This is a genomic window from Yonghaparkia sp. Root332 (genome assembly GCF_001425665.1).
In the GTDB taxonomy this organism is placed as follows: domain Bacteria; phylum Actinomycetota; class Actinomycetes; order Actinomycetales; family Microbacteriaceae; genus Microcella.
The window spans coordinates 797,714-910,551 of sequence record NZ_LMCX01000002.1 but is presented as its reverse complement, the minus strand read 5'-3'; the positions used below and the strand labels follow the sequence as shown (position 1 = coordinate 910,551).

Here is a 112,838-nt window from a genome sequence, read left to right as displayed (position 1 = left end):
ACGTTCTTGCCGCCGGCCGTGACGAGGATCTCCTTCTTGCGGCCGGTGATCGTCAGGTAGCCGTCGGCATCGAGCGAGCCGATGTCGCCCGTCCGGAACCACTCGCCGTCCATGACCTCGGCGGTCGCCTCGGGCTTGTTCCAGTAGCCGCCGAAGACGTTGACGCCCTTGACGAGGATCTCCCCGTCGTCCTCGATGCGGACCCCGACGCCCGGCAGCGCCGGCCCCGTCGTGCCGATCTTGAACTTGTTCACGAGGTTCACGGTCGCCGGGGCGGTGGTCTCGGTCAGGCCGTAGCCCTCGAGGATCCGGATGCCGAGGCTGCGGAAGAAGTGGCCGAGGCGGGGGCCGAGCGGCGCGGAGCCGGAGACGGCGTACTGCACCCGCCCGCCCATCGCGGTCTTGAGCTTCGAGTAGACGAGCCTGTCGAAGACGGCGAACTGCACCTTGAGCCCCAGCGGCACGTGGCCGGCGTCGAGCGCCTTCGAGTGCGCGACAGCGACGTCGGCGGCCCGACGGAAGATCTTGCCCTTGCCGCCGGCCTCCGCCTTCTGCTCGGCCGAGTTGTAGACCTTCTCGAACACGCGCGGCACCGCGAGGAGGAAGGAGGGCCTGAACGAGCCGAGCGCGGCGAGCAGCTGCTTGGTGTCGGCCTGGTGGCCCACCTTCGCGCCGGCGTGCACGGCCAGGATCGAGATGAAGCGCGCGAAGATGTGCGCCGTCGTGATGAAGAGAAGGGTGGAGGAGCCGGGTGCCACGACCTCCTTCATGGCGACCGCCGCGTTGCGGCAGGTCTCGACGAAGTTGGAGTGGGTGAGGATGCAGCCCTTGGGGGTGCCGGTCGAGCCCGAGGTGTAGATGAGCGTCGCCAGGTCGGTGCCCTTCGCGATGCGCCGGCGCTCCTCCAGCTGCTCGTCGGTGACCGACCCTGGGTCGGCGGCGAGCTTCTCGAGGTCGCCGAGGTGCATCTGCCAGACGCGGCCCACGTGGGGCAGATCTCCCGCGACCTCGTCGTAGCGCGAGAAGTGCTCCGCAGTCTCGACGATGAGCTCGCGCGCCCCCGAGTCCTCCAGGATGTACTGGATCTGGCTCGGCGAGCTCGTCTCGTAGATCGGCACGAGCACGGCACCGGCGAACCACGTCGCGAAGTCCACGAGGGTCCACTCGTAGCGCGTCTTGCACATGAAGCCGATCTTGTCGCCGGCCTGAACGCCGGCGGCCATGAGGCCCTTGGCGAGCGCGACGACCTGGGAGTGGAACTCGCCTGCCGTGACGTCGCTCCAGCCGCCGTCCGCGGTCGGGAGCGAGAAGAGCGGCGCGTCGGGATCGACGGCGACGCGGTCGACGAGCAGGTCGCTCGCGTTCGCGCCGGGATCGGGCGACACGACGGCCGGGACGACGAATTCTTGCACGGGGACTCCTTTGGCACCGTCAACGGGTGGGTACAGTGCGACCACTCTAGCCCGCGCATCGCGGCCGGGGACGGGACTCGAGGCTCACTAGACTCTCTCCTCGTGCATGCTGTGGGAATCGACATCGGTGGAACGAAAATCGCGGGCGCTCTTGTCGGCGATGACGGAAGGATCCTCGCGGAGGACCGTCATCCGACGCCCGCGGGCGACCCGCATGCGATCGTCGACGTCGTCGTGGAGATGGTGCAGCGCCTGAGCGCGGGCCAGCAGGTCATCGCCGCGGGCGTCGCCGCCGCCGGTTTCATCGACTCCGCGCAGTCGACGGTCTACTACGCGCCGAACATCAACTGGCGCAACGAGCCCTTCCGCGATCGCCTCCGCGACCGTCTCGGCATCGACGTCACGATCGACAACGACGCGAACGCCGCCGGGTGGGCCGAGTTCCGATTCGGCGCGGCGCGCGACGTGCGGGACATGACGATGCTCACCATCGGCACGGGCGTCGGCGGTGCCATCGTCACGGGCGACCGGCTCCTCCGCGGCGGCTTCGGCACGGCGGGCGAGCTCGGCCACCTGCGCGTCGTGCCGGACGGCCTGCCCTGCGGGTGCGGTGCGCGTGGCTGCATCGAGCAGTACGGCTCCGGCCGGGCGCTGCTGCGGATGGCCAACGAGATCGCCGATGCCGGGGGCATCGGCCTGGCCCTCGCCGATGCGCGCGCGCAGAACGGTGCGCTCGATGGGAGCATCCTCGCCGCCCTCATCACCGAGGGCGATCCGGGCGCCCTCCACGCCCTCTCGCAGCTGGGGCGCTGGCTCGGTCAGGCGTGCGCGAGCCTGTCGGCCGTGCTCGACCCCGAGATGTTCGTCTTCGGCGGGGGAGTCTCGATCGCGGGCGACCTGCTCCTCGACCCGGTGCGCGAGGCGTACCTGGCCCACCTCCCCGCCCGCGGCTACCACCCGGAGCCGGTCTTCGTCACCGCGCAGCTCGTCAACGACGCCGGCGTCGTCGGCGCGGCCGACCTCGCGCGGATCCACGCGGCGGGCATCGGCGCCGCGACCGCGAGCTAGGGTTGTCGGATACGACCGGTACGGGGGAGGGACGACGATGTTCTACTGGCTGATGAAGAACCTCGTCATCGGGCCCATTCTGCTGACGGTGTTCCGACCGTGGGTGCGCGGCGTCGAGAACGTCCCGCGCACGGGCCCGGTCATCCTCGCCAGCAACCACCTCTCGTTCGTCGACTCGATCTTCCTGCCTCTGGTGCTCGACCGTCGCGTGGTCTTCCTCGCCAAGAGCGACTACTTCACGGGCACGGGCATCAAAGGCTGGCTCACGCGCGTCTTCTTCGAGGCGAGCGGCCAGCTGCCGATCGACCGATCGGGAGGCAAGGCCAGCGAGGCCTCGCTCAACACCGGTCTTCGGGTGCTCTCCGAGGGCTTCGCGCTCGGCATCTACCCGGAGGGCACCCGCAGCCCCGACGGCGTGATGTACCGCGGCCGGACCGGCGTCGCCCGCATGATCCTGGAGTCGGGCGCGACGGTCGTGCCCGTCGCGATGATCGACACCGAGAAGGTCATGCCGATCGGCGTGCGGATCCCCAAGGTCATGCGGCCGGGAGTCGTCTTCGGCGAGCCGCTCGACTTCTCGCGCTTCGCGGGCCTCGAGTCCGACCGCTTCGTGCTCCGCTCCATCACCGACGAGATCATGTACGAGCTCAACCGCCTCAGCGGACAGGAGTACCACGACGTCTACGCGACGACCGTGAAGGACAAGCGGCCGGCGCACGTGCGCTGACCCGGCCCTCCGCCGCTCGCAGCGCCAGCCCTGAGGCCTTCTCGGGGCCGTCGCCGCGCGCTGAGGAGCCTCCGCGCTCGGCTAGGCTCGTCCCAGCGGCAAGGGAGCCGCCCTCTGCCCTGATTCCTGTCGCTGTGAAGGATGTTCCACCGTGGTCGATGCGACCGAGCCCGTCATCTCCGCCGATCCCGCCGTCATCGCGGGGCTCGATCACTGGCGCACCCTCCCGATCAAGCAGCAGCCCGCCTGGCCCGACCCTGCCGCGGTCGCCGCCGCGTCGGCCGAGATCGCGTCGATGCCTCCGCTCGTGTTCGCCGGCGAGGTCGACCAGCTCCGCGAGCGCCTCGCGCGCGCCGCGCGCGGCGACGCCTTCCTCCTGCAGGGCGGCGACTGCGCTGAGACCTTCGCGGGCGCGACGGCCGACCAGATCCGCAATCGCGTGAAGACCATCCTGCAGATGGCCGTCGTGCTCACCTACGGCGCCTCGATGCCCGTCATCAAGATGGGTCGCATGGCCGGCCAGTTCGCCAAGCCCCGCTCGAGCGACACCGAGACCCGCGGCGACGTCACGCTGCCCGCCTACCGCGGCGACATCGTGAACGGCTACGACTTCACGCCCGAGTCGCGCCAGGCCGACCCCGCGCGCCTCGTGAAGGGGTACCACACGAGCGCGTCCACGCTGAACCTCATCCGCGCCTTCACGCAGGGTGGCTTCGCCGACCTCCGTATGGTGCACAGCTGGAACAAGGGCTTCGCCTCGAACCCCGCCAACCAGCGCTACGAGGGCCTCGCGAGCGAGATCGACCGCGCCATCCGCTTCATGGAGGCCGCCGGCGCCGACTTCGACGAGCTCAAGCGCGTCGAGTTCTACTCGAGCCACGAGGGCCTCCTCATGGACTACGAGCGGCCCATGACGCGCATCGACTCGCGCACGGGCACCCCGTACAACACGAGCGCCCACTTCCTCTGGATCGGCGAGCGCACGCGCGAGCTCGACGGCGCGCACGTCGACTTCTTCCGCCGCATCCGCAACCCCATCGGCGTGAAGCTCGGCCCGTCGACGACGCCCGAGACCATGGAGCGCCTGATCGACGTCCTGGACCCCGATCGCGAGCCGGGTCGCCTGACCTTCATCACGCGCATGGGCGCCGGCACGATCCGGGATGCCCTGCCGCCGCTGCTCGAGGCGATCAAGGCCGTCGACGCGACCCCGCTCTGGGTCACCGACCCCATGCACGGCAACGGGCTCACGACCCCCACGGGCTACAAGACGCGGCGCTTCGACGACGTCGTCGACGAGGTCACGGGATTCTTCGAGGCGCACCGCGAGGCGGGAACGCACCCCGGAGGAATCCACGTCGAGCTCACCGGTGACGACGTCACCGAGTGCCTCGGCGGCTCGGAGATGATCGACGAGGCGACGCTCGCCACCCGCTACGAGTCGCTGTGCGACCCGCGACTGAACCACATGCAGTCGCTCGAGCTCGCGTTCCTCGTCGCCGAGGAGCTCAGCAAGGCGCAGCGCGCCTGAGCCGCCGGCGTGGTCGTCCCCGCCTCTCGCCGATGCGTCGGCGCGGTCAGTCGAAGAACGCGCTGATGACGATCTCGCTGTTGCGGATCGCCTGACCGTCCTGCGACGGCTCGACCTGCTGGACGGTCGCGATGTCCCAGAAGAACTCGGGCACGTTGGTGTCGATGACCGGCACGAAGCCCGCCGCCTCGAGCGCGGTGCGCGCCTCGTTGATGGTCAGGTCGATGACGTCGGGGATGTCGACGAGGTCGGGCCCGCGCGAGACGATGAGCGTGAAGGCGTCGCCCGGGCGGAAGGGTTCGTCGGCGGAGGGCACCGCGCGCAGGACGAGGCCCTCGGCGATGTCGTTGTTGAACTCGGAGTCGCCCCCGACAGTCGCCGTGAGCCCGAGCGCCTCGAACGCCGCGCTCGCCGTCCCCGGCTCGACGCCGACGACATCGGGGAGCGGGCCGAGGGAGACGACGAGGGTCACCGGGGTGCCCTTGAGGGACTCCGAGCCCTCGGGGAGCCCGGACTCCGTGCCGTCCTCGCCGATCGAGACGACGCCGATCGCCGAGCCCTGGGCGACGCCAGGGTCGACCTGCCGGATCGCGTCCTCGGCGACCACGAGCCCCGCGCCGTCGAGGAGCGTGCGCGCATCGGCCTCGGGGACCCCGGCGATGGCGGGGACGGTCGTCGGCTCAGGACCGAGGGAGACCACGAGAGTCACGGTCGAGTCGCGCGGAACGACCTCGCCGGCGGGCGGGTCGGTGCCGAGCACCGCTCCCGCGGGGATCTCGAGGTCGTGGGCGGTCGCGGGCTCCGCGCCGACGACGAGCCCCTGCTCGAGCAGGGCGGCGCCGGCCGCCTCGGGCGACTGGCCTCGGACATCCGTGATCGTCACCTGGGCGCCGGGGCCGGCCCCGAACCACCAGCCCGCCCCGCCCGCGGCGAGGGCGAGGAGCAGCACGAGGGCGAAGGCGATCCAGCCGCGCTTGCGCCGCCGGCCGGTCGCGCGCGCGAGCTCGCCCGTCGCCGAGTTCCCGATGACGGTCGTCGACCCGGTCGCTCCGGTCGACCCGACCGTCGCGAGCGAGCCGATGACCTGGGTCTCGGCGGTGATCGTCGGCGGCACGAGCGGGGTCGTGAAGACCATGGTCTTCTGCGGGCCCGTCGCCGACAGCGAGGTCTCGAGCGATCGTGCCGTCTCGACGACCTGCTCCAGGAGGGCGCGGGCATCCGCCGGGCGGTGCTCGGGGTCGCGGGCGGTCGCCCACAGCACGAGCTCGTCGAGCTCCGCGGGGACGCTCGGGTTCGTCGCGCTCGGCGCGGGAACGGTGTCGTTGGCGTGCTGGAACGCGATCTGCATCGGCTGCTCGCCCTTGAAGGGCTGCTCGCCGGTGAGCATCTCGAACATCATGATGCCGACCGCGTAGATGTCGCTGCGGGTGTCGGCCACGCCGCGGGTCACGAGCTCGGGGGAGAGGTAGGCGATCGTGCCGAGGAGGGCCGCCCCGGCGGCGGTCGCGGCCGACGCGGCGCGCGCGAGACCGAAGTCGCCGATCTTGATGCGGCCGTCGTCGGCGAGCAGCACGTTCTCGGGCTTGAGGTCGCGGTGCACGATGCCCGCCTTGTGGGCGGCCGAGAGGCCGGAGAGGATCGCTTCGACGATGTCGAGCGTCTGCTGCGGCGTGAGCGCGCCGTACTCCTGCAGCAGCTCGCGCAGGGTGATGCCGGGCAGGTACTCCATGACGAGGTACGCCGAATCGGCGTCCTGACCCTGGTCGAAGACGTTGACGACGTTGGGGTGCGCGAGCCGCGCGGCCGACCGGGCCTCCTGGATGAATCGCGCCGTGAACTGGCTGTCATCGGCGAGGTGGCCGTGCATGATCTTCACCGCAACGAGGCGCTCGAGCCGCTGGTCGGTCGCGAGGTAGACCGTGGCCATCCCGCCGCGCGCGATGCGCGAGCGGACGTGGTATCGACCGTCGATGAGCCGCCCGATCATGGGGTCGGTCGTCGAGGTGCTCACCCTCCCCAGTCTAGGTCGCGAGCCTCGTCCGAGCCGGGCGCCACACGGCCTAGGTCAGTTCGTAGAGCCAGGCCCAGGCGGAGGTCTCCCACTTCGCGTAGTGGTCGGGGTAGGCCGAGATCTGCACCGCCTGCGCGGCCTGCGTGACGGTCATGGACTGCCAGCCGCGGACATCCAGCAGGCCGCGGGTGTGCCCCTCGTTGCCGACGTAGAACAGGCGCGCGGCGTAGGCCGGGTCCTGCAGCTGCTCGGGCTCGCCCCAGCCCTGGCTCGGCCGCTGCTGGAAGAGGCCGACCGAGTCGCGGTCGCCCCACGAGAGGTTGCGCATCGACGACTCCTGCATGGCGGTCGCGAGCGCGATGACGATCCCGTAGTCGGGCACGCCGAGCGAGCGGCCGACCTGGATGATCGTGGCGGCGTGCACGCGGCCCTCGGCGTTGAGGGGCTGGATGCTCCCGCTCACGGGCGCGCTGGGGACCGGTGCGGTCGGGGTCGGCTGCGCCGGCGCGGGCGCTGCGGTCTCGGGCGCGGTCTCGGGCGCGGGCGCGGGCGCCGGTCCGCCGGGGAGTACGGGGCGCTGCGCGATCGGCATCGACGTGACCGACGAGACGGTCTCCATGGCGGGTGCGGCCGCGGGAGCGGGAGCGCTCGATGTGCCGGGGATCAGCAGGGTCTGACCCGGGTAGATGATGCTCGACCAGCCGAGGGCGTTGGCGTCGAGGATCGACTTGGTGGACACGCCGAATCGTGCCGCGATCGCCGAGACCGTGTCCCCGCTGCGGACCTGGTAGGTGCCGCCGGGTGAGACGGGCGCGGAGACGGTGGCGCCCTTGGTCGGCGCGCTCGTGAGCGTGAGGACCTGGCCGGGGAAGATCACCGACTTCCAGCTGAGACCGTTCAGAGCGAGGATTCCGGCCGTCGAGAGCCCGAATCGCGCGGCGATCGCGGAGACCGTGTCGCCGGCTTCGACCGTGTACACGGCGGGGGCGGCGCTCGTGGTGAGAGCCACCGTGCTCATGGCGCCCGGGGTGATGGCGGCCCCGACGTGGGCCAGCGCCGCTCGGAGAGTGGACGGGCCGGCGGCCTGCTGCGGCTTCGGGCTGAGCGGCTTGCGAGGCGCCGCATGGGCGGCGTCGACGGGGCCGGTCAGGCCGAGCCCGAGCGTGAGAGCGCCGGTGAGCACGAGCGGCATCGTCGACAGCGCGGCGCTCCGTGCTCGAGCGGCCGCGCGGGACACGACCGGATCGGCGGCCGGGGCGGTCGGTGACGGTGCGGAGTTGATGCGGGGAGCGAGGCCGCCGAACACGGCTCGAGCGCGGGCTCTCGCGTCCTCCTGATCGCGGGCGATCGAGGCGTCGTCGGTCGCTGACGCCGCCCCGGTGCGGTCGAGCTCGATCATCGGTCGTCCCCTCGTGATGCGGTGCGGCGACAGCGCCGCGCGCGGATCCCCGTCCGCTGTTACACATTAACACTGGTGTCAACCACTGTGGAGGATGTTGCTGCAGTTAACACGCCGGAAACACGACCATGCGCGGGCGCGGCGACTCGGTTCATGGCACGCTGGAGTCGTGACCGCAGACTCCAGCCGCTGGCTGACCGTCCCCGACCTCGTCGAGCTGCTGGGCGTCTCGCCCGGCCGCGTCCACCGTCTCCTCGAGGATCACGCACTCCTCGCCGTTCGTCGCGACAGGGTCCTGGTGGTCCCGGAGGAGTTCCTGCGCGACGGCGAGCCCCTCCACGAGCTGCGCGGGACGCTCATCCTGCTCGCCGACAACGGGTTCAGCGACGACGAGGCGATGGAGTGGATGCTGTCGGTCGACGAGATGCTCGGAACCTCGCCCATCGAGGCCCTCCGGCGGGGGCGCAAGGCCGAGGTCAGGCGGGTCGCGCAGGCCATGGCGTTCTAGCCGAGCGGCTCGTGCCTCCCGCCGCTCAGCTGGCCCCCTCCGCTCGAGGGCGGCGGCGGCTCAGTGCGCTCGGCGCGTCACGAGGTCGGCCAGGCCGACGAGCTCGGAGCGCGCCGCCCGGCTGAGCGGGGCATCCTCGATCGCGGCCGTCGCCTCGCGCACGGATCGCGCGATCATCGTCTCGACCGTGTCGACGGCCCCGCTGTCGCGGATCGTGGCCTGCAGGGTCGCGATCTGGTGCTCCGAGAGCTCGGGGTCGCCCAGCAGCTCGTCGATGAGGCGCGCCGCGGACGCGGGAAGAGCACGGCGCGCGAGCGCGATGAGGACGGTGCGCTTGCCCTCGCGGAGGTCGTCGCCGGCGGGCTTGCCCGTCACCTCGGGATCGCCGAAGACTCCGAGGAGGTCGTCGCGCAGCTGGAAGGCGACGCCGAGCGGCAGGCCGAAGGCGCGCAGAGCGTCGACCTGCTCGGCCGTGCCGCCGGCCATGAGTCCGCCGAGCGCGAGCGGCGCCTCGATGGAGTACTTCGCCGACTTGTATGTGACCACGCGGTGGGCGCGGGGGAGGAGGTCCTCCTCCGGAGCGTCGCGCCACGCCACCTCCTCGAGGATGTCGAGGTACTGGCCCATTGTCACCTCCGTGCGCATGACGTGGAACTCGTGGCGCGCGCGGCGGGCCGCCGAGCGGTCGGCGACGATCGACAGCCCCTCGGCGAGGAGCTCGTCGCTCCAGCCGAGCAGGAGATCGCCGAGCATGAGCGCGGAGGAGGTGCCGTACGAGGCGGCCGACCCGACCCACTCGCGGCGCGCGTGGTCGGTCTCGAATCGACGGTGCATCGACGGCATGCCCCGCCGAGTGTCGGAGTTGTCCATGATGTCGTCGTGGACGAGAGCCGCGGCGTGGAAGATCTCCAGTGCGGCGGCGAGGGCGATGACGGCGTCGAGCTCGGCGTGGTCGTCCATCTCGGCCAGGGGGTCGTCGGGCCTGACGGTGCCGGCGACGGCGTGCCACCCCCAGTAGGCGAAGAGCGCGCGGAACCTCTTGCCGCCCCGCAGGAGGTCTCGGGACGCGTCGATGAAGACGTCCAGCTCGTCCGCGATCGTCGCGAGGTGGGTCGAGCGATCGACCAGGAACGCGTCGAGTCGGGCGTTGACCAGGTCGACTAACCGCAATCTCTCAGGCACTCGCCTAGCCTATCCAGCGGCGCGAGCCTAGAATGGGGAGACGGTGGGAGCCTCCCAACCCGTATTCGCACCAAGGGGTCCACACATGCCGCTGTCGGAGCAGGAGCAGCGCCTCCTCGAAGAGATGGAGCGCAGCCTCTACCAGAACGACGCCGACTTCGTGGCGACCGTCTCGGGTCGTCGCGGTCGACCGAACTACACGCAGATCGTCCTGGGCTCCCTGCTCGCGATCGCCGGAGTCGCCACTCTCGTCGCGGGCGTGATCGTGCAGCTCCCGATCGTCGGCGTCATCGGCTTCGCGCTGATGCTCGGCGGGGTGCTCCTGGTCCTCACGCCCGGCAAGGCCGCGGCGAGTGCGCAGCCCGCGGGCTCAGCACCGCGCGCGTCCGCTCCGAAGCGCTCACGCTCGTCGTTCATGGACACGATCAACGAGCGGTGGGAACGTCGACAGGACGGCGACCAGGGCCGCTAGGGCCGGGCCCGCACCACAAGTCCCTCCGGGGCCGATCGAGAGATCGGCCCCTTTTTTCATGCCGCAGCGCTCCCGCGGGCCGGCGTCCGCCCCCGCGCGCTCCATTGCCCTCCCCGCACTCCACCGTCCTCCCCGCCCTCCACCGTCCTCCACCGCGATCGGCGGCGGCGCACTGACTCCCGGGGATCCGCGCTGTTCCGGGCCTTCGGACCGTCCGTCCGCGGCCCGGCGCGCGCTGCGACCCGGGCGAGGCGCGGACGTCCTCGTGCTCCCCTCCACCGTCCTCCCCGCGCGCCTCCCGCGAGATCACGGGGGAGAAGTGCCCCCAATTCGGGCTACAGTGGCGTCGAGTGATAGCAAAGTGGAGCATTGTGGAGTAAAGTGGAGCGTACCTAGAACTTCCGGCCGGAGAAGAAGGGGGAGCGGACGATGTTCCTCGGCACGCACACCCCCAAGCTCGACGAGAAGGGGCGCATCATCCTTCCGGCGAAGTTCCGGGATGAGCTCGCCAACGGCCTCGTCCTCGCCCGCGGGCAGGAGCGCTGCATCTACGTCTTCAGCGCGGAGGGCTTCGCGGCGCAGGTCGAGAAGATCCGCCAGGCCCCGCTCACGAGCAAGCTCGCCCGCGACTACGTCCGCGTCTTCCTCTCCGGCGCGAGCGACGAGCGCCCCGACAAGCAGCACCGCGTCACGATCCCCGCGGCGCTGCGCGACTACGCCGGGCTCGACCGCGACCTCACGGTCATCGGCGCCGGCGACCGCGCCGAGATCTGGTCGACCGAGGCGTGGAACGCCTACTACGCCGAGAAGGAAGAAGCGTTCTCGAACACCGAGGAGGAGGTGATCCCGGGCCTCTTCTGATCGCGAGGGTCGGACTCCCAGCCGTCATCGCCCTGACATCACTTCCCCGGTGCCAGGTCGACGGATGGGGATCCGGGCCCCGCGCTCATCCACCGGAACGACATGATCGAGAACCGACACACTCCCGTCCTCCTCGAGCGCACGCTCGAGCTCCTCGGTCCCGCGCTCTCGCGCGAGGGCGCCGTCATGGTCGACGCGACCCTCGGCCTCGGCGGCCACACCGAGGCGGCGCTCGAGCGCTTCCCCGGCCTCACGGTCGTCGGACTCGATCGAGACACGGATGCCCTGGCCGCGTCGATCGCGCGCCTCGCGCGGTTCGGCGACCGCTTCCGCCCCATGCACACGGTCTACGACGGCATCGAGCAGGCACTGGCCTCGGTCGGCATCGACGAGGTCGATGCCGTGCTCTTCGATCTCGGAGTCTCCTCGATGCAGCTCGACGAGGCCGAGCGCGGCTTCGCCTACGCCCAGGACGCCCCGCTCGACATGCGCATGGACCGCACGACCGGCATCACCGCCGCCGAGGTCCTCGCGAGCTACCCGGAGGAGGAGCTCCGCCGCATCTTCTACGCGTACGGCGAGGAGAAGCTCGCGCCGCGCTACGCCCGCCGGATCGTCGAGGCGCGCGCCGCCCGCGCGATCGATCGGAGCACCGACCTGAACCAGATCATCTTCGATGCGACGCCGCGCTCCGCGCCGCGGACCGGCCACCCTGCCAAGCGCGTCTACCAGGCGCTGCGCATCGAGGTGAACGCCGAGCTCTCCGCCCTCGAGGCCGCCCTCCCCGCCGCGCTCGACGTGCTCGCCGTCGGCGGCCGCATCGTCGTCCTCGCCTACCAGTCGCTGGAGGACCGCATCGTCAAGCGCGAGCTCGCCTCCCGTGTGCGGTCGACCGCCCCCGCGGGGCTGCCGATGGAGCTGCCGGAGCATGCTCCACGCTTCCGCCTGCTCGTCCGCGGCGCCGAGCTCGCGAGCGAGCAGGAGCGCGCCGTGAACCCGCGCGCCATCCCCGTCCGCCTCCGCGCGGCCGAGCGACTCGCGGCCGCAGCATGAGCGCCGTCCTCGCCCCCACGACCCCCCGTCGGGCCGCGGCTCCGAGCCCCCGCCGGGCGCCGCGGCCCGTGGAGGTCGTCACGACGCGAGAGCAGCGCCGATCCCGCCCGCGCGCCGTGTACGCGATCGTCGCGACCGCCGGCGCGTTCGCGATCCTTCTCGCCCAGCTCCTGCTCTCGATCGCGCTCTCGGAGGGCGCCTACAGGATCGCCGCGCTGCAGGCCAGCGCCGTGGAGCTCGATCGCAACGCGCAGGTGCTCACCGAGAGCCTCGACACTCTGCGGTCTCCGCAGAACCTCGCGGCCAATGCCGAATCGCTCGGCATGGTCGCCAACGCCAGCCCCGCGTATCTGCGGCTGGCCGACGCGACGGTGCTCGGAGCGCCCGTCGCGGCAGGCGCCGGAGCAGGAGTGCTCGACGGGCGCGACAGCATGATCGGCAATGTGCTGCTGGCCGATGTGCCGCTGGTGACTCCGGCGTCGACAGGGGAGGTCGCGGGCGTTTCACCCGGGCCGTCGGCGCCGGGGTCGGTAGCCTCGGGCGGAATCGCCGCGACGGGTCCGACCGCTCCCGCGGCACCGGCGCCTGGCGCGGTCCAGCCGGCCGCGCCGGCGGCGCCCGCCGCCCCGACGACGATCCCGTCGCCCGTGACCAACTGACGCAGCACCGAAGGGGGAGGCCGACATCGTGATCGCCGTCCGACGCACTCGCCGCCGACTGGCGCTCACCGTCCTCCTGGTCGCCGCCGTCCTCCTCGCCTTCCTCGTCCGGCTCATCGACATCCAGGTCGTCCGAGCGGGCGAGCTCGCCGAGCAGTCGGAGGCCCGCCGATCGATCCCGCAGGTGCTGCAGGGGGCGCGTGGAGACATCGTCGATCGCAACGGGGTCGTGCTCGCCGACACCGTCTACCGATACGACATCACCGTGTCGCCGCGATTCGTCGCCCCTTCGACGATCCTCGACGAGACGACGGGCGAGCGGACGACGCGCTCGGTGGAGGACGCCCTCGGGCAGCTCGCGGCGCTCACCGGGCAGGATCCGCTGCAGCTGAAGTCGCTCATCGATGCGGAGCTCGCCGCCGACCCGGAGGACGACTTCGCCTACCTCGTGCGCGGGGTGGAGACCGAGGTCTACCAGGCCGTGCGCGAGCTGCGCATCCCGTGGGTGTACTTCGAGCGGCAGCCGGCGCGGGCCTACCCGAACGGCCAGGTCGCCGGGAACCTCGTCGGCTTCCTGGGCACCGACGGCCCGCAGACCGGCCTGGAGCTCAGCGCCGACGAGTGCCTCGCCGCGACCGACGGCACCTCGACCTACGAGCGCGGCGCCGACGGCGTCCGGCTCCCCGGCACGACGGTCGTCGAGCAGGAGCCCGTCGACGGCGGGACGCTCGAGCTCACGATCGACCGCGACGTGCAGTGGTTCGCGCAGCAGGCGATCGCCGAGCAGGCGAGCGCGATCGGCGCCGACTGGGCGACGGCCTTCGTCGTGCGCGTCGCCGACGGCGCGGTCGTCGCGGCCGCCGACTGGCCGACCGTCGACCCCAACGACGTCAACGGTACGCCGGCCGACAACCTCGGCGCGCGCAGCTTCACGGCGCCCTACGAGCCCGGCTCGACGATCAAGGCGCTGACCTTCGCGGCGCTGCTCGACGAAGGGGTCACGACCCCGACGGAGAAGTTCACGGTGCCGGGCCGGTACGCGACGATCCTCAACTACACGATCGGGGATGCCTGGGCGCACGGCGACCTGCCGCTCACGACCGCGGGCATCCTCATGAACTCCTCCAACGTCGGCACCTCGATGGTGGTCGAGCGCACGAGCCTCGAGCAGCGGGCCGAGATGCTCCAGCGCTACGGGCTCGACGAGCCGACCGCGGTCGGGTTCCTCGGCGAGGAGGGCGGCGACATCCAGGACCCGGCGTCGATCGACGGCCACAGCGCGTTCACCCAGATGTTCGGCCAGGGCATGACGGCGACGAGCGCGCAGGTCGCGAGCGCCTACCAGGCGATCGCGAACGGGGGCGTGCACATGCCGCTCACCCTCGTGGCGGGGTGCCGGCACACCGACGGCACGGTCACCATGCAGCCGACGGGCGAGGGCGAGCGCATCCTGTCGCAGGAGGCCGCCGACACGACCGTCTCGATCCTGGAGTCGGTCGTGACCGACGGATTCCTGTCCTCGCAGCTGAGCATCCCCGGCTATCGCGTCGCCGCGAAGACCGGCACCGCCGAGGTCGCGGAGAACGGGCGCTACGGCGGCCAGCGCATCGTGTCGCTCGCCGGCATGGCGCCCGCCGATGATCCGCAGTTCGTGGTCGTCGTCACGCTCGCGCGTCCCGATACGATGAAGACGTCGGCTGCTGCGGCGCCCACGTTCCGGTCGATCATGACGCAAGTGCTCAAGACATTCCGGGTGCCGCCCTCGACGCAGCCCGCGCAGAGCCCGCCCCTCACGTGGTAGGTCCGGTCGAGAAAGAGGTCGTGTTGTCCGGTCGCATCCCCCCCGTCCTGCGGCCCGAGCACCCCTCCGCTCGTCCCCTCGGCGGACTCGTGGAGGAGTTCGGCATCGAGGTCGCGCACGGCCGCACCGACGGCGTCGAGGTCATGGGGATCACGCTCGCGACGAGCGACCTGCAGCCCGGCGACCTGTACGTCGGCATCCGCGGCCAGCACCGCCACGGGGCCGAGTTCGCGCCGGCTGCCGTCGAGGCGGGCGCCGTCGCGATCCTGACGGATGCCGCGGGGGCTGAGCTCGCGTCGGGGCTCGAGGTGCCCGTCCTCGTCGTCGACGACCCGCGAGCCGCGCTCGGAGAGCTCGCGGCGTGGGTGTACCGGACCCGCGAGGAGCCGCCGCTGCTCTTCGGCGTGACCGGCACGAACGGGAAGACCTCGACCGCCTACCTGCTCGACGGGATCCTCCGTCAGCTCGATCTCGTCACGGGGCTCTCGTCGACCGCCGAGCGCAAGATCGGCGAGCTGACCGTCGTGAGCCGCCTCACGACGCCCGAGGCGAGCGAGATGCACGCGCTCCTGGCGCGCATGCGCGAGGCCGGGGTCCGCGCCGTCGCCGTCGAGGTCAGCGCGCAGGCCCTCAGCCGGCACCGCGTGGACGGCATCGTCTTCGACGTCGCGGGCTTCACCAACCTCAGCCACGACCACCTCGACGACTACGCGGACATGGAGGAGTACTTCCAGGCGAAGCTCCCGCTCTTCCAGCCCGATCGCGCGAAGCGCGGCGTCGTCTCGCTCGACTCGCCCTACGGCGAGCGGGTCGTGGAGTCGGCGCGCATCCCCGTCACCACGATCTCGGCCCGGCCCGGGGTCGACGCCGAGTGGCGCGTCGAGCTCACGGAGGAGGAGCCGGCGTTCACGGGCTTCCGTCTGACCGGCCCCGACGGCCGCTCGCTCACCACGCGCGTCCCGCTCATCGGGTGGCACATGGCCGCCAACGCCGGGCTCGCGCTCGTCATGATGGTCGAGGCGGGCTTCGACCTCGCCGTCATCGGGCAGGCGCTCGGCGAGACCGGCATCGACGCGTACCTCCCCGGGCGCACCGAGCGCGTCTCAGGAGATCGCGGCCCGAGCGTCTACGTCGACTTCGGCCACAGCGCCGACGCGTTCGAGCAGACGCTCGGCGCCGTGCGCAGCTTCACGACCGGCCGAACGATCATGGTCTTCGGCGCCGATGGCGACCGCGACGCCACCAAGCGGCACGAGATGGCGCGCGTCGCCGCCGAGGGCTGCGACGTGCTCGTCATCACCGACCACCACCCGCGCTTCGAGGACCCGGCGTCCATCCGCGCCACCCTGATCGAGGGCGCCGCGCTCGCGACCAATAAGCCTGAGATCCACGAGGTGAGCCCGCCCGAGGCGGCGATCCGCGTCGCGGTCGGCCTCGCGGAGGAGGGCGACTCCATCCTGTGGGCGGGGCCCGGGCACCAGGACTACCGCGACATCCGCGGGGTGCGGACCGAGTACTCCGCCCGCGAGGAGGCGCGCGCCGCCCTCCGCGAGGCCGGCTGGCCGACGCGATGACCGCCGCGCTCGTGGTCGACGACGTCGAGCACCGGCTCGACGGCGCGGTCGTGACGATCCGCGGCGCTCAGGGCTCGACCCTCATGCGTCTCGATGCGCTCGGCGACGCCGCGGTCGACGCGGCAGTCGAGGCGGTCCGCGCCGCGCTCGAGGCGGGCGCGACGCTCGAGGAGGCCGCGAGGGCGGGGGAGGGCGTCGGGGAGATCCCCGGGCGATGCCGCCGCACCCGCACCTCCGACGGCATCACGATCATCGACGACACGCGGGCGACGACCGCGACGGAGGTGAGGCGCTCGCTCAAGGTGCTCGCCGACGCCACGCGCGGCGTCGCCCGCTCGTTCGCCGTCGTGGGCGAGCTCGTGAGCGAGCAGGCCGACTGGTTCGAGGACCACGACCAGCTCGGACGGCTCGTCGTGCGCCTCGACATCGGCCAGCTCATCGTCGTCGGCCACGGCGCGCGCCACACGAGCACCGCCGCCGGGCTCGAGGGCTCGTGGGACGGGGAGTCGCTCCTCGTCGACGACGTCGACGCGGCCTACGATGAACTCCGAGCCCGGCTCGCGCCGGGCGACGCGGTGCTCGTGAGCGCCGCCGGAGTCACCCCGCTCGCCACCCTGATCGCCCGCCTGACGGAGGAGACCGCATGAGAGCCCTGCTCCTGTCGGGGGCCTTCTCGCTGGCCTTCACCCTCCTGCTGACGCCGCTGTTCATCCGCCTCTTCCGGCGCCTGGAGTGGGGCCAGTTCATCCGCGACGACGGTCCGCAGACGCACCACACCAAGCGCGGCACGCCCACGATGGGCGGCATCATCGTCATCTTCGGCTCGGTGCTCGGGTACTTCTTCGGCCACCTCGTCGATCAGACGGCGCCCACGCAGAGCGCGATGCTCGTCCTGCTGCTCATGGTGGGCCTCGGGCTCGTCGGATTCATCGACGACTTCATGAAGGTGCGCAATCAGCGCAGCCTCGGGCTGACGGGCTGGGCGAAGGTCGCCGGGCAGGTCGTCGTCGCCTCCGGCTTCGCGATCCTCGCGATCTCGTACCCGGACGCCGACGGGCAGACGGCCGCGTCGACGATGGTCTCCGGAGTCCGCGACATCCCGTGGCTCGATTTCGCCGCGCTCGGGGCGATCGGCATCGTCCTCTTCGTGCTGTGGATCAACCTCATCGTCGTGAGCACCTCGAACGCCGTGAACGTCGCGGACGGGCTCGATGGCCTCGCGACCGGCTCGGCGATCCTCGCAGTGGCGTCGTACATCATCATCGCGTTCTGGCAGTTCAACCAGAACTGCTTCAACCCCAACCTCGACCCCGAGCTCGCCTACAAGTGCTACGAGGTGCGCGCCGACTCTCTCGACATCGCGATCGTCTCGGCCGCGATCGCCGCGTCGCTCATCGGCTTCCTCTGGTGGAACACCTCGCCCGCGCAGGTGTTCATGGGCGACACCGGGTCGCTCGGGATCGGCGGCGCGATCGCCGGCCTCGCGATCGTGACGCGCACCGAGCTCCTGCTCGTCCTCATCGGCGGCCTGTTCCTGATCGTCACGGGCTCGGTCATCGTTCAGCGGGTCTACTTCAAGCTCACCAAGGGCAAGCGCATCTTCCTCATGAGCCCGCTGCACCACCACTTCGAGCTCAAGGGCTGGGCCGAGGTCACCGTCGTCGTGCGCTTCTGGCTCATCGCCGGTCTCTTCGTCGCGGTCGGAGTCGGCCTCTTCTACCTCGAATGGGTGAGCCAGTAACCGTGAACCGCCTCGACGACCTGACCAGCTGGCACGCCGACTGGTCCGGGCTCCGCGTCCTCGTGCTGGGCCTCGGCGTCACGGGCTTCGCCGCCGCCGACACCCTCGCCGAGCTCGGAGCGCAGGTCGCGGTCGCCGCACGCAATCCCGATGACGATCGCGCGCGCATCCTGCCCGTCATCGGCGTCGAGCTGATCGAGCTCGAGGGCTCCGATGAGGATGCCCTGCCGCGGCTCGCCGCCCTCGAGCCCGAGCTGCTCATCGTCTCGCCGGGCTTCCGCCCCGATCACGCGATCCTCCGCTGGGCCGAGGCGCACGGGATCCCGATGTGGGGCGACATCGAGCTCGCCTGGCGCGTGCGCGACAAGATCGCGCCCGCCGCGCAGTGGGTGCTCATCACGGGGACGAACGGCAAGACCACGACGACGCAGCTGACGGCGACCATGCTGAGGGAGGCGGGGATCCGCGCCGCGCCCTGCGGGAACATCGGGATCCCGGTGCTCGACGCCGTGCGCGACCCCGCCGGCTTCGACGTGCTCGTCGTCGAGCTCTCGAGCTTCCAGCTGCACCAGCTGCCGACCGAGGGCCCGGGTGCTCTCGGGCCGATCGCGTCCGCGTGCCTCAATCTCGCGGAGGATCACTACGACTGGCACGGCTCGGCCGAGGCGTACCGCGACGCGAAGGCGAAGGTCTACGCCAACACCCTCCTCGCGTGCGTCTACAACCGCGCCGACGCTGCGACCATGCGGATGGTCGAGGAGGCCGATGTCGTCGACGGCGCTCGCGCGATCGGCTTCGGCACCGACACGCCCGGCCCGAGCGACGTCGGCGTGGTCGACGACATCCTCGTCGACCGCGCCTTCCTCGACGACCGTCACCGCTCCGCCCTCGAGCTCGGCACGCTCGCCGACGTGAGGATCGCGGGACTCGCGACGCCCCACGGCCTCGCGAACGCCCTCGCCGCCGCCGCGCTCGCGCGCGCCGCGGGGGCCCCGCCGCTCGCCGTCCGCGACGGGCTGCGCGCCTTCCGCGTCGACCACCACCGCACCGAGATCGTCCGAGACGAGGGGGGCGTCATGTGGGTCGACGACTCCAAGGCGACCAACCCCCACGCGGCGAACTCCGCGCTCAGCGCCTTCCGCTCGGTCGTGTGGATCGTCGGCGGGCTGCTCAAGGGCGTGGAGATCGACGCGCTCGTGGAGACGCACCGCGAGCGCCTGCGCGCCGCGATCGTCGTCGGCGTCGATCGCGCGGCGGTCCTCGCGGCGTTCGGGCGACACGCGCCGGAGCTCCCCGTGTTCGAGGTCGAGGCCGACGACACTGAGCAGGTGATGCCGGTCGCCGTGCGACTGGCGGCCGCTGCGGCGCACGATGGCGACACCGTGCTCCTCGCGCCCGCCGCGGCATCGATGGACCAGTTCGCCGACTACGCCGACCGCGGCCGTCGGTTCCAGGCCGCGGTGCGCGAGCACCACGACCCGAGCTGAATCCGACCGAGGCGACGACCGGGGGAAGGGGGATCGCGTGACCGCGACGCGACCGCCGCACGGCACGGACCGCACGGCCCGCTCGGCCGGCGCCTCCGCGCCCGCCCACGGCGGGGCGGCGATCGTCGCCGTGCGCCGCCTGTTCACCGCGCAGAGCGCCGACTGGATGCTCGTGCTCGGTACGACGATCTTCCTGGTGCTGCTCGGGCTGGTCATGGTCCTCTCCAGCTCGTTCGTGCAGTCCGGAAAGGGCGGAGGGGACTTCTTCGGGATCTTCGCCCGCCAGGGCGCTTTCGCCCTGATCGGCATCCCCCTCATGCTGCTGATCTCGCGACTGCCCGCCGTGTTCTGGCGGCGGTGGGCGCGCAACGGCGTCCTCCTGGGCCTCGGGCTCCAGCTGCTCGTGTTCACGCCGCTCGGCAACGAGTACGGCGGCAACCGCAACTGGATCGAGATCGCGGGCTTCAGCCTGCAGCCCTCCGAGCTGCTCAAGCTCGCGCTCGTGGTGTGGCTCGCCACGGTGCTCGCGCCGCGCGCCGACTCCTTCACCGACTGGCGGAGCGTCGCGATCCCCGCGCTCCCGGTCTCGGCCGTCGCGATCGGCCTCGTCCTGCTGGGTCAGGACCTGGGCACGGTCACGATCATGGCCTCGATCGTGCTCGCCGCCCTCTTCTTCGCGGGTGCCCCGATGCGCCACATCCTGGGGCTCGTGGCCGCGGGGGTCGGCGGGGCCGTGCTGTTCGCGCTCTCGGGCGCCTCGCGGTCCGACCGCATCAGCGCGTGGCTCAACGGCTGCACGCCCGAGCAGCTCGAGGACGTCTGCTGGCAGCCCATGCACGGCATGTGGGCGCTCGGCTCGGGCGGCGTCTTCGGCGTGGGTCTCGGCAACTCGGCGCTCAAGTGGTCATGGCTGCCGCACGCCGAGAGCGACTACATCTTCGCGATCGTCGGCGAGGAGCTCGGGCTCATCGGCGCGATGGTCGTGCTCATCCTCTTCGCCGTCCTCGCGATCGGCATGGTGCGGCTCATGCGCGCGCACACCGACCCGTTCCGACGCATCGCGACGGGTGCCGTGCTCGTGTGGATCGTCGGTCAGGCCTTCGTCAACGTCGCCGTCGTCCTCGGCATGCTCCCCGTCCTCGGCGTGCCGCTTCCTCTGATGTCGGCCGGAGGGACGGCCCTCGTCGCGACGCTCATCGCCATCGGCGTCGTGCTCTCGCTCGCGCGCGACGTCCGCCCGGAGCCGCGCCCGTGACGACCGCGCTGCTCGCCGGCGGGGGCACCGCCGGCCACGTGAACCCCCTGCTCGCTCTCGCCGACCACTGGCGCGCGGTCGAGCCCGAGGTGGGCATCCTCGCCCTCGGCACGGCGGGCGGCCTGGAGGAGCGCCTCGTCCCCGCGCGCGGCTACGAGCTGCTGACCATCCCGCGCGTGCCGTTCCCGCGCCGGCCGAACGCGGCGGCGCTGCGGTTCCCCCGCGCGTTCCGCGACGCCGTCGCGGCGACCCGCGCGACCATCCGCGAGCGGGGGGCGGATGTCGTGGTCGGCTTCGGCGGGTACGCCTCGGCCCCCGCGTACGTCGCCGCACGCCTCGAACGCGTGCCGATCGTGGCCCACGAGGCGAACGCCCGCCCGGGCATCGCCAACCGGCTCGCCGGCTGGCTCGGCGGCCGCGTCGGCACGACCTTCCCCGGCACCCCGCTGCGGGGCGCGCGGGTCGTCGGCATGCCGCTGCGCCGCGAGATCGTCGAGCTCGACCGGGTGGCTCTGCGCCCGCAGGCCGTCGCGCACTTCGGCCTCGACCCCGAGAGGCCGACGCTCCTGGTCACGGGCGGATCGACGGGGGCGAAGCGGCTCAACGAGACGATCGGCGAGTCGATCGCGCACCTCCTCGGCTCGGGCTGGAACGTCCTCCACATCACGGGCCGCGACCGCGGCGGCGCCGACCCGGGCCTCCCCGGCTACCGCGTCATGGAGTACTGCGACCGCATGGATCTCGCGTTCGCCGCGGCCGACCTCGTCGTGTGCCGCTCGGGCTCGGCGACGGTGAGCGAGCTCGCCGCCGTGGGGCTGCCCTCGATCCTCGTCCCGTACCCGGTCGGCAACGGCGAGCAACGTCTCAACGCGCGCGAGCTCGTCGCCGCCGGCGGTGCGCGACTCGTCGACGACGCCGCCTTCACCCCCGCGTTCGTGACGGGCGAGCTCGTCCCGCTCCTGACCGGGCGCGCCGAGATCGCGCGCATGGCGGCGGCGGCGCAGTCGGTCGGGCGGCGCGACGGCAGCGCGGCTCTCCTCGCCCTCGTGCGCGAGGCCCTGGCCTCGTCGACCCCGTAGGGTGAACGGCGATATGACGATCAAGCCCGACCCCAGCCTCGTCCTCCCCGATGACCTCGGCCGCCTCCACTTCGTCGGAATCGGCGGCTCGGGCATGAGCGGCATCGCCCGCCTGTTCCACGAGCGGGGCGTCGCCGTGACCGGGAGCGACCGGTCGGACTCCGCGACCGTCAAGGCGCTGCGCGAGCTGGGCATCCCCGTCGCGATCGGGCACGACGCCGCCCACGTGGGCGACGCCGACACGCTCGTCGTGACCGGCGCGCTGTGGGTCGAGAACCCCGAGTACCAGGAGGCCCTGCGCCGCGGCCTGCCCGTCCTGCACCGCTCGCAGGCCCTCGCCTGGCTCGTGCGCGGCGAGCGCCTGGTGGCCGTCGCGGGCGCCCACGGCAAGTCGACGTCGACGGGGATGCTCGTCACGGCCCTGCGCGCCCTCGACCGCGATCCCTCCTTCGTGAACGGCGCCGTGATCCAGGGCGCGAACACCTCCTCGGCCTGGGGCGAGGGGGATCTCTTCGTGGTGGAGGCCGACGAGTCCGACGGGTCGTTCCTCCTCTACGACACCGCCATCGCGCTCATCACCAACATCGACACCGACCACCTCGACCACTACGGCTCGGCCGAGGCGATCGCGGAGGCCTTCGTGGAGTTCGCGGCGGCGGCGACCGAGCTCGTCGTGCTCTCGGCGGACGACGCCGGAACGCGGGCGCTGCACGGCGCCCTGCTCGCCCGCAGGGCCGCGCCGCGCATCCTCACCTTCGGCGAGGCCGCCGACGCCGACGTGCGCCTCACCGCGGTGAGCGAGACCGGCCCGATCGCGTTCACGATCGCCGCCGACGGCGCGGAGGCGCACGGCCAGCTCGGCGTGCCCGGCCGGCACAACGCGCTCAACGCGGCGGGAGTCGTCGCGGTGCTCGTCGGCCTCGGCGTCCCGCTCGCGGACGCGGTCGGCGCGCTCGACGGCTTCGCCGGCACCCTGCGCCGCTTCGAGTCGCACGGCGAGGCCGCGGGCGTGCGCCTCTACGACGACTACGCGCACCACCCGACCGAGGTCGCGGCGGCGCTGCAGACGGCGCGCTCGGTCGTCGGCGACCACCGCGTGATCGCGATCCACCAGCCGCACCTGTACAGCCGCACGCAGGCGATGGCGGGCGACTTCGCCGCGGTCTACGAGCGGCTCGCCGACCACACGGTCGTGCTCGACGTCTACGGGGCGCGCGAGGACCCGATCCCCGGCGTCACGGGCGCCCTCGTGACCGACGCCTTCCGCGACCCTGCGCGCGTCGACTACCGCCCCGACTGGAGCGCGGCCGCCGTGCGCGTCGCCGAGATCGCCCGCCCCGGCGACATCGTCATGACGCTCTCGTGCGGCGATGTCTACCGCATCCTCCCGAGCGTGCACGAGGCGATCGTCTCTGCGAGTGCCGACGCGAGCGCCGTCGTCGGCGCCGGTGCGGGGGATGCCCCCGCCGGCACCGCCGAGGAGCCCGCCCGGTGAAGCGCCCCGAGGGCTTCGATCGCGGGCGCCAGCCCGGGTCGGGCTCGCCCTCGGGCTCCGGCTCCGCGGCCTCCCGGCCCGCGGGTCGCGGCGGCGCGACCGGCCCGGCCGCCCCGCCGAGCCCGTCGGCCGCGCCCGAGGCGCGCACCCCCCGTCCCTCCCGGCCGCGCTCGCGCCCCTCGCCGCCCGAGCCGGACGGCGCCGCGCACGGGTCGACCACCGGCCCCGTCCCCCTCCCGCGCCGCGGGTCGCGCCCTCGCCTGATCCCCGCCCGCTCGATCGACCCCGTCGAGCAGGCGCGCCGCCGCGCCGACCACCTGGAGCGTTCGGCGGCGCGCGCCGCGCGTCGCGCGGAGCGGGCCGAGGCGCGCAGGTTCACGCGCCGTTCGCGTCGGCGCCGACTGCTCACATGGGGCTCGGTCGCGGTGCTCACGGCGCTGCTCGCGACGGTCGTCGCCGTCACGCTGTCGCCGCTCATGGCCCTCACGGACATCCGCGTCACCGGCACGGTGCGTCTCGACCCGGCAGCGGTGGGCGGAGCGCTGGACCGGCACCGCGACACCCCGCTCGCGCTGCTCGACGAGGGGGGCATCCGCTCCGATCTGGAGGAGTTCGCCCTCATCCGGTCGTACTCGCTCGAGGTCGTTCCGCCGCACTCGCTCGTCGTGCGCATCGTGGAGCGGGCACCCATCGGCGCCGTCGAGCGCGGCGAGGCCTTCGATCTGGTCGATGCGGCCGGCGTGGTCGTGGAGTCGTCGCCCGAGCGGCCGACGGGCGTGCCGCTCATCCGGGTGGGGGAGGCCGACCCCGACGAGGCGGCGTTCCGCTCGGTCGCGGAGGTGCTCGATGCTCTGCCGGACGAGCTCGCGTCCCGGGTCGACGTCGTGACCGCGTCGACGCGCGACGACGTCGCCTTCACGATCCGCGACCTGGGCCACCGGGTCGTGTGGGGGAGTGCGGAGCGCTCGGCGTTCAAGACGCGCGTGCTCGAGGCCGCGATCGCCGTGAACGACCCGGCGGTGTCGTGGCAGTTCGACGTCTCGGCGCCCGATAGCGTCATCGTCCGCCGGCTCTGAGGGCACGGACCCGGCCGCGCCCCGTCGCGCGGGCGGGTCTCGCGCGCAATCGCTCCGACACGCGGCGCGCTTGAGGGCGCTGCGCCCCTCGCGCCCCTACCGTCATGTCTCAGGAGTACATACTGAGCATAACTTTAGACCTCAACTGGAGGTTTAGGGTTTGACGCGGAGGCCGGACGTGACCAGCAACCAGAACTACCTCGCCGTGATCAAGGTCGTCGGCATCGGCGGCGGCGGTGTCAACGCGGTGAACCGCATGATCGAGCTCGGCCTGCGCGGGGTGGAGTTCATCGCCATCAACACCGACGCGCAGGCGCTGCTCATGAGCGACGCCGACGTCAAACTCGACGTCGGGCGCGAGCTCACGCGCGGTCTCGGCGCGGGCGCCGACCCCGAGGTCGGCCGCCGTGCGGCGGAGGACCACGCTGAGGAGATCGAGGAGGCCCTCGCGGGCGCCGACATGGTCTTCGTCACCGCGGGCGAGGGCGGCGGCACCGGCACGGGCGGCGCGCCCGTCGTCGCGCGCATCGCCAAGTCGATCGGCGCGCTCACGATCGGCGTCGTCACGAAGCCCTTCAGCTTCGAGGGCAAGCGCCGTCAGGCGCAGGCGGAGGACGGCGTCGCGGCCCTCAAGAACGAGGTCGACACGCTCATCGTCGTCCCCAACGACCGGCTGCTCGAGATCTCCGACCGCGGCATCAGCATGCTCGAGGCCTTCGCGACCGCCGACCAGGTGCTCCTCGCCGGCGTCCAGGGCATCACCGACCTCATCACGACCCCCGGTCTCATCAACCTCGACTTCGCCGACGTCAAGAGCGTCATGCAGGGCGCGGGAAGCGCCCTCATGGGCATCGGCTCCAGCCGCGGAGCCGATCGCGCCATCAAGGCCGCCGAGCTCGCCGTCGCGAGCCCGCTGCTGGAGGCGAGCATCGACGGCGCCCACGGCGTGCTCCTGTCGATCCAGGGCGGCTCGAATCTCGGCATCTTCGAGATCAACGACGCCGCGAAGCTCGTGCAGGAGGCAGTGCACCCCGAGGCCAACATCATCTTCGGCGCGGTCATCGATGACTCGCTCGGCGACGAGGTGCGCGTCACCGTCATCGCGGCCGGGTTCGACGGCGGCGAGCCGACGACCGTGCAGAAGGACCGCCGCTCGAGCTTCGTGCCCGCCGCCCCCGGAGAGCGTGTCACCGCTCAGCCCGGCGACTCGGCGCCCGAGGCGGGGCACGCGCCCGTTCTCGCCGCAACCGCGCCGATCGACCCGCTCGAGGTCGAGGCCGACAGCGACGACGACCTCGACATCCCCGAGTTCCTCCGCTGACCCGCGTGACGGCCTCGCCCGAGCTCGCCGAGCGCTACGCCGCCGTGACGGCGGGCATCGCCGACGCGTGCGCGCGCGCGGGGCGATCGCCGGAGGAGCTGACGCTCATCGTGGTGACGAAGTTCCACCCCGCGCAGCTCGTGCGCGAGCTCGTCGAGCTCGGCGTGCGGCACGTGGGCGAGAACCGGCACCAGGACGCGGCGCCGAAGGCCGCCGAGCTCGCCGATCTGCCGCTCACCTGGCATTTCGTGGGGCAGCTGCAGTCGAACAAGGCGAAGGCCGTCGCCCGCTACGCCGACGTGATCCACTCCGTCGACCGCGCATCCCTCGTCACCGCGCTCGCGGGCGCCGAGCGCGCGGTCGACGTCTTCCTCGAGATCAACCTCACCGACGACCCCGGTCGCGGCGGAGTCTCGCCCGATCGCGTCGAGGAGCTCGCCGAGGCCGTCCTCCAGACGGAGCGCCTGCGCCTGCGCGGCGTCATGGGCGTCGCGCCCCTCGACGAGGATGCCCGTACGGCCTTCGCGCGACTGCGCGCGATCGGCGACCGCGTGCGCACGATCGCGCCCGAGGCGACCGACCTCTCGGCCGGGATGTCGGGCGACTACGCCGAGGCCATCGCCGAGGGGGCGACACACCTTCGGATCGGGACCGCAATCACCGGAAAACGTCCGGCGCCCCAATAGCCTGCAAGAGCACCACGACTCGAAGGACGCCTCATGACGAACCCGCTTCGCAAGACCATGGTCTACCTCGGCCTCGCCGATGAAGAGGTCGAGTACGACGCTCCCGCCGAGCAGCGCGACCACCGTGCGCAGCCCGCGCCCTCCGTCGCCGCGGTGCCCGCTCCGGGTCCGCAGCGCGCCCCCGTGACGCCTCTGCGTCGCTCCGCCCCGACACGGAATGCCGCACCCTCCGACATGAACGAGATCCTCACCGTCCACCCGCGCCACTACAAGGACGCGCAGGTCATCGCCGAGAGCTTCCGCGAGGGAATCCCCGTCATCATCAACCTCTCGCAGATGACCGAGTCCGAGGCGCGTCGCCTCGTCGACTTCGCGAGCGGTCTGTCGCAGGGTCTCTACGGCAAGATCGAGCGCGTCACGAGCAAGGTCTTCCTGCTCTCGCCCTCGCACGTCGCGGTGAGCGGCGAGCAGGCCGAGGCGGAGCCGGACGTCGACGCCTCGTTCCTCTCCTGAGCCGTCGAATCCGCGGGCGAGTCCGGCCGCGCGCCGCGCGCCGTGGCTCCCAGTGTGACCTGACAGACTGACCGTCGTGCAGGCCGTCCTCTCCATCGTGTTCGGCGTGATCTACGTCGCGCTTCTCATCGTCTTCCTCGCCATGTGGGCGCGATTCGTCTTCGACTGGATCCAGGCGCTCAATCGCGGATGGCGCCCGACGGGCGCCGTGGTCGTCGCCGCCGAGGTCAGCTACACGCTCACCGATCCGCCGATCCGGGCCGTCCGCCGGGTCATCCCGCCCATCCGGCTGGGCATGATCCAGCTCGATCTGGCCTGGACGATCGTCATGATCGCCCTCTTCATCGCGATGTCGATCGCCAGCTCGCTCATGGGCGCGCGCTGAGCCTTCGCGGCGCGAGACTCCCCTGACGCGTCGAGCGTCGAGTGGGTAGGGTGGGGTAACCGATGTGACGCGTGTGGTTCGCTGTTGCTAGCGTTATCCCATCGTTATCCGACCGCTCTCCAGAAAGTTCCGAGGTAGCACGGAATGGCCCTCACTCCCGAAGACGTCGTCAACAAGCGCTTCCAGTCGACCAAGTTCCGCGAGGGATACGACCAGGACGAGGTCGATGACTTCCTCGACGAGATCGTCGTCGAGTTCCGTCGCCTGAACCAGGAGAACGACGAGCTCAAGCAGCGCCTGGTCGCCGCCGACGCCCGCATCGCCGAGCTGCAGCGCAGCGGCGGCGCTGCTCCCGCCGCGGAGCAGCCGGCCCCGCAGCCCGTCGCCTCCGTCCCCGCAGCCTCGACGCCCGCGTACTCGGCTCCGGCCGCCCCGGCTCCGGCCTCGGCGCCCGCCGCCCAGGACGCCTCGCTCGAGACGACGAGCACGAACAACCTGCTGCAGCTCGCCCGCCGCCTCCACGAGGAGCACGTCCGGGAGGGCATCGCCAAGCGCGACGAGCTCATCGCCGAGGGCCAGGCGACCGCCCAGCGCCTCGTCTCCGAGGCCGAGGGCCAGCAGCGCCAGATCGTCGACCAGCTCCAGGCGGAGAAGACGACCCTCGAGGCCCGGGTGGAGGAGCTGCGCGTGTTCGAGCGCGAGTACCGCAACCAGCTCCGCACCTACATCCAGGGCCAGCTGCGCGAGCTCGAGGGCTCGAGCGCCGCGACGGGTCAGCCCGAGGCCGCCGCTCCCGGCTCCGCGGCCGGCCCCGTGGGCTCCGCGCCCGTCGGCGCCCCCGGCTCCGCGCAGTTCCCGGGCTCCGCGCCGAGCTTCGGCCAGCCGCAGCAGACGCCGGGCCAGTACCCGGGCTACGGCTCCTGAGCATCACCCTCCGTCGGGGACGGGGAGGGGTTTCGTGACCGAGTCGCGCGCCCTCCCCGTCCCCGACGGGCTTTCCGGCGAACGCGTCGACGCCGCCCTCGCGAAGCTCCTCGGCTTCTCGCGCACCTTCGCCGCGGAGGTCGCGGAGGCCGGAGGAGTCACGGTCGACGGCCGCACCCTCGGCAAGTCCGACCGGCTTCCGCGCGACGCCTGGCTCGAGGTCTCGTGGGAGCCCCGTCGCGAGCCCTCGATCGAGCCCATCGCCGTCGACAACCTCCGCATCGTGCACGATGACGACGACCTCGTCGTGATCGACAAGCCCGTCGGGGTGGCCGCGCACCCGAGCGTCGGCTGGGAGGGCCCCACCGTCGTCGGTGCGCTGGCCGCCGCGGGCTTCCGCATCGCGACCTCCGGCCCCGCCGAGCGCGCGGGCATCGTGCACCGCCTCGATGCGGGCACGAGCGGACTCATGGTCGTCGCGAAGACCGAGGCGGCCTATCGCGAGCTCAAGCGGCTCTTCCACGACCGCGAGGTCAGCAAGATCTACCACGCGATCGTGCAGGGCCACCCCGACCCGTTCTCCGGCACGATCGACGCGCCCATCGGCCGGCACCCGGGCTCGGCTTGGAAGTTCGCGGTCGTCGCCGACGGCAAGCCCTCCGTGACGCACTACGACACGATCGAGGCGTTCCCCTCCGCGACCCTGCTCGAGATCCACCTCGAGACGGGGCGCACCCACCAGATCCGCGTGCACATGGCCGCCCAGCGGCACCCCTGCGTCGGCGATGCGATGTACGGCGCCGACCCGACGCTCAGCGCTCGGCTGGGGCTCACTCGCCAGTGGCTCCACGCCATGCGGCTCGGTTTCCGGCACCCCGCCACGGGCGCCGACGTCGAGTTCTCGTCGGTCTACCCCGACGATCTCCAGCACGCGCTCGACGTGCTCCGAGCATCCTGACCGGTCGTTCTCGGCGACGGATGCGCGGCTCGCGCGACGCGCCCGCGACACGCCGAACGGCCCTCCGGCGCGACCTAGACTGATGACCCCGCACGCCGCGGACCACGCCCCAGACCCGCACCCGGAGGTGCCGTGACCACCGACTCGTTCGTCCACCTCCACGTGCACAGCGAGTACTCGATGCTCGACGGAGCGGCCCGCGTCAAGCCGCTCATCGAGGAGGCGGTCGCCCAGGGCATGCCCGCGATCGCGGTCACCGACCACGGCAACATGTTCGGCGCCTTCGACTTCTGGCGCACCGCGACCGAGGCCGGCATCAAGCCCATCATCGGCACCGAGGCGTACCTCACGCCGGGCACGCACCGCACCGACAAGACGCGCGTGAAGTGGGGGACGGGCGGCGAGGACGACGTCTCGGGCGCGGGCTCGTACACGCACATCACGATGCTCGCCGAGTCGACGACGGGCATGCACAACCTGTTCCGGATGTCGTCGCTCGCCTCGATCGAGGGCTACTACTTCAAGCCGCGCATGGACCGCGAGCTGCTGAGCCGCTACAGCGAGGGCATCATCGCCACGACGGGCTGCCCGAGCGGCGAGGTGCAGACGCGCCTGCGGCTCGGCCAGTACGACAAGGCCGTCGAGGCGGCGGCCGAGTTCCGCGACATCTTCGGGCGCGAGAACTACTTCGCCGAGATCATGGACCACGGCCTCGGCATCGAGCGCCGCATCATGAGCGACCTCATCCGCCTCGCGAAGGATCTCGGTCTGCCGCTCGTCGCGACGAACGACCTGCACTACACGCACCCGGGCGACGCGAGCTCGCACGCGGCCCTGCTGTGCGTGCAGTCGGGCTCGACTCTCGACGATCCGAACCGCTTCAAGTTCGACGCCGACGAGTTCTACCTCAAGACCCCGGCGCAGATGCGCGAGCTCTTCCGCGACCACCCGGAGGCGTGCGACTCGACGCTGCTCATCGCCGAGCGCGTGGACGTCGCGTTCGACACGGCCGCCAACTACATGCCCCGGTTCCCGGTGCCCGAGGGCGAGACCGAGAACAGCTGGTTCATCACGGAGGTCGAGAAGGGCCTCGAGCACCGCTACCCGGGCGGCATCTCCGCCGAGGTGCGGGCGCGAGCCGAGTACGAGATCGGCGTCATCACGCAGATGGGCTTCTCGGGCTACTTCCTCGTCGTCGCCGACTTCATCAACTGGTCCAAGCGCAACGGCATCCGCGTCGGTCCCGGCCGTGGCTCCGGTGCAGGCTCCATGGCGGCCTTCGCGATGCGCATCACCGACCTCGACCCCATCGAGCACGGCCTGCTCTTCGAGCGCTTCCTCAACCCCGACCGCGTCTCGATGCCCGACTTCGACGTCGACTTCGACGACCGCCGTCGCGGCGAGGTCATCCGCTACGTCACCGAGAAGTACGGCGACGAGCGGGTCGCGCAGATCGTCACGTACGGCACGATCAAGGCCAAGCAGGCGCTCAAGGACAGCTCGCGCGTGCTCGGCTTCCCCTTCGGCATGGGCGAGAAGCTGACCAAGGCGATGCCCCCGGCGATCATGGGCAAGGACATGGCGCTCTCCGGGATCCTCGACCCCGCGCATCCCCGTCACAAGGAGGCCGGCGATTTCCGCGCCGTCATCGAGGTCGATCCGGATGCCCGGCGCGTCTTCGACACCGCCCTGGGCCTGGAGAACCTGAAGCGCCAGTGGGGCGTTCACGCCGCCGGCGTCATCATGTCGAGCGAGCCGCTCATCGACATCATCCCGATCATGAAGCGGGAGCAGGACGGCCAGATCGTCACGCAGTTCGACTACCCCGCCTGCGAGTCGCTCGGGCTCATCAAGATGGACTTCCTGGGGCTGCGCAACCTCACGATCATCGACGACGCGCTCGACAACATCCGCGCCAACCGCGGCACCGAGCTCGTGCTGGAGGACCTCGCGCTCGACGACCCGGCCGCCTACGAGCTCATGGCGCGCGGCGACACCCTCGGCGTCTTCCAGCTCGACGGCGGCCCGATGCGGTCGCTGCTGCGCATGATGAAGCCCGACAACTTCGAGGACATCTCGGCCGTCCTCGCGCTCTACCGCCCGGGCCCGATGGGCGCGGAGTCGCACACGAACTACGCGCTGCGCAAGAACGGCCGGCAGCCGATCACGCCGATCCACCCCGAGCTCGCCGAGCCGCTGGAGGAGGTGCTCGGCACGACCTACGGCCTCATCGTCTACCAGGAGCAGGTCATGGCGATCGCGCAGAAGCTCGCGGGCTACACGCTCGCGCAGGCCGACCTGCTGCGGCGCGCGATGGGCAAGAAGAAGAAGAGCGAGCTCGACAAGCAGTTCGAGAACTTCAGCGCCGGCATGCAGGCGAACGGCTACTCGATGGCCGCGGTGACGACACTCTGGGACATCCTGCTCCCGTTCTCCGACTACGCCTTCAACAAGGCGCACTCGGCCGCCTACGGCGTCGTCTCGTACTGGACGGCCTACCTCAAGGCCCACTACCCGGCCGAGTACATGGCCGCACTGCTCACGAGCGTCGGCGACTCGAAGGACAAGATGGCGGTGTACCTCAACGAGTGCCGTCGCATGGGCATCACCGTCCTGCCGCCGGACGTCAACGAGTCGATCGGCTTCTTCGCCGCCGTGGGCGACGACATCCGCTTCGGCCTCGGCGCCGTCCGCAACGTCGGCACCAACGTCGTCGAGGGCATCCGCCGCGCCCGGGAGGAGAAGGGGCGATTCACGGGCTTCCACGACTTCCTCAAGAAGGTTCCGACCCCCGTCGCGAACAAGAGGGCGATCGAGTCGCTCATCAAGGCCGGCGCGTTCGACTCGCTCGGCGACACGCGTCGCGCGCTCATGGAGATCCATGAGGGCGCGGTCGAGGCTGCCGTGAAGGACAAGCGCGCGGAGGACAAGGGCGACGTCGGCTTCGACTTCGACAGCCTGTTCGACGAGGGGGAGGCGACTCCCGCCAGCGTGCCCGAGCGCCCGGAGTGGGCGAAGAAGGACAAGCTCGCCTTCGAGCGCGAGATGCTCGGCCTGTACGTCAGCGACCATCCGCTCGCGGGGCTCGAGGTCGCGCTCGCGAAGCACGCCGGTGCCTCGATCGCCGAGCTCAACGACAATCCGCCCGACGACGGCGAGCAGGTGACGGTCGCCGGCCTCATCACGAGCGTCCAGCACCGCGTCGCGCGGAACTCGGGCAACGCCTACGGCATGGTCACGATCGAGGACTTCGGCGGCGAGCTCACCGTCATGTTCCTCGGCAAGACCTACCAGGAGTTCGGCCCGCGCCTGCAGGCCGACTCGATCGTCGTGCTGCGCGGTCGCGTCAACCACCGCGACGACGGCATCACCCTGCAGGCGATGACGCTGCAGATGCCCGACTTCGGCCTCGCCACCGACAACGGTCCGCTCGTGCTCTCCGTGCGCGAGCAGCGCGCGACGGTCGACGTCGTCACCGAGCTCGAGGCCGTCCTGCGCCGCCACCGCGGCTCGACCGAGGTGCGCCTGCGGCTCGTCCGCGACGAGGCCGCGAGGGTCTTCGAGCTGCCGCACCGCATCGCGCCCACGGCGGGCTTCTTCGGCGAGGTGAAGAGCCTGCTGGGGCCCCGCGCGCTCGCCTGAGCCGGGCATCCGCTGAGAGAGCGCCCGCGAGGGAGGGCGGACGAGCAGAATCGTGCCGACGCGCCCGACGGGGGCGCCCGGAAGCGCCAGCGGCGCGAGGAGGAAGCAGACATGGGCATCGACGACATCACGAACAAGGCCAAGGAGTTCCTCGAGAGCGACGAGGTCAAGGGCATGCTCGAGAGCGAGCAGGCCGAGGACATCAGCGACAAGGTGCTCGACGGCGTCGCCGACGTGGCAGACAAGGTCACCGGCGGCAAGTTCACCGACCAGATCGCCGACGTCAAGTCGAACATCGACGGCGCGATCGGCACCGACCGCGCGTAGCGCCGCCGTCCCCGACGGGCCGCTGCGCGGGCTCTAGAGCTCGGCGCCGAGCGCGCGGTAGCGTCGCTCGTGGTACAGCAGCGGCTCGTCGGGCTCGCCGAGCGCGCCCTCCTCGATCTGCACCGCGATCATCGCGTTCTCCGCCACGTGCGTGCGGGCGACGATGCGCCCGACCATCCACGCGGTGACGCCCGTCAGGATGGGCAGACCGTGCGGGCCGGGCTCCCAGTGGTCGCCGTCGAAGCGGCGGTCGTGGTCGCCGGCCATGATGCGCGCGACCGCGAAGTCGTCGAGGCCGAGCATGTGGATCGCGACGTGGTCGGTCTCGGCGATCGCGGGCCAGCTGCTCGCCGTGCGCGCCATGTTGAAGGTCGCGAGCGGGGGAGCGGCGGCGAGGGAGGCGAGCGACGTCGCCGTGAAGCCGACCGGGTCACCGCCCGCGGTGCGCGCCGTGATCACCGCGACGCCCGCCGCGTGGCGGCGGAATGCCTGGGCGAAGGCGTCGAATCCGGTGGCGTCGGCTGCGGTGGTCATCACACCGGATCCAACACCCGAGGGAGCGGGGTATTCCCGAGGCTGGCCGCGATTAGGCTGATCGCGTCATGATCCAGACCCTCGATCTCCGCGGCCGCGTCCTGTCGACGGCCGACCTCCTCGCCCTCGTCCCGCGCTCGGCGAGCGACATCGGCTCCGCCGTCGAGGCGGTCGACGCCCTGATCGCGGATGTCCGCGCCCGCGGCGCCGCCGCCCTCCTCGATCAGGCGGAGCGCTTCGATCGCGTCCGCCCGCCGCACGTGCGCGTGCCGCTCGACGCGCTGCGCGAGGCCGAGGCCGCGCTCGACCCCGCGGTGCGCGAGGCCCTCGTGGAGGCGATCGACCGCGTGCGCCGCGGCACGGCCGCGCAGGTGCCGCCGACCGTCACGACCGAGATCGCCCCGGGCGCGCGCATCGTGCAGCGCTGGCAGCCGGTCGACCGCGTCGGCCTGTACGTGCCCGGCGGGAAGGCCGTCTACCCCTCGAGCGTCGTCATGAACGTCGTCGCGGCGCAGGTCGCGGGCGTGGCGTCGATCGCTCTCGCGAGCCCCGCGCAGGCCGCATTCGGGGGCGCCGTGCACCCGACGATCCTCGGCGCGGCCCACCTGCTGGGGGTCGACGAGGTCTACGCGATGGGCGGCGCCGGCGCCATCGGCGCCCTCGCCTACGGGGTGCCCGAGCTCGGCCTCGAGCCCGTGCAGGTCATCACGGGCCCCGGCAACCTGTTCGTCGCGACCGCGAAGCGCGCGGTCACGGGCGTCGTCGGCATCGACTCCGAGGCCGGCCCGACTGAGATCCTGGTGATCGCCGACGAGTCGGCCTCGGCCGACCTCGTCGTCGCCGACCTGGTGAGCCAGGCCGAGCACGACGAGCTCGCCGGCGCGGTGCTCGTCACCGACTCGCCCGCCCTCGCGGCCGGGGTCGAGGCGGCGCTGCCCGCCGCGGTCGCCGCCACGCGTCACCGCGAGCGCGTCGAGATCGCCCTCTCCGGGCCGCAGTCGGCGCTCGTCCTCGTCGACGATCTGGATGCCGCGGCGCGCTTCAGCAACGCCTACGCCCCCGAGCATCTCGAGGTCCAAGTGCGCGACCCGCACGCGCTCGTCCCGCGCCTCACGAGCGCGGGCGCGGTCTTCGTCGGCGACCACACGCCCGTGAGCCTCGGCGACTACATCGCCGGATCGAACCACGTCCTGCCGACGGGTGGGCAGGCGCGCTTCGCCGCGGGGCTCGGCGCGTACAGCTTCCTGCGCCCGCAGCAGATCGTCGAGTACGACCGCGCGGCCCTGCGCGCGGTCGCCGACCGCGTCGGAGCGCTGAGCGAGGCGGAGCAGCTGCCCGCCCACGGCGAGGCCGTCCGCGCGCGCTTCCGCGACGCCGACGGGTAGGCTCGATCACCATGCACTGCCCCTTCTGCCGGTACCCCGACAGCCGCGTCATCGACTCGCGCACGAGCGACGACGGGCTCTCGATCCGGCGACGCCGGCAGTGCCCCGAGTGCGGTCGCCGCTTCTCGACCACCGAGACCGCGAGCCTGTCGGTCATCAAGCGCAACGGCGTGGTCGAGCCGTTCTCGCGCGAGAAGATCGTCGCGGGCGTCCGGAAGGCGTGCCAGGGCCGGCCCGTCACCGACACCGATCTCGCCCTGCTCGCTCAGAAGGTGGAGGAGAACCTCCGCGCGACGGGGGCCTCGCAGCTCGAGGCGAACGACATCGGCCTCGCGATCCTCCCCGAGCTGCGCCAGCTCGACGAGGTCGCGTTCCTCCGCTTCGCGAGCGTCTACCAGGCCTTCGAGAACCTCGACGACTTCGAGTCCGCCATCCGCCAGCTGCGCATCGAGGACGCGCAGCGCGCGACCGAGGCTTGAGCGCGTGGGCGCGTACGACGTCGTCTTCCGTCAGGTCTTCGCCCGAATGGATCCGGAGCGGGCCCACCACGTGGCCGTGTCCGTCATCCGCGCGATCCCGAGGCTCGGCCTGACGAGCATCGTCCGGCGGTTCACCGCGCCCGACCCGAGCCTCGCGGTCGAGGCGATGGGGCTGCGCTTCGAGTCGCCGTTCGGCATGGCCGCGGGGTTCGACAAGGATGCGGAGAGCATCCGAGGCCTCTGGGCTCTCGGGTTCGGCCACGTCGAGATCGGCACCGTCACCGCGATCCCGCAGGAGGGCAACCCCCGCCCGCGCCTGTTCCGCCTGATCGCCGACCGCGCCGTCGTCAATCGCATGGGCTTCAACAACCGCGGCGCCGCGCACGCGGCCGAGAACGTCCGGCGCGAGGCCGCCCGCCGCCCGCGCCCGATCATCGGCGCGAACATCGGCAAGAGCCGCGTCGTCGCGGTCGAGGATGCCGTGGCCGACTACCGCGCGTCGGCCCGCCTCCTCGCGCCCGTCGCCGACTATCTCGCCGTCAACGTGTCCTCGCCCAACACCCCCGGGCTCCGCGGACTGCAGGACGAGGCCCTCCTGGGTCCGCTGCTGGATGCCGTGCTCGACGAGGCGGGGCCGACTCCCGTCCTCGTGAAGATCGCCCCCGATCTCGACGACGAGTCGATCGACGCGGTCGCGCGCCTCGCCGTCAGCAAGGGCCTGCGCGGGATCATCGCGACGAACACGACCATCGGTCGCGAGGGTCTCGCGACGGACCCGGCCGTCGTCGAGGCCGCCGGCGCGGGCGGGCTGAGCGGCGCCCCTCTCAAGGAGCGATCGCTCGAGGTGCTGCGCCGCGTGCGGGCCGCCGTCCCCGCCGACTACTGCGTGATCGCCGTGGGCGGCATCGACACCGCGGAGGACGCCGCCGAGCGCCTCGCGGCCGGAGCCACCCTCGTCCAGGGCTACACGGCGTTCCTCTACCGCGGTCCCGGCTGGGCGCGGCAGGTCACCCGCGGGCTCGCGCGCCTGCGGCGCACCGCACCCGCCGCGCGCTGACCCGGCGCCGGATCAGGCGGGGAACTGCCCGCGACGGACCTGCGGCTTCGGCAGGCGCAGCGCGCGCAGCTGCAGCGAGCGCATCGCCGCGTACCACCGGACGCCCTTCTCGACGCGATCGGCGCCGAACTTCTCGGCGAGCCGGCGCTTGACGAGGAAGCCGAGGATGGTCGCGTCAAGCACGGCGACGAGGAAGAACGCCCACAGCGCGAGGATCGCGTACACGTCGAGCGTCGGCACGAAGCTGAGCAGGATCACGGCGAACATCACGGGGATCATGAACTCGCCCACGCCCCATCGGGCGTCGACGTAGTCGCGCACGAAGCGCTTCTGCGGGCCCTTGTCACGGGTCGGGAGGTAGCGCTCCTCGCCGTTGGCCATGCCGATGCGAGCGCGGTCGCGCGCCTCGTTCATCTTCGCGCGCGCGGCCTTCGCGGCCTCCTTGCGGTCGTTGGGCACGAGGGGGCGCTTTCGCGCGGCCTCGCGCTCCCGGCGGCTCGGCGTCGGGCGACCCTTGCCGGCGGCGATCGCGGCGGCCTCCTCCCGCGAGTCGGCGGCGGTCGACGCGGTCGTGCCCGCCTTCGCAGCGGCGGCGTCAGCGTTGTCTCGGGGGGCCACGGCGGCACATCCTTCCGGTGGAGTCGCCCACTAGATTACCGGCATGACGCTCCACGACCGGCCCACGAGGCCCGCCACTCCGACCGACCTCATCGAGCAGCTGCGGGGGAGCGTGAGAGACGGCCTCCCCGCCGCGATCGCCGATCTCTCGACGCTCGTGCGCATCCCCTCGGTGTCGTGGGACGGCTTCGATCCGGCTCGCGTGCAGGCCTCGGCCGACGAGGTCGCCCGCCTGGTGCGGGAGCTGGGCGTCTTCGACGAGGTGATCGTCGATCGCGTGGAGATCCCGGGCGCCGGCACTCTCGGGCAGCCCGCCGTCCTCGCCCGCCGCGAGCCTGGGGCTGGCCGCCCGACCGTCCTCCTCTACGCCCACCACGACGTGCAGCCCCCGGGCCGTGACGAGGACTGGGAGACCCCGCCCTTCGAGCCGACCGTCATCGGCGACCGGCTCTACGGCCGAGGCGCCGCGGACGACAAGGCCGGCGTCATCGCCCACGTCGCGGCGATCCGCGCGCTCGTCGAGTCGGTCGGCGACCCCGAGCTCGGGCTCGTGCTCTTCATCGAGGGGGAGGAGGAGTTCGGCTCACGCTCCTTCACCGCCCTGCTCGAGAAGCACCGCGCCCTCCTCGCCGCTGACGTCATCGTCGTCGCCGATTCCGACAACTGGGATGTCCGCACGCCGTCGCTCACGGTCGGCCTGCGCGGCAACGCCGCCTTCACCCTCACCGTCTCGACGCTCGGCCACGCCTCCCACTCGGGCATGTTCGGCGGCGCCGCACCCGATGCGATGCTCGCGACGATCCGGCTCCTGTCGACGCTCCACGACGCCGACGGCTCCGTCGCAGTCGAGGGTCTGCGCGCGCACGATCAGGAGGTGCCGGAGTACACGGAGGAGCGCCTGCGCGAGGAGGCCGCGCTGCTGGAGGGCGTGACCCCGATCGGCCGAGGGCCCGTGCTCCACCGCCTGTGGGCGCAGCCGACGATCACCGTCACGGGAATCGACGCGCCGAGCGTGCAGAACGCCTCCAACACCCTCCTTCCGAGCGTCTCGGTGAAGATCAGCGCGCGGGTCGCGCCCGGCCAGTCGGCGGCGGAGGCCTTCGCCGCCATCAGCGCCCACCTCGAGGCGCACGTCCCGTTCGGGGCCCACGTGAGCTTCGGCGCCGTCGACCTCGGCAACCCTTTCCTCGTCGACACGAGCGCCTGGGCCGTCGACGAGGCCCTCGCCTCGATGCGCGAGGCGTGGGAGGCCGAGCCCGTCATGGTGGGCGTCGGCGGCTCGATCCCGTTCATCGCCGAGCTGACGGAGACCTTCCCCGACGCGCACGTGCTCGTCACGGGCGTCGAGGACCCGGACACCCGCGCCCACAGCCCCAACGAGTCCCTGCACCTGGGCGTGCTGCACCGGGCGATCCTCACCGAGGCGGTGCTGCTCGCGCGCCTCGGGGGAGCGGTCGAGCTGCCCGAGCGCGAATAGATCCGACGCGCCCGGCGTTGACTCCCGTGCGGGCCGGGCATCCGGGAACGCGACGTACACTGGCACCAGTCCCATCGACTCCGGGAGGAACCCCATGACCGACACCGCTCTCGAGACGCACGGCGTCGCCCTGACCGATGCCGCCGCCGCCAAGGTCAAGTCGCTGCTCGAGCAGGAGGGCCGCGATGACCTGCGCCTCCGCCTCGCGGTGCAGCCGGGCGGCTGCTCGGGCCTGATCTACCAGCTCTACTTCGACGAGCGCCTGCTCGACGGCGACGTCACGCGCGACTTCGAGGGCGTCGAGGTCGTCGTCGACAGGATGAGCGTGCCCTACCTCGACGGCGCCTCGATCGACTTCGAGGACACCATCCAGAAGCAGGGCTTCACGATCGACAACCCCAACGCGCAGGGCTCGTGCGCGTGCGGCGACAGCTTCCACTGAGTTTCGTCTCTTGCCGGGAGGGCGGGCCCGCGCCCGTATCCCGGCACCCGCGCGATCGACGGCGCGGGCATCCGCGATCATGGATGCCCGCGCCGTCGTCGTTCGCGCCGCGGCCGGCCGCGACGGGCCGGCCGACCGGCCGCTCAGCAGGGTTCTCGCCGGGTTCTCGGAGCGTCGGAGGGCGTTCCCGGCGGCGGGGGTGACGTAGACTGGCACACGTTCCACGTCCCTCATTCACTCCTTTCGAGAGGCCACCGGTGCGTTCCAACCGACGTCTTCGATTGGCGGCGATCCCCCTCGCCGTCGTCACCTCGCTCGTCCTCGCGGCGTGCACGCCCCAGCAGCAGCTGGGCTGGCTGCCCACCGAGCCGGGGACGACCAACCAGGTCGACCGCGTCATCGGCCTGTGGGTGACGTCGTGGATCGTCCTGCTCGGCGTGGGCATCATCACGTGGGGCCTCATCATCTGGGCCGCGGTCGTGTACCGCCGCCGCAAGGGCCAGACGGGCCTCCCCGTCCAGCTCCGCTACAACATGCCGATCGAGATCCTGTACACGGTCGTGCCGCTCATCCTCATCATCGGCTTCTTCGCCTTCACGGCACGGGACCAGACCGCGATCGAGGAGCCCCTGGCCGACCCCGACGTCACGATCGAGGTGTATGGCAAGCGGTGGGCGTGGGACTTCAACTACGTCAACGAGGACGTGTACTACCAGGGCATCCAGGCCCAGAAGACCGACGAGGGCCAGATCGACGCCTCGACGCTCCCGACCCTGTACCTGCCTGTGGGGCAGAAGGTCGAGGTCAAGATCGAGTCGCGCGACGTGCTGCACTCCTTCTGGATCGTCGACTTCCTCTACAAGAAGGACATGATCCCCGCGAAGTCCAACTACTGGTACTTCATCCCGGAGAAGGAGGGCTCGTACGTCGGCAAGTGCGCCGAGCTCTGCGGCGAGTACCACTCGCTCATGCTCTTCAACGTCGAGGTCGTCTCCCAGGACGAGTACGACGCGTACATCGAGTCCCTCCGTGCCGCCGGCTTCGAGGGCCAGGTCGACGAGACCTTCAACACTAACTCCAACCTGCCGGGCACCACCGGCTCCAGCGAAGAGGAGTAGGCGGCATCATGACGACGACCGCACCGCGTCCCTCCATCGGCACTGCCGAGCCCGGCTACAGCAACCCCGGGATCGCCCGCAAGGGCAACGTCTTCGTCGGCTGGGTCACCTCGACCGACCACAAGACGATCGGGTACATGTACCTGATCACGTCGTTCATCTACTTCCTCGTCGGCGGCGTCATGGCGCTCGTCATCCGCGCGCAGCTCTTCGCTCCGGGCCTCGAGGTCGTCTCGACGAACGAGCAGTACAACCAGCTCTTCACGATGCACGGCACGATCATGCTGCTGATGTTCGCGACGCCGCTCTTCGCGGGCTTCGCCAACGTCATCATGCCCCTGCAGATCGGTGCGCCCGACGTCGCCTTCCCGCGACTGAACGCCTTCGCCTACTGGCTCTACTCCTTCGGCTCGCTCATGGCGGTCGCCGGCTTCTTCACGCCCCAGGGCGCCGCCTCGTTCGGCTGGTTCGCCTACGCGCCGCTGTCGAGCCAGACCTTCTCGCCCGGCGTCGGCGGCAACCTCTGGGTCTTCGGCCTCGCGATGAGCGGCTTCGGCACGATCCTCGGCGCCGTGAACTTCATCACGACGATCATCACGATGCGCGCCCCCGGCATGACGATGTGGCGCATGCCGATCTTCACGTGGAACACACTCGTGACCTCGCTGCTCGTGCTCATGGCGTTCCCCGTCCTGGCCGGTGCGCTCTTCGCTCTCGGTGCCGACCGCGTGTTCGGCTCGCACTTCTTCGACGCCGCGAACGGCGGCGCGATCCTCTGGCAGCACCTCTTCTGGTTCTTCGGGCATCCGGAGGTGTACATCCTCGCCCTGCCGTTCTTCGGGATCGTGTCGGAGATCCTGCCGGTGTTCAGCCGCAAGCCGATCTTCGGCTACAAGACGCTCGTCTACGCGACGATCGCGATCGCGGCGCTGTCGATGACGGTGTGGGCGCACCATATGTACGTGACGGGCTCGGTGCTCCTGCCGTTCTTCGCGCTCATGACGATGCTCATCGCCGTGCCCACGGGCGTGAAGATCTTCAACTGGGTCGGCACGATGTGGCGAGGCTCGGTGACCTTCGAGACGCCGATGATCTGGACGATCGGCTTCCTGATCACGTTCGTCTTCGGCGGTCTCACGGGCGTCATCCTCGCCTCGCCGCCGCTGGACTTCCACGTCTCCGACTCCTACTTCGTCGTCGCCCACTTCCACTACGTCGTCTTCGGCACGGTCGTGTTCGCGATGTTCGCCGGCTTCTACTTCTGGTGGCCGAAGTGGACGGGCAAGATGCTCAACGAGAGCCTCGGTCAGATCCACTTCTGGCTGCTCTTCGTCGGCTTCCACACGACCTTCCTCGTGCAGCACTGGCTCGGCGTCGTGGGCATGCCCCGCCGCTACGCCACGTACCTCGTCGAGGACGGCTTCACCTGGATGAACCAGCTGTCGACCTTCGGCTCGTTCCTGCTCGCCGCGTCGATGATCCCGTTCCTGCTGAACGTGTACATCACCGCGCGTCGCGCCCCCAAGGTGACGGTCAACGACCCGTGGGGCTACGGCCGGTCGCTCGAGTGGGCGACCTCGTGCCCGCCCCCGCGTCACAACTTCAGCTCGATCCCGCGCATCCGCTCGGAGTCGCCGGCGTTCGACCTCAACCACCCGGAGGCGGGCATCCCGGTCGGGATCGGCCCCGCGAAGGACGCCCCCGACGCTCCCACGTACGACCTCGGCGACGAGAAGGTGAAGTAGTCCGCGCATGAAGACCAACATCAACATCTTCTGGATCCTCGTCGCGTTCTTCGCCCTCCTGACGGCGGTCTACACGACCTGGGCGCTCATCTCGACGGACCGGGTCGAGTGGGTCGGGACGGTGGCCATCGGCCTCTGCGCCGTTCTGTCCGCGTTCATCGCGTTCTACCTGCAGCTCGTCAACCGCTCCACGGGCGGGCTTCTTCCGGAGGACCGCCTCGACGCCGACATCGATGACGGCGACCCCGAGCTCGGGCACTTCTCGCCGTGGAGCTGGTGGCCGGTGTTCCTCGCCGGCGCGGTGAGCCTGGCGTTCCTCGGCCTGGCCGCGGGCATCTGGATCATGTTCTACGCGGTTCCGCTCGCGATGCTCGGTCTCGTCGGCTGGGTGTACGAGTACTACCGCGGCAACTTCGGGCGCTGAGGTGACGGTTCGTCGCGCGCGCGCGGAGGACGCGGACGCGGTCTTCGAGCTCGTCCAGCAGCTCGGCGCGGCCTTCATCCCCGTGCGCGCGGCCTTCGACGTGAGCTTCTCCGAGGCGATCGCCGCGGAGGAGGACTCCGACCTCCTGCTGCTCGTCGCCGAGGACGATCAGGGCGTGGTGCGCGGCTATGCCGTCACGACGATCGCCCGGCTGCTCTCCACCAACGGCGCCTCGGCGCAGCTCCAGGAGATCGCGGTCGACGAGGCCGCGCGCGGCCAGGACCTCGGCACGGAGCTCGTCCACGCCGTCGAGCGCGAGTGCATCCGCCGCGGCGTCCGGCAGATCACGGTCGCCAGTCGGCGCGCGGGCGGCTTCTACGACCGACTCGGCTACAGCCAGAACGCCGAGTACATGCGCCGGGTCTTCTGATCCGACGAGCGCACCGGCCGTGAGTGTGGAGCTGCGCAGCGCGCGGCTCGTGATCCGGCCGATCGTGACCGCGGACATCCCCGCCTTCGTCGCCTATCGTCGCGATCCCGAGATCGCGCGCCACCAGTCGTGGAGCACGGAGTACTCGGCGACCGACGCGCAGGCTCTCGTCGACGGGCAGCCGCGTAAGTCGGTGCCGTCGGCGGGGGAGTGGGTGCAGCTCGGCCTCCACGCGCGGGATGCGGCGGTCGGTTCGAGCGCGCTGATGGGCGACGTCGCGGTCGGCGCCGACCCCCACCAGCCCGACACGTACGAGCTCGGTGTCACGCTCGCGCCCGCTCACCACGGCCAGGGCTACGCGCGGGAGGCGCTGGATGCAGTCATCGACTGGCTGATGGAGCGTCAGGGCGCCCACCGCATCGTCATGCAGGGGGACGCCCGCAACGCGCCCGTGCTCGCCCTCATGCGCCGGGTGGGTCTTCGGCACGAGGGCGCGATCGTCGAGGGTGACTGGTTCAAGGGCGCCTGGTCGACGCTCGAGCGTTTCGCGCTGCTTGACCGCGAGTGGCGCGAGAGTCGCGAGCGCTGACGGTCGCCCGATCGATCAGAGCGCGTCGACGAGGTCCGTGAGCGCCGCGATCGTCCGGTCGGGCTCGGGGTAGCCCGTCGGCCAGGTGCGGCCGCGGGGCAGCCACACGCCGACAAGGCCCGCACGCTGCGCGCCGAGCACGTCCCACGGGTGGCACGCGACGAGCGCGGTCTGCTCGGGCATGCTGCCGAGCCGGTCGCAGGCGCCCAGGTACGCCTCGGGATGCGGCTTCCACGTGCGGGTGCCGTCGACGCTGAGCGTCGCGACCCCCTCGCGACTGAGCCCCAGCCGCTCCAGGAGCCCCTGCGCGACGCGCGTCGAGCCGTTCGTGAGCGTCGAGACGCCGAGGCCCTCCGCGATCATGCGACGGATGCCCGGGGCGACGTCGTCGTGGGCGGGCAGCGCCCCCACCGCCGACGGGAGCTCCTCGAGCATCGCGTCGACGGCGGCCGCGTCGAGCGGCGCGGAGTCATCGACTCCCGCCGCGAGATCCCGCAGCGCGGTCTCCCCGAGAGGGCCGAAGCCGATGGGCAGCCCGACCAGAGAGGCCGCGAAGCCGTCGCGGAGGACCGCGGCGAGCCACGCGCTCGCGGAGCCGGCGGGGAGACTGCGCTCGCGCATCCACCCCTCGAGGGGGCCGAGGTCGGTGAGCGTCTCGTTGACGTCGAGCAGGACGGTGGTGATGGGCGCGCCGGTCATGCTCACACGCTACGCCGTCGTGCGAGTGGTGCTAGTGGCGCTGCGATTCGAGCTCTCGCTGCGTGACGGGCGAGATGCGGTCCTCGAAGAACCAGCGCGACATGCTCGCGCGGACGCGCTGCCGGGCGGTGATGCGACCGCGGGCGTCGGGGCGCACCATGAGCGGCTGGTACTCCTCGTAGCTCACGAGCTTCCAGCGCTCGTAGTCGTCGAGCTGCTCGTGGACCTCGATGTACTCGCCGCCCGGGAGGCGGACGATGCGGCCCGACTCGTAGCCGTGGAGCGCGATCTCGCGGTCCTTCCTCATGAGCGCGAGGCAGACGCGCTTCGTGACGAAGTAGGCGATGAACGGGCCGACGACCGTCACGAACTGCAGGGTGTGGATGACACCCTCGATCGAGAGGCGGAAGTGCGTCGCGATGAGGTCGGAGCTCGCCGCGGCCCAGAGGCCCGCGTAGAACGTGACGCCGGCCGCGCCGATCGCGGTGCGGGTCGGGTTGTTGCGCGGGCGCTCGGCGATGTGGTGCTCGCGCTTGTCGCCCGTGACCCACGCCTCGAGGAACGGGTACAGGGCAGCGGCGGCGAGGAAGACCAGCAGGCCGACGAGCGGGATGAGGACGTTGAACGACACCGTGTAGCCGAACACCACGATCTCCAGGCCCGGCGGGATCAGGCGCAGGGCGCCGTCGGCGAAGCCGATGTACCAGTCGGGCTGCGTTCCCGCGGACACCGGGGAGGGGTCGTAGGGGCCGTAGTTCCAGATCGGGTTGATCGTGAACAGCGACGCGATGAGCACGATGACGCCGAAGACGATGAAGAAGAAGCCACCGGCCTTCGCGGCGAACACCGGCATGACCGGGGCGCCGACGACGTTGTCGTTCGTGCGGCCGGGGCCGGCGAACTGGGTGTGCTTGTTCACGATCAGGAGGACCATGTGCGCGCCGATGAGGGCGACCAGGATCGCCGGCAGCAGCAGGATGTGCAGCACGTAGAGGCGGGGGATGATGTCGGTGCCCGGGAACTCGTCGCCGAACAGCAGGTAGGAGATCCAGCCGCCGGCGAGGGGTACGGCCTTGATCATGCCGTCGATGATGCGCAGACCGTTTCCGGAGAGCAGGTCGTCGGGGAGCGAGTAGCCCGTGAAGCCGAGAGCCATCGCGAGCACGAAGAGGAGGAACCCGATGACCCAGTTGAGCTCGCGCGGCTTGCGGAAGGCGCCGGTGAAGAACACGCGCAGCATGTGCAGCCCGATGGAGGCGACGAACAGGAGCGCCGCCCAGTGATGCACCTGGCGCATGAGCAGGCCGCCGCGGATCTCGAACGAGATGTCGAGCGAGGAGTGGTACGCGACCGACATCGGGATGCCCTGGAGCGGGACGTAGGAGCCCTCGTACTCGACCTCGGTCATGGAGGGGTCGAAGAAGAAGGTCAGGAACGTGCCGCTGAGCAGGATGACGACGAAGCTGTACAGCGCCACCTCGCCGAGCATGAACGACCAGTGATCGGGGAAGATCTTGCGACCCAGCGCCTTGACGGCCGTCGAGGCGCTCGTGCGCTCATCGATGTAGTTCGCCGCCCACCCGGTGAAACGCATGCCGCGCGACGGCGCGACAGCGGCCGGTGCGACGGGCTCAGTTGCGGTACTCACAGTGCACGCTCCCAGAAGCTCGGACCCACAGGTTCGGTGAAGTCGCTCTTGGCGACGAGGTAACCCTCTTCATCCACAGTGATCGGGAGCTGGGGAAGGGGGCGCGCCGCCGGTCCGAAGATGACTTCGGCGTGGTTGGCCACGTCGAACTCGGACTGGTGGCAGGGGCACAGCAGGTGGTGGGTCTGCTGCTCGTACAGCGCGACGGGGCAGCCGACGTGCGTACAGATCTTGGAGTAGGCGACGATGCCGTCGTAGGACCAGTCCTTGCGGTCCTCGCGCTCGTTGAGCCGGTCGAGGGGGAGGCGCATGAGGAGGACGGCGGCCTTGGCCTTCTCCTCCAGCTTGTGCGACTCGAGCTCGGCGAGACCCTCGGGGATGACGTGGAACGCGGCGCCGATCGTGACGTCGGAGGCCTTGATCGGCGTGCCGGAGGGGTCGCGGGTGAGTCGCACGCCCTCCTCCCACATCGTGTGCTTCAGCAGCGCGATCGGATCCTCCGCCGGCGCCAGGTCGCGGAAGATCGCGATCGCCGGGATGGGGGTCGCCACGAGCGCGCCGATGAGGGTGTTGCGGACGAGGCTGCGACGGGTGAAGCCCGACTCGGCGTTGCCGGCCTGGAAGATCTCGACGGCCTTGGCCCGGGTCTCGTCGGAGCCGCGCGTGCCGTGGCGCTCCTCCACGAGCTCGTGCCCGTGCATGAGGGCCTTGGACCAGTGGACCGCGCCGATGCCGATGCCGAGGAGGCCGAGCGTGATGCCGAGGCCGAGGAAGAGGTTGTTGAGGCGGATGGTGCTCGGGTCGCCCTCGACGATCGGGAAGGCGACGTAGGCGACGACCGCGAGCACGCTCCCGACGACCGAGAGCAGGAAGAGCCCGGACACCGTGCGCTCCGCGGAGCGCTCCTTCGCGGGGTCGAGATCCGTGACGCGCTGGCGCTCCGGCGGGAAGCCGGGGTTGGAGATCCGATCGGCGCGCTCCACGGCGACCCCGGGGGATGCGCTGCTCGCGTGCTTCTCGACAGCCGTCTCCGCGGCCTCGCCGCCGGTCGCGCCGCCGTGAACGTCCGCCATCATCGTCCTTTCCTAACCTGCTGCACGGGCCGTCAGTTGGACTTCGCGGTGAGCCAGATGGTCACTGCGACGAGTCCGCCGAGGCCGAAGATCCAGATGAAGAGCCCCTCCGACACCGGGCCGAGCGCGCCGAGGTCGAAGCCGCCGACGGACGGGGTCTCCTCGATGTACTGCAGGTAGGTGATGATGTCGTTCTTCTCTTCGGGAGTGAGGTTCAGGTCGCTGAACACGGGCATGTTCTGCGGACCGGTCGCCATCGCGCCGTAGATGTGCACCGGGTCCACGCCCGCGAGGTTCGGAGCGTACTTGCCCTCGGTGAGCGCACCGCCCGCGCCGGCGACGTTGTGGCACATGGCGCAGTTGATTCGGAAGAGCTCGGCGCCGACCGCCGCGTCGCCATCGCCGGCGAGGTAGCGCTCCGGCGGGACCGCCGGGCCGGGAGCGAGCGACGCGACCCAGGCGCCCATCGCGTCGATCTGCTCCTGCGTGAACTGCACGGGCTTGACCTCGGCCTGCGGGCCGGAGGCGGCCATGGGCATGCGGCCGGTGCCGACCTGGAAGTCGACGGCGAGGGCACCCACGCCGATGATCGACGGGCCGGCCTCGGTGCCCGCGCCCTGGAGACCGTGGCAGCTCGCGCAGTTCGCGGCGAAGAGCTTGCCGCCGTCCTCGACGAGCTGCTCGCTCGCCGCGGTGGTCTCGGCCGTTGCCGAGGTCGTGGCGAGCGCGTAGGCGCCGCCGGTCGCGAGGAGGCCGACGACCAGCAGGGCGGCCGTCGCCAGCGGGTGCCGGCGGCCGGAGCGACGTGCGGGGGAGGTGGATGCCATGGTGTGCTGCGTCTCGATTCGATTGCTCATTGGAGGACGTAGATGACGAGGAAGAGGCCGATCCAGACGACGTCGACGAAGTGCCAGTAGTACGACACGACGATCGCGCTGGTGGCGTCGCGGTGGGTGAAGACCTTGACCGAGTAGGCCCGGCCGATGACGAGGAGGAAGGCGATCAGACCGCCTGTGACGTGGAGGCCGTGGAAGCCGGTCGTCAGGTAGAACGCCGAGCCGAACGCGTCGGAGGTGAGCGAGACGTGCTCGCTGACGAGGATCGCGTACTCGTAGACCTGGCCGATGACGAAGACCGCACCCATGGCGTAGGTGAGGAAGAACCACTCGATCATCCCCCACTGCGTGGGCTTCCAGCCGGTGCGGCGGGCCTGCAGCCGCTCGGCCGCGAAGACGCCGAACTGGGCCGTCACGCTCGAGAGCACGAGGATGGTCGTATTGACGGCCGCGAAGGGGACGTTGAAGACCTCGGTGCCCGCCTCCCACAGCTCGGGCGACGTCGACCGCAGCGTGAAGTAGATCGCGAAGAGGCCGGCGAAGAACATGACCTCGCTGCCGAGCCAGACGATCGTGCCGACGGCAACGATGTTGGGTCGGTTGATCGTGGGAGCGGTGAGAGATCTCGACAGAGAGGTGCTGGTCACCTCTTCATTATGACGGATGCCCGGGGCACTTCTTGCCCGTCGACATGCCTTCTCGCGGCGATTCACTAGCCTTTACCCATGTCTGCCGCCCCGACCTGGCCCGCTCTGCTCGCTCGACTGCTCGACGGGGAGGATCTGAGCATCGCCGAGGCGGCCTGGGCCATGGAGCAGGTCATGCAGGGGGAGGCCACCCCCGCCCAGCTGGCGGGCTTCCTGATCGCCCTGCGGGCGAAGGGCGAGACGGTCGACGAGTTCGTGGGATTCCGCGACGCGGCTCTCGCCCACGCCCGCACGATCGACATCGATCCGATGGCGCTCGACATCGTGGGAACCGGCGGAGACCCCTTCGGCGCCGTCGTGAACGTCTCCTCGATCGCGTCGATCGTGGTCGCCGGCGCGGGCGTCCCCGTCGCCAAGCACGGCAACCGCGGCGCGAGCAGCGCCTCCGGCGCATCCGACGTGCTGAGCGAGCTCGGCATCGACCTCGCGCTCGAGCCCGACGACGTCGCACGCGTCTTCCGCGAGGTGGGGCTGACCTTCCTCCACGCGCAGACCTTCCACCCCGGCTTCCGGCATGCGGGGCCGGTGCGCCGCGAGCTGGGCGTGTCGACCCTCTTCAACATCCTCGGCCCGCTGGTGAACCCCGCGCGGCCGGAGGCCTCGGCGGTCGGGGTCGCGAATCTGGACCGCGTGCCGCTCGTGGTCGGCGTCTTCCGCACCCGGGGCGCGACCGCCCTCGTGTACCGCGGCGACGACGGGATCGACAAGCTGACGACGACGGGCCACTCGCACATGTGGGAGGTCTCCCGCGGCTCGGTGACGGAGCACGACATCGACCCGCGCGAGCTCGGCATCCCGCACAGCCCGATCGAGGGGATCCTCGGCGCGGGCCCGGCGCACAACGCCGCACTCGCTCGCGGCGTCCTCGCCGGGGAGGCCGGCCCGGTGCGTGACATCGTGCTGCTCAACGCCGCAGCCGGGCTCGTGTCGTTCCGACTCGCGCAGGATCCCTCGCAGCTCACGCGGCCGATCGTCGAGCGTCTGCGCGAGCAGCTGCAGGTCGCGGCCGACGTCGTCGACTCCGGGCGCGCTGCGCGCATGCTTCAGGAGTGGTCCGCCGCGACGCGGTCCGTCGCCGATCGCTCCTGACGGCCCCGCGCGAGCGAGGGGTCAGGACCGGGGGAGCAGGCCCGCACCGTCGATGACCTCGAAGACCAGCTGCGTCTCGGTGTGCCGCACGCCCGGGTGCACCTGCAGGTGCTCGAGCACGAGGTCGCGCAGGGCGGCGGCCGACTCGACGGCGACGTGCAGGAGGTAGTCGTCGGCCCCCGCGACGTGGAAGATCCGCACAACGTTCGGGATGTCGCGCAGGCGCGACTGGAACGCCTGCACCTGGTCGCGCGAGTGGCTCGCGAGACGGACGGTGATCACGGCCTCGAGCCCCAGCCCCAGAGCGGCCGGGTCGATCTGGGCGCGGAACCGGCGGATGACGCCCGACTCGCGGAGGACGCGCAGGCGCTGGCTGCAGGTCGACTCGGCGACCCCGACGCGCTCGGCGAGCGCGGCGTTCGTGAGCCGCCCGTTCGCATCGAGCTCGGCGAGCATCGCGAGGTCGACGGCATCGAGCGGCGCGGCTCGCGGGATCTTCGACGAGGGACGAGCATCCATGCCCCCATCATGCAGGAGATTCGACTGATCGAGGATGATCCGCGGAAGATTCGGGGGACGTTGTCTTCAATCGCAGGAGAGTCCACTGTGGGCGCATGGACGATGCTGTCGCTTTCGAGACTCTTGCCGTGCACGCCGGGCGGGAGGACCTCGCCGCGATGGGCGTCCACGCCCTGCCGATCGATCTCTCGACCACGAACCCGCTGCCTGACGTCGAGCTCGGCGGCGGCTCGTACGAGTCGATGGCGACGGGGCATCGCCCCACCGAAGGCGGCAACGTCTACGCCCGTCTGTGGAACCCCACGGTCGCGCGCTTCGAGGAGGCGCTCGCGCAGCTCGAGCGCACGGACGCCTCCGTCGCCTTCGCCTCGGGGATGGCGGCGTTCACCGCAGCCGTCATGGCTGCCGCCAACCGGGGTCGCGGTCGGCACGTCGTCGCCGTCCGCCCCCTCTACGGCGGCACCGATCACCTGCTCGCCTCGGGCCTGCTGAGCGTCGAGACGACGTTCACGACGGCCGAGGGCGTCGCCGCGGCGATGCGCCCCGACACGTGCCTCGTCGTCGTCGAGACCCCCGCGAACCCCACGCTCGAGCTCGTCGACATCGCCGCGGTCGTCGGCGCGGCTGGCGATGCTCCCGTGCTCGTCGACAACACCTTCGCGACCCCGGTGCTGCAGAACCCGGCCGATCAGGGCGCCGCGCTCGTGCTGCACAGCGCGACGAAGTACCTCGGCGGGCACGGGGACGTCATCGGCGGCGTCATCGCGTGCTCGGAGGAGTGGGCGACGGCGATCCGCCCCGTGCGCGCGATCACGGGCGGACTGCTGCACCCGCTCGGCGCCTACCTGCTGCACCGCGGTCTGCCGACCCTCGCCCTGCGCGTCCGCGCGCAGCAGGACTCGGCGCGCACCCTCGCCGACCGGCTCTCGAGCCACGGCGCGATCGCGCACGTGCACTACCCGGGGCTCGGCGACAGCGACCCGAGCGGACTCATCGGCCGGCAGATGCGCGGGCCCGGCGCGATGCTCGCGATCGAGCTCGCCGGCGGACTCGCCGCGGCTGAGTCGACCATCGCGGAGCTCGGACTCTTCACCCACGCGGTCTCGCTCGGCGGCGTCGACTCGCTCGTGCAGCACCCCGCCTCGCTCACCCACCGACCCGTCGCACCCGAGGCACGCCCGGGCGCGGGGATCCTGCGCCTGTCGATCGGGCTCGAGAGCGTCGAGGATCTCTGGCTGGACCTCGATCGCGCGCTCTCGACGGCGACGGGAGGGCGCTCGGCGGCCGCGGGCATCCGCGTCGACGGCGCGTCGGTCGCGGCCGGCGCCCGCTGACCGGAGCGCCCCTGCGCCCGACGTCGACTGCGCGCCCGGACGCGACGACGCCCCGACCGTCGGGCGGTCGGGGCGTCGCTCGGCTCGCTGCCGGTCGTCGAGGCCGCGCGAGCAGTCGGTGCCGCTAGCGGTTCGAGGACCGCTCGGAAGGGTTGCCGCTCGTCTCGAGGCAGTTCGAGGCGCCCGAGGTGCCCATATGCGGGCCGGGGTTGCCGCCCTCGGCGTGGTCGACGAGGCGGACGTGAGCGCCGAACCACGAGAAGCCGGGCGAGGTGCCCGTCGAGTCGACGCAGTGGGCGGCGGATGCGGCGCTCGCGCCGCCGAGGACGAGTCCGGTCGCGACGAGGGCCGTCGCGAACGCGGTGGAGAGGACCTTCTTCATTGAAACCTCCGAGAGTGGGGGAGCGGATGGTGCTGGCATCCTCTCTTCGGAGCGACCGGACCCCCGGATGGGGGTCAGCTCTCGGCGAGGTAGAACCAGCGGCCGTCGTCGCGGCGGAACGCGCTGACCTCGTTCTGCACTCCGGCGCCGTCGGGGGAGCGGTAGTGGGCGTCGAAGGCGACGACGCCGTCGCGATCGAGCGGGCCGCCGCGCTCGGTGCGCAGGACGTCGAGCCGGTACCACCGCATCGAGGCGTCGAGCTCGAGCGTCGCGGGCCGGGTCGAGGGATGCCACGTCGCGAGCAGGTAGGCGGCATCGCCGACCGCGAACGCCGAGAACCGCGAGCGCATGAGCTGCTCGGCCGTGGGCGCGGCGCGCTCGCGCCGGTGGAGCGGACCGCAGCACTCGTCGTACGTGAGCCCGGAGCCGCAGGGGCAGCGGCGCGGGGCGGTCGGGTCGGCGGCGGGCACGAGTCGAGCCTAGGAGCCGGGGAGGGGCCGGGCAGGGGAGCGGCAGGGACGACTCTTGCGATATATATTGAAGAACAATAGGTTATGACTGTCGATCGATAGGAAGTCTCGTGAACCCGGCACTGATTCTCGTCACCCGCGTGATCCTCGCGCTGTCCCTTCTCGGGTCGGTCCTCGTGCAGGTGGTCATCCTGCCGCTCGTCTGGGCCGATCTCGCGGGGGAGGCGTTCGGGGGGCGCATCCTGCTCGTCGCGATCGCCGCGCTGAGCATCCTGTGCCTGCAGGTCGGCGCGATCGGAGTGTGGCGGCTGCTCGGCCTCGTGCGTCACGGCTCGGTCTTCAGCGCCGCGGCGTTCCGCTGGGTCGACGTCATCATCGGCGCGATCGTCGTTCTGTCGGCGCTCGTGCTCGTCCTCGCGATCGCGCTCGCTCCGGGGGAGGTCGCGCCGGGCGTCGTCGGGCTGCTGTGCGGGGCGTCGCTCGTCATCGCGGGCGTCGCGCTCGTCGTCGTCGTGATGCGCGCCCTGCTCGCCCAGGCGATCGCGCGAGAGCAAGAGGCGCGCGAGCTGCGCTCCGAGCTCGACGAGGTGATCTGATGCCGATCGTCGTCGACGTCGACGTCATGCTCGCCCGCCGCAAGATGCCCGTCGGAGTGCTCGCGGAGCGCGTCGGCATCACGCCCGCCAACCTCGCGGTGCTCAAGAACGGTCGCGCGAAGGCCGTGCGGTTCAGCACGCTGGATTCCCTGTGCGCGGCTCTCGACTGCCAGCCGGGGGATGTGCTTCGCTGGGTGCCCGACGACGAAGGAGTCTGACGTGCACTTCCTGATCTCGGTCATCGACGACACGAGCGGATCGGCCACCGGCGGCGAGGCCGCGGCGATCGACTCCTTCAATGACGCGCTCAGGGCGGGCGGTCACTGGGTCGTCGCCGGCGGCATCGCCGCGCCCGCGGAGGCGGCCGTGATCGACGCGCGCGGGGGAGACCCGGAGGTCCGGCCCGGGCCGCTCCACGACACGCGCGAGTACGTCGCCGGATTCTGGGTCATCGGGGCGCCCGATCGGGATGCCGCTCTCGCGCTCGCGACGCGGGCATCCCGCGCCTGCAGCCGACGCGTGGAGCTGCGGCCGCTGCTCGGGCTCGCCGACTGAGGGAAGGAATTGCGCCATAGTGGTCCGCCTTGACCTGAACATCTCGCTCGACGGCGTCGCGAAGCCCGCCGACCCGAGCCCGGAGAACCCGATGGGGGAGGACTGGGGTCGGCTCGTCGCGGCCTACATCGCCACGCGGACCTTCCGCGAGCGGGTCCTGCACGACCCGACGGGCGCGGGCACGACGGGCGTCGACGACCGCTACGCGTCCGCCTACTTCGACGAGGTGGGCGCCGAGATCATGGGGGCGGGGATGTTCGGCCTCCACGCCTTCCCGGACGACCCGGACTGGCGCGGCTGGTGGGGCGACGAGCCGCCGTTCCGCGTGCCCGTGCTCGTGCTGACCCATCGCGAGCGCGCGCCGATCGAGTTCGAGAACGGGACGCGGTTCGAGTTCCTGGCGGCGAGCCCGGAGGATGCGCTCGCGCGTGCCCGGCGGCTCGCGGGCGACGCCGACATCCGGATCGGCGGAGGGCTCGGCGTCGCGCGCGCGTTCCTCGCCGCGGATCTCGTCGACCGGCTGCACGTCGGCATCGCGCCGATCGTGCTCGGGCGCGGCGGGCGGCTGTGGGACGATCTGCGGCGACTCGACGAGGGCCGCACTGTCACGAGCGAGGTCGCCGAGAGCGGAGTCGTCCACGTCACGATCGCGCGCTGAGCCGTGCCGCCGCTGTCAGCTAGCTGACATAATGATGATTATCGGAAACTGGGTCGGCGCAACGACGAGGGTCGGATTCACGAGCTCACCATCGGGCATGGGCCGGGACTAGCGCCGCTCAGCCGCGAAAAGCGAGCAAGTCTTCGGTGTGGTCATGAAAGGGGCGACGGCCCCTGCGCCGTGGGCGGTGATCCTGGGCGGTGTCCGAGCGAGAACCACGCCAGGACGCCGAGCGGACCACCGATGATGACGACGACGATCCAGGCGGTGACTCCCCGGACGCCCAGCCGTTCCACCTGACGCTGGATCGAGCGGATGGCGATCGCGAGCATGACGAACCAGGCGATCAGGATGACCGAGAGCGGCGAGTCGAAGAACGCCGGCACGGTCGGCTCGAGGTCGTACTGCGTGGCCTGGACGGTCATCCGTTCATCACACCATCGGATCGGCCCGCCCAGGTGACCCGAGAGCGAGAATCCGCCGAGAGGATCGCTCCGGATGCGCTCGGAAAGCCTGAAGTGTGGTTCACTCGTTCTCGGAGGGGAGTATCCCCGACCCGCGTCGCGTCGTCATTACGTTCCGTCCGCACGGATCCGGCGCCACGGGCCGAATCTGACCGTTCTGGCCGGGAAAGACCTCCTGAATCGCCTCATCGACCATTCAGGAGCTCCGTCATGGACGTACCCCTCTGGCTGTGGTTCGCCGTTCTCGGCGTCATCATCGCCATGCTCGCGATCGATCTCTTCGCCCACCGCAAGGCCCACGTCATCGGCGTGCGCGAGGCCGCCGTGTGGTCCATCATCTGGGTGACGCTCGGCGTCGCCTTCGGCGGCTACATCTGGGCCGAGTACGGCGCCGAGCTCGGGCAGCAGTACTACGCCGGCTACCTCATCGAGAAGTCGCTCGCCGTCGACAACGTGTTCGTGTGGGCGATCATCTTCGCCTTCTTCCACGTGCCCCGCGAGTACCAGCACCGCGTGCTGTTCCTCGGCGTGCTCGGCGCGCTCGTCTTCCGCGGCATCTTCATCGCCCTCGGCGCGGTGCTCATCGACCAGTTCTCCTGGATCCTCTACCTGTTCGCGGCGTTCCTGCTCTACACCGGCTGGATGATGATCCGGAAGCGCAACGAGCACATGGACGTCGCGAACTCGACGATCCTCAAGGTCTTCCGCCGGGCGATCCCGATGACCGACGCGTACCACGGTCAGAGGTTCCTCATCCGCAAGGCCGGCGTGATCGTCGCCACTCCCCTGCTCGCCGTGCTCGTGCTCGTGGAGGTGACCGACATCATCTTCGCGATCGACTCCATCCCCGCCATCTTCGGGATCACGAGCGAGCCGTTCATCGTCTTCACCGCGAACGCCTTCGCGATCCTGGGGCTGCGGGCGATGTACTTCCTGCTCGCCGACCTCATGCACCGCTTCGTCTACCTCAAGCTGGGCCTGGCGTTCGTCCTGATCTGGGTGGGTATCAAGATGCTGCTGCTGGACGTCTACAAGATCCCCACGAGCGTCTCACTCGCGGTCGTCGCCCTCATCATCACCGTCTCGATCGTCGCGAGCCTCCGGGCGACGCGCGGCCAGAGTCGCCACGAGATCGTCGTCGAGAACGCTCCCCCGTTCCGCGTCGCGACCGCGGAGGAGATGGCGGAGGCCGAGCCGGTGTGGCGCCGACCGTCGCGCGACGATCAGGACGCGGAGATCGAGCGCAGCAGCCGCGGCAGGTCGTAGGGCTCGAAGGGCTGGCCGGTGGCGAGCAGCTCGTCCGCGGTGAACCACCCGTGCGCGGTCACGTCGACGTGCTCGTCGTCGGTCCAGTTCGTCGACACCGGCTCGAAGCGCTCGCAGCGCAGAAGAAAGTACTCGGCGTGACCGCGGTCGTGATCCGCGGCATCCCACGTCACCTCGAAGTCGAGGCTCCACACCGGCTCGCCGACGCTCTCGACCACGAGCCCCGTCTCCTCGAACAGCTCGCGGATCGCCGCCTGCTCGTGCGACTCCCCCGGGTCCACTCCCCCGCCGGGGGTGATCCAGCGGGCGAATCGCGTCGTGTCGGGCGAGGCCGTGAGGAACAGCAGCGCGGCCCCCGAGGGGTCCACGAGCAGAATGCGGGATGTCCGGCGCAGGCCCGGCGTCGGGGCCACGGCGCTACTCCCCCGCGGTCGGCGCGTACTCGGTGAAGTAGGCCACGTCGCCCACGAGACGCGTGCTGTCCGCGGGGACCGGGTCGACGGCGGCCCGGGCGACCTCGGCGGCGAACTCGCTCACGTTGTAGAGCTTCCCCACGGCCTCCTTGCGGGCCTCGATGGCTCCCGGGTTCGCGCGATCGAGGAGCGTCGCGGTGACCGTGCCCTCGATCATGTCGCCGGAGACGACGGTGAAGCCGATGCCGGCGGCCTCGAGCTGAGGGATGAACTCGCGCAGGGCATCCTCACCCGCTCGCTTCGACAGCGCGACCGGCTCGTACTCGGGCATCGTCGGCACGGTGCGGATGAAGTGCGCCTGGTGGCTCGTGACGAACACGATGCGCGCGCCCTCGTGGAGCAGCGGGAGGGCCTTCGTGAGGACGGTGACCTGCGCGTCGCGGTTGAGGCGCAGCGCGTAGTCCTCGCCCATGCCGGCCTCCATGCCGCCCGAGGCGTTGAGCACGAGGATGTCGATGCGCCCGAAGCGATCCTGCACCTGCTGCATCATCGCCTCGACCGACGCCGGATCGGTCAGGTCGGCGCCGACGGCGAGACCCTCGGTGCCGCCGGCCTCGAGCTCGGCGAGCAGCTTCTCGGCGCGCGGCGCCTTCGAGCGGTAGTTGATGACGACGTTCGCGCCCGCGGCGGCGAAGAAGCGCACGGTGTCGGCGCCGATGCCGCGGGAGGAGCCGGTGACGAGAGCGGTCATGCCGGCGAGCGAGCCGGCGGCGAGGGGGCTGTTCACGAGTCTCGACACTACCGGTCTTCCGGCGCCGTGTCGGGCCCGGAGGAGCGTCGGAGGGCGGTGATAGCGTGAGGAACAATCGACCGTGGAAGAGGCGCCGTTGCCCGACATCGTTCAGTACCTCTGGATCATCTGGATCGTGTTCGCGCTCGTCTGCGTGATCATCGAGCTGCTGACGCTCGAGTTCACCTTCCTCATGATCGCCGCCGGCAGTCTCATCGGCGGGCTGGGCACGAATCTCGCCGGCGGCGAGTGGTGGCTGCAGATCGGCCTCGCCGCGGTGATCTCGGCCCTGCTGCTGTTCACGATCCGACCGCTGCTGCTGAAGACCCTCCGGCGGGGCGGCGATGAGCGCGGGGCGCTCACCAACGTGGATGCCCTGCGCGGGATGCGCGGGCGCGTCACGACCGACTTCCGCGACGGCACGGGCTACGTCCGCCTCAGCAACGGCGAGACCTGGACCTCCCGGCTCGACGCCGCGCACGAGACCATCACCCTCACCGAGGGCGACCGCGTGGTCGTCACCCGGATCGACGGGGCGACCGCCGAGGTCGCACCCGAGGAAAGGAGCACCACCGCGTGATCAGTCCCTCCGAGTTCATCGGGCAGCTCTTCGTGGTCGCCCTCCTGGTCGTCCTCGGCATCTTCGTCGTCGTGGTGCTGCTGCGGTCGATCCGCATCGTGCCGCAGGCGTACGCGGGCGTCGTCGAGCGCCTCGGCCGGTACCACAAGACGCTCAACCCGGGCCTCAACCTGCTCGTGCCCTTCATCGACCGGCTCCGGCCGCTCGTGGACATGCGCGAGCAGGTCGTCTCCTTCCCGCCGCAGCCCGTCATCACCGAGGACAACCTCGTCGTCTCGATCGACACCGTCATCTACTTCCAGGTGACCGACGCGCGTGCGGCGACCTACGAGATCGCGAACTACCTCGCCGGCGTCGAGCAGCTCACGGTCACGACCCTTCGCAACGTCGTCGGCGGCCTCAACCTCGAGGAGGCGCTCACGAGCCGCGACAACATCAACGGTCAGCTCCGCGTCGTCCTCGACGAGGCGACCGGCAAGTGGGGGCTCCGGGTCAACCGCGTCGAGCTCAAGGCGATCGACCCGCCCGCGAGCATCCAGGACTCGATGGAGAAGCAGATGCGCGCCGAGCGCGACCGCCGCGCCGTCATCCTCACCGCCGAGGGCACGAAGCAGTCGCAGATCCTCGAGGCCGAGGGCGCGCGGCAGTCGGCCATCCTCAAGGCCGAGGGTGACGCGAAGGCGCAGATCCTCCGGGCCGAGGCCGAGGCCGAGGCGATCAAGACGGTCTTCGCGGCGATCCACGTCGGCGACCCCGACCCGAAGCTCCTCGCCTACCAGTACCTGCAGACGCTGCCGAAGCTCGCCGAGGGCGCATCGAACAAGATGTGGATCATTCCGAGCGAGCTCACCGAGGCGCTCAAGGGCGTGACGAACGGCTTCGGCATGGGCGGCGGCGCACCGCGCCCGAGCGCCCCGCACACGGACCCGGTTCCCCCGGGGGCGACGTCGTAGGTGCGGTCGGAGTCGGCTGAGGCGTACTTCTCGCCCGCGCGCCCCCGAGTGCTCGCGCACCGGGGGCTCGCGGTCGACGCGCCGGAGAACACGCTGCTCGCGTTCGCGCACGCCCTCGCGCTCGGCGTCGATCACGTCGAGACCGACGTCCACGCCTCGAGCGACGGGGTCGCGATCGTCTCGCACGACCCCGAGCTCGATCGGGTCGCGGGTCTCGCCGGCCGGGTCTCCGAGCTCACGGCCGCCCAGCTGCAGGGCATCGACCTCGGCGAGGGCCAGGGCTTCGCGACGCTCGCCGAGGCCCTCGAGGCGTTCCCCGACGCGCGGTTCAACATCGATCTGAAGAGCATGGATGCCGTCGCCCCCGCCGTCGACGCCGTCCGGCAGACGCGCGCCCACGATCGCGTCCTCCTCACCTCGTTCAGCGAGCGTCGCCGTGCGGCGGCCCTGCGGCTCCTGCCCGACGTCGCGACGAGCGCCTCGGGCCCGCGCTTCGCCGCCGCCCTGTTCGCCGCGCGCCTCGGTCTCGTCCCGCTCGTGCGACGGGCGCTCGAGGGCATCCACGCGGTGCAGATCCCGCTCCGCGCCGCGGGGCTCGAGACCACCGCTCCCCCGCTGCTGCGCGCCTTCCAGTCCGCGGGCGTCGAGGTCCACGTGTGGACGATCAACGACCCCGCCGTCATGGCGAGCCTGCTCGATCGCGGCGTCGACGGCATCGTCACCGACCGTGCCGACCTCGCGATGGCGCTCATCCGGGAGCGCGACCCCGACCGCTGACCACCCTTTCCCGATCGTCGACGTAGGGGCGCGTGACACTGGCAATGGTCTGGGAAAGGCGTTCCTCGACTCGACCGCGCACCCCTGACGGGTCTATACCTTTACATGGATTCGGGTACGCGACGAGAGGGGAGAGCACGATGGCCGATCGGACTCTGCGAGGCATGCGCCTCGGATCTCAGAGCATGCAGAGCGAGGAGGGCGTCGAGTTCGCCTCCCGCCAGCGAGCGCAGTACCTGACCACCGATGGCGAGCTGTTCGAGGTCGTATTCTCCGCCGACGCCGAGCTCCCCGACACGTGGGAGTCGCCGAAGTCCGGCCGCGAGGGCGTCCTCCTCGCCCCCGATGGCACCCCGATCGACATCGTCCAGGCCGACGTGAAGGCCGCCCGCACGCACTGGGACATGCTGCTCGAGCGCCGCTCGATCGCCGAGCTCGAGGAGCTCCTCGAGGAGCGCCTGCAGCTCCTCCGCCAGCGTCGCGGCACCGACGAGCGCCTCGGCGCGTAGCCCGCACCGCCGTCCGGAATCGAGCCTCTAGGCTCGATCATCATGGCGCTCCCCTCGCACGACACCCTCGTCAGCTACCCCGACGGCGCGACGGCGTCCACCGGCACCGTCCTCCACGTCGAGCCTCTCGATGACGGCCTCAGCGCCGTCATCCTCGACGCGACAGCCGTCCACCCCATCGACACGGCCTGGCCCGACCAGCCCTCCGATCGCGGCGTCCTGCGCGGCGCCGCCGGCGAGGCGCGCATCGAGCGCGCCGTCATGGGCGGGATCCACGACGGCGCGCTGCTGCTCGGCACCGACCTGCCGGTGCGCACCGGCACCGAGGGCTGGACCTTCGTCGTCGCCCACCTCGTCGACGGCGCAGCGCCCGCCGAGGGCGAGAGCGTCGAGGTCGTCGCCGACGCCGACCTGCGGGCGGCGCTCAGCGCGGGGCACACGGCCTGCCACCTCGCCTCGCTCGCGCTCGATGGCGCGCTCTCGGACTCGTGGACGAAGGAGACGCCGCGCGACGCGCTCGGGAATCCCGCATTCGACCAGCTCGCGATCGTGACCTCGCGCATCCACGAGCACGGGTCGATCGACACCTACCGCATCGGGAAGTCGCTGCGTCGCAAGGGCTTCGCTCCCGCCGGTCTCGACGACGTCGCCGCCGTCGCGGCGCGGGCGAACGCCCTGCTCGCCGGGTGGGTCGCCGCGGGCGGCGCTGTGCGCATCGAGCGTGCCGACGCCGCCATCACGACGCGGCGCACGTGGGTGTGCGCACTGCCCGAGGGCGAGGTGCGGATCCCGTGCGGAGGCACGCACGTCGACGACCTCGCCGCGTTCACGAGCATCGAGGTCGCGCTCGAGCGCACCGACGTCGAGGGCGGTATCGAGCTCGTCATGACGACGACCGCGCGCATGGCCTAGCCGGGCAGCGGGCCCCGTCCCAGGCGGAGGGCGAATCCCCAGGCGGTGACGCGCCACAGGGCCTCCCCGACGATGCCCGCGTGCATCTTCGAGCGGCCCGTCGCGCGCTCGACGAAGGCGATCGGGTGCTCGAGCACGCGCCCTCCTCGGCGCTCGATGCGCCAGGCGAGCTCGACCTGGAAGCAGTAGCCGTGCGAGGACACGACCGATTCATCCAGACCGGTGAGGGCAAGGGTGCGGTAGACCCGGAATCCGGCCGTGAGGTCCTGGATGCGCGAACGAAGCATCCCCCGGGCGTAGCGGTTGCCGCCGCGCGAGATCGCCCGCCGGGCCCAGGGCCAGTTGACGACCGCGCCGCCGGGCACCCAGCGCGAGCCGATCACGAGGTCGGCGGACTCGGCGTCGGCGAGGGCGATCATCGCCGGCAGCTCGGCCGGATCGTGCGAGCCGTCGGCATCGATCTCCACGACGAACCGATAGCCCTCCACGGCCGCCCGGGCGAAGCCGGCGAGGTAGGCCGAGCCCAGGCCGTCCTTGCCGGGGCGGTGCAGGACGCGCACGCCGGGGTCGCTCGCGGCGAGCTCGTCGGCGATGCGGCCGGTGCCGTCGGGCGAGGCGTCGTCGACCACGAGGACGTCGGCATCGGGCACCGCGACGCGGATGCGCGCGAGGACGCCCCGCAGGCTCTCGGCCTCGTTGTAGGTGGGCAGAACGATCAGCGTGCTCGCGCCGGAGCGGCTCGCCCCCGCGCCGAGACGATCGCGCGCTGCGCGGTCGGCGGTCATGCGACCTCTCCCCGACGCTGGGATGCGCGGCCGGCGCGGCCGGCGCGGGACGCGGCGCCCGCGACCAGCAGCGCGCCCGCCGACAGCAGGCAGAGGAACCACTCGAGTGCGCGGCCCAGGGCGTGGGCGGGAGTCACGACCTCGCTCAGGGGGACCTCCTGGACCATGACGCCCGCGGTGAAGAGCGGCAGATCGTCGATCGTGGAGCCGTCGGGCGCGATGATCGCGCTCGCACCGACCGTCGAGGCCTGCACGACGCTGCGCCCGGACTCGATCGCGCGCAGGCGGGCGATCGCGAGCTGCTGCACGCTCTGGTCGGTGCGGCCGAAGTCCGCGTTGTTCGTGGGGGCGAGCAGCACGGTCGCATCCTCGTCGATCATGCGGGCGAGGAGGTCGTCGTCGACGATGTCGTAGCAGATCGCGACGCCCGCGACGACGCCGTCGGGCAGCTCGAGCACGGTGTCGCGCTGCCCGAACGAGTAGTCGCGGGGCACGAGGTCGAAGAGGTCCGGGGCGAGGGGGTAGAAGAACTCGCGCTCGGGCAGGTACTCGGCGAACGGCACGGGATGGATCTTGTCGTACTGATCGATCGCGCCGCGGCCCGCCTGCCACAGGAGGACCGAGTTGAAGGTCTTCTCGCCTGCGGCCGTGATCGTCCCGACCACGACGGGGGCGTCGAGCCGACTCGAGACCGAGTCGAGCGCGGCGGCGGCGTAGTCGGAGCGCAGCGGGTCGAGGTCGGAGCCGTTCTCCGGCCAGACGACCACGTCGAGCGGCTCGTCGAGCTCGTACAGCGGCACAGTCGCGTCGAGGTGGTCCTGGAGGATGTCTCCCGGCTCGTACTGCGCGAACAGACCCGTCTGCGAGTCGCCCTGCACCGCGCCGACGCGCACGCTGCCGCTCGTCGCCGTCGGGAACGCCGGCCACACCAGCAGCGTCGCCGAGAGGCCGGCGACGAGCACGGCGCGCGACAGGGCGGGGGTGCGTCGCTCGACCGCGACGGCCGCGAGCACCGCCGCGAGCAGCGCGACCAGGAAGCTGAGCCCGGACAGACCCGCCCACGCCGCCCAGTGCGCGAGCGGCCCCTCCGACTGCGAGATCGCGAGCCTGCCCCACGCGAAGCCGCCCCAGGGCCACACGTTCGAGACGCCCTCGCGCGCCGTCCACAGCCCCGCGAGGACGATCGGGAGCAGCAGCAGACGGCCGGCGACGCCGGGGAAGGCCACGGGCATCCACCGCCAGGCGAGCGCGATCGGGATCGCGCCGAGCGCGACGAAGACGACCTGCGCGAGCGTGAGGGCGAGCCACGGCACGATGCCGAGGTAGACGGTGAGCCACTCGATGAGCGCGCCGTAGTAGACGAAGCCCGCGACGGCGCCGACGAGGAGCGCGCCGCCGGCCGAGCGCCCGCGGAGGCTCCAGAGCACGAGCGCGGTTCCGAGGATCGTGAACGGCCACCAGCCGAGGTCGGGGAAGCCGAGGTCCATCGTCCAGCCGCCGAGGGCCGCGACGAGCACGGCGACCCCGAGTCGCGGCCCGGCAGGGGCGGGCGCGGCGAGCGCGAGCGGCGGGGTGCTGGGCGACGGCGCGGCGGCGCGCGGGCCGTCGGGAGCATCCATCACGATTCGATCCTAGAGAGCGTCGAGGCGGCGGATGCTCACGCCACCGAGCTGTAGGCGACGATGCCGCGGCGCACCCGGTCGAGGGCCGCGCGCGCGGTGCGCCCGACCTGCCCGTCGGCGACGAGCGAGATCTGGTCGAGGAGGTCGATCGTCTGCTTGCACCAGCGCACGAAGTCGCCCGCGGCGAGGTCGGCGTCGCGCAGGACGACCTCGAGCTGGGCTCCGCTCGCCCACTTGTGCATCGGCAGGGCGAGCGTCGTCGCGAGCGGGTTCGACCCGGGCAGCCGGTGCGCGTGCTCGAGGTCGTCGAGGTCGGCCCAGAGCAGCTGCGTGCGCTCGAGCGCGACGCGGAACGGCCCGCGCGGGAGCGCGTACTCGGGCGCCTGGCCGTCGTCGCGCCGGGCCTCGAAGACGATCGCGCACACCATCGCGGCGAGGGCGGGAGCGTCGAGATCGTCCCACAGCCCTCGGCGCAGGCTCTCGGCCACGAGGAGGTCGCGCTCGCCGTAGATGCGGCGGAGGGCTCGGCCATCGGCGCTGAGCCCGAGACGCCCGTGCTCGTCCTTCACGAGGTAGCCGAGCTCGCCGAGCACCTCGGTCACGCGATCGAACACCTGCGCGACGGCCCCCGTGCGGCCCCGGATCTGCCGGCTCACCTTGTCGCTGTCGCGCTTCAGCCGCCACCAGCGCTCGGCCCACCGGGAGTGGGCCTCGCGGTCCGCGCAGCCGTGGCAGGGGTGCTTGCGCATGCGCGAGCGGACGCCCTCGATCTGCCGCTGGCGGCGATCGCGCTCGCCCCGACCGCCCTGCTCGCCCGTGCGGGCGCGCTCGCGCTCGAGGTCGCTGAGCTCGCGGCGCAGCGCGGCATACTCGCCGAAGTCGCCGAGGTGGCACTGCATGCTCTTCTCGTATCCGGCGAGCGACTCCTGCTGCTTGCGGACAGTGCGGGCGAGGTCGACGACGGCCCGGTCCGCCTGGAACTGCGCGAACGAGCTCTCGAGGATCTCGCGCGTGCGCTGCCGGCCGAACTGCTCGATGAGGTTGACGGCCATGTTGTACGTCGGCCGGAAGCTGGAGTTGAGCGGGTACGTGCGGCGGGAGGCGAGGGAGGCGACGGCCTGCGGGTCCAGGCCGCCCGTCCACTGGATGACCGAGTGGCCCTCGGTGTCGATGCCGCGACGGCCCGCGCGGCCGGTGAGCTGCGTGTACTCCCCCGGCGTGATCGGCACGCGCGCCTCGCCGTTGAACTTCTCGAGCTTCTCCAGCACGACCGTGCGGGCCGGCATGTTGATGCCGAGCGCGAGGGTCTCGGTCGCGAAGACGACCTTGAGGAGCTTCTTCTGGAAGAGCTCCTCGACGACCTCCTTGAACGCGGGCAGCAACCCCGCGTGGTGCGCGGCGACGCCGCGCTGCAGGCCGTCGAGCCACTCCCAGTAGCCGAGCACGGCGAGGTCGTCGTCGCGCAGCGTGCGGCAGCGCTCCTCGACGACCTGGCGGATCTCCTCGCGCTCCCACGACTCGGTGAGCTTGAGTCCGGCCCGCAGGAGCTGACGAACCGCGCCGTCGCAGCCCGCGCGGGAGAAGATGAAGAAGATCGCCGGCAGGAGGTTCCGCTGAGCGAGGATCGCGGCGATCTCGGCGCGGTCGGCCTTGCCGTCGGCGCCGGGCCGCTTCTCCCACCGGCGGGGGTGATGCTGCCGGCCGCGGTGCGGCGCGTGCCCTCCGGCCTTCGCGAGCTGCACGAGCTCGGGGTTCACCCGGTTCGTCGCGGCCTGCCCGCTCGAGTCGAAGAGGTCGACGAGCTTCGAGCGCACGAGCACGTGCTGCTCGAGCGGCACGGGCCTCGTCTCGGAGACGATCACGTCGGTGTCGCCGCGCACGGCCTGCAGCCAGTCGCCGAACTCCTCGGCGTTCGACACGGTCGCGCTGAGCGAGATGAGCCGCACCGGGAGCGGGAGGTGGATGATGACCTCCTCCCACACCGCCCCGCGGAACCGGTCGGCGAGGTAGTGCACCTCATCCATGACGACGTACCGCAGGTCGGTGAGCAGCGCCGAGTCGGCGTAGAGCATGTTGCGCAGCACCTCGGTCGTCATGACGACGATGCGCGCGGATGCGTTGATGTTCGTGTCGCCCGTCAGCAGGCCCACCTCGCTCGCGCCGTACTGGGCGACGAGCTCGTTGTACTTCTGATTGCTGAGCGCCTTCATCGGCGCGGTGTAGAAGATCTTCGCGCGCGGGTCGAACATCGCGAGGAAGACCGCGAACTCGGCCACGATCGTCTTGCCGGCGCCGGTCGGTGCGGCGACGAGCACGCTGCGCCCCTCCTCGAGCACCGCGCACGCGGCCTGCTGGAAGGGGTCGAGATCGAACGCGAGCTGGTCGCGGAAGGCCTTCAGGCGGGGATGCTCGCGCAGCGCCCGCGCGGCGGCGAATCGCTCGGCCGGGCTGGGCTCGGGGGCGACCCCGCCGGCGCCGCTCGTTGAGGACGGGCTCATGCGGGGGCCGCGTCGATGCCGTACTCCGCGGCGAGGGCGGCGTCCTTCTTGGCGTGCCGTCGATCGTTGAGGACGGCGATCCCGGCCGCCAGGAAGTAGAGCCCCACCATCGGGATCGCGAGGATGAACATCGACATGATGTCCGCGGCGGGCGTCGCGAACGCGGTGAAGAGGGTGATCGCCAGGATCGCCCAGCGCCACCCCTTGAGGATGCTCGCGCCCATGAGCACGCGGGCGAAGTTCATCACCACGAGCACGACGGGCAGCACGAAGCCGATACCGATCGCGAGGATGAGCTTGAGAGAGAAGTCGAGGTAGACCTTCGCGGTCAGGAGCGTCGCGGTCCCCTCAGCGGCGAAGCCGGTGAGCAGCTCGACGATGTGCGGGAGCACGAACCAGCCGGCGGCGCAGCCGGCGAGGAACAGCGGGAGCGCGGCGCCGAGGAAGCCCACGGCGTACTGCTTCTCGCGGCGGTGCAGCGCGGGAACGATGAAGGCCCAGAGCTGATAGAGCCACACCGGCGAGCCGATGACGACCCCGAGGACCAGGGCGATGACGAGCTTCGTGTCGAACGCCTCGGTGACGGCGGTGTAATTGATCGTGGCATCGCGGCCCTGAGCCTCGGCGACGACCCTCAGCGGCTCGCTGAGCGCCGCCCACACGGGATCGGCGAGGAACCACCCCCCCACTGCCGCGAGGATGATCGTCACGGCCGTGATGGTCAGACGCTTGCGCAGCTCGACGAGGTGCTCGCCGAGCGACATCCGGCCCTCGGCGTTACGGGGCCGGGCGGGACGGACCGCCACCGGTCAGGACTTGGGGGCGGTGTCGGTCCCCTCCGCGCTCGGGGCGGTCGACGGGGCCGGATCGGCGGGGGCGTCGGGGTTCTTCACCTCGTTCTTGAAGATCTTCATCGACTGGCCGAGGCTGCGCGCGAGAGCCGGGAGCTTCGGCGCCCCGAACAGGAGCAGGATGACGACGAGCAGGATGATCGCGTGCCAGCCGGTGAATGCATTGCCGAACATGGGTGGTCGTCCTCACGGGAAGGGGTCGGAGAGTCTCGAGTCTAAGCGGTCGGCCCCGTGCCCGGGCCGAGCACTCGCTCAGACGATCCCGTGCCGTGACGCTGCTCCGCCGCGGCGAGAGCGTCATCGGCCCATCGCGCGGCGGCGAGTCGGGCATCCGGCGGATCGGTGATCGCCCCGACGCCCGCGATGCGGGCCGCGAGGCGGCCGATCACGCCCTCATGGGCGAGAGGGATGCGCGCGATCGCGCGATCGCCCGCGTACTCGACGGCGTCGTCTGCTCCGAGGTAGTCCGACAGCAGCGGCAGCGCGCTCGCGGGCAGCTCGACGGTCACGAGCAGGTCGCCGGCGTCGCCCCGGAACAGCTCGCCCGCGTCGGTCGTGCTCGGCGCGTGCTCCTCGGCCGGGCCGATCGCCTCGGCGCTCGCCATGCGGTCGAGCCGGAAGGTGCGCTCGGCGTCGCGCGTGAGGCACCAGCCGCGCAGATACCAGACGTCGTCGACCGACTCGAGCCGGATCGGGTCGACGTCACGCTCCTCCCGGTCGCCGCGCGTGGTCACGTAGTCGATGCGCAGGCGCTCCCCCGCCGTGACGGCCGCCGCGACGGTCTCGCGCAGCGCGTCGGAGGTGCGCGACTGCACCGAGACGGGGGCGACCTCGCCGCTCGCGCCGCGGGCGAGCTTCGTCATGAGGCGCTCGACATCGGCGCGCTCGCTGAAGCCGGGCATCGCCGAGACCGCCTGCAGGCCGGCGAGCAGGGCCGCGGCCTCGCGCGAGGACAGACGCGGGCGCTGGTCGAGCGGGGCGTTGCGGAAGCGGATGACGTCGCGCTCCTCGAAGTCGTCCCAGTCGATGTCGAACAGGCCCTGCGCGAGGTAGAGCCCCTCGGGCCCCGGGTCGCCCGTGCCGGTCAGGTAGCCGACGAGCGCGCGCATCTGCTCGGGGCTGACGTCGAACTGCGCGGCGGCCTCCGCGACGCTCACGCGCACCTCGTCGATGAGGTACGGCACGAGCCCGAGCAGCAGGGCGAGCTTGTCGCCCGCGCGCTGCGGCGGCCTGCGCTCAGCCATGCGCGCTCACCACCCGGCGCCAGCGCTCCACGACGGCCTCGCGCAGCGGCTCGGGGCCGAGGACGCGGATGTCGGCGCCGAAGGCCGCGAGCTCCTCCGCGAGCACGGCGAGGTCGGTCGTGCGGACGATGAGGGTTTCGCCGTCGACGACGGTGCCGGCGCGATTGCGCAGGACGACATCCGCCTCGCTGCCGGGGCGCGGGACGACCGCGGCGGTCGTCCGCTCGAACACCTCCTGCAGCTCGCGCTGCACGCGCGCGGCCTCGTCGGGGCGAGGAGCCCGAGCCTCGACGTCGTCGATGCGGACCGCGCCGACGATGCGGCGCAGGAGAAAGGTGCGGGGGGCATCCACGCCCTCGTCGTGGGCGTGGAGGTGCCAGCGCCCCTCGTGGTTGACGAGCGCGAGCGGCGAGACGCTGCGCAGCTCGGGCTCGGCCGCCCCGGGCTTGAGGTACGGGAAGGAGACCCGGCGACGGCGGTCGATCGCCTCGGCGAGCGGGTCGTGCGCGGCCTCCCTGGCGCGGATCGACGGCGCGAAGCCGATGACGCTCTGCTCGACGGCGTGCCCGAACGACTTGAGCTTCGTGAGGGCGCGGCGCGACTGCTCCGACAGCGAGCTCTCGCGCCACACCTGCGCGGCGAGGCCGAGCAGTGCGACCTCCTCCGCCGAGAACTCGATGTCGTCGGGCAGCTGGTAGAGCGACTTGGGGATGCGGTACCGCTGCAGCCGCGTGTCGCCCTCGGCGCCCGGCTGATCGACCGTCTCGAGCGGGACGCCGAGCTCGCGGACGTCCTCCTTGTCGCGCTCGAACTGCCGCTCGAGGCTCGCGCGGTCGGAGGAGTCGTCGAAGCGCTCGGCGTAGCCGGCGACGGTCGAGAGGATGTCCTGCTTGGTGAGCCCCTGCTCCGTCGCCATGAGCGCGAGGATCAGGTTGAACTGCCGCTGCTCGGGCGGCACGCGACGGCGCGCGGCGCCGGCCGCGTCGACCGTCGTCCGTCGCCCGGCCATGCGCCGACTACTCCTCGATGCCGAGGACGTCGACGACGAAGACCATGGTCGAGCCCGCGGGGATCGACGCGGGCGCCTGGCCCTCGGGGTACCCGAGCTCGGGCGGGATGACGACGACGACCTGCGAGCCGACCGTCTTGCCCTCGAGCGCCTGAGCGAGGCCAGGGACGATGCCCTGCGGGTCCTCCTCGAAGCTCACCACGGGGAAGGTCGAGGCGGAGCCGCGCTCCCAGCTGGAGTCGAACACTTCGCCCGTCTCCCACACCACGCCCGTGTAGTGGAGAACGGCGCGGTCGCCGGCCTCGAGCGCGGCACCGTCGCCGAGGACGAGGACGTGGTCGATGAGCTCGGCCGACGGGTCCTCGTCGGGGATGGTGATGCCGGGTACGCCCTCGGGCGTCGTCACGACCGCGGGGACGCCCGATGCGCCGAGCTGCGGCGCCCCGTCGGCCTTCGCGAGGTAGGCGTCCTGGACGTCGATCACGAGCACGACCGGGTCGCCGTCCTCCAGGCCGGTCTGCGGGTCGAGCGCGCCGGCGCCGAACACGTCGGCGATGGTGGCGGTCACGGCGATGCGCGAGCCGACCTCGGCGCACTGGACGGCCTCGGCCATGACGTCGATCTCGGCGCCCGCGGTGCGACGCAGCGGCGCGGCCTCCGGGTCGTACTCGGAGGCGGTGATGAGCTCGCCGGTCTCGCCGTCGAAGAGGCTGACCTGCAGGTCGACGATCTGGCCAGCGTCAGCCGTCTCGCCGTCGCCCGGAACGAGGACGGCCTGCTCGGGCCCGTCGCTGAGGAGCGGAGTCGGGAACTCGACCTCGGGCGGCGAGAGGAGCTCGCCCGTCGCCTCGACGTAGCTCGGCTGGTCACCGGTCGGGACGGCGGGCGCGCACGCCTCGGCACCCGACGGGGCGCACGCGGTGAGCGTGCCCAGGAGTGCGGCGGTCAGGATGATGGCGGGTGCGGAAGTGCGCACGGAACCTCTTCTCGGATCGGGTGCGGCCGTCAGAACTCTACCGGGGCGTCGCCTGCGCGCTTCGCCGAGCGCTCGGCGAGCGACTGAGCCTCGCGGACGGCCTTGCGGAGGCGCTTGGGGCTCGCGATGCGGTCGCCGAGGGCGCCCGGGGTCCAGATCTCGACATCCTCATCGCCGTGCTCGGTCTTGCTGCCGCGCTTGGCCTTGACGAAGCGCGCGGTGCCGTCGGCGAGCCGGCGGGCGGTGAGAAGGAAGCCCGTGTGGGCGACCATGCGGTGGTCGGGGCGGACGGAGAGGCCGTCGACGTTCCAGCCGCGGACCATCGTCTCGCTCGAGAGCGGCTCGGTGAAGCGCTCGGCGGCGCGGATCGCCTCGGCGACGCGGCTCAGCTGCGTGGCGGTCGCGACGTAGACGACGAGGACGCCGCCCGGCGTGAGGGCGTCGCCGACGGCCTCCAGGCACTCCCACGGGGCGAGCATGTCGAGCACGACGCGATCGACCGTGCCGTCCTCGCACGTCTCGGGCAGGGAGGCCTGCAGGTCGCCGATCGTGATCGTCCAGTTCGCGGGCGCCTCGCCCAGGAAAGCGGAGGCGTTGCCGCGGGCGATGTCGGCGAACTCCTCGCGGCGCTCGAAGCTCAGCAGGCGGCCGGTCGGTCCGATCGCGCGCAGGAGCGAGAGCGACAGAGCGCCGGAGCCCACGCCCGCCTCGACGACCGTCGCGCCCGGGAAGACGTCGCCCATCGCGACGATCTGGCCGGCGTCCTTCGGGTAGACGATCGCGGCGCCGCGCGGCATCGACATGACGAAGTCGTTCAGGAGCGGGCGCAGCGCGAGGTAGGGCACCCCGCTGGAGTTCTCGACGACGCTGCCGTCGGGGAGGCCGATGAGCGACTCGTGCGGGAGCACCCCGCGGTGGCTGTGGAAGGCCTTGCCGCGCTCGAGGGTCACGGTGTTGAGCCGGCCCTTCGGGTCGGTGAGCTGCACCTGGTCGCCCTCGATGAACGGGCCGGACTGGCGGCGGAGGGTCATGCGGGGGCTCCCGTCGTGGCGCGGTGGTGACGGTGGCGCTCGAGCGCGGCGCCGAGGTCGGCGATGCCGCGGCCGTCGAGCGTGGTCCACAGCTCGTGGGTCGGGGCCTCGTGCAGGCTCACGTGGCACGGGACGCCGATCGTCGCCGCGCCCGAGGCGACGGCGGAGACGAGGCCGAACTCGCTGTCCTCGATGGCGACGCAGTCGCGGATGCTCACGCCCAGCCGATCGGCGGCCGTCAGGTAGGGCTCGGGGTGCGGCTTCGCGTTCGTCACGTCGTCGCCCGCGATGACGACGGCGAAGGCGTCCTCGCCGATCGCCGCGGCGACGCGCAGCGCCATGCGCCGCAGCGACATCGTGACCAGAGCGCTCGGGATGCCCTCGGCGCGGAGCGCGGCGAGCAGCTCGCGCGCCCCCGGGCGCCACGGCACGGCGATCTCGATCTGCTCCATGACGTGGTCGGTGAGGCGCTCGATGATCTCCTCGCGCGCGAGCGCGACCCCGGCGTCCTGGAGCACTCCTGCCGCGTCGAGGAGGCCCGAGCCGACGAGCCGGAGGCCGTCCTCCTGCGTCCAGACGCCGCCGAACGAGGCCACGAGCTCCGTCTCGGCGGAGAGCCAGTAGGGCTCGGTGTCGACGATCGTGCCGTCCATGTCCCACAGGACTGCGGCCGGCGCGGCGGGGGTTCGACTCGGTGCGGTCACGACGGGCCAGTCTAGTTGCGTTCTATTGTGGAGACCGCGCTGCGGGCGACGGGCCGGCGGCGCTCGACCGAGAGCGAGCGACGTGACCCAGAGCGACCTGTTCCGAGGCGGGCGACTGCTCGTCGTCGCCTTCGAGGGCTGGAACGACGCGGGCGAGGCGGCGAGCGGAGCGGTCAAGGCGCTCAAGGAGGTGCTCGACGTCGTGCCCATCGCCGACGTCGACCCCGAGGACTACTACGACTTCCAGCTCAACCGCCCGACCGTGGAGTTCGACGAGGAGGGCCGGCGTCGCGTGCGGTGGCCCGGGGTCACCTTCTACGGCCCCGCGAACGACGATGGGCTGCCGCGCGAGATCGCGCCCGAGCGCTCGGCCGGTGAGCGAATCCTCGACGTGAGCGGCACCAACCACGACAACATCTACCTGCTGCTGGGCACCGAGCCCTCGCGCGGCTGGCGCACCTTCGCGACCGAGACCATCGACCAGGCGCTCACGGCCGACATCACCGGCATCGTCATTCTCGGCGCGCTGCTCGCCGACGTGCCGCACTCCCGGCCCATCACCGTGCACTCCACGAGCGAGAACGCGCAGGTGCGGGAGGAGCTGGGCGTCGAGCGCTCGACCTACGAGGGTCCCGTGGGGATCCTCAGCATCATCGCCGCTGCGGCGGAGGAGGTCGGGATCCCGGTCGTGTCGCTATGGGCCTCCGTGCCGCACTACGTGCACAACGCCCCCTCCCCCAAGGCGACGCTCGCCCTGCTCGACAAGCTCGAGGAGTTCGTCGACGTCACCATCCCCCGCGGCGACCTCATCGACGAGGCTCGCGCCTGGGAGGACGGCATCGACGCGCTCGCCGAGGACGACGACGACATGAAGTCGTACATCGTCTCGCTCGAGCGGGCGCGCGACGCCGTCGAGGCGCCCGAGGCGAGCGGCGAGGCGATCGCGCAGGAGTTCGAGCGCTACCTGCGCAAGCGCGGCGACGACGAGCCGCCGCAGTCGGCGAGCGAGCCGCCCGCGTAGGGGCGCAGGCACTTCTCGCGTCGCGAGTACCGCGGCTCGCGGCTCGCGTCCTCCGGCTGACGTCCGGCCAGGTGCGCGCCCTCCGACACGTTCGGAACGAGCGACGGTGTTCCACCGCCCTCGGGCAGCCCGCGGGCGCGTGCAACAATTCCGGAGATCCGGTGCTGCCGGTGCGGGGTGTCGCGCAACTGCGACGCGCGCGGCGCCCGATCTCCGGAGAACGTGCACGCGCGACGCCGCGAGCGAGTTCGCGCGGCTCAGGTCTGCCGCGAGTCGAGCGAGCTGCCCGTGCGCTCGCTGACACCTCCACGACTCGGGAGTCCTGGGCGGGCACCGCGTGCGACACGCCGGTGGAGTATCCCGTCAGCGCGCCATGGGGCGCAGGGTTCCTGAATTCTGCGGGCGGGCGGGCGGGCAGTCGGGCGAGCGGCGGCGGATGCTCGGCTCGGGCTAGAGAGGGTCGATGACTCCCGCGCCGAGGAGGATGAGCAGCACGGTGCCGAGCACGACGCGGTAGATCACGAACGGCAGGAACGACCGGGTCGAGATGTACCGCATGAGCCCGGCGATGACGAGGTAGCCGACGCCGAACGCGATGACCGTCGCCGCGAGCGTGTCGAACCAGCCGAACGGGCTCGCGCTCGGCTCGCGGATCGCCGTCACGAGCTCGTAGAGACCGCTGCCGAACACCGCGGGGATCGCGAGCAGGAACGCGTAGCGGGCAGCCGCCGGCCGCGTGTAGCCGAGCGCGAGGCCCATCGTCGTCGTCGCGCCCGAGCGCGAGACGCCGGGGATGAGCGCGAGCATCTGCGCGGCGCCGTAGAGGAGGCCGTGCGGATAGGTGAGCTCGTCGAGCTCGCGCGTGCGGCGCCCGAGCCGGTCGGCGACGCCGAGGATGAGGCCGAACACGATGAGCACGACCGCGACGAGCCAGAGCGAGCGGAAGGTCGAGCGGATGTACTCCTGAGCGAAGAAGCCCACGAGAACGATCGGCACGGTGCCGATGATGATGAGCCAGCCCATGCGCACGTCGGGGTCGGTGCGCGGCACGCCCGAGGAGGGCGAGAAGTGCCGGAACCAGCGCCCGATGATGCGCGTGATGTCCGTCCAGAAATACAGGAGGACCGCGAGCTCGGTGCCGATCTGCGTGATCGCGGTGAACGTCGCCCCCGGGTCGGTCGTGCTCGGCAGGAACTCGCCGGCGATGCGCAGGTGCGCGCTGGAGGAGATCGGCAGGAACTCCGTCAGGCCCTGGATGAGGCCGAGGATGATCGCTTCGAGGAGGGACACGCGGCTCCTAGTAGGTCGACAGCAGGTCGGTGAGGGCGCGGTGCCCGAAGTCGAGGGCGCTGAGCGGCACGCGCTCGTCGACGCCGTGGAACATCGCCGGGAAGTCGAGGTCGGGCGTGAGCTTCAGGGGCGCGAAGCCGTAGCCGGTGATGCCGAGCTCGCTGAGCGCCTTGTTGTCGGTGCCGCCGCTCAGCAGGTACGGGATGACCTGCGCCTCCGGATCGTGCCGCATCAGTGTCGCGACCATGGCCTCGACGAGGGCGCCCGAGAAGGGGTTCTCGAGCCCCACGTCTCGCGTCACGACCTCGATCTCGACCTCGTCCGGGAGCATCGCGCGCACCTCGGCGAGCACGGCGTCCTCCTCGCCCGGCAGGGTGCGGATGTCGATGAGCGCCTCGGCCGTGTCGGGAATGACGTTGTGCTTGTAGCCGGCCTTCAGGAGCGTCGGGTTGCTCGTCGTGCGCAGGGTCGCCGTGAGGAACCCCGCCGCGGTGCCCGTGCGCAGCAGCAGCTCGTCGGCGCCGGAGCCGTCGGCGCCCACGGCCTCCGGGTCGGTGCCCAGGATGCGCGAGAGCTCGGCGAGCAGCTGGGTCGTCGTGCCGGTGAGCCGCACCGGCCACTCACGGCGCCCGAGCAGGGCGACGGCCTCGGCGAGCTTCGTCACGGCGTTGTCGCGGATGACCCGTGAGCCGTGCGCCGCCGTGCCGCGCGTGCGCAGGCGGATCCAGACGAGGGCCTTCTCGCCCGTCTGCAGCAGGTACGCGCGCTGGCCCTCGATGTCGACCGAGTAGCCGCCGACCTCGCTGATGGCCTCGGTCGCGCCCGCGAAGAGCTCCCGACGGTGGGTGACGAGGTGGTGCGCGCCGAAGGCGCCGCCGTTCTCCTCGTCGGAGAAGAACGCGACCACGAGATCGCGGTTGGGCCGCCCTCCCCCGGCGAGGATCTCGCGCAGGGAGGTGAGGATCATCGCGTCCATGTTCTTCATGTCGACGGCGCCGCGCCCCCAGAGCATCCCGTCACGGATCTCGCCGCCGAACGGGTCGACCGACCAGTTCGCGGGGTCGGCCGGGACGACGTCGAGGTGGCCGTGGACGACGAGGGCCGGGCGCTCGCCGCGGGCGGTGTCGACGGGGTTCGCGTACGAGCCCTCGACGCGCGCGACGACGCTCGTGCGGCCGGGCGCGGCGTCGATGAGCTCGGGCTCGAGCCCCATCTCGGAGAGGATCGCGGCGACGTACTCGGCCGCCTCCGTCTCGCCGTTGCTGCGCCCCTCGCCGTGGTTCGTCGTGTCGAATCGGATGAGGTCTCGGGCGATGCGGGCGGTCTCGCTGAGCTGCTCCTGGCCTGCCATGCCGACCACGCTACCCCGCGTGCTGGCGGCACCTCGGAACGTGCTATCGTCGTCTCTCGGTTGCCCCGCCACGGCGGAGGAACCGGACCAGCGCGGGTGGCGGAAATGGCAGACGCGCTAGCTTGAGGTGCTAGTGCCCGAAAGGGCGTGGGGGTTCAAGTCCCCCCTCGCGCACGCTGGTCGGTGAGTGATCACCAGCCAACCATTACTGGTTGAGACAGTCCGCTCCGAAGAGCGGTGAACGGCCCCGAGGCTCCGGCCCGGGGCCGTTCTGCTGTCTGCGGAGCCCCGACCGCGAGGCCGACGCGCGCGGGTAGGCTCGCCCGCGATGGGCATCACACGGCGCACCTTCCTGGTCGGGGCCACGGGCCTCTCCGTCGCGGTGCTCGCGGCGTGCACCGATGAGCCGCCGCAGCCCTCGCCCGAGCCGACGCCCGCGCCCGCGGTCGGCCCGCCCCGCCCGGCCGGCGTCGCCCGCAGCGACTGGCTCGGCGACTCGTTCTCGCGCGGATCCACGAGCTTCCTGCCCGTCGGCGAGTCGCCGCGGCTGCGCGACGAGCTCGCCTCCCCCTGGCGCGATCGGCTGTTCTTCGCGGGCGAGGCCACCTCGGCGGATGCGCCATCCACGGTGCACGGAGCCCTCGCGTCGGGCGAGCGCGCCGCCGCCGAGCTCCTCGCGGTCGCCGCGCCCGGAGAGCGCGTCGTGATCGTCGGGGCGGGCATCGCCGGCGCGGCCGCCGCTCGCCTGCTCGTCGACGACGGCCCGGAGGGCCTCGAGGTCATCGTGCTCGAGGCGCGGGGCCGCACGGGCGGCCGGATCCATACGATCGACAGCGACGCGTGGCCCGTGCCGGTCGAGCTCGGCGCGCAGTGGGTGCGCGAGATCGGTCGGCACGACCTGCTCGAGCGGCTCGTGCGCGCGGGCGTCGACGTCGCGATCGCCGATGCGGCGCGCGGGTTCGACGAGGCAGGCGAACCGATCGCGATCACGCGGCCCTCGACCTCGGCGACGCTCGAATCCGTCCTGCTGCCCGTACTGGAGGCCGCGCGCCAGGCCGCCGCCGCCGTCGAGCCCGACGTGGCGCTCGCGACCGCGCTCGCCCTCCTGAGGCCGTGGGACGGCACGCCCGGCATGGAGGGGGCGCCGAGCGAAGCGCAGTCGATCGCGCTCGCGCTCTCCGGGCTCGTCGAGCCCCGGCTGGGGGCTGCGACGGGCGAGCTCTCGACGCGCGAGGGGCTCGCCGAGCTGCCGCTCGGCGCCGAGAACCTCGTCACGGGCGGGTGGGCCCGGCTCGTCGACGCTCTGCTCGAGGACGTCGACGTGCAGCTCTCGAGCCCCGTCACGGGCATCGCGGTCGGCGACGACGACGTGAGCGTCCGGCTCGGGGTGGGCGACTCGTTCTCGGCCGACCGCGTCCTGCTCACGGCTCCGCTCGGCGTGCTGCAGGCGCGCGGCATCGACCTCGAGCTGCCGGCCGTCAAGGACTCCGCGATCGCCCGCCTCGGGGTCGGAGCGGTCGAGACGATCTGGCTGCGCTTCGACGCGCCCTTCTGGGAGGAGGAGGCCGCGATCTGGGTGCTCGCCGACCCGGAGGCGGCCGTGCCGCTGTGGGTCAACCTGGGGGCCGTGACGGGCGAGCCCGTGCTCGTCGGCGTCGTCGCGGGCGCGCGGGCGATCGGCTTCGGCGCGCTCGGCGAGGGCGACGCGGTCACCGCGGCGCTCGCGGGCCTCGCTCCTCTCGTGGTCGGGCGCGAGCCCACGACCGGCTGAGGGCGGGCATCCGTTCGAGGGGGATGCGCGGCAGCACGCGCACGACCGCTCCGACGAGCGCGAACAGTCCCAGCGCGGCCGCTCCGTAGGCGAGCAGCTCAACCACGCCGCTCACCTGGTCGGGGTCGAGGAAGAAGTACGGGTACCAGCCGACGATCGCGCCGCGGATGAGCGTCGCGAGGCCCCAGCCGAGCGGGTAGCCGACGACGATGAGCATCACGCGCGGATCCGTGCGGCGCTCCCCCGGCGAGAGCAGCCAGTCGAGCAGCAGCCATGCGGGCAGCACGAAGTGGAGCAGCTGATCGCTCAGCGGCACGTCGAGCCGGTAGCCGCGGGTCGCCGCCTGCGAGGCCAGGAGCGCGAAGACGATGCCGGCCACGAGCATCCAGCTGAGGACGGCGACGCGCGCCACGGGCATCCACGCCGGATCGCGGGAGCGGCGCAGCGCGAGCGCGCCCGAGACGATGCCGAGCGCGATCGCCGCGATGTTCGACTGCACGGTGAGGTAGCCGAAGAAGTTGGAGGCGATGAAGACGCTGAAGCCGAGCCCGTACTGGAAGCGAGCCACGAGCGCGATGACCCCGATGAGCGCCGCGAGCAGGCGCAGGCCGCCGACCACCCGCCGTGCCGTCGCGCGCTCGCTCACCGTTACGAGGGTGCCATGCCCTCCGCGGGCTCGGTGGCGCCGAGCTCGGTGAGGCGGCGCTCGCGGTTCGCGAGGAAGAGCGGGAAGGTGAACGCGATCGCCGTGAGCCCCGAGAAGGCGATGTACGCCCACAGGTGCCTCATGCCCAGGCGCCGCCCCTCGATGACGATGAAGGCGCACCCCGCGACCGCCATGATCAGCAGGTCGGTCGTGAGCGAGCCGACGGCCGGGCCATTATTGAACCAGTCCCCCACGAAGTCGTTGCGCTGAAGAATCGCGATGACGTTGTACGTCCACGTGCCGACGAGGCCGATGATCGCGAGAACGAGGAACACGATGGCGCGAGGAGTCCAGTGACGGGTCATGCCGACATCATCGCCCCGTTCGGCCTGCTGCTCGACGTCGACGGGCCGATCGCGAGCCCCGAGACCCGCACGATCGTGCACGCCTCGATCGTGGAGGACCTGCTGACCCTCGCCCATGCGGGGATCCCGGTCGCGTTCGTCACCGGCCGCAGCGACGCCTTCATGCGCGAGCAGGTCGTCTCGCGCCTTCTCGAGCACGGGATGCGCGAGGACGTCGCCCTCTTCGGCGTCTTCGAGAAGGGCGGGGCGTGGGCCCCGATCACGGCCGCGGGCCTCGGCGAGGTGCAGGTCGACCCGACGGTCGCCCTGCCCGACGCTGCCCGCACGGAGGTCGAGTCGATCGCGCGCGAGCGCTTCGCCGACGCGATGTTCGTCGACGAGGGCAAGCGCGTCATGGTGTCGCTCGAGCAGCGCGTCGACGTCTCGTCGGAGGTCTATCGCGAGGCGCAGGAGGAGTTCGAGGACGCGGCGTTCGCGGCGCTCGCCGCCCGCGGGCTCGGCGTCCGCCACCGCGACCGGGTCTCCCCCGACGCCGATGGCGCTGTGCCGTTCCGCATCGACCCGACGATCATCTCGACCGACATCGAGTCGGTGCGGCTCGACAAGGATCACGGTGCGCGGCGCGTGATCGACTGGTTCGCTGCGCGCGGCACGACGGCGCCGCGCTGGTACTCGGTGGGCGATTCGCGCTCGGACTACCTCATGGCCGATCACGTGCACGCGATCGGGCTCGAGGCCGTGCACGTGGACGTGCGCCCCGCGGACGGGGTGCTGGAGCGCCCGTACCCGATCGACGTGCGCGGAGAGCTCGTGCACGATCACGCGGGTGCCGACTTCCTGAGCGAGCGGGTCGCGGCTCTGGAATAGGGGGGTACGGTCAGAGGGCCGACACGCACGACTCAGCCGGTGCAGCGCCTGCTCGCCCCCCGCGAGCAGCACCCGATCGTGAGGAACCGATGGGCCAGCTGATCTACGCGTCGACGTTCGAGGCGAGATTCGACGACCGGGTGCTCGCGCACCTGCAGATCGTGATCGTCGCCAAGCTCCGGCGCCAGGAGTCGTTCGCGTTCTCGTGGTCGAAGCCCCGCGAGGAGGGCAGCGGGCGGGCGAGCCTGTGGCTGCACCCCGCGATCCCGCTCGTGTTCACCTTCCACGGCGGCCGCGCGCCGACCATCAGCCGCGCCTGGATCGAGGCCCTCATGAGCTCGGCCAACAGCTCGGCGGGGCTCCGCATCGTCCCCGAGCCGAGCGGCGTCGTGCCGCCCGTCACGCGGGTCCACTCGTCGCTCCTCATCGCGCCGGACGACCGCCTCATCGCCGACAGCGGCGACGGCGCGATCGCCGACAGCGCCATCACCGACAGCGCCATCACCGACGGAGGTCGCTCATGAGAGTCGTGCAGGCCAGCATCGGCGAGAGCCGCAACTATCTCGCCGACAACCAGGATCTCGACGCGCTCAAGGAGGAGATCGTGGCGGCGTGCGTCGCCGGCGGTGCCTTCGTGGATGTCCGGCTCTCGGGCGACCGCGTCATGAGCGTGCTCATCACCACGTCGACCTCGATCTCGTTCGAGATCCGCGAGGTCGGCGAGGAGGAGTTCCTCGACGACGAGGCCTCGGAGAACGGCCGCCTCCACTTCGACGGCGACTACTGGGTGGAGTAGGGCGGGGCCGCTGAGGTGGCACCGCTGGCGACACGCCGTCGAATGTCGGTGGCGGTTGCGATATTCGAACGTATGTTCGACCATGGAGGCATGCCCGCTCTCGCCCTCTCCCCCGCCGCGTCGGCCGACGCGGTCGCGGGTGCGGGCTCGGGCGGCGGCGCGCGACTGCAGACGGTCGACACGGTGCAGGCGCTGCAGGCGCGCATCGACGCGCTGCAGCGCACGACGCTCGATTCGAGGCTCACGCCGACCCACGAGGCCCTCGCCGACCTCCTGCCCGACGGCGGGCTGAAGGAGGGGGCGGCGTACTCGGTGAGCCCGTCCAGCGCGCTCGTCATGGCGCTCCTCGCCGGGCCGTCTGCCGCCGGGTCGTGGTGCGGGGTCGTCGGCATGCCCGAGTTCGGGGTCGAGGCCGCGGAGGCCATGGGAGTCGACCTCGACCGCCTCGTGCTCGTCCCGCATCCCGGCGATCAGTGGCTCACCGTCACGGCCTCCATCGCCGACGCTCTCGGCGTCGTCGTCGTGAAGCCCGGCCGCGCCGCGGGCGATGCGGCCGTCGCGCGGCTCGCGAGCCGCCTGCGCGAGCGCGGGTCGACGCTGCTCGTCGTGGGCGCGTGGCCGCAGACCGAGGCCATGATCAGCCTCACCGAGAGCCGGTGGTCGGGACTCGGGCACGGCTCCGGCTGTCTCACGAGCCGGGAGGTCACCGTCACGGTGACGAGCAGGCGCTCGCCTCGGCCCGTGAGCGGGCGGCTGCTCATGCCCGACCCCGAGCAGGGCATCCGTCGTCTCGACCCGCGCGCGGTGCCGGGCGCCGCGTCGCGCACGGCCGCCGAGCGGGCGCGCGAGGCCTGGCGCGAGGTCGGCTGATGCTGCGGGCGCTGTGCCTGTGGGTGCCCGACTGGCCGGTGCTCGCGGCGGTGCGCGACGGCGCCGCGCGCGCCGGGGTCCCGCTCGCGGTCGTCGCGGCCAATCGCGTCGTCGCGTGCTCGTCCGCCGCGCGCGCCCAGGGGGTGAGGCGCGGGCAGCGGCGGCGCGAGGCGCAGTCGCTGTGCCCCGTGCTCGTCGTGCTGCCTCACGACGACGACCGCGACCACCGGCTGTTCTCCCCGCTCGTCGACGCGCTCGAGTCGCTCGTCGCGGGCGTGCAGGTCGTGCGCCCCGGCCTCGTGATGCTCGGCGCCCGTGGTCCCGCGCGCTACTACGGAGGCGAGCGGGCGGCGGCCCTCGCGCTGCGTGCCGCCCTCGCCGAGGAGGGGGTGCCCGACGCGCGCATCGGCATCGCCGACGGCGCGTTCACAGCCGATCTCGCGGCGAGGGATGCCCTCGCCGACGCCCCCGTCCGCATCGTGCCGCCCGGCGCGGCCGCGGCCTTCCTCGCTCCGCAGCCGGTCGCCGCGCTCGACGACCCCGAGCTCGCGGCCCTGCTCGGGCGGCTCGGGGTGCGCACGCTCGGCGAGTTCGCGCAGCTGCCCGCCGAGGCCGTGCGCGATCGCTTCGGCGAGCGGGGGGCCCACCGGCACGCGCTCGCGAGCGCTCTCGATGCGCGCGGGCTCGTGCCGCGCATCCCGCCCCTCGACCTCGAGCGCGTGCTCGAGCTCGAGCCTCCCCTCGATCGCGTCGACCAGGTCGCCTTCGCCGTGCGGCGCCTCGCCGACGAGGTCGTCGAGACGCTCGCGGAGCATCGGCTCGTCGCCACGGCGGTGCGCATCGGGTTCCGCGACGAGCTCGGCGGCGAGAGCGAGCGCGCGTGGCTGCACCCGCGATCGTTCCGGCCGAGCGAGATCGTCGACCGCGTGCGCTGGCAGCTCAGCGGGGCGACCCGCACGGCGGGCTCGGCGCCCGGCGCTCCCACCGGTCCCGATCTGCGCGCCGCGATCGCGCGCGTGCGCATCGTGCCCGAGAGCCTCGACGCCCTCGCGCACCACGAGCCGGGGCTGTGGGGCTCGGGGCCTGACGAGCGCGTGCACCACGCCCTCGCGCGCGTGCAGAGCCTGCTCGGCCACGAGGCCGTGCTCACCGCGCAGCGCTCGGGCGGCCGAACGCTCGCCGAGCGCCGCGTGCTCGTTCCCTGGGGCGACCGCGCGGTGCTCCCCCGGCCGCTCGACCGGCCGTGGCCCGGGGCGCTGCCGCAGCCCGCGCCCGCGACCGTCTACGCCTCGCGCCACCCCGTGGTGGTCGTGGATGCCCGGGGCGAGACCGTCTCGGTCGACGAGCGCCTGCGGCTCAGCGCCGCGCCCGCGGGGTTCGCGCCGAGCGCGGGCGGCGCCGTGAGGCCCATCGCCTCGTGGGCGGGCCCGTGGCCGCTCGAGGAGCGCTGGTGGGATCCGGCGCGCGCGCGGCGGGCGCACCGGCTGCAGGTCGTCGACGCCGGAGGGGTCGCGTGGCTGCTCGTGCTCGAGGGCGCGAGCTGGTGGGCCGAGGCGAAGTATGACTGAGCGCGCGGGAGCTGGGCATCACGCGGCGCACGAGGGTCGGTGCCGCTGATGGCAGGCTGGTACAACCCGCCCATCCCGTGGAGCGAGTTCGAGCGCGCCCTCCGCGACGGCACGCGCCCCGGCACGGCTCCCCCGCCCGGCGCTGACGGCGGCGACTCCCCCGCCTGGTCGCACAAGCGCGCGCCCTACCGCGCGGCCGAGCTCGACCGCCCCGACCCCGAGGCGGTCGTCCCCTACGCCGAGCTGCACGCGCACTCCTCGTTCTCCTTCCTCGACGGCGCCTCGAGCCCGGAAGAGCTGCTGGAGGAGGCCGCGCGCCTCGGTCTGCACGGCCTCGCGCTCACCGACCACGACGGCCTCTACGGCGTCGTGCGCATGGCCGAGGCCGCCGAGCCCTACGGCCTCACGACCGTGTTCGGCGCCGAGCTCAGCCTCGGCCTCACGGGGCCGCAGCAGGGCGTCGCCGACCCCGAGGGCACCCACCTGCTCGTCCTCGCGCGCGGACAGTCCGGCTACCACCGGCTCGCCGCCGCCCTCACCGAGGGTCAGCTCTCCGGCGGCGAGAAGGGCCGCCCCGTGTACGACCTCGACGCGCTCGCCGAGCAGGCCGCCGGCGAGTGGGTCGTGCTCACCGGCTGCCGCAAGGGCGCCGTGCGCGCCGCGCTCGGCGACCGCGCGGTGCCGACGCGCGCGCAGGTCGAGGCGGCGGGCTCCGCGCTCGATGGGCTCCTCGCCCGCTTCGGCCGCGAGGGCGTCGTCGTCGAGCTCATGGACCACGGGCGCCCGCTCGACTCCGTGCACAACGACGCCCTCGCGGCCCTCGCCCGCGATCGAGGCCTGCCCGTCGTGGCGACCGGCGGCGTGCACTACGCGACGCCCGCCCGGCATCCCCTCGCCACCGCGTTCGCCGCGCTGCGGGCGCGGCGCAGCCTCGACGACATGGAGGGGTGGCTGCCGCACGCCGGCACCGCGCACCTGCGCAGCGGCGCCGAGATGGCCGAGCGCTTCGCCCGCCACCCGGGCGCCGTGGCGCGCAGCGTCGAGCTCGCCGACGCGCTCGGGTTCCCGCTGCGGCAGGCGAAGCCGCAGCTGCCGAAGCAGGAGGTGCCGCCCGGCCACACGCCCATGAGCTGGCTGCGCGAGCTCGTCTGGGCGGCCGTGCCGCGCAAGTACCCCGACGTCAGCGACGCCGACCGGGCGCGCATCGGCCGCGAGCTCGACGTCATCGAGCAGAAGGGGTTCCCCGGCTACTTCCTCATCGTCCACGACATCGTCCAGTTCGCCCGAGGCCGCGGCATCCTCTGCCAGGGGCGCGGCTCGGCGGCGAACTCGGCCGTCTGCTACCTGCTCGACATCACCGCGGTCGACTCGATCGGCTACAAGCTGCCGTTCGAGCGGTTCCTCTCGGCGCTGCGCGACGAGGAGCCCGACATCGACGTCGACTTCGACTCCGACCGGCGCGAGGAGGTCATCCAGTACGTCTACGAGCGCTACGGCCGGCGCAACGCCGCCCAGGTCGCGAACGTCATCTCGTACCGGCCGAAGAACGCCGTGCGCGACATGGCGCGCGCGCTCGGGCACTCCGTGGGGCAGCAGGACGCGTGGAGCAAGCAGGTGGAGCGCTGGGGCGCCGTGCTCTCGAGCGACGACCACGACATCCCCGAGCCCGTCGTCGCGCTCGCCCAGCAGGTGCTCACCTACCCGCGGCACCTCGGCATCCACTCCGGCGGCATGGTGCTCACCGATCGCCCCGTCGGCGAGATCGTGCCGATCGAGCACGCGCGCATGGAGGGCCGCACGGTGCTGCAGTGGGACAAGGACGACTGCGCCTGGATGGGCCTCGTCAAGTTCGACCTCCTCGGCCTCGGCATGCTCGCCGCTCTGCAGCACGCCTTCGACCTCGTCGATGCGCACCTCGGCGAGCGGTGGGAGCTCGCGACCCTGCCGAAGGAGGAGCAGGCGACCTACGACATGCTGTGCCGCGCCGACTCGATCGGCGTCTTCCAGGTCGAGAGCCGGGCGCAGATGAGCCTCCTGCCGCGCCTGCAGCCGCGCCGCTTCTACGACCTCGTCGTGCAGATCGCGCTCGTGCGCCCCGGGCCCATCCAGGGCGGCGCCGTGCACCCCTTCGTGCGCCGCAAGCTCGGGGAGGAGCCGATCACCTACGACCATCCGAAGCTCGTCGAGCCGCTCGAGCGCACCCTCGGCGTGCCCGTCTTCCAGGAGCAGCTCATGCAGATCGCCATGGCGGTCGGCGGCTGCACGGGCGACGACGCCGACCTGCTGCGCCGCGCGATGGGCAGCAAGCGCGGCCTCGAGCGCATCGAGTCGCTGCGCGAGACCCTCTACGCGGGCATGGCGGGCAACGGCATCAGCGGGCGCCTCGCCGACGAGATCTACGGCCGCATCCAGGCCTTCGCGAACTTCGGCTTCGCCGAGAGCCACTCCATCAGCTTCGGCCTGCTCGTCTACGCGAGCTCGTGGCTCAAGCTGCACTACCCCGGCGTCTTCCTCGCCGCGCTCCTGCGCGCGCAGCCGATGGGCTTCTACTCCCCCGCCTCGCTCGCCGCCGACGCCGAGCGGCACGGCGTCGAGGTGCGCACGCCCTGCATCCTGCGCTCGGGCGTCGAGGCGGGGCTCGAGCGCGTCGACCTCGTGGTCGACGACGCCGTCGCCGCGATCGGGGCGGATGCCCGCCGCGCGACCCCGACGGGGCTCGCCTCCTGCACCTGCCGCATCCAGCCCCCCGTGCCCGAGTTCCGCCCCGACTCCACCGACGGCGACCTCGCCGACTGCGCCCGGCACCGCCGCGACGCCGACCTCGCCGTGCGGCAGGGGCTCGCGGCCGTGTCGGGCATCGGCCGCCCCACCGCCGAGCGCATCATCGCCGAGCGCGAGCGAGGCGGCCCGTACCGCGATCTCACCGAGCTCGCGTACCGCACGGGCCTGACGGGGGCGCAGCTCGAGGCGCTCGCGACGGCCGGCGCCTTCGACGTGCTCGGCCTCTCACGCCGGGCCGCGCTGTGGGCGGCGGGAGCAGCCGCGCAGGCCAGGCCCGAGTACCTGCCCGGCACGGTCGTCGCCGTGCAGCCGCCGCTGTTCAGCGACCTCGACGACGCCGAGACGATGGTGGCGAACCTCGTCTCGACGGGCATCGCCCCCGGCGACCACCCCGTGCGGTACGCGCGCCCGGCCCTCGCGCGCCGCGGCGTGCTCGCCGCGATCGACCTCCGGACCACCGAGCCGGGGCGCCGCGTCGAGATCGCCGGGGTCGTCACCCACCGCCAGCGCCCCGCGACCGCGAGCGGCATCACCTTCCTCAACATCGAGGACGAGACGGGGCTCGTCAACGTCGTCTGCTCGGTCGGGCTCTGGAGCCGCTACCGCCGCGTGGTGCGGGAGAGCCGCGCCCTCATCGTCCGCGGCACGCTCGAGCGCTCGCGCGAGGGCGTCATCGCGATCGTCGCCGACCGGGTCGAGACCCTTCCGCTGAGAGCCAGCCTCGCGAGCCGCGACTTCCGATGATCGGGCCTCTACGGTGGGGGGATGACCTGGCTCGTGCTGCAGCAGATGTCCTTCGAGGGTCCGGCGCTCATCGGCGTGGTCGCGGCGGCCCGCGGACTCGAGCTCCGCGTCGTCCGCACCGACTCCGGCGAGCCCGTCCCGAGCCCTGACGCCGTCGAGGCGTACGAGGGCGTCATCGTCCTCGGGGGCGCGATGGGCGCGCTCGACGACGACGCGCATCCCGCCCTGATCGCCGAGCGCGCGCTCGTCGCCGCCGCCATCGAGCGGGGCGTGCCCGTGCTCGGCATGTGCCTCGGCGCGCAGATCATCGCCGTCGCCGCGGGCGCCCAGCTGAGCCGCGGCGACGAGAGCGAGGACGGTCTGGGAACGGTCGAGCTCACCGACGCCGGGCTCGACGACCCCGTGATCGGCCCCGCCGGGCCGACCGTGCCGGTCTTCCACTGGCACGAGGACACCATCACCCTGCCCGAAGGGGCCGTGCTCCTCGCGAGCAACGAGAACTACCCCCACCAGGCCTTCCGGCTCGGACGCACCGTCTACGGGTTCCAGTTCCACCTCGAGATGGGCCCGGATCAGCTCGCGGGCATCGCCGACGAGCTGCCCGCGCACGCCGACCGCGACCCCGAGCGGGCGCGGGCCGTCGAACGGGTCGGGCGCGGGGTCTTCGATCGCTACTTCGCCCTCGTCGAGGCCGAGCGCACGGGCGCTGCGGCCGGCGGGTCGGCCTAGCTCCTGAGCCGGATCACGGCAACCCCGCTCCGCGAATCCCTTTCGCCCTCTAGCCTGGGCCCATGACCTCTCGCACCGAGGGCGGAGTCGTGCGCCCGCACGGCGTCGCCATCCCCACCCGGACGTACCGCGTCGTCACCCGGACCGGTCTCGCCGTGAACGGCGTCCTGCACGTCCTGCTCGGCGTCATCGCGCTGTCGATCCCCATCGCCGTGCTCATCACGCCCGACTCCGAGCGGGTGGGGGCCCTGCGCGCCGTCGCCGCCAACCCGGGAGGAGCCGTGCTGTTCTGGGTCATCGCGATCGGCTACGTGATCCTGGGCGCGTGGATGCTCGCCGCTCCGTTCCTCGAGCGCCACCGCGACCTGCCGCCCCGCGACCGCGCCGTCAGGATCGGCCGCGGCGTCGCGTACCTCCTCCTCGGCGTCAGCAGCGGGAGCATCGCCGCCACCGGACGCAGCAACCCGCAGGAGGAACCCGGTGCGCTGGCGGCCTCGGTCGTGCAGCTTCCGCTCGGCCCCGTCGTGCTGATCATCATCGCCCTGCTGACCCTGACCGTCGCCACGTACTTCGGCCTCAAGGGATGGCGGCGCGGCTTCCTCGACGACATCCGCCTCCCCGCGAAGTCCTCCGGCCGCCGCCCGATGCTCCTCGCGGGGCGCGTCGCCTACCTCGGCAAGGCCGTCGCGCTGGGCGTCCTGGGCGTCCTGACCCTCGGTGCCGCGTTCGTCCCGGCCGGCCCGGCCGGGGTCGACGGGCTTCTCGCCGCCCTCGCGCTCTCCCCCGCGGGCCCCCTCCTCCTCGCCGTCGTGGGGCTCGGACTCATCGCCCACGGCTTCTACACCGCGGCGCGCGCACGACTGGCCCGGCTGTGAGGGCCCGCGCCGTCCGCGAGGTGCGCGGCAGCCGGCCGTTCCAGCTGGCCGCTCGCGCGGGATTCGCCACGAACGGGCTCCTGCACGTGCTCATGGGCTTCCTCGCCCTCGGGGTCGCCACGGGCGCCGGCACGGGAGGTCGCGACGCCGACCCCTCCGGTGCGCTCACCGCGATCGCGGCGACACCCGGGGGGATCATCCTCATCTGGGTGCTCGCGGCCGGCCTCGTCGCGCTCGCCCTGTGGCTGCTCGTCGAGGGCCTCCTGCTGCTGATCCCCACGGGCGAGATCGGCGACGGCCTCATCACCGCACTGAAGGGCGTCGTGTACGCCGCCCTCGCCGCATCGGCCGTCACGATCGCGATGGGCGGCCGCTCCGACTCCACGGAGGACGCGCGCGAGCTGAGCGCCGTCCTCATCGCGACCCCCGGCGGCGTCTTCGTCCTCGCGCTGCTGGGCCTCGTCATCGTCGGCATCGGCGTGTACTTCGTCGTGAAGGGTCTGCGCCGCCGCTTCCGTCGCGATCTGCGCGTGCCGTCGGGCACGACCGGTCGCACGGTCGTCGCCCTCGGCGTCATCGGGTACGTCGCCAAGGGCGTGGCTCTCGTCTCCCTCGGCATCCTCGCCGTCGTCGCCGCGGTCACGACCGACCCGAGCGAGGTCACCGGACTCGACGGCGCCCTGCGCGCGCTCACCGAGCTCCCCTTCGGCGTCATCCTCCTGAGCCTCGTGGGGCTCGGCCTCGTCGCCTACGGCGTCTACTGCGCGGCGCGCGCACGCTGGGCGCGCCTATGAACGGATCCGCGACCGTGCAGAACGTGCACGGGAGTCGGATCTTCACCCTCCTCGCCCGCTCGGGCTGGGTCGTGACGGGGCTGCTCCACGTCATCATCGGCGCGCTCGCGATCGCGGTGGCCTTCGGCGATCGACGCGTCCTGCCGGATGAGGTCGGCGCCTTCGAGACGATCGCCGCGGCACCGCTCGGCGACGTCCTGCTGGTCGCGGTCATCGTGAGCCTCGTCGGTCTGGGGGTCTGGATGATCGCCGACGCGTTCCTCAATCGCGGCCCCATGCACCGCTGGACCTCGGGGCTCGCGAGCGCCGCGCAGGGGCTGGTGTATCTCGCCCTCGCGATCCCGCCCGGCGTCCTCCTGTTCGGCGGCGACCTCATGTCGGGCCGCAGCGCACGCGCGCTCAGCGCCGCCCTCCTCGACTCGACCACGGGCGCCGTGGTGCTCATCCTGATCGGTGCCGGCATCGCCATCGGCGGCGGCTACTTCGTGGTGAAGGGCGTGCGGCGCCGGTTCTCGTGGGAGCTCCGGCCGATGTCGCGGCGACGCGGCCGCGCCGTGCGCGCGCTCGGCGCGGTCGGCTACGTGGCCCGCGGCATCGCCTTCCTCCTGCTCGCCGGGCTCATCATCGTCGAGGCGATCGAGGTCGATCCGACGGACGTCACGGGGCTCGCCGGCGCTCTGGGAGCCCTCCGGCGCGGATTCCTCGGCCCGTTCTGGCTCGCGTCCATCGGCGCCGGACTCATCATCTACGGCGTCTACAGCATCGCGCGCGCCCGACTCGCGACGATCTGAGCCGCCGGCCTACGCGTTCGCCCCGCGCGCCGCGACGGCCCAGACCCCGGCCTCCGCTTCCGCGGTCTCCACGACGAGCTCGTCGGCGAGGGCGACGGCCATGCACACGTGGTTCGGGGCGATGCTCAGCCGGGAGCCGAGGTCAGGAGCCTCGACGCCGTCCGGCAGCGCGATCGTCGCGTGATGCTCCGAGAGGGCGACGATGCGCGCCTCCGGCAGGGCGGGCACGCGCCCGAAGCCCGTCGTCCACCCCGGGCGGTCGGCTCCGAGCGTCTTGCTGCCGGCATCGACGACGACGACGCCCGGCCGACGGCTCACGACGGTGGCCCGGGCCTGCAGCGCGATGGCCCCCGGTTCGCACGACCCGAGCTCCCACTGCTGGGCGTCGCCGAGCGCGTAGACGCCCGGTCGCAGCTCGGTCAGCACGCCGCGATCGGCCGCGCGGGCGCTCGGCGTCGATCCCCCGCTCACGACGGGGCACGGGATGCCCGCGGCCGCGAGCGCGTCGCGCGCCCTCGCGAGCGCCCCGGCCTCGTCGCGCGCCGCGAGGCCGCCCGCGCCGACCCCGTAGGCGTGCCCGGGGAAGGTGAACACCCCGTCGACCGCGAGTCCGGCGTCGAGCGCCGCGGCGGCGACCTCCGCGGCGCGCTCGGGCGCGAGACCAGAGCGGTGGTGACCGCTGTCCACCTCGACCGCGATCGCGAGCGGGGACGCGTCGGGGCGGCCGGCGCGCACGGCGTCGGCGAGCATCCGCACGCCCTCGACGGAGTCGGCGCCGACGCGTACGCGCGACGCTGCTGCGAGCGCGCGGAGGCGGTGGGCGCGGGGCCCCTCGGCCCAGACGGGATACGCGATGAACAGGTCGGCGAACCCGGCCGCGGCGAAGATCTCGGCTTCGGCGACCGTCGCCACGGTGAGCCCGACGGCGCCGTGCGCGAGCTGGCGGCGCGCGATCTCGAGCGTCTTGTGCGTCTTCGCGTGCGGGCGCAGCGCGACGCCGACGGCGCGGGCGTGCGCGGCCATCTCAGCGAGGTTCGCCTCGAGCACGTCGGCGTCGATCACGAGGTAGGGGGTGTCGCGCATGGCACCATCCTGCCGCGCGAGGCGCCGACGCGACGGCGCGGGGCCCGCCGTCAGCCCCCTGCGGCCATCTGACGGCGGAGGAAGTCGATCCGCGACTGCAGCTGCGCGACGCTCGCCTGGCCGACCGCGGGCCCGCCGCACACGCGGCGCAGCTCGGCGTGCACGTGCCCGTGCGGCTGGCCGGTGAGCTTCGCGCGGAGCCCGACGAGGCTGTTGAGCAGGGTGCGCTGCTCCTTGAGCGTGCGGTAGAGCGGGGCGGGCTGGCGCTCCGACGGCGGGCGCTCGGCGACGCGGCGCATCTGCCGCTGGTAGCGCGAGCGCAGCAGCTCGTGCACCTGATCGGGCTCGAGGATGCCAGGCAGGCCGAGGAAGTCGAGCTCCTCGAGGCTGCCGACCTCGGCCTGCTGGCCGAACTCGACGCCCTCGTAGAGCACCTTGTCGAACTGCGCGTGCGACTCGAGCGCCGCGAAGGCGTACGTCTCGGTGAGCGCGTCGCTCGCGCTCTCGCCCGTCTCGGCCTCGCGCATGAGGTCGTCGGCGAGCAGCTCGTCGTCGGTGCCCTCGCGGTCGAGGGCGTGGTCGCGCTCGCGCTCGAGCTCGTTCGCGAGGCCCATGATGGGCGGCACGCTCGGGATGAAGATCGACGCCGTCTCGCCGCGTCGCCGGGCGCGCACGAAGCGGCCGATCGCCTGCGCGAAGAACAGCGGCGTCGACGAGCTGGTCGCGTAGACGCCGACCGCGAGGCGCGGCACGTCGACGCCCTCCGAGACCATGCGCACCGCGACGAGCCAGCGGCCGTCGCCGTCGGCGTACTGCTGGATCCGCTCGCTCGCGCCCTTGTCGTCGGAGAGGACGACCGTCGGGGCCTCCCCGGTGATCCGGTGCAGCAGCGCGGCGTAGGCGCGCGCGGCCGTCTGGTCGGTCGCGATGACGAGGCCCCCGGCGTCGGGGACGGCGTGGCGCACCTCGGTGAGCCGGCGGTCCGCCGCCGACAGCACCCCGGGCATCCACTGCCCCTCGGGGTCGAGGGCGGTGCGCCACGCCTGCGCGGTGACGTCCTGCGTGTCGCCCTGCCCGAGGTGGGCCTCCATCTCGTCGCCCGTGGTGGTGCGCCAGCGCACCTTCCCCGCGTAGGCCATGAAGAGCACGGGGCGCACGACGCCGTCGGCGAGAGCCCGCCCGTAGCCGTAGGAGTAGTCGGTCTGCGAGACGCGGATGCCCTGCTCGTCGGGCACGTACGACACGAACGGGATCGGCGCGGTATCGGAGCGGAACGGCGTGCCGGTGAGCGACAGCCGCCGCGCCGCGCCCTCGTAGGCCTCGCGGATGGCGTCGCCCCAGCTGAGCGCGTCACCGCCGTGGTGCACCTCGTCGAGGATCACTAGGGTCGAGGCGGTCTCGGTGAGCGTGCGGTGCAGGTAGGGCTTCGCGGCGACCTGCGCGTACGTCACGGCGATGCCGTGGAACGAGCGCGGGATGACCCGCTGACTGTTCCGGAACGCCGGGTCGAGCCGGATGCCCACGCGGTGCGCCGCGTCGGCCCACTGCCGCTTGAGGTGCTCGGTCGGTGCGACGACGATGACGCGATCGACGCTGCGGCGCGCGAGCAGCTCGGTCGCGAGGCGCAGGGCGAAGGTGGTCTTCCCGGCGCCGGGCGTCGCGGCGGCGAGGAAGTCGCGGGGCTCGCGCTCGAAGTAGCGGTCGAGGGCCTCGGCCTGCCAGGCGCGCAGGCGGCTCGCGGTGCCGCGAGCGGCCCGCTCGGGGAAGGACGGGGAGAGATGCTCGGCCGCGAACGTGCCCACGTGGGGGGCGGTGCGGTCGGGGGTGCTCACTCGACCCGATGCTAGTCGAGGCCGCCGACATCGTCGGTCGACGGGGCCGCGCCGTCGGTCGAGGAGTCCGTCCCGTGGGTCGAGAGCGCCGACCGCCGCCGCTCCCCCGGCGCGAGCAGGGATGCGCGCTGGATCGCCCCGCGGCCGAACCGCTCGGCGACCGCGTCGAGCGTCGTCTCCGTCTCGCGCCACGGCTCGTCGTCGTCCCAGAGGCCGCGCGCCACCGACCCCGCGGGGAGCAGGTTCTCGGCCCTGACCCCGATGAGGCGGATGCCCGTGCCCGCCGGCCGCGCCTCCCCCAGCAGCGCCCGCGCCTCGCGCGAGAGCCGCTCGGCCACGTCGCTCGGCTCGGCGAGCGTGCGCGAGCGCGTGATCGTGCGGAAGTCGCCGAAGCGGATCTTCACCGCGACCGTGCGCGCGACCCAGCCGCCGCGCCGCAGCCGCTCGGCGACGCGCGTCGACAGGCGCAGCAGCTCGCGATCGAGCGCGTCCGCGTCGCTCACGTCGCGCTCGAAGGTGACCTCGTGCCCGATCGACTTCTCGTCGCGCCCGGGCGTCACGGCGCGCGGGTCTCGACCCCAGGCGAGCTCGTGCAGCCGCGCGGCGCCCGCCTCGCCGATGACGGCGCGCAGGGAGTCGAGCGGCGTCGCGGCGAGGTCGCCGATCGTGCGCAGCCCGAGTCGGGCGAGCCGCTCCTCCGTCGAGGCGCCGACGCCCCACAGCGCGGTGATCGGCTGGGGGTGGAGGAAGGCGATCGTGTCGGCCTCGGGGACGACGAGCAGGCCGTCGGGCTTGGCCCGGCTGGAGGCGAGCTTGGCGACGAACTTGGTGGCAGCGGCCCCGACCGAGGCGGTGAGGCCCGTCTCGCTCCGGATGCGCTCGCGCAGCGCGGTCGCGATCGCGAACGGCGGCCCGAACAGCGGAACGGCCCCGCGCACGTCGAGGAACGCCTCGTCGATCGAGAGCGGCTCGACGAGGGGGGTGGCGTCGCCGAGGATCCGCATGACCTCGCGAGAGAAGTGCTGGTAGCGGTCGTAGTGGGGCTCGAGCACGATCGCGTTCGGGCAGCGGCGCAGCGCGAGGGCCATGGGCATCGCCGAGTTCACGCCGTAGCGCCGGGCCTCGTAGGTCGCGGCCGTGACGACCGATCGCGCCCCGCGATGGCCGACGATGACGGGCCTCCCTCGCAGCTCGGGCCGCTCGAGCAGCTCGACCGAGGCGAAGAACGCGTCCATGTCCAGATGCAGGATGCTCGCGCTCGTGTCGGCGGTCGGCGCGGCCGTGACCTGCCGCCCGCTGCCGTCCTGCTTGCTCACGCGGACATCCTGGCATCGACCGCCGACGACCGATGACCGCCGGACACGCGAACGGGGGCGGACCGCCGAAGCGATCCGCCCCCGTGGGCGGTACTGGTCGCGATTACGCGCGACGGCCCTTGCGGCCGACGATCGCGCCGTAGATCAGGAGCACGATGATGGCGCCGGCGATGGCGAGCAGCCACGTGCTGAGGTCGAAGAACTCCTCGAGGCCGGTGCCGAAGAGCACGCTGCCGAGCCATCCGCCGAGGAGTGCGCCGAGGACGCCGAGGACGAGGGTCATCAACCAGCCGACGTTCTGCTTGCCCGGGAGGATCAGCTTCGCGATGGCGCCGGCGATGAGCCCGAGGAGGAGGAAAGCGAGGAAACCCATGGGATTGCCCTTTCGTTGTGGCTGAGAGCCAGGTGCCTCTCAGCCTTCGTTCGAACGACTCGGTGGAATCGCTCGGCGAACAGTCAAGCACACCCCCCGTGCGGGGGCCACGAAGCTTACAGATTCCTCCCAGCTAGCCCTGGGGAGGCCGGACGCACCCGGTTCGGAAGCCGGAACTGCGCGGGAGCGGCACCGTCTGTCACGATGGGAGCATGTCTCAGCTGCACCCCTGGTCGCGGTACGTCGCGATCGGCGACTCGTTCACCGAGGGCATCGGAGACCCCGAGCCCGACTCCCCCGGCGGTCACCGCGGGTGGGCCGACCGCGTGGCCGAGAAGCTCGCCGAGCGCACCGACGACTTCGCCTACGCCAACCTCGCCGTCCGCGGCCGTCTGCTCCAGCAGATCGCCGACGAGCAGATCGAGCCGGCCCTCGCGCTGCGGCCCGACCTCATCTCGATCTCCGCGGGCGGCAACGACATCATCCGGCCCGGCACCGATCCGGACGAGGTCGCCGCGCGCTTCGAGCGGGCGATCGTGCGCCTGCGCTCGGACGGCGCCACGGTGGTCATGTTCAACGGACCCGACATCGGCATGACGCCCGTTCTGCGGCGCGTGCGCGGCAAGGTCGCGATCTACAACGAGAACCTGCGGTACGTCGCGGCGACGCACGACGCGATCGTGGTCGACATGTGGGCGCTGCGCGAGCTGCAGGACTCGCGGATGTGGCACCCCGACCGGCTGCACTTCTCCGGCCTCGGCCACCACACGATCGCCCGGGCCACGCTCGACGCGCTCGGCGTCGCCCACGACCTCGAGCCGATGAGGCCCGAGCCGCTCCCGGTGCGCACGTGGCGGCAGGCCCGCACGGAGGACATGGGCTGGGCGCGCGAGTACCTCGTGCCGTGGGTCGTGCGGCGCATCCGCCACCAGTCCTCCGGCGACCGCATCACCGCCAAGCGGCCCGACGCGCTGCCGCCGCGCCGCTGATCACTCCGCGAGGATGCCCCACTCGCGCAGCGGCCGCATCAGCCGCCACCAGGGGTCGGGGCCCGCGATCCGTCCGCTCCACTCGAGCGGGACATCCACCTGCTCGTCGCCGAGCTGCACGATCATGAGCGGACCGGACGGCGCCGCGCCGCCCGGCGGCAGCGACGGGATCGGCACGAACGACTGGCTCGACGCCCCGCCCCAGACGAGCTCGCGCGCGTCTTCGGCGATGCGCAGCTCGGCCTCGTCGCCCCACGGCGCGCGCCAGCGCGCGACGACCTCGCCTGCGGTGCCGAGCGAGACCGTGCGGTAGTCGTCGACGACGCTCGTCAGCAGGGCGCGCGAGTCGGCGGCGGCCCGGGCGTGCACCTCGGCGTCGAGCACGACGCCCACCACCTCCACGGTCCCGCCGTCGACCTCGGCGCGCCCCGAGAACAGCAGGCACGCGCCGGCCTCCTCCGTCGTCCCGGTCTTGAGGCCGGTCACGCCGTCGAGCCCGAGCGCGGTGTTGCGGTTCTCGAAGGCGCCGACGCCGGGCACGTCGATCCGCTGGAGCCCGGCCGAGTCGGCGATGACGGGATTCGCGACGGCGAGCCGGGCGAGGTCGAGCAGCGCGCGGGGGGTCGCGGCGCTCTGCGGCGAGAAGCCGGTGGCGTCGGCGACCTGGAGGCCGTCGAGACCCGCGCGGTCGATCCACGCGCGAGCCGCCTCGACGTAGGCGTCGACCGAGCCGAACGCCCAGATCGCGAGGGTGTCCGCGTAGTTGTTGGCCGACCAGACGAGCATGAGGTCGATGAGCTGGCGCTGCGTCAGCTGCAGTCCCTCGCGCGCCGGCGCGACCGAGCCGTTGCGCGCGATGTACTCCTCGTCGAGCGCGCCCGCGGCGGCGTCGAGGGTGATCGTCGGTCCCTTCTCCCCCGCGGCGAGGGGCTTCGCGTCGAGCACGACGAGCGCCGTGACGACCTTCGTGATCGAGGCGATCGGCCGCGGCGTGTCGAGGTCGGTCCCGGCGTAGACGGCCCCGCGCTCCTCGAGCGGTCCGACGGCGCTCGCCCCGTATCCGGGCAGGGCGACGGTCTCGACCGGGGTCGCGACGCTCGCCCGCGCGATGGCCTCGCCCGTCACGGCGGGCACGGGCGTCATGAGCGCGACGGTCGAGTACAGCCCGGCGCCCGTCGCGAGAGCGCCGGCGGTGATCCCGGCGACGAGGGCGAGGGGACGGCGGCGCATCCGCCCAGTCTACGAAGCGGCGACGGATGCTCGGCTCAGGCCGAGGCCCGCCAGATGACCTCGGTGTCGAGAACGACTCCCCCATCGCCGCTCGTGCCTCCCGAGCGGATCTGCTCGAGCACGAGCTCGGCCGCGCGGGCTCCGAGCGATGCGGCGGGCTGCCGGACGGTCGACAGCAGCGGCTGGCTGCGCAGCGCCCAGGCCGAGTCGTCGAAGCCGACGACGCCGACGTCCTCCGGCACTCGGCGCCCGCGGGCGCGCAGGACGTCGATCGCCCCTGCGGCGACCGCGTCCGACGCCGCGAAGACGCCGTCGACGGCCGGGTCGCGCTCGAGGAGCTCGGTCATGCCCGCGACGCCGGCGTCGAAGGTGTAGAAGGGCTGTCGCGAGACGAGATCGGCGTCGTAGTGCTCGCCCAGGGCATCCCGGAAGCCGGCGAGGCGATCGCGGCCGGAGTCGCGGTCGAGGCCGGCGGCGATCATGCCGACGCGTCGGCGGCCGGTCGCGGCGAGCCGCTCGGAGATCTGCTGCGCGGCGCCGCGGTTGTCGATGCCGACCCAGGCGAGCCGAGGCTGGTTGTCGGGTCGGCCGATCATGACGGCCGGAAGGCGCAGCTCGGCGATCGCGCGCGAGATCGGGTCGCCCTCGCGCGCGGAGACGATGATGGCGCCGTCGACGAAGCCGCCGCCGAGGTAGCCGCTCACGCGCTCGGAGTCGCGGTCGGTCTCGATCACGAGCGTGACGAGCTGGTAGTCGGCGGCCGAGAGGGCGCTGTTGGTGCCGAGGAGGATGTTGCCGATGTTGGGGTCGTCGACGAAGACCGAGTGCGGCTCGTGCACGATGAGCGCGATGGCTCCGGAGGACTGCCTGGCGAGGTTCCGCGCGGCGGTGTTCCGCACGTAGCCGACCTTCGCGATGGCCGCCTCGATCGCCTGGCGCGCGGCCTCCGAGACGTACGGCTCGCCGTTGAGAACGCGCGAGACGGTGCCGCGCGAGACACCCGCTTCGGCCGCGACGTCGAAGATCGTGGCGCGTTTGGGGCGCGACGGCGGCGGGGTCATTTCGCCAGTGTAACCACGCGCGACACGCCGGAACGCGCGGTGCATCGTTGACACTCCGACGCCGGGGTGCCTATTCTGTGCACGCTCCCAGAAATCCTCCGAGCGATCGTCACAGGCCACTCTGTGCACGCTCCCAGATTCCTCGAGCGACAACGATGTTGACGATGGAACAGGACGGTCCGTGAGCCTCACCCCCGTACTCCCCCGCACGGCCCCGGCCGCTCTCGTGCCCGGCTGGCCGACGCGGTCGATCGTGCTGGGGTGCGACTACAACCCCGAGCAGTGGGGTCGCGAGGTCTGGCGCGAGGATGTTCGGCTCATGACCGAGCTCGGCATCGACCTCGTCGCGATCAACATCTTCGGGTGGGCGCACCTCGAGCCTCGCGACGGCGAGTTCGACTTCGGCGGGCTCGACGAGATCATCGGCCTCCTGCACGAGGCGGGCATCCGCATCAATCTGGGCACGGGCACCGCCTCGCCGCCGCCGTGGCTGACGCGCCTGCACCCTGAGATCCTGCCGCGCGACAGGAGCGGCGTGATCGCCTACCCCGGTGGTCGCCAGGCCTGGTGCCCGAGCTCGCCCGTGTACCGCGAGCGGTCGCTCGCTCTCGTCGAGCGCGTCGCCACCCGCTACGGGCAGCACCCCGCGATCGCCCTGTGGCACGTGAGCAACGAGCTCGGCTGCCACAACGCGCACTGCTACTGCGACGTCTCGGCGGCCGCGTTCCGTCGCTGGCTCGAGGCCCGGTACGGCACGATCGAGGCGCTCAACACTGCGTGGGGCACCGCCTTCTGGAGCCAGCGCTACAGCGAGTGGGCCGACATCCTGCCGCCGCGCACGACGCTCTCGGCCGGCAACCCGGCGCAGCTGCTCGACTTCCAGCGCTTCTCCTCCGACGAGCAGCTCGCGCAGTACCGTGCCGAGGCCGCCGTCATCCGCCGCGCGTCGTCGGCGCCCGTCACGACGAACCTCATGGTGACCGACCACATCTCGGCGCTCGACTACTGGAGCTGGACCGCCGACCTCGACCTCGTCGCCAACGACCACTACCTCGACCACCGCCTCGCCGACCCGCTCGCCGAGCTCGCCTTCAGCGCCGATCTGACGCGCGGCCTCGCCGGCGGTGCGCCGTGGATGCTCATGGAGACCTCGACGAGCGCCGTCAGCTGGCAGCCGGTCAACCACGCCAAGCGCGAGGGCGAGCTCGCGCGCACCGCCGTCGGCCACGTCGCGCGAGGCGCCGACTCGGTGTGCTTCTTCCAATGGCGCGCTTCGCAGCGCGGCGCCGAGAAGTTCCACTCCGCGCTCCTCCCCCACGCCGGCGCGACCGGCCCGGCCTGGCAGCAGAGCGTCGAGCTCTCGGCGCTGCTCGACCGACTCGAGCCCGTCGTCGGCACGCGCGTCGAGGCGCGCGCGGCCATGGTCGTCGGGTTCGACGCCCGCTGGGCCGCCGAGGTCGACACGCACCCCAGCCAGCTGCTGCGCTACCTGCCCGAGGCGCGCCGCTACCACGCGGCCCTGCGCTCGCTCGGCGTGACGGTCGACATGGTGCGCCCCGGCGACGCGCTCGAGGGCTACGACCTCGTCGTCGTGCCCACTCTCTATGCGGCATCGGATGCTGCTGCCGACGCGATCGATCGGGCCGCGTCGAGCGGCGCGACGGTTCTCGTCACTCCCTTCACCGGCATCGCCGATGACGAGGCCGCGATCCGCCTCGGCGGCTACCCGGGAGCCTTCCGCGAGCTGCTCGGCCTCGTCATCGACGAGCTGCGCCCTCTCGCCGCCGATGAGACCGTCACGCTCGAGAGCGGCGCGACGGGCACCATCTGGAGCGAGGCGCTGCGCGCCGAGCGCGCCGAGGTGCTCGATCGGTTCGCGACCGGCCCCGCGGCCGGGTCTGCCGCGCTCACGCGCGCCGTGCACGGCGCGGGCGCCGCGTGGTACGTCGCGACGGCACTCGAGGCCGACCCGCTGCGCGACCTCATGCGGCGGCTGTGCGCCGAGGCGGGCATCCCCACCATCGAGGTCGGAGACGATGTCGACATCGTCGTGCGCTCTGCCGCCGACCGAAGCATCATGATCGTCATCAACCACCGCGACGAGCCGCTCGCACTCACGGGCCTCGCGCTCGCGGGTGTCGACCTCGTCTCGGGCAGCGAGGTCGCCTCCGGGTCGACCGTCGTCCCCGCCGGCGGGGTCATCGCCGTGCTCACCGAGAGGAGCGAATCGTGACCGACACAGCCGTGCGCAAGTCGCGCGGAATCCGCCACCGCGGAGCCCTCGCGGTCTTCCTCGTCCCGTTCGGGGCGCTCTTCGCCCTGTTCTACGTCATCCCCATCGGGTACGCCGTCTACCAGTCGCTGCTCGTCGTCGAGCGCGACGGCACCTTCGGCCCCGCCGTGCAGGTCTTCGGCGGGCTCACGCAGTACATCGCCGTCTTCGAGAACGAGGCGTTCTGGTCGTCGATCGGCCGCGTGCTGCTCTTCGGCGTCGTGCAGGTGCCGATCATGCTCGGCGTGGCGCTGATCCTCGCGCTGCTGCTCGACTCACCGCTCGTGCGCGGGTCGAAGTTCTTCCGACTCGCCTTCTTCGCGCCGTACGCCGTGCCGAGCGTCATCGCCGCGATCATGTGGGGCTTCCTGTACTCGCCCAACCTCTCGCCCTTCACGGGAGTGACGCAGACCGTCGACTTCCTCTCGGCCGAGTCGGTGCTCTGGTCGATCGCGAACGTCGTCACGTGGGTCTACGTGGGCTACAACATGCTCATCATCTACTCGGCGCTCCTGGCGATCCCGAGCGAGATCTACGAGGCCGCGCGCCTCGACGGCGCGAGCCAGTTCCGCATCGCGTGGTCGATCAAGATCCCGCTCGTCGTGCCGGCCCTCGTGCTCACGGGCATCTTCTCGATCATCGGAACGCTGCAGCTGCTCGCCGAGCCGCAGGTGTTCCAGTCGTTCAGCTCGGCCGTGACGAGCACGTTCACCCCGAACCTCACCATCTACTCCACGGCATCGATCCCGAACATCAGCCTCGCCGCCGCGATGAGCGTCGTGCTCGCACTCGCGACGTTCGTGCTCTCGTTCACGGTGCTCAAGCTCACGCAGCGGAGGACGGCAGCATGACCGCGACCACAGCATCCCCTCGATCGGCGAACGCCGTGACGCCGCGCCGCGCGCGCGGGTCGGGCTCGAGCCAGCACAGCGGCATCCGCGAGAGCGCCGTTTCGCGCACGATCGCCATGGCCGTCATGGTCGTCGCGACGCTGTACTTCCTCACGCCGATCTGGTGGCTCTTCGTCGCGTCGAGCAAGACGCGCGCCGACTTCACGACGACCGCGCCGCTGTGGTTCGCCGACTTCGCGCTCTTCGAGAACATCGCGGCGCTCTTCGACTACCGCAACGCGGTGTTCCTGCGCTGGCTCGCCAACAGCGCGCTCTACGCGGGCATCGGCGCCCTCATCGCGACGATCATCGCGGCGATGGCCGGCTACGCGATCGCGAAGTACACCTTCCGCGGTCGCGAGACGCTCTTCAACGTCATCCTCGGCGGCGTGCTCGTGCCCGCCACGGCGCTCGCGCTCCCGCTCTTCCTGCTCTTCAGCCAGGTCGGCGCGACGAACACGATCTGGGCGGTCTTCCTGCCGAGCCTCGTGAGCCCCTTCGGCGTCTACCTCTCGCGCATCTACGCCGCGGCGAGCGTGCCCGACGAGATCATCGAGGCGGCGCGCATCGACGGCGCGGGCGAGGTGCGCACGTTCTTCACGGTCGCCACGCGCCTCATGGCGCCGGCGCTCGTGACGATCTTCCTGTTCCAGTTCGTCGCGATCTGGAACAACTTCTTCCTGCCGCTCATCATGCTGCGCGACGAGAGCCTCTTCCCCGTCACGCTCGGCCTGTACGTCTGGAACACGCAGGTGAGCCAGATCCCCGACATCCGCGCGCTCGTCATCATCGGCTCGCTCCTGTCGATCATCCCGCTCATCCTCACGTTCCTCGGCCTGCAGCGCTTCTGGCAGTCGGGGCTCGCGAACGGCGGCCTCAAGTAGGGCCCTCCCCCGAACTCCCGTCCCCCCTGAGGCCGGGCGCACGAAACCGCACGACCCGAACGACCCGCACCACAACCACCAAGAGAAAGGAACATCGCATGGCGATCTCCACCGTCGCCCGCGTCGGAGCCATGGCGGCTCTCACGGCGCTGGCACTCACTGCCTGCTCGACCGGAGGCAGCGAAGCCCCCGGCGCCGCCGGAGGCGACTGCGCTCCCTCCGACGGCCCCGTCACCCTGACCTTCACGAGCTGGCTCCCCGGCGTCGAGGAGGCCGTGGCCATCTGGAACGAGGAGAACCCCGACATCCAGGTCGAGGTCCAGACCGGACCGAACGGCAACGGCGGCACGTACCAGAACTTCTTCAACCAGCTCGAGGCCGGCAACGCCCCCGACCTGGGCCAGATCGAGTTCGACGCGATGCCCAACTTCCGCGTGCAGGACGGCCTCGAGAACATCGCGGCCTGCGAGGGAATCCTCGAGGCCGAGGACCAGTTCGTGCCGTGGACCTGGAGCCAGGTCACCTTCGGCGAGGAGGACGCGGTCTACGCGATCCCGCAGGACACCGGCCCCATGGCCATGTTCTACCGCGCCGACCTCTTCGAGGCCGCTGGCATCCCGGTGCCGACCACGTGGGAGGAGTACCAGGCCGCTGCCGCGCAGATCCGCGAGCAGGGCGGGTACATCAACAACTTCTCGCAGAGCGACATCAACGCCTTCGCCGGTCTCGTCTGGCAGGCCGGTGGCGAGTGGTTCGCCAACGACGGCGAGCAGTGGGAGGTCAACCTCACCGGTGAGGAGACCACTCGCGTCGCCGAGTACTGGCAGGGTCTGATCGACGAGGACCTCGTCGCCGTCTACCCGCCGTGGACCGATGAGTGGAACGCCGCCTACAACTCGAGCGAGATCTGGACCTGGGTCTCGGCCGTCTGGGGCGCCAACACGATCGCGAGCGGCGCGCCTGACACCGCCGGCAACTGGGCTGTCGCGCCGATGCCGCAGTGGGAGGCCGGCGAGTCGGCCGCGGGCAACTGGGGCGGTTCGACCACGGCCGTGCTGAAGGGCTCGGACCACCCGTACGAGGCCGCTCAGTTCGCGCTCTGGCTCAACACCGACGCTGACGCGCTCACCGCGATGAACAAGACCGCCAACATCTACCCCGCGACGATCGAGGGCGCCGACCTGCCCGTCTTCGGCGAGGGCGTCGAGTTCTACGGCGGACAGAAGATCTACGAGGTGTTCGCCGAGGCCGGCAACAACGTCGACCCCGACTTCACGTGGGGCCCGACGATGACGCAGGTCTACAACGACGTCGCCGACGGCTTCTCCGGTGCGGTCTCGGGCAGCGGTACGCTCCTCGAAGCCCTGCAGTCGGGCCAGTCGTCCACGATCGATGCTCTCAAGGCAGCAGCGATCCCGGTCAAGGAGTAACCATCTCCCTGCACCACCTCCGCGCCGCGGGTGTCAGCTTCGTGCTCGACGCCCGCGGCGCGGCCGTGCCCGCCGTCCGCTACTGGGGCCCCGACCTCGGCGATCTGGCTGACGCCGACCTCGCCGTCGTCGCTGCGGCTCCTGCGATCGCGCCGAGCTCGCCCGACATCCCGCTCGTGCCCTCGATCCTTCCTACGCCCGCCGAGGGCTGGACGGGCCTTCCCGGCATCGAGGCGCATCGAGTGGGGATGCCCGCCTCGCGCTCCCCGCTGCGCCTCACCCCCACGGCCGTTCACCGCTCCGCCCCCGCCGGCCTCGTCGTCTCGCTGCGCGCGCACGACGAGCACGGCCTCCTGCTCGACCTCGACTGGAGCGCAGAGCTCACCGTCGAGGGGCTCGTCGAAGTGTCGGTCTCCGCGACCGCCGCGGGCGGGCATCCCGTCGCTCTCGGTCGGCTCGCAGCGCGACTGCCCGTTCCCGCCCGCGCGAGCGATCTGCTCGACTTCTCGGGGCTCTGGGCCGGTGAGCGCCGCCCGCAGCGCGGCCCCGTGCGCGACGGCGTGCACCTGCGCGAGCAGCGCCAAGGCCGCCCCGGTCACGATGCGCCGTTCCTCACGGTCGCCGGCACACCGGGCTTCGGCTTCGCCGCTGGCGAGCTCTGGAGCCTGCACCACGCGTGGAGCGGCGACAGCCGCATCGCCCTCGAGTCGCTCGCGACGGGCCACCGCCACCTCGGCGCCGAGGAGCTGCTGCAGCCTGGCGAGATCGCGCTCGCCCCGGGCGAGCGCTACGACGCACCCCTCGCCCTCTTCGCCTTCTCGGGCGCCGGCCTCGACGGTCTCTCCGACCGCTTCCACCCCTACGTGCGCCGCATCTCGCCGCCCACGCACCGCCCCGTCGTGCTCAACACGTGGGAGGCCGTGTACTTCGATCAGTCTCTCGACGCCCTCGCCCCGCTCGTCGACGCCGCCGCCGATCTCGGCGTCGAGCGCTTCGTGCTCGATGACGGCTGGTTCGCGGGCCGCACCGACGACCGCCGGGCGCTCGGCGACTGGATCGTCGACCCCGATCGCTGGCCCGCGGGCCTGCACCCGCTCGTCGGTCTCGTCGAGCAGCGCGGCATGGAGTTCGGCCTGTGGGTCGAGCCCGAGATGGTGAGCCCCGAGTCGCGGCTCGCGCGCGAGCATCCCGACTGGCTGCTCGCCTCCTCCGACGGAGCCGTGCCGCCGACGTGGCGCTGGCAGCACGCGCTCGATCTCGCGAACCCGGCGGTGCGCGAGCACCTGCTCGCCGCGCTCGACGCGCTGTTGACCGAGTACCCCATCCGGTTCCTCAAGTGGGATCACAACCGCGCCCTCATGGCCGGAGGCTCGGCGGCGCAGACGCGCGCGCTCTACGCACTGCTCGACGAGCTGCGCGCCCAGCACCCGGATGTCGCGATCGAGTCGTGCGCCTCGGGCGGCGGTCGCATCGACCTCGGCATCGCCCGCCGCACCCACCGCTTCTGGACGAGCGACACGAACGACGCCCTCGAGAGGCAGAGCATCCAGCGCTTCTCGAGCATCCTCGTGCCGCTCGAGCTGCTCGGCGGCCACGTCGGTGCCCCGCGCGCCCACATCACGGGCCGCACGCACGACCTCTCGCTGCGCCTCGCGACGGCGCTCTTCGGCCACGCGGGCATCGAGTGGGATGTCACGCGCGCGAGCGACGACGACCGCGCCCTGCTGCGCGACTGGGTCGCGACGGTGCAGCGTTTCCGGCCCCTGCTGCACTCGGGGCGCACCGTTCGGGTCGACGCCGACGATGACGCGAGCCGTCTCGTGCACGGCGTCGTCGCCCCCGACCGCGGTGAGGCGGTCTTCAGCCTCGCGACGACCGCCGCCTCGCGCGTCTCGGTGCCGCCGCCGCTGCGGCTGCCGGGCCTCGACCCCGATCGCCGCTATCGCGTCGCGCTCGTCCCGCTCGGCACGCCTCCGCGTGCGGTGCAGGATGCTCCCCCCGCGTGGTTCGCGGCCGGCGAGATCACCGCCTCGGGCCGAGTGCTCGCCGAGGCGGGCATCCCGGTGCCGCTGCTCGCGCCCGAGCAGGCGATCGTGCTGCACGCGACCGCGATCGAGTGATCACGGCTCAGCCCTGCAGCGCGTAGAGCGCGACCGCGCTCGCGGCCGCGACGTTGAGCGAGTCGACGCCGTGGGCCATGGGGATCGTCACGACGACGTCGGCCGCCGCGAGCGCCTGCCGCGAGAGCCCGTCGCCCTCGGCGCCGACGAGCACGGCGACGCGCTCGGGCGCGGTCGCGGCGAAGTCGCGCAGCGGGACCGCGTCGTCGGCGAGGGCGAGGGCGGCGATCGTGAAGCCCGCCTCGTGCAGGATCGGCGCCGCGTCCTCCCACTCCGGCAGGCGCGTCCACGGCACCTGCAGCACGGTGCCCATCGACACGCGCACGCTGCGGCGGTACAGCGGGTCGGCGCAGCGCGGCGTCACGAGCACGGCGTCCGCCCCGAGCCCCGCGACCGAGCGGAAGATCGCCCCGACGTTGGTGTGGTCGACGACGTCCTCGACGATGACGACGCGCCGGGCATCCGCCAGCAGCGCCCGGGGGTCGAGCGGCGCTGGCCGGTGCATGCTCGCGAGGGCGCCGCGATGCAGGTGGAAGCCCGTGAGCTCCTCGAGCGCGCCCGCCGCGCCGACGTACACGGGAACGTCGCGATCGCCGAGCAGCGCCTCGACGTCCGGCAGCCACTTCTCGCTCGTGAGCACCGAGCGCGGCTCGTGACCCGCGCGCAGCGCCCGGCCGATGACCGTGAGCGACTCGGCGAGGTACAGCCCGCCCTCCGGCTCGGTCAGGCGGCGCAGCGCGACGTCCGTGAGGCGCGCGTAGTCGGCCAGGTCGGGATGCTCCAGGCCTTCGATCCGTACGATCCGCATCGAGACCTCCGCCTTCCGTTCACGCGTTCGCCGAGGGCGCTCCCCGGTCGCACAGCCTCCGGAAACATATCCGAAACCCGGCGCGTTTACTCTGCGAGAGACCCCGCAGGGAGGCACCATGGCGCACTCGTCGGCCCCGGCTCAGCCGCTGCCGCTCGGCGATGCCGCGCGGGCGAGCCTCGACGAGGCGATCGGGCTCCTGCGCGGCGGACGCATCGCCGTCCTCACCGGCGCCGGCATCAGCACCGACTCGGGCATTCCCGACTACCGCGGCGCGGGCGCCCCCGCTCGGACGCCGATGACGTTCAGCCAGTTCCTCGCCGACGAGCCCTACCGCAAGCGCTACTGGGCCGGCAGCCATCTCGGCTGGCGCCGCTTCTCGGACGCCCGGCCCAACGCCGGCCATCGGACGCTCGCGGAGCTGGAGGACCACGGCCGCATCGCCGGGGTCGTCACGCAGAACGTCGACGGACTGCACGTGCGCGCCGGCAGCCGCCGCGTCGTCGACCTTCACGGCTCGATGGACCGCGTCGTGTGCCTGCACTGCGGCCAGGCCTTCGCGCGCGAGTCGATCGCCGACCGCATCACGGCCCTCAACCCGTGGCTCGACGTCGACGCCGAGCACCGCGTGAACCCCGACGGCGACGCCGAGGTCGACGACGTGTCGCGCTTCGCCATCCCCGAGTGCACCGTGTGCGGCGGCACGCTCAAGCCCGACATCGTCTTCTTCGGCGAGTTCGTGCCCCCCGTGAAGTTCGAGGAGGCCCGGGGCATCGTCGCCCGGGCAGACGCGCTGCTCGTGCTCGGCTCCTCGCTCGTCGTGAACTCCGGCGTCCGCCTCGTGGGCCTCGCGGCGAAGCGCCGCATCCCGACGATCATCGTCAACCGGGGCGAGACGAAGGCCGACGCGCGCGCCGCCGTTAAGATCGATGCGGGCACGACCGAGACGCTCGCGGCTCTGCGCGACGCGCTCATCGCCGACTAGCGCTCCCGCCGCCGGCCGGCGCCGCCCGCCCCGCCACCGGAAAGGCCCCCATGACCGCGTTCGCCCTCGTCCGCCACGGCGAGACCGACTGGAACCGCGAGCGCCGCATCCAGGGCTCGACCGACATCCCCCTGAACGACACGGGCCGCGCACAGGCCGCCGCGACGGGCGAGCTGATGCGGGGCCGCCAGTGGTCGCGCATCGTCGCCTCCCCGCTCGGCCGCGCCGCGGAGACCGCGACGATCATCGCCGACGCGATCGGGATGCCCGGCCCCGAGCTCGACGCCGCCTTCGTGGAGCGCAACTACGGCGACGCCGAGGGGCTCACGGGCGCCGAGCTCGACGCCCGCTACCCCGAGGGTGCGGAGGTGCCCGGCCGCGAGACCCGTGAAGCCGTCGCCGAGCGCGTCGTCGCCGCCCTGCACCGCCTCGCCGCCGAGCACCCGGGCGAGTCGATCGTCGTCGTGGCGCACGGCGGCGTGATCCGCAGCGTTCTCGAATCGGTCGCGCCGGGCCGCCACCGCGAGCCGATCACGAACGGCTCGGTGCACTCGTTCCTGCACGCCGACGGCGACCTGTCGCTGTCGCGCTTCGACGACCCCCTCGACGAGCAGTCGATCTTCCCGTTCGCGGAGGACTTCGAGGAGCAGAACGCCCTCGCGCGACGCGAGGAGCACCGAGGGGGCGAGCGCTGATGGCGTCGGGCGCCGAGCGCTTCGCCGCCGCGACCTCCGACCTGGGCCTGAGCCCGGTGCGGATGCCCGACTCGACCCACACGGCCGCCGCGGCCGCGGCCGCCGTCGGCTGCGAGGTCGGGGCGATCGTCAAGTCGCTCGTCTTCGTCGCGCTCGACGGCGACGAGCGCGCGCCGCTGCTCGCGCTCGTCGCGGGCGACCGCCGCGCCGACCTCGACCTGCTCGCCGAGGCGGTCGGGCTGCCGGTCGAGAAGGCCGACGCGAAGACCGTCAAGGCCGCGACGGGCTACTCGATCGGCGGCGTGCCCCCGATCGGGCATCCGAGCCCGGTGCGCACGCTCGTCGACGACAGCCTGCTGCGCTTCGACGAGGTGTGGTCGGCCGCGGGCGACGCGCAGAGCGTCTTCGCCGCCGACCCTGAGCGCCTCATCGCGTGGTCGAGCGGCCGCGTCGCCCGCATCGCGACGCCCGGCTGAGCCCGCTCGTCTGCGCCGTCACGCGCCCCCGCGGGCGTACAGTGCGGCCATGCCCTCCCGCCGGATGCTCACCGCGATCACCGCGGTCGCCCTCTCGACGATCATCGCGGTCGTCGTGCTGCTCGTCGTCGCCGCTCCGCCGGCCGAGGCCCCCGGGTCGAACGAGGGCGGCCCCGGTCTGCCGGCGCAGGTGCCCGGCGAGACCTACACGGGTGAGCCGATCGATCTCGAAGCGGCGCTCGTCGTCGGATCCGAGGGCTGCTTCCGCCTAGACACGGCCGACGGGGAGCGGTTCGTGATCTGGCCGCCCGGGTTCACGACGGGCGGCGACGCGGTCGTCGACGCCGACGGCGAGGTCATCCCCGACGGCGCGACGGTCGGGGCCGAGGGCGTCGAGATGCCCTACGACGCCCTCCTCGCGATCGAGGGCCCCGACGGCTACTGGGCGAACGTCGCCGGCTTCTGCATCGGCGACGACGAGACGGTCCTCGTCCTCGACGCGGTGCGGCTGCTCTAGCGCCGCGGCGTCGCCGCGAGCTCGCGCAGCAGCTGCAGAAGGATGCCCGCGCTGCGCCCCCAGTCGAACCTCGCCGCCTGCGCGTACCCGGCCCGCGATCGCGCCTCCCACTCCCCCGGGGCGAGCAGCTCGCGCACCCGCTGCGCGAACCCGGCCGCGTCGTCCGGAGCCGCGTAGAGCGCCGCCTCGCCCCCGATCTCGCGGAAGATCGCTGTCTCGGCGGCGACGACGGGCGTGCCGCGCCCCATCGCCTCCACGAGCGGGATGCCGAAGCCCTCGTCGCGCGAGGCGTGCACGAGCGCGGTGGCGCCGTCGAGGATCGACGCGTACTCCTCGTCGGTGACTCCGTCGTAGACCACGAGCGCGCCGGCGGGTGCGAGGCCCTCGAGGCGCGCGCGGTCCTCCGGGCGGATCCGGCTGAGCAGGTGCAGGCGCCCGCCGGGCAGCTCGTGCAGAGCCCGGCACAGCGTCTCGACGTTCTTGTACGGCATGAACGAGCCCATGTAGACGAGCTCGACGCCCTCGGGCCGCGCGCGCTCTCGCTGAGCGGGCCGATCGGCCGCGTTCGGCACGACGACGACGCGCCGCGAGGTGAGGCGATGGGTCTCGATGAGGCCGCGCGTCGTCTCGCTCACCGTGACCACGGCATCCGCCCGATTCAGCAGGAGCCGCTGCGGCCACCAGGCGAGGTGGTAGAGCCGCCACAGCACCCGCACGGGCGCGGGCAGGTCGCGCGGCGGGGTCGGGTGCGCGTAGTAGATGAGGTCGTGCAGCGTGAGGGCGAGCGGGTAGCGCCGGCCGATCGTGCCCATCGTCTGCATGGGGCTGAAGACGACGTCGGGGCGGATGCGGTTGACCTGGCTCGCGACCCACGGTTCGCGCGCGCTCGTCGGCGCGCTCACGCGGTGCACCGTGAGCCCCACGGGCAGCATGTCGAGCTGGCGGTCGTCGTGGATGAGCGCGACGAGCTCATCACCGGCACCGAGGAGGGGCAGCAGGTGCTCCACGAGGCTTGCCGTGAACCGGCTGATGCCGTCGTGCCGGCCGATGCGCACGTAGCGGCAGTCGATCGCGATCCTCACGCGCCCACCCCCGCAGCCGCCTCGCTCACGCCAGGAACTCGCGGATCGCCCGCGCCGCGGCGGCCGGCGCCTCGTAGTGCACGAGGTGCCCGACATCGGGCACGACGACGAGCCGCGCGTCGGGGAAGAGCCGCACGAGCCGGTGCTGCGCCTCGAGCGGCGTGATGTCGTCCTGCTCCGCGGCGATGAGCAGCGTCGGCACCGGGATGTCGGCGGCGAAGTCGGAGACGTCGTTCGAGACCGACGCCCGGAATGCCTCGAGCAGGCTGTCGCGCTCGGCGAAGCCCGAGAAGAAGCGGTCGTGCTCCTCGTGGATCCACCGCCGCAGGCTCTTCTCGCGGGTCTTCGCCATCGACACGCTCATGATCCGCGTGATCGCGCGACTGCGCAGCAGGGCGAAACCCGCCCGCTCGGGCAGCAGCGCGCCCAGACGGTAGAAGGCGACCGCGCCGCGGGTGAGGATGCCCCGGGGGCCCGCGAGAGCGGGCTGGCCGATCGGGTTGATGAGCACCGCTCGCGGCGCGGGCACGCCCGCCGCGAGCGCCCCCGCCACGACGATCGAACCGAAGCTGTGGCCGAGCAGCACCGCGGTGCCGCGCACGCCGAGGGCCGAGAGCAGCGCGTCGAGCCATTCGGCGTAGCCCGCGATGTCGTGCTCGCGGTCGGGCAGCGGGGCCGACGCGCCGAACCCCGGCAGATCCGGAGCGATGATGCGCAGGTCGGGCAGGTGCGCGATGACGGGCTCGAGCCCGTGGTGATCGCCGCGGAACCCGTGCACGACGACGAGTGTGCGCGGGGCATCCGCCGGGCCGTACTCGGCGACGTGCGTGCGCGCTCCGACGACCGTCAGGTCGCGATCGCGACGAGGGATCGCGCTGAGCGCGGCGGCGTAGGGAGAGGGCGCGGGCATCCCGCACAGTCTAGGTCGGGGCGCCCGCGCGAGCCGCGGCGGCACCCGGTCTACAGTGGAACGCGATCGCGCCCGCGCGATGCGCCACCTGCCCTCTCCCGCCTCCCTTCGCCGAGGAGCCCCGTGAACTTCACCGCACCCATCACCCTGCCCGGACTCGCGCTGGACCCGCAGTGGTACCGGCGCAGCGTCTTCTACGAGGTCATGGTGCGGTCGTTCATGGACTCCAACGGGGATGGCACGGGCGACCTCGGCGGGCTCATCTCGAAGCTCGACTACCTGCAGTGGCTCGGCATCGACGCCCTGTGGCTGCCGCCGTTCTTCCAGAGCCCGCTGCGCGACGGCGGCTACGACGTGAGCGACTACACGGCGATCCTGCCCGAGTTCGGCACGATCGAGGAGTTCCGCGAGCTCGTCACGAAGGCCCACGAGCGCAACATGCGCATCGTCATCGACCTCGTCGTCAACCACACCTCCGACCAGCACCCGTGGTTCCAGGCCTCGCGGGAGGACCCGGAGGGCCCGTACGGCGACTTCTACGTCTGGAGCGACACGGACGAGAAGTACGAGGACGTCCGGATCATCTTCGTCGACACCGAGGAGTCGAACTGGGCGTTCGACCCCGTGCGCCGGCAGTTCTACTGGCACCGCTTCTTCTCCCACCAGCCCGACCTCAACTTCGAGAACCCGGCCGTCCACGAGGCTCTCTTCGACGTCGTGCGCTTCTGGCTCGACCTGGGCGTCGACGGATTCCGGCTCGACGCCATTCCCTACCTCTACGAGTCCGACGGGGGCAACGGCGAGGGCGAGCCGGAGACGCACGCGTTCATCGCGAAGATGCGCGCGATGGTCGACAAGGAGTACCCGGGCCGCGTGCTCATCGCCGAGGCGAACCAGTGGCCGCACGAGGTCGTCGAGTTCTTCGGCTCCGAGGAGGAGCCGGAGTGCCACATGGCGTTCGACTTCCCCGTCATGCCCCGCATCTTCTACGCCCTCCGCTCGCAGCAGGCGACCGAGCTTCAGCGGCAGCTGAGCGAGGAGATCAACGCGCCCGAGGGCGCCGCCTGGGGCGTGTTCCTGCGCAACCACGACGAGCTCACGCTCGAGATGGTGAGCGAGGAGTACCGGCAGGCGATGTACGGCTGGTACGCCTACGACCCGCGCATGCGCGCCAACATCGGCATCCGCCGGCGCCTCGCGCCGCTGCTGGACAACTCGCGCGCCGAGCTCGAGCTCGCGCACGCGCTGCTGTTCTCGCTGCCCGGCAGCCCGTTCCTGTACTACGGCGACGAGATCGGCATGGGCGACAACATCTGGCTGCCCGACCGAGACAGCTCGCGCACGCCCATGCAGTGGACCCCCGACCGCAACGCGGGCTTCTCACACGCGGACCCCGGCAAGCTCTACCTCCCCGTCGTGCAGTCGCTCGTCTACCACTACAACCAGATCAACGTCGAGAGCCAGCTCGCGCAATCGCGGTCTCTCCTGCACTGGATCCGCAACGTGATCCATGTGCGCAAGGCCCACCCGACCTTCGGCCTGGGGTCGATCCGCATCCTTCCGACCAACCACGAGTCGGTGCTCGCGTTCGTGCGCGAGTACGCCGGGACCGGCACGCACCTCGGCGACGCCCCCGAGCGCATCCTGTGCGTGTTCTCGTTCGCCCACAACCCGGTCGCCGCGACGATCGACATGTCGGGCTTCGAGGGCGCACCGCTGTGGGATCTCTTCGGCGGCGCCGACTTCCCCTCGGTCGACGAGAGCGGGAACGTCACCCTCACGATGGCGACGCAGAGCTTCTACTGGTTGCACGTCGGCGATCGCGACCCGCACCCGCACCACGGCGGCGGAGGCTTCGGCGTCGGTGCGCACGCCTAGGCTCGCGGAATGACCGCCACTGAACCGAGCGTCCCGGCCACTGGGCACTGGAGCGACCGCCTCGCGGTCTTCGACCTCGAGACCACGGGCGTCGACGTCACGACCTCGCGCATCGTCACCGCGCACATCGGCGTCATCGGCCGCGACGGCGAGCCCGTCGAGTCGTGGTCGTGGCTCGCCGACCCGGGCGTGGAGATCCCGGCCGGCGCGACGGCCGTGCACGGCATCACGACCGAGCGCGCCCGCGCGGAGGGCCGGCCCGCGCGCGAGGTCGTCGCCGAGATCGTGGATGCCCTGCGCGCGCTCCTCGCCCGCCCCCTGCCGCTCGTCGTCTACAACGCGGCCTACGATCTGAGCCTGCTCGAGCACGAGGCCCGACGCCACGGCGTGGAGCCGCTCGCCTCGCCCTCCCCCGTCGTCGACCCGCTCGTGATCGACAAGGCCGTCGACCGCTATCGCCGCGGCAAGCGAACGCTCGAGGCCGCGGCCGCGCACTACGGCGTCGTGCTCACGGGCGCCCACGACGCGGCGGCCGACGCGATCGCCGCGGGCAGGGTCGCGCAGGCTCTCGCCCGGAAGCACCAGGACGCCCTGCCGGAGGACCCCGCGGCGCTCCACGGCGCGCAGGTGTCGTGGCACGACCAGCAGTGCGACTCGTTCGAGGACTACATGCGCCGCGAGCGCGACCACCGCTTCACGGCCGACCGCGGCTGGCCCGTCCGCTCCTGAGCGCACGATCGCGCACGGCGCGAACCGCACCGTGCACGAGAAAGGGCCCCGTCCGAGGACGGGGCCCTTTCTCGATGCTGCTGCGGCTTACTTGCCGAAGTTCTTGAGGATGTAGGCGTTCGACCTGGGCTAACCGAGCCGCGTCGCGATGCTGACGGCTCCAATGGTGACGAAGGAGAGTCCCATGACAATGAACGGAATGAGGGCCCATCGGAGATTACTCGCGGTGTACATGCGCTCGGAGACACGTCGGCCGAACATCGGCGTCCCCGTCCGACGGAAGAGATCGACGAGGGACTCCGGCCGCTTCAGGCCATAGATCCCGAGGGCAACGAAGCCAAGAGAGACGATCATCCACACGACCGTGAAGAACAGAGACCCTTCGTCCAACGTCGTCCCTCCCCGGTAAGACGACGAAAGCCCCGCGGTCAGGCGGGGCTTTCGTGAGGTAGCAGTTAGCTGTTGCCGAAGTTCTTGAAACGCTGGTTGAACTTCTCGACGCGACCGGCCGAGTCCATGATGCGCTGCTTGCCCGTGTAGAACGGGTGCGAGGCCGACGAGATCTCGACGTCGATGACGGGGTACTCCACGCCGTCGAGCTCGATCGTCTTGTCGCTCGACACG

General features: G+C 72.1%; 113 protein-coding genes and 1 tRNA gene (2 of these 114 running past the window's edge). 72 read left to right on the top strand and 42 right to left on the bottom strand.

Translation table 11 applies throughout. From position 1 onward, the window contains the following. A protein-coding gene (locus tag ASC54_RS11960) for a long-chain fatty acid--CoA ligase (protein ID WP_055899235.1) crosses the window boundary here: on the bottom strand, positions 1-1,412 show its 5' portion. 415 nt of this gene lie to the left of the window's left edge; the window shows 1,412 of its 1,827 coding nt (coding positions 1-1,412); the start codon lies at positions 1,410-1,412; its stop codon lies beyond the left edge, outside the window. A 102-nt stretch (positions 1,413-1,514) separates the two neighbouring features. On the opposite strand from ASC54_RS11960, the gene ASC54_RS11955 reads away from it, so the two are divergent. The 3 genes from ASC54_RS11955 (at position 1,515) to ASC54_RS11945 (ending at position 4,738) form a co-directional block, all read left to right on the top strand. After that, positions 1,515-2,480, top strand: coding sequence for an ROK family glucokinase (locus tag ASC54_RS11955; RefSeq protein ID WP_055861614.1), 966 nt, complete (start codon positions 1,515-1,517; stop codon positions 2,478-2,480). Positions 2,481-2,517: 37 nt separating this feature from the next. Continuing rightward, positions 2,518-3,207 (top strand): 1-acyl-sn-glycerol-3-phosphate acyltransferase, encoded by a 690-nt coding sequence (locus ASC54_RS11950; RefSeq protein WP_055861611.1) that lies wholly within the window; start codon positions 2,518-2,520, stop codon positions 3,205-3,207. Between the two features lie 151 nt (positions 3,208-3,358). Continuing rightward, positions 3,359-4,738, top strand: a complete 1,380-nt coding sequence (locus tag ASC54_RS11945) for a class II 3-deoxy-7-phosphoheptulonate synthase (protein WP_055861608.1) — start codon at positions 3,359-3,361, stop codon at positions 4,736-4,738. Positions 4,739-4,784: 46 nt separating this feature from the next. Here ASC54_RS11945 and pknB read toward each other — a convergent pair whose 3' ends face one another. Continuing rightward, positions 4,785-6,749 (bottom strand): Stk1 family PASTA domain-containing Ser/Thr kinase, encoded by a 1,965-nt coding sequence (gene pknB, locus ASC54_RS11940; protein ID WP_055899232.1) that lies wholly within the window; start codon positions 6,747-6,749, stop codon positions 4,785-4,787. Positions 6,750-6,798: 49 nt separating this feature from the next. Then, positions 6,799-8,148 (bottom strand): LysM peptidoglycan-binding domain-containing protein, encoded by a 1,350-nt coding sequence (locus ASC54_RS11935; RefSeq protein ID WP_055899229.1) that lies wholly within the window; start codon positions 8,146-8,148, stop codon positions 6,799-6,801. Between the two features lie 169 nt (positions 8,149-8,317). Here ASC54_RS11935 and ASC54_RS11930 point away from each other — a divergent pair, with 169 nt between their 5' ends. Then, positions 8,318-8,656, top strand: a complete 339-nt coding sequence (locus ASC54_RS11930; protein ID WP_055861600.1) for an Rv2175c family DNA-binding protein — start codon at positions 8,318-8,320, stop codon at positions 8,654-8,656. A gap of 60 nt (positions 8,657-8,716) precedes the next feature. Here the strand turns inward: ASC54_RS11930 and ASC54_RS11925 are convergent, their stop codons facing one another. Continuing rightward, the gene (locus tag ASC54_RS11925; RefSeq protein ID WP_055861596.1) at positions 8,717-9,838 is read right to left on the bottom strand and encodes a polyprenyl synthetase family protein; all 1,122 of its coding nucleotides are present in this window, start codon (positions 9,836-9,838) and stop codon (positions 8,717-8,719) included. A gap of 85 nt (positions 9,839-9,923) precedes the next feature. Here ASC54_RS11925 and ASC54_RS11920 point away from each other — a divergent pair, with 85 nt between their 5' ends. The 21 genes from ASC54_RS11920 (at position 9,924) to ASC54_RS11820 (ending at position 33,147) form a co-directional block, all read left to right on the top strand. Next, positions 9,924-10,310 (top strand): DUF3040 domain-containing protein, encoded by a 387-nt coding sequence (locus ASC54_RS11920; protein WP_055899226.1) that lies wholly within the window; start codon positions 9,924-9,926, stop codon positions 10,308-10,310. A gap of 429 nt (positions 10,311-10,739) precedes the next feature. Continuing rightward, a complete protein-coding gene (gene mraZ / locus ASC54_RS11915; RefSeq protein ID WP_055861591.1) occupies positions 10,740-11,171 on the top strand; it encodes a division/cell wall cluster transcriptional repressor MraZ in 432 nt (143 codons plus the stop codon). Positions 11,172-11,273: 102 nt separating this feature from the next. Beyond that, complete coding sequence (gene rsmH, locus ASC54_RS11910) at positions 11,274-12,224, top strand: 16S rRNA (cytosine(1402)-N(4))-methyltransferase RsmH (RefSeq protein WP_055899223.1); 951 nt, start codon at positions 11,274-11,276, stop codon at positions 12,222-12,224. Continuing rightward, a complete protein-coding gene (locus ASC54_RS11905; protein WP_156376825.1) occupies positions 12,221-12,883 on the top strand; it encodes a hypothetical protein in 663 nt (220 codons plus the stop codon). The genes rsmH and ASC54_RS11905 overlap by 4 nt, the downstream gene beginning before the upstream one ends. 28 nt (positions 12,884-12,911) lie before the next feature. Next, the gene (locus tag ASC54_RS11900) at positions 12,912-14,684 is read left to right on the top strand and encodes a penicillin-binding protein 2 (RefSeq protein ID WP_055899221.1); all 1,773 of its coding nucleotides are present in this window, start codon (positions 12,912-12,914) and stop codon (positions 14,682-14,684) included. 23 nt (positions 14,685-14,707) lie between these two features. Continuing rightward, positions 14,708-16,258, top strand: coding sequence for a Mur ligase family protein (locus ASC54_RS11895; protein ID WP_055862155.1), 1,551 nt, complete (start codon positions 14,708-14,710; stop codon positions 16,256-16,258). Next, positions 16,255-16,905: a glutamate ligase domain-containing protein gene (locus ASC54_RS11890; RefSeq protein WP_055861579.1), complete on the top strand. Its 651-nt coding sequence runs from the start codon at positions 16,255-16,257 to the stop codon at positions 16,903-16,905. The genes ASC54_RS11895 and ASC54_RS11890 overlap by 4 nt, the downstream gene beginning before the upstream one ends. Beyond that, complete coding sequence (mraY, locus tag ASC54_RS11885; RefSeq protein WP_055861578.1) at positions 16,902-17,999, top strand: phospho-N-acetylmuramoyl-pentapeptide-transferase; 1,098 nt, start codon at positions 16,902-16,904, stop codon at positions 17,997-17,999. Before ASC54_RS11890 ends, mraY begins: the two co-directional genes overlap by 4 nt. After that, positions 17,984-19,486: a UDP-N-acetylmuramoyl-L-alanine--D-glutamate ligase gene (gene murD, locus ASC54_RS11880; protein WP_055899218.1), complete on the top strand. Its 1,503-nt coding sequence runs from the start codon at positions 17,984-17,986 to the stop codon at positions 19,484-19,486. The genes mraY and murD overlap by 16 nt, the downstream gene beginning before the upstream one ends. Before the next feature lie 37 nt (positions 19,487-19,523). Next, positions 19,524-20,741, top strand: coding sequence for a putative lipid II flippase FtsW (ftsW, locus tag ASC54_RS11875; protein WP_055899215.1), 1,218 nt, complete (start codon positions 19,524-19,526; stop codon positions 20,739-20,741). Next, complete coding sequence (murG, locus tag ASC54_RS11870; RefSeq protein WP_055899212.1) at positions 20,738-21,820, top strand: undecaprenyldiphospho-muramoylpentapeptide beta-N-acetylglucosaminyltransferase; 1,083 nt, start codon at positions 20,738-20,740, stop codon at positions 21,818-21,820. Before ftsW ends, murG begins: the two co-directional genes overlap by 4 nt. Before the next feature lie 13 nt (positions 21,821-21,833). Next, entirely contained in the window at positions 21,834-23,315 is a 1,482-nt protein-coding gene (gene murC, locus ASC54_RS11865) for a UDP-N-acetylmuramate--L-alanine ligase (RefSeq protein ID WP_055861567.1), read from the top strand. Further along, positions 23,312-24,391 (top strand): FtsQ-type POTRA domain-containing protein, encoded by a 1,080-nt coding sequence (locus tag ASC54_RS11860; RefSeq protein WP_055899209.1) that lies wholly within the window; start codon positions 23,312-23,314, stop codon positions 24,389-24,391. The genes murC and ASC54_RS11860 overlap by 4 nt, the downstream gene beginning before the upstream one ends. Before the next feature lie 178 nt (positions 24,392-24,569). Continuing rightward, positions 24,570-25,712 (top strand): cell division protein FtsZ, encoded by a 1,143-nt coding sequence (gene ftsZ / locus ASC54_RS11855; protein WP_055861560.1) that lies wholly within the window; start codon positions 24,570-24,572, stop codon positions 25,710-25,712. A 5-nt stretch (positions 25,713-25,717) separates the two neighbouring features. After that, a complete protein-coding gene (locus ASC54_RS11850) occupies positions 25,718-26,398 on the top strand; it encodes a YggS family pyridoxal phosphate-dependent enzyme (RefSeq protein WP_235451466.1) in 681 nt (226 codons plus the stop codon). 33 nt (positions 26,399-26,431) lie between these two features. After that, complete coding sequence (locus ASC54_RS11845; RefSeq protein WP_055861554.1) at positions 26,432-26,911, top strand: cell division protein SepF; 480 nt, start codon at positions 26,432-26,434, stop codon at positions 26,909-26,911. 76 nt (positions 26,912-26,987) lie between these two features. Beyond that, complete coding sequence (locus ASC54_RS11840) at positions 26,988-27,296, top strand: YggT family protein (RefSeq protein ID WP_235451465.1); 309 nt, start codon at positions 26,988-26,990, stop codon at positions 27,294-27,296. 144 nt (positions 27,297-27,440) lie between these two features. Beyond that, on the top strand, positions 27,441-28,220 hold the full coding sequence (locus tag ASC54_RS11835) for a DivIVA domain-containing protein (RefSeq protein ID WP_055861551.1): 780 nt from the start codon (positions 27,441-27,443) through the stop codon (positions 28,218-28,220). Between the two features lie 34 nt (positions 28,221-28,254). After that, a complete protein-coding gene (locus tag ASC54_RS11830) occupies positions 28,255-29,178 on the top strand; it encodes an RluA family pseudouridine synthase (RefSeq protein ID WP_055899206.1) in 924 nt (307 codons plus the stop codon). 180 nt (positions 29,179-29,358) lie between these two features. Further along, positions 29,359-32,820 carry a DNA polymerase III subunit alpha gene (gene dnaE / locus ASC54_RS11825; protein WP_235451487.1) on the top strand — a complete coding sequence of 1,154 codons (3,462 nt, stop codon included), beginning with the start codon at positions 29,359-29,361 and terminating at the stop codon, positions 32,818-32,820. Between the two features lie 111 nt (positions 32,821-32,931). Then, positions 32,932-33,147, top strand: a complete 216-nt coding sequence (locus ASC54_RS11820) for an antitoxin (RefSeq protein WP_055861542.1) — start codon at positions 32,932-32,934, stop codon at positions 33,145-33,147. Between the two features lie 33 nt (positions 33,148-33,180). Here the strand turns inward: ASC54_RS11820 and ASC54_RS11815 are convergent, their stop codons facing one another. Continuing rightward, positions 33,181-33,681, bottom strand: coding sequence for a flavin reductase family protein (locus ASC54_RS11815; protein WP_055861539.1), 501 nt, complete (start codon positions 33,679-33,681; stop codon positions 33,181-33,183). Positions 33,682-33,749: 68 nt separating this feature from the next. Here ASC54_RS11815 and hisD point away from each other — a divergent pair, with 68 nt between their 5' ends. From hisD to ASC54_RS11800, 3 genes are read left to right on the top strand one after another with little or no spacing between them, the layout of a single operon-like run. Beyond that, on the top strand, positions 33,750-35,066 hold the full coding sequence (gene hisD / locus ASC54_RS11810; protein WP_055861536.1) for a histidinol dehydrogenase: 1,317 nt from the start codon (positions 33,750-33,752) through the stop codon (positions 35,064-35,066). 11 nt (positions 35,067-35,077) lie between these two features. Then, entirely contained in the window at positions 35,078-35,545 is a 468-nt protein-coding gene (nrdR, locus tag ASC54_RS11805; RefSeq protein ID WP_055861533.1) for a transcriptional regulator NrdR, read from the top strand. Between the two features lie 4 nt (positions 35,546-35,549). Continuing rightward, positions 35,550-36,602 (top strand): quinone-dependent dihydroorotate dehydrogenase, encoded by a 1,053-nt coding sequence (locus ASC54_RS11800; RefSeq protein WP_156376823.1) that lies wholly within the window; start codon positions 35,550-35,552, stop codon positions 36,600-36,602. A gap of 12 nt (positions 36,603-36,614) precedes the next feature. On the opposite strand, the gene ASC54_RS11795 is transcribed toward ASC54_RS11800, so the two are convergent. Then, positions 36,615-37,220: a DUF3043 domain-containing protein gene (locus ASC54_RS11795; RefSeq protein ID WP_055861529.1), complete on the bottom strand. Its 606-nt coding sequence runs from the start codon at positions 37,218-37,220 to the stop codon at positions 36,615-36,617. A gap of 43 nt (positions 37,221-37,263) precedes the next feature. On the opposite strand from ASC54_RS11795, the gene ASC54_RS11790 reads away from it, so the two are divergent. From ASC54_RS11790 to ASC54_RS11760, 7 genes are all read left to right on the top strand, one after another. Continuing rightward, the gene (locus ASC54_RS11790; protein WP_055899199.1) at positions 37,264-38,697 is read left to right on the top strand and encodes a dipeptidase; all 1,434 of its coding nucleotides are present in this window, start codon (positions 37,264-37,266) and stop codon (positions 38,695-38,697) included. A 94-nt stretch (positions 38,698-38,791) separates the two neighbouring features. Next, positions 38,792-39,139: an iron-sulfur cluster insertion protein ErpA gene (gene erpA / locus ASC54_RS11785; protein WP_055861520.1), complete on the top strand. Its 348-nt coding sequence runs from the start codon at positions 38,792-38,794 to the stop codon at positions 39,137-39,139. Positions 39,140-39,396: 257 nt separating this feature from the next. Beyond that, positions 39,397-40,257 carry a cytochrome c oxidase subunit II gene (gene coxB / locus ASC54_RS11780; RefSeq protein ID WP_055861518.1) on the top strand — a complete coding sequence of 287 codons (861 nt, stop codon included), beginning with the start codon at positions 39,397-39,399 and terminating at the stop codon, positions 40,255-40,257. Between the two features lie 8 nt (positions 40,258-40,265). Then, a complete protein-coding gene (ctaD, locus tag ASC54_RS11775) occupies positions 40,266-42,002 on the top strand; it encodes a cytochrome c oxidase subunit I (protein WP_055899196.1) in 1,737 nt (578 codons plus the stop codon). Positions 42,003-42,009: 7 nt separating this feature from the next. Then, positions 42,010-42,426 (top strand): cytochrome c oxidase subunit 4, encoded by a 417-nt coding sequence (locus ASC54_RS11770; protein ID WP_055861512.1) that lies wholly within the window; start codon positions 42,010-42,012, stop codon positions 42,424-42,426. A gap of 1 nt (position 42,427) precedes the next feature. Continuing rightward, positions 42,428-42,856, top strand: a complete 429-nt coding sequence (locus tag ASC54_RS11765) for a GNAT family N-acetyltransferase (RefSeq protein WP_055861509.1) — start codon at positions 42,428-42,430, stop codon at positions 42,854-42,856. A gap of 19 nt (positions 42,857-42,875) precedes the next feature. Beyond that, the gene (locus tag ASC54_RS11760; RefSeq protein WP_082515072.1) at positions 42,876-43,445 is read left to right on the top strand and encodes a GNAT family N-acetyltransferase; all 570 of its coding nucleotides are present in this window, start codon (positions 42,876-42,878) and stop codon (positions 43,443-43,445) included. 15 nt (positions 43,446-43,460) lie between these two features. Here the strand turns inward: ASC54_RS11760 and ASC54_RS11755 are convergent, their stop codons facing one another. Genes ASC54_RS11755 through ASC54_RS11735 form a run of 5 tightly spaced genes read right to left on the bottom strand, consistent with a single transcriptional unit; the run spans position 43,461 to position 48,348 of the window. Further along, positions 43,461-44,144, bottom strand: a complete 684-nt coding sequence (locus ASC54_RS11755; RefSeq protein ID WP_055899191.1) for an HAD family hydrolase — start codon at positions 44,142-44,144, stop codon at positions 43,461-43,463. A 31-nt stretch (positions 44,145-44,175) separates the two neighbouring features. Further along, a complete protein-coding gene (locus ASC54_RS11750; RefSeq protein ID WP_082515071.1) occupies positions 44,176-45,738 on the bottom strand; it encodes a ubiquinol-cytochrome c reductase cytochrome b subunit in 1,563 nt (520 codons plus the stop codon). Between the two features lie 50 nt (positions 45,739-45,788). Then, positions 45,789-46,868: a ubiquinol-cytochrome c reductase iron-sulfur subunit gene (locus tag ASC54_RS11745; protein WP_055899188.1), complete on the bottom strand. Its 1,080-nt coding sequence runs from the start codon at positions 46,866-46,868 to the stop codon at positions 45,789-45,791. 29 nt (positions 46,869-46,897) lie between these two features. After that, positions 46,898-47,692, bottom strand: a complete 795-nt coding sequence (locus tag ASC54_RS11740; RefSeq protein ID WP_055861497.1) for a c-type cytochrome — start codon at positions 47,690-47,692, stop codon at positions 46,898-46,900. 26 nt (positions 47,693-47,718) lie between these two features. Beyond that, on the bottom strand, positions 47,719-48,348 hold the full coding sequence (locus ASC54_RS11735; protein ID WP_055861494.1) for a heme-copper oxidase subunit III: 630 nt from the start codon (positions 48,346-48,348) through the stop codon (positions 47,719-47,721). 78 nt (positions 48,349-48,426) lie between these two features. On the opposite strand from ASC54_RS11735, the gene trpD reads away from it, so the two are divergent. Beyond that, the gene (trpD, locus tag ASC54_RS11730; protein ID WP_055899184.1) at positions 48,427-49,497 is read left to right on the top strand and encodes an anthranilate phosphoribosyltransferase; all 1,071 of its coding nucleotides are present in this window, start codon (positions 48,427-48,429) and stop codon (positions 49,495-49,497) included. 21 nt (positions 49,498-49,518) lie between these two features. On the opposite strand, the gene ASC54_RS11725 is transcribed toward trpD, so the two are convergent. Further along, the gene (locus ASC54_RS11725) at positions 49,519-50,016 is read right to left on the bottom strand and encodes an Lrp/AsnC family transcriptional regulator (protein WP_055899182.1); all 498 of its coding nucleotides are present in this window, start codon (positions 50,014-50,016) and stop codon (positions 49,519-49,521) included. Positions 50,017-50,111: 95 nt separating this feature from the next. On the opposite strand from ASC54_RS11725, the gene ASC54_RS11720 reads away from it, so the two are divergent. Beyond that, positions 50,112-51,350 carry a PLP-dependent aspartate aminotransferase family protein gene (locus ASC54_RS11720; RefSeq protein WP_055861485.1) on the top strand — a complete coding sequence of 413 codons (1,239 nt, stop codon included), beginning with the start codon at positions 50,112-50,114 and terminating at the stop codon, positions 51,348-51,350. A 124-nt stretch (positions 51,351-51,474) separates the two neighbouring features. Here the strand turns inward: ASC54_RS11720 and ASC54_RS11715 are convergent, their stop codons facing one another. Continuing rightward, positions 51,475-51,732 carry a hypothetical protein gene (locus ASC54_RS11715; RefSeq protein ID WP_055861482.1) on the bottom strand — a complete coding sequence of 86 codons (258 nt, stop codon included), beginning with the start codon at positions 51,730-51,732 and terminating at the stop codon, positions 51,475-51,477. 74 nt (positions 51,733-51,806) lie between these two features. Then, entirely contained in the window at positions 51,807-52,202 is a 396-nt protein-coding gene (locus tag ASC54_RS11710; protein WP_055899178.1) for a YchJ family protein, read from the bottom strand. Between the two features lie 110 nt (positions 52,203-52,312). Here ASC54_RS11710 and ASC54_RS11705 point away from each other — a divergent pair, with 110 nt between their 5' ends. Genes ASC54_RS11705 through ASC54_RS11690 form a run of 4 tightly spaced genes read left to right on the top strand, consistent with a single transcriptional unit; the run spans position 52,313 to position 54,011 of the window. After that, a complete protein-coding gene (locus ASC54_RS11705; protein WP_055899175.1) occupies positions 52,313-52,798 on the top strand; it encodes a DUF2975 domain-containing protein in 486 nt (161 codons plus the stop codon). Then, positions 52,798-53,016 carry a helix-turn-helix transcriptional regulator gene (locus ASC54_RS11700; RefSeq protein WP_055861476.1) on the top strand — a complete coding sequence of 73 codons (219 nt, stop codon included), beginning with the start codon at positions 52,798-52,800 and terminating at the stop codon, positions 53,014-53,016. Before ASC54_RS11705 ends, ASC54_RS11700 begins: the two co-directional genes overlap by 1 nt. Before the next feature lies 1 nt (position 53,017). Beyond that, positions 53,018-53,353, top strand: a complete 336-nt coding sequence (locus tag ASC54_RS11695) for a YciI family protein (protein ID WP_055899172.1) — start codon at positions 53,018-53,020, stop codon at positions 53,351-53,353. A gap of 16 nt (positions 53,354-53,369) precedes the next feature. After that, on the top strand, positions 53,370-54,011 hold the full coding sequence (locus ASC54_RS11690; RefSeq protein WP_055862141.1) for a dihydrofolate reductase family protein: 642 nt from the start codon (positions 53,370-53,372) through the stop codon (positions 54,009-54,011). Positions 54,012-54,163: 152 nt separating this feature from the next. On the opposite strand, the gene ASC54_RS11685 is transcribed toward ASC54_RS11690, so the two are convergent. After that, positions 54,164-54,436 (bottom strand): hypothetical protein, encoded by a 273-nt coding sequence (locus tag ASC54_RS11685; protein ID WP_055861470.1) that lies wholly within the window; start codon positions 54,434-54,436, stop codon positions 54,164-54,166. Between the two features lie 249 nt (positions 54,437-54,685). Between ASC54_RS11685 and ASC54_RS11680 the strand changes: the two genes are divergently transcribed. Further along, the gene (locus ASC54_RS11680) at positions 54,686-55,741 is read left to right on the top strand and encodes a TerC family protein (protein ID WP_055899169.1); all 1,056 of its coding nucleotides are present in this window, start codon (positions 54,686-54,688) and stop codon (positions 55,739-55,741) included. On the opposite strand, the gene ASC54_RS11675 is transcribed toward ASC54_RS11680, so the two are convergent. Next, on the bottom strand, positions 55,699-56,154 hold the full coding sequence (locus ASC54_RS11675; protein ID WP_055899167.1) for an NUDIX hydrolase: 456 nt from the start codon (positions 56,152-56,154) through the stop codon (positions 55,699-55,701). The two genes, ASC54_RS11680 and ASC54_RS11675, sit on opposite strands and share 43 nt — an antisense overlap. 4 nt (positions 56,155-56,158) lie before the next feature. Beyond that, a complete protein-coding gene (locus tag ASC54_RS11670) occupies positions 56,159-56,905 on the bottom strand; it encodes an SDR family oxidoreductase (protein ID WP_369813331.1) in 747 nt (248 codons plus the stop codon). 136 nt (positions 56,906-57,041) lie between these two features. On the opposite strand from ASC54_RS11670, the gene ASC54_RS11665 reads away from it, so the two are divergent. From ASC54_RS11665 to ASC54_RS11645, 5 genes are all read left to right on the top strand, one after another. Next, positions 57,042-57,524, top strand: coding sequence for an NfeD family protein (locus ASC54_RS11665; RefSeq protein ID WP_055862138.1), 483 nt, complete (start codon positions 57,042-57,044; stop codon positions 57,522-57,524). Beyond that, positions 57,521-58,477 (top strand): SPFH domain-containing protein, encoded by a 957-nt coding sequence (locus tag ASC54_RS11660; RefSeq protein WP_055861458.1) that lies wholly within the window; start codon positions 57,521-57,523, stop codon positions 58,475-58,477. The genes ASC54_RS11665 and ASC54_RS11660 overlap by 4 nt, the downstream gene beginning before the upstream one ends. Further along, on the top strand, positions 58,478-59,254 hold the full coding sequence (locus ASC54_RS11655) for a glycerophosphodiester phosphodiesterase family protein (protein ID WP_055899164.1): 777 nt from the start codon (positions 58,478-58,480) through the stop codon (positions 59,252-59,254). A gap of 140 nt (positions 59,255-59,394) precedes the next feature. Next, on the top strand, positions 59,395-59,763 hold the full coding sequence (locus tag ASC54_RS11650; protein WP_055899161.1) for an RNA polymerase-binding protein RbpA: 369 nt from the start codon (positions 59,395-59,397) through the stop codon (positions 59,761-59,763). Between the two features lie 42 nt (positions 59,764-59,805). Further along, positions 59,806-60,675 (top strand): hypothetical protein, encoded by an 870-nt coding sequence (locus ASC54_RS11645; protein ID WP_055861449.1) that lies wholly within the window; start codon positions 59,806-59,808, stop codon positions 60,673-60,675. Here ASC54_RS11645 and ASC54_RS11640 read toward each other — a convergent pair. The 10 genes from ASC54_RS11640 to ASC54_RS11595 are packed head-to-tail and all read right to left on the bottom strand — an operon-like array spanning position 60,672 to position 71,395. Further along, entirely contained in the window at positions 60,672-61,460 is a 789-nt protein-coding gene (locus ASC54_RS11640; RefSeq protein WP_055861446.1) for a polyprenol monophosphomannose synthase, read from the bottom strand. The two genes, ASC54_RS11645 and ASC54_RS11640, sit on opposite strands and share 4 nt — an antisense overlap. Next, a complete protein-coding gene (gene lnt / locus ASC54_RS11635) occupies positions 61,457-63,079 on the bottom strand; it encodes an apolipoprotein N-acyltransferase (RefSeq protein WP_082515069.1) in 1,623 nt (540 codons plus the stop codon). Before lnt ends, ASC54_RS11640 begins: the two co-directional genes overlap by 4 nt. A gap of 38 nt (positions 63,080-63,117) precedes the next feature. Beyond that, a complete protein-coding gene (locus ASC54_RS11630) occupies positions 63,118-65,580 on the bottom strand; it encodes an RNA helicase (protein ID WP_055899158.1) in 2,463 nt (820 codons plus the stop codon). After that, complete coding sequence (tatC, locus tag ASC54_RS11625) at positions 65,577-66,344, bottom strand: twin-arginine translocase subunit TatC (RefSeq protein WP_055861437.1); 768 nt, start codon at positions 66,342-66,344, stop codon at positions 65,577-65,579. Before tatC ends, ASC54_RS11630 begins: the two co-directional genes overlap by 4 nt. 45 nt (positions 66,345-66,389) lie before the next feature. Further along, positions 66,390-66,605, bottom strand: a complete 216-nt coding sequence (gene tatA, locus ASC54_RS11620) for a twin-arginine translocase TatA/TatE family subunit (RefSeq protein WP_055861434.1) — start codon at positions 66,603-66,605, stop codon at positions 66,390-66,392. Between the two features lie 41 nt (positions 66,606-66,646). Beyond that, positions 66,647-67,675 (bottom strand): YafY family protein, encoded by a 1,029-nt coding sequence (locus tag ASC54_RS11615; protein ID WP_055861431.1) that lies wholly within the window; start codon positions 67,673-67,675, stop codon positions 66,647-66,649. Next, positions 67,668-68,684, bottom strand: coding sequence for a YafY family protein (locus tag ASC54_RS11610; RefSeq protein ID WP_055861428.1), 1,017 nt, complete (start codon positions 68,682-68,684; stop codon positions 67,668-67,670). The genes ASC54_RS11615 and ASC54_RS11610 overlap by 8 nt, the downstream gene beginning before the upstream one ends. 7 nt (positions 68,685-68,691) lie before the next feature. After that, complete coding sequence (locus ASC54_RS11605) at positions 68,692-69,660, bottom strand: FKBP-type peptidyl-prolyl cis-trans isomerase (RefSeq protein ID WP_055861425.1); 969 nt, start codon at positions 69,658-69,660, stop codon at positions 68,692-68,694. A gap of 29 nt (positions 69,661-69,689) precedes the next feature. Continuing rightward, complete coding sequence (locus ASC54_RS11600) at positions 69,690-70,691, bottom strand: tRNA (adenine-N1)-methyltransferase (protein WP_055861422.1); 1,002 nt, start codon at positions 70,689-70,691, stop codon at positions 69,690-69,692. Then, positions 70,688-71,395 (bottom strand): HAD family phosphatase, encoded by a 708-nt coding sequence (locus ASC54_RS11595; protein ID WP_255357382.1) that lies wholly within the window; start codon positions 71,393-71,395, stop codon positions 70,688-70,690. Before ASC54_RS11595 ends, ASC54_RS11600 begins: the two co-directional genes overlap by 4 nt. A gap of 82 nt (positions 71,396-71,477) precedes the next feature. Here ASC54_RS11595 and ASC54_RS11590 point away from each other — a divergent pair, with 82 nt between their 5' ends. Continuing rightward, positions 71,478-72,416, top strand: a complete 939-nt coding sequence (locus ASC54_RS11590) for a PAC2 family protein (RefSeq protein WP_055861419.1) — start codon at positions 71,478-71,480, stop codon at positions 72,414-72,416. Between the two features lie 450 nt (positions 72,417-72,866). Here ASC54_RS11590 and ASC54_RS11585 read toward each other — a convergent pair whose 3' ends face one another. Then, on the bottom strand, positions 72,867-73,706 hold the full coding sequence (locus ASC54_RS11585; RefSeq protein ID WP_055899155.1) for an undecaprenyl-diphosphate phosphatase: 840 nt from the start codon (positions 73,704-73,706) through the stop codon (positions 72,867-72,869). A gap of 7 nt (positions 73,707-73,713) precedes the next feature. Then, positions 73,714-75,057, bottom strand: a complete 1,344-nt coding sequence (locus tag ASC54_RS11580; RefSeq protein WP_055861415.1) for a M20/M25/M40 family metallo-hydrolase — start codon at positions 75,055-75,057, stop codon at positions 73,714-73,716. Positions 75,058-75,147: 90 nt separating this feature from the next. On the opposite strand from ASC54_RS11580, the gene ASC54_RS11575 reads away from it, so the two are divergent. Together ASC54_RS11575 and ASC54_RS11570 are read left to right on the top strand one after the other, a co-directional pair. Then, a tRNA-Leu gene (locus tag ASC54_RS11575) sits at positions 75,148-75,231 on the top strand. A 154-nt stretch (positions 75,232-75,385) separates the two neighbouring features. Further along, positions 75,386-76,828 (top strand): FAD-dependent oxidoreductase, encoded by a 1,443-nt coding sequence (locus ASC54_RS11570; RefSeq protein ID WP_055899152.1) that lies wholly within the window; start codon positions 75,386-75,388, stop codon positions 76,826-76,828. Here ASC54_RS11570 and ASC54_RS11565 read toward each other — a convergent pair. Both ASC54_RS11565 and ASC54_RS11560 read right to left on the bottom strand, forming a co-directional pair. Next, positions 76,767-77,474: a Pr6Pr family membrane protein gene (locus tag ASC54_RS11565; RefSeq protein WP_055861409.1), complete on the bottom strand. Its 708-nt coding sequence runs from the start codon at positions 77,472-77,474 to the stop codon at positions 76,767-76,769. The genes ASC54_RS11570 and ASC54_RS11565 overlap by 62 nt on opposite strands. 2 nt (positions 77,475-77,476) lie before the next feature. Then, positions 77,477-77,839 (bottom strand): DUF2834 domain-containing protein, encoded by a 363-nt coding sequence (locus tag ASC54_RS11560; RefSeq protein ID WP_055861406.1) that lies wholly within the window; start codon positions 77,837-77,839, stop codon positions 77,477-77,479. Here ASC54_RS11560 and ASC54_RS11555 point away from each other — a divergent pair. The 10 genes from ASC54_RS11555 to ASC54_RS11510 all read left to right on the top strand — a co-directional run bounded on the left by ASC54_RS11555 (position 77,828) and on the right by ASC54_RS11510 (position 88,654). Further along, a complete protein-coding gene (locus ASC54_RS11555) occupies positions 77,828-78,706 on the top strand; it encodes a hypothetical protein (protein WP_235451464.1) in 879 nt (292 codons plus the stop codon). The genes ASC54_RS11560 and ASC54_RS11555 overlap by 12 nt on opposite strands. A gap of 89 nt (positions 78,707-78,795) precedes the next feature. Further along, a complete protein-coding gene (locus ASC54_RS11550) occupies positions 78,796-79,230 on the top strand; it encodes an ATP-dependent DNA ligase (protein WP_369813327.1) in 435 nt (144 codons plus the stop codon). Continuing rightward, positions 79,227-79,502, top strand: a complete 276-nt coding sequence (locus ASC54_RS11545) for a hypothetical protein (protein ID WP_055861402.1) — start codon at positions 79,227-79,229, stop codon at positions 79,500-79,502. Before ASC54_RS11550 ends, ASC54_RS11545 begins: the two co-directional genes overlap by 4 nt. Positions 79,503-79,592: 90 nt before the next feature. After that, on the top strand, positions 79,593-80,372 hold the full coding sequence (locus ASC54_RS11540; RefSeq protein WP_156376821.1) for a hypothetical protein: 780 nt from the start codon (positions 79,593-79,595) through the stop codon (positions 80,370-80,372). Then, entirely contained in the window at positions 80,372-81,940 is a 1,569-nt protein-coding gene (locus ASC54_RS11535) for a DNA polymerase Y family protein (protein ID WP_055899149.1), read from the top strand. The genes ASC54_RS11540 and ASC54_RS11535 overlap by 1 nt, the downstream gene beginning before the upstream one ends. A 48-nt stretch (positions 81,941-81,988) precedes the next feature. After that, positions 81,989-85,465: an error-prone DNA polymerase gene (locus ASC54_RS11530; protein WP_055899146.1), complete on the top strand. Its 3,477-nt coding sequence runs from the start codon at positions 81,989-81,991 to the stop codon at positions 85,463-85,465. 21 nt (positions 85,466-85,486) lie between these two features. Continuing rightward, positions 85,487-86,194: a type 1 glutamine amidotransferase gene (locus tag ASC54_RS11525; RefSeq protein ID WP_055861395.1), complete on the top strand. Its 708-nt coding sequence runs from the start codon at positions 85,487-85,489 to the stop codon at positions 86,192-86,194. 62 nt (positions 86,195-86,256) lie between these two features. Continuing rightward, a complete protein-coding gene (locus ASC54_RS11520; RefSeq protein ID WP_055861392.1) occupies positions 86,257-87,069 on the top strand; it encodes a DUF1206 domain-containing protein in 813 nt (270 codons plus the stop codon). Continuing rightward, positions 87,066-87,863 (top strand): DUF1206 domain-containing protein, encoded by a 798-nt coding sequence (locus ASC54_RS11515; protein WP_055861389.1) that lies wholly within the window; start codon positions 87,066-87,068, stop codon positions 87,861-87,863. The genes ASC54_RS11520 and ASC54_RS11515 overlap by 4 nt, the downstream gene beginning before the upstream one ends. Next, on the top strand, positions 87,860-88,654 hold the full coding sequence (locus ASC54_RS11510; protein WP_055861387.1) for a DUF1206 domain-containing protein: 795 nt from the start codon (positions 87,860-87,862) through the stop codon (positions 88,652-88,654). The genes ASC54_RS11515 and ASC54_RS11510 overlap by 4 nt, the downstream gene beginning before the upstream one ends. Before the next feature lie 9 nt (positions 88,655-88,663). Here ASC54_RS11510 and ASC54_RS11505 read toward each other — a convergent pair whose 3' ends face one another. The 4 genes from ASC54_RS11505 to ASC54_RS11490 all read right to left on the bottom strand — a co-directional run bounded on the left by ASC54_RS11505 (position 88,664) and on the right by ASC54_RS11490 (position 93,258). Continuing rightward, positions 88,664-89,737, bottom strand: a complete 1,074-nt coding sequence (locus ASC54_RS11505) for an alanine racemase (RefSeq protein WP_055899144.1) — start codon at positions 89,735-89,737, stop codon at positions 88,664-88,666. A 50-nt stretch (positions 89,738-89,787) separates the two neighbouring features. Next, positions 89,788-91,569: a DEAD/DEAH box helicase gene (locus ASC54_RS11500; RefSeq protein ID WP_055899141.1), complete on the bottom strand. Its 1,782-nt coding sequence runs from the start codon at positions 91,567-91,569 to the stop codon at positions 89,788-89,790. 11 nt (positions 91,570-91,580) lie between these two features. After that, the gene (locus tag ASC54_RS11495; protein WP_055899139.1) at positions 91,581-92,885 is read right to left on the bottom strand and encodes a DNA polymerase IV; all 1,305 of its coding nucleotides are present in this window, start codon (positions 92,883-92,885) and stop codon (positions 91,581-91,583) included. Between the two features lie 103 nt (positions 92,886-92,988). Beyond that, positions 92,989-93,258, bottom strand: coding sequence for a GlsB/YeaQ/YmgE family stress response membrane protein (locus tag ASC54_RS11490; RefSeq protein ID WP_055861376.1), 270 nt, complete (start codon positions 93,256-93,258; stop codon positions 92,989-92,991). Positions 93,259-93,470: 212 nt separating this feature from the next. On the opposite strand from ASC54_RS11490, the gene ASC54_RS11485 reads away from it, so the two are divergent. After that, positions 93,471-94,247, top strand: coding sequence for an SGNH/GDSL hydrolase family protein (locus tag ASC54_RS11485; RefSeq protein WP_055899136.1), 777 nt, complete (start codon positions 93,471-93,473; stop codon positions 94,245-94,247). On the opposite strand, the gene ASC54_RS11480 is transcribed toward ASC54_RS11485, so the two are convergent. Both ASC54_RS11480 and ASC54_RS11475 read right to left on the bottom strand, forming a co-directional pair. After that, positions 94,248-95,477, bottom strand: a complete 1,230-nt coding sequence (locus tag ASC54_RS11480; RefSeq protein WP_055899133.1) for a D-alanyl-D-alanine carboxypeptidase family protein — start codon at positions 95,475-95,477, stop codon at positions 94,248-94,250. Positions 95,478-95,512: 35 nt separating this feature from the next. Then, positions 95,513-96,538, bottom strand: a complete 1,026-nt coding sequence (locus ASC54_RS11475) for a LacI family DNA-binding transcriptional regulator (RefSeq protein ID WP_055861369.1) — start codon at positions 96,536-96,538, stop codon at positions 95,513-95,515. Between the two features lie 181 nt (positions 96,539-96,719). On the opposite strand from ASC54_RS11475, the gene ASC54_RS11470 reads away from it, so the two are divergent. The 5 genes from ASC54_RS11470 (at position 96,720) to ASC54_RS11450 (ending at position 104,134) form a co-directional block, all read left to right on the top strand. Next, the gene (locus ASC54_RS11470) at positions 96,720-98,771 is read left to right on the top strand and encodes a beta-galactosidase (RefSeq protein ID WP_082515067.1); all 2,052 of its coding nucleotides are present in this window, start codon (positions 96,720-96,722) and stop codon (positions 98,769-98,771) included. After that, on the top strand, positions 98,768-99,661 hold the full coding sequence (locus ASC54_RS11465) for a carbohydrate ABC transporter permease (protein WP_235451463.1): 894 nt from the start codon (positions 98,768-98,770) through the stop codon (positions 99,659-99,661). Before ASC54_RS11470 ends, ASC54_RS11465 begins: the two co-directional genes overlap by 4 nt. Continuing rightward, the gene (locus ASC54_RS11460) at positions 99,658-100,584 is read left to right on the top strand and encodes a carbohydrate ABC transporter permease (RefSeq protein WP_082515066.1); all 927 of its coding nucleotides are present in this window, start codon (positions 99,658-99,660) and stop codon (positions 100,582-100,584) included. Before ASC54_RS11465 ends, ASC54_RS11460 begins: the two co-directional genes overlap by 4 nt. Before the next feature lie 98 nt (positions 100,585-100,682). Continuing rightward, positions 100,683-102,014 (top strand): ABC transporter substrate-binding protein, encoded by a 1,332-nt coding sequence (locus tag ASC54_RS11455; RefSeq protein ID WP_055861366.1) that lies wholly within the window; start codon positions 100,683-100,685, stop codon positions 102,012-102,014. A gap of 41 nt (positions 102,015-102,055) precedes the next feature. After that, positions 102,056-104,134 carry an alpha-galactosidase gene (locus tag ASC54_RS11450; RefSeq protein ID WP_235451462.1) on the top strand — a complete coding sequence of 693 codons (2,079 nt, stop codon included), beginning with the start codon at positions 102,056-102,058 and terminating at the stop codon, positions 104,132-104,134. Between the two features lie 7 nt (positions 104,135-104,141). On the opposite strand, the gene ASC54_RS11445 is transcribed toward ASC54_RS11450, so the two are convergent. Next, positions 104,142-104,942, bottom strand: a complete 801-nt coding sequence (locus ASC54_RS11445; protein ID WP_055861365.1) for an RNA methyltransferase — start codon at positions 104,940-104,942, stop codon at positions 104,142-104,144. 118 nt (positions 104,943-105,060) lie between these two features. On the opposite strand from ASC54_RS11445, the gene ASC54_RS11440 reads away from it, so the two are divergent. The 4 genes from ASC54_RS11440 to ASC54_RS11425 are packed head-to-tail and all read left to right on the top strand — an operon-like array spanning position 105,061 to position 107,615. Next, complete coding sequence (locus tag ASC54_RS11440) at positions 105,061-105,927, top strand: Sir2 family NAD-dependent protein deacetylase (RefSeq protein ID WP_055861361.1); 867 nt, start codon at positions 105,061-105,063, stop codon at positions 105,925-105,927. Positions 105,928-105,977: 50 nt separating this feature from the next. Further along, entirely contained in the window at positions 105,978-106,622 is a 645-nt protein-coding gene (locus ASC54_RS11435; RefSeq protein WP_055861358.1) for a histidine phosphatase family protein, read from the top strand. Next, positions 106,622-107,098, top strand: a complete 477-nt coding sequence (locus tag ASC54_RS11430; RefSeq protein WP_055861355.1) for a YbaK/EbsC family protein — start codon at positions 106,622-106,624, stop codon at positions 107,096-107,098. The genes ASC54_RS11435 and ASC54_RS11430 overlap by 1 nt, the downstream gene beginning before the upstream one ends. Positions 107,099-107,147: 49 nt before the next feature. Beyond that, positions 107,148-107,615: a hypothetical protein gene (locus tag ASC54_RS11425; RefSeq protein WP_055861352.1), complete on the top strand. Its 468-nt coding sequence runs from the start codon at positions 107,148-107,150 to the stop codon at positions 107,613-107,615. On the opposite strand, the gene ASC54_RS11420 is transcribed toward ASC54_RS11425, so the two are convergent. Continuing rightward, entirely contained in the window at positions 107,612-108,697 is a 1,086-nt protein-coding gene (locus ASC54_RS11420) for a glycosyltransferase family 1 protein (protein ID WP_055861349.1), read from the bottom strand. The two genes, ASC54_RS11425 and ASC54_RS11420, sit on opposite strands and share 4 nt — an antisense overlap. 25 nt (positions 108,698-108,722) lie before the next feature. Next, positions 108,723-109,607 carry an alpha/beta fold hydrolase gene (locus ASC54_RS11415; RefSeq protein WP_055861345.1) on the bottom strand — a complete coding sequence of 295 codons (885 nt, stop codon included), beginning with the start codon at positions 109,605-109,607 and terminating at the stop codon, positions 108,723-108,725. 123 nt (positions 109,608-109,730) lie between these two features. Between ASC54_RS11415 and treS the strand changes: the two genes are divergently transcribed. After that, complete coding sequence (gene treS, locus ASC54_RS11410) at positions 109,731-111,485, top strand: maltose alpha-D-glucosyltransferase (RefSeq protein ID WP_055899130.1); 1,755 nt, start codon at positions 109,731-109,733, stop codon at positions 111,483-111,485. A 9-nt stretch (positions 111,486-111,494) separates the two neighbouring features. Further along, positions 111,495-112,214 (top strand): exonuclease domain-containing protein, encoded by a 720-nt coding sequence (locus tag ASC54_RS11405; RefSeq protein WP_055899127.1) that lies wholly within the window; start codon positions 111,495-111,497, stop codon positions 112,212-112,214. Between the two features lie 129 nt (positions 112,215-112,343). Here ASC54_RS11405 and ASC54_RS11400 read toward each other — a convergent pair whose 3' ends face one another. Further along, entirely contained in the window at positions 112,344-112,568 is a 225-nt protein-coding gene (locus ASC54_RS11400) for a hypothetical protein (protein ID WP_156376820.1), read from the bottom strand. A 101-nt stretch (positions 112,569-112,669) separates the two neighbouring features. Continuing rightward, positions 112,670-112,838 carry the 3' portion of a type B 50S ribosomal protein L31 gene (locus tag ASC54_RS11395; RefSeq protein WP_055899121.1) on the bottom strand. The gene runs 83 nt beyond the window's last position, so the window shows 169 of its 252 coding nt (coding positions 84-252); its start codon lies off the right edge, out of view — the gene reads right to left on this strand; it ends in the stop codon at positions 112,670-112,672.

Excerpts from the sequence above, each read along its gene's own strand:
- ASC54_RS11950 (WP_055861611.1), top strand. The coding sequence starts at position 2,518 with ATGTTCTACTGGCTGATGAAGAACCTCGTCATCGGGCCCATTCTGCTG.
- ASC54_RS11935 (WP_055899229.1), bottom strand. The coding sequence starts at position 8,148 with ATGATCGAGCTCGACCGCACCGGGGCGGCGTCAGCGACCGACGACGCC.
- ASC54_RS11920 (WP_055899226.1), top strand. The coding sequence starts at position 9,924 with ATGCCGCTGTCGGAGCAGGAGCAGCGCCTCCTCGAAGAGATGGAGCGC.
- mraZ (WP_055861591.1), top strand. The coding sequence starts at position 10,740 with ATGTTCCTCGGCACGCACACCCCCAAGCTCGACGAGAAGGGGCGCATC.
- rsmH (WP_055899223.1), top strand. The coding sequence starts at position 11,274 with ATGATCGAGAACCGACACACTCCCGTCCTCCTCGAGCGCACGCTCGAG.
- ASC54_RS11905 (WP_156376825.1), top strand. The coding sequence starts at position 12,221 with ATGAGCGCCGTCCTCGCCCCCACGACCCCCCGTCGGGCCGCGGCTCCG.
- ASC54_RS11890 (WP_055861579.1), top strand. The coding sequence starts at position 16,255 with ATGACCGCCGCGCTCGTGGTCGACGACGTCGAGCACCGGCTCGACGGC.
- mraY (WP_055861578.1), top strand. The coding sequence starts at position 16,902 with ATGAGAGCCCTGCTCCTGTCGGGGGCCTTCTCGCTGGCCTTCACCCTC.
- murD (WP_055899218.1), top strand. The coding sequence starts at position 17,984 with ATGGGTGAGCCAGTAACCGTGAACCGCCTCGACGACCTGACCAGCTGG.
- murC (WP_055861567.1), top strand. The coding sequence starts at position 21,834 with ATGACGATCAAGCCCGACCCCAGCCTCGTCCTCCCCGATGACCTCGGC.
- ASC54_RS11845 (WP_055861554.1), top strand. The coding sequence starts at position 26,432 with ATGACGAACCCGCTTCGCAAGACCATGGTCTACCTCGGCCTCGCCGAT.
- ASC54_RS11835 (WP_055861551.1), top strand. The coding sequence starts at position 27,441 with ATGGCCCTCACTCCCGAAGACGTCGTCAACAAGCGCTTCCAGTCGACC.
- dnaE (WP_235451487.1), top strand. The coding sequence starts at position 29,359 with ATGCTCGACGGAGCGGCCCGCGTCAAGCCGCTCATCGAGGAGGCGGTC.
- ASC54_RS11820 (WP_055861542.1), top strand. The coding sequence starts at position 32,932 with ATGGGCATCGACGACATCACGAACAAGGCCAAGGAGTTCCTCGAGAGC.
- ASC54_RS11815 (WP_055861539.1), bottom strand. The coding sequence starts at position 33,681 with ATGACCACCGCAGCCGACGCCACCGGATTCGACGCCTTCGCCCAGGCA.
- hisD (WP_055861536.1), top strand. The coding sequence starts at position 33,750 with ATGATCCAGACCCTCGATCTCCGCGGCCGCGTCCTGTCGACGGCCGAC.
- nrdR (WP_055861533.1), top strand. The coding sequence starts at position 35,078 with ATGCACTGCCCCTTCTGCCGGTACCCCGACAGCCGCGTCATCGACTCG.
- ASC54_RS11790 (WP_055899199.1), top strand. The coding sequence starts at position 37,264 with ATGACGCTCCACGACCGGCCCACGAGGCCCGCCACTCCGACCGACCTC.
- erpA (WP_055861520.1), top strand. The coding sequence starts at position 38,792 with ATGACCGACACCGCTCTCGAGACGCACGGCGTCGCCCTGACCGATGCC.
- ctaD (WP_055899196.1), top strand. The coding sequence starts at position 40,266 with ATGACGACGACCGCACCGCGTCCCTCCATCGGCACTGCCGAGCCCGGC.
- ASC54_RS11770 (WP_055861512.1), top strand. The coding sequence starts at position 42,010 with ATGAAGACCAACATCAACATCTTCTGGATCCTCGTCGCGTTCTTCGCC.
- ASC54_RS11755 (WP_055899191.1), bottom strand. The coding sequence starts at position 44,144 with ATGACCGGCGCGCCCATCACCACCGTCCTGCTCGACGTCAACGAGACG.
- ASC54_RS11750 (WP_082515071.1), bottom strand. The coding sequence starts at position 45,738 with ATGCGTTTCACCGGGTGGGCGGCGAACTACATCGATGAGCGCACGAGC.
- ASC54_RS11745 (WP_055899188.1), bottom strand. The coding sequence starts at position 46,868 with ATGATGGCGGACGTTCACGGCGGCGCGACCGGCGGCGAGGCCGCGGAG.
- ASC54_RS11740 (WP_055861497.1), bottom strand. The coding sequence starts at position 47,692 with ATGGCATCCACCTCCCCCGCACGTCGCTCCGGCCGCCGGCACCCGCTG.
- trpD (WP_055899184.1), top strand. The coding sequence starts at position 48,427 with ATGTCTGCCGCCCCGACCTGGCCCGCTCTGCTCGCTCGACTGCTCGAC.
- ASC54_RS11725 (WP_055899182.1), bottom strand. The coding sequence starts at position 50,016 with ATGGATGCTCGTCCCTCGTCGAAGATCCCGCGAGCCGCGCCGCTCGAT.
- ASC54_RS11720 (WP_055861485.1), top strand. The coding sequence starts at position 50,112 with ATGGACGATGCTGTCGCTTTCGAGACTCTTGCCGTGCACGCCGGGCGG.
- ASC54_RS11715 (WP_055861482.1), bottom strand. The coding sequence starts at position 51,732 with ATGAAGAAGGTCCTCTCCACCGCGTTCGCGACGGCCCTCGTCGCGACC.
- ASC54_RS11700 (WP_055861476.1), top strand. The coding sequence starts at position 52,798 with ATGCCGATCGTCGTCGACGTCGACGTCATGCTCGCCCGCCGCAAGATG.
- ASC54_RS11685 (WP_055861470.1), bottom strand. The coding sequence starts at position 54,436 with ATGACCGTCCAGGCCACGCAGTACGACCTCGAGCCGACCGTGCCGGCG.
- ASC54_RS11680 (WP_055899169.1), top strand. The coding sequence starts at position 54,686 with ATGGACGTACCCCTCTGGCTGTGGTTCGCCGTTCTCGGCGTCATCATC.
- ASC54_RS11670 (WP_369813331.1), bottom strand. The coding sequence starts at position 56,905 with ATGACCGCTCTCGTCACCGGCTCCTCCCGCGGCATCGGCGCCGACACC.
- ASC54_RS11650 (WP_055899161.1), top strand. The coding sequence starts at position 59,395 with ATGGCCGATCGGACTCTGCGAGGCATGCGCCTCGGATCTCAGAGCATG.
- ASC54_RS11645 (WP_055861449.1), top strand. The coding sequence starts at position 59,806 with ATGGCGCTCCCCTCGCACGACACCCTCGTCAGCTACCCCGACGGCGCG.
- ASC54_RS11640 (WP_055861446.1), bottom strand. The coding sequence starts at position 61,460 with ATGACCGCCGACCGCGCAGCGCGCGATCGTCTCGGCGCGGGGGCGAGC.
- lnt (WP_082515069.1), bottom strand. The coding sequence starts at position 63,079 with ATGGATGCTCCCGACGGCCCGCGCGCCGCCGCGCCGTCGCCCAGCACC.
- ASC54_RS11630 (WP_055899158.1), bottom strand. The coding sequence starts at position 65,580 with ATGAGCCCGTCCTCAACGAGCGGCGCCGGCGGGGTCGCCCCCGAGCCC.
- tatC (WP_055861437.1), bottom strand. The coding sequence starts at position 66,344 with ATGTCGCTCGGCGAGCACCTCGTCGAGCTGCGCAAGCGTCTGACCATC.
- tatA (WP_055861434.1), bottom strand. The coding sequence starts at position 66,605 with ATGTTCGGCAATGCATTCACCGGCTGGCACGCGATCATCCTGCTCGTC.
- ASC54_RS11615 (WP_055861431.1), bottom strand. The coding sequence starts at position 67,675 with ATGGCTGAGCGCAGGCCGCCGCAGCGCGCGGGCGACAAGCTCGCCCTG.
- ASC54_RS11610 (WP_055861428.1), bottom strand. The coding sequence starts at position 68,684 with ATGGCCGGGCGACGGACGACGGTCGACGCGGCCGGCGCCGCGCGCCGT.
- ASC54_RS11600 (WP_055861422.1), bottom strand. The coding sequence starts at position 70,691 with ATGACCCTCCGCCGCCAGTCCGGCCCGTTCATCGAGGGCGACCAGGTG.
- ASC54_RS11580 (WP_055861415.1), bottom strand. The coding sequence starts at position 75,057 with ATGGCAGGCCAGGAGCAGCTCAGCGAGACCGCCCGCATCGCCCGAGAC.
- ASC54_RS11570 (WP_055899152.1), top strand. The coding sequence starts at position 75,386 with ATGGGCATCACACGGCGCACCTTCCTGGTCGGGGCCACGGGCCTCTCC.
- ASC54_RS11560 (WP_055861406.1), bottom strand. The coding sequence starts at position 77,839 with ATGACCCGTCACTGGACTCCTCGCGCCATCGTGTTCCTCGTTCTCGCG.
- ASC54_RS11550 (WP_369813327.1), top strand. The coding sequence starts at position 78,796 with ATGGGCCAGCTGATCTACGCGTCGACGTTCGAGGCGAGATTCGACGAC.
- ASC54_RS11545 (WP_055861402.1), top strand. The coding sequence starts at position 79,227 with ATGAGAGTCGTGCAGGCCAGCATCGGCGAGAGCCGCAACTATCTCGCC.
- ASC54_RS11540 (WP_156376821.1), top strand. The coding sequence starts at position 79,593 with ATGCCCGCTCTCGCCCTCTCCCCCGCCGCGTCGGCCGACGCGGTCGCG.
- ASC54_RS11535 (WP_055899149.1), top strand. The coding sequence starts at position 80,372 with ATGCTGCGGGCGCTGTGCCTGTGGGTGCCCGACTGGCCGGTGCTCGCG.
- ASC54_RS11530 (WP_055899146.1), top strand. The coding sequence starts at position 81,989 with ATGGCAGGCTGGTACAACCCGCCCATCCCGTGGAGCGAGTTCGAGCGC.
- ASC54_RS11525 (WP_055861395.1), top strand. The coding sequence starts at position 85,487 with ATGACCTGGCTCGTGCTGCAGCAGATGTCCTTCGAGGGTCCGGCGCTC.
- ASC54_RS11520 (WP_055861392.1), top strand. The coding sequence starts at position 86,257 with ATGACCTCTCGCACCGAGGGCGGAGTCGTGCGCCCGCACGGCGTCGCC.
- ASC54_RS11510 (WP_055861387.1), top strand. The coding sequence starts at position 87,860 with ATGAACGGATCCGCGACCGTGCAGAACGTGCACGGGAGTCGGATCTTC.
- ASC54_RS11505 (WP_055899144.1), bottom strand. The coding sequence starts at position 89,737 with ATGCGCGACACCCCCTACCTCGTGATCGACGCCGACGTGCTCGAGGCG.
- ASC54_RS11490 (WP_055861376.1), bottom strand. The coding sequence starts at position 93,258 with ATGGGTTTCCTCGCTTTCCTCCTCCTCGGGCTCATCGCCGGCGCCATC.
- ASC54_RS11485 (WP_055899136.1), top strand. The coding sequence starts at position 93,471 with ATGTCTCAGCTGCACCCCTGGTCGCGGTACGTCGCGATCGGCGACTCG.
- ASC54_RS11480 (WP_055899133.1), bottom strand. The coding sequence starts at position 95,477 with ATGCGCCGCCGTCCCCTCGCCCTCGTCGCCGGGATCACCGCCGGCGCT.
- ASC54_RS11475 (WP_055861369.1), bottom strand. The coding sequence starts at position 96,538 with ATGACCCCGCCGCCGTCGCGCCCCAAACGCGCCACGATCTTCGACGTC.
- ASC54_RS11460 (WP_082515066.1), top strand. The coding sequence starts at position 99,658 with ATGACCGCGACCACAGCATCCCCTCGATCGGCGAACGCCGTGACGCCG.
- ASC54_RS11455 (WP_055861366.1), top strand. The coding sequence starts at position 100,683 with ATGGCGATCTCCACCGTCGCCCGCGTCGGAGCCATGGCGGCTCTCACG.
- ASC54_RS11445 (WP_055861365.1), bottom strand. The coding sequence starts at position 104,942 with ATGCGGATCGTACGGATCGAAGGCCTGGAGCATCCCGACCTGGCCGAC.
- ASC54_RS11440 (WP_055861361.1), top strand. The coding sequence starts at position 105,061 with ATGGCGCACTCGTCGGCCCCGGCTCAGCCGCTGCCGCTCGGCGATGCC.
- ASC54_RS11435 (WP_055861358.1), top strand. The coding sequence starts at position 105,978 with ATGACCGCGTTCGCCCTCGTCCGCCACGGCGAGACCGACTGGAACCGC.
- ASC54_RS11430 (WP_055861355.1), top strand. The coding sequence starts at position 106,622 with ATGGCGTCGGGCGCCGAGCGCTTCGCCGCCGCGACCTCCGACCTGGGC.
- ASC54_RS11425 (WP_055861352.1), top strand. The coding sequence starts at position 107,148 with ATGCCCTCCCGCCGGATGCTCACCGCGATCACCGCGGTCGCCCTCTCG.
- ASC54_RS11415 (WP_055861345.1), bottom strand. The coding sequence starts at position 109,607 with ATGCCCGCGCCCTCTCCCTACGCCGCCGCGCTCAGCGCGATCCCTCGT.
- ASC54_RS11405 (WP_055899127.1), top strand. The coding sequence starts at position 111,495 with ATGACCGCCACTGAACCGAGCGTCCCGGCCACTGGGCACTGGAGCGAC.
- ASC54_RS11400 (WP_156376820.1), bottom strand. The coding sequence starts at position 112,568 with ATGATCGTCTCTCTTGGCTTCGTTGCCCTCGGGATCTATGGCCTGAAG.